We start from the raw sequence: 114,681 nt of genomic DNA, 5'->3' as shown, positions 1-114,681 counted from the left end.
GCTCTCCCCGGTGTACGCCTGCTCGTGCAGCAGGACGGCCTCGTGGGTGAAGCCGCCGCCCCCGCCGCCGTACTCCTCGGGGACCGACAGGCCGAGCAACCCCAGCTCACCGGCGCGCCGGTAGTGCTCGCGGTCCGGGTGACCCTGCGCCAGCAGGCGCTCGGCGTGCGGCAGCACCTCCTTGGTGAAGAAGGTGCGGGCCAGGTCGGCGAGGTCGTCGTGCTCCGGTTCACGCCAGGGCGAGGGGGGACCGTCGGGGGTCGGCATGTGCACCACCCTCGCGCCCTGTTGGCAGCATGTCAATAAGTCTCGATCAGCTCCCGGGCGGCCGACACCATTGATCGACTCCGGTTCCTTGAAGTCGGGCCATCCGCACCCCTTGGGACACCCCGGCTTCAAGGAAACCGAGTCGATCAAGCGGGAACGGGATGGATCAATTCGGGCGACTAGCTGCGGGTCGACTCGCGTCGTCCCGAGGCCGCGAGCCGCTCGGCGAGTGCGACGACACGATCGCGGAGTTCGTCCGGTCGCTCGATGACGAACGGCAGATCGAGGGCGGCGAGCACAGCGGGTAACCAGTCGAGACTCTCTGCCCGGATCTCCACGTCCTGCCAGCCCTCGTCCGCACCCTCGCGCACCTCGGCGATGCTGGCCGGTAGCTGCCTGCGGATCTGCTCACGTGTTCCCTGTATCCGCAGCGACACCGCATGCTGGTACGGCGCCTGTGCCATCGACGTGAGGAGGCGCCCCGCGGGATCGTCCCCGGCGGGCGGCTCGAACGAGCCGGGCAGCGTTCTCGCGTCCGCGATGCGGTCGAGCCGAAGGGTCCGATCCTCACCGATATCCGGATCGACCCCTGTGACGTACCACCGGCCCGCGTGGTTGACCAGCCCGAACGGATGCAGCACGCGGGCGCTACGCCTGCCGTTGCGCGAGGTGTACTGGAGTGAGATCGGCCGGTGTTGGCGGACCGCCTCGGCGACGGTGAGGAGTACGTCCGTCCGCGGGGCAGGGAAGTCGCCGGGTTCGGTGGTGAAGGCGAGAGACTGGAGTACGGCGTCCAGCCGGTCCGCGATCCGCGACGGCAGGACGCGCCGGATTTTCGCGGCGGCAGTCTCACCCGCCGTACCCGTAGCCGTTGCCAGCCCGGCACGGCGGCCGGCAACCAGGCCGAGTAGGACGGCCAAGGCTTCGTCGTCGCTGAACATCAGCGGCGGCAGGCGATAGCCGGCGGCGAGCCGATACCCGCCGTAGCGACCGCGCACCGATTCCACCGGCACGTCGAGGTCGACCAGGTGACTCACGTAGCGCCGCACCGTGCGCGGTTCGACACCGAGGCGCTCGGCAAGCTCGGCCATCGTCCGGACACCGCCGGACTGCAAGAGCCCCAGCAGCGCGAGCACCTGGGCTGTCGGCCGTGCCACGGTCCGAACCTACCTCGAATACTGGACCAGATCTGTCCAGTATTCCGGCTAGCGTGCCTACGACAGACCGGTACCGACCGTACTGAGCAGGGAGAAGGCATGGATTTCGTATCGATCCGCATCATCACCGGCGACATCAACCGGCTGGTCGGCTTCTACGAGAAGATCACCGGCGTGCAGGCGGCCTGGGGCAACGAGGACTTCGCCGAGTTGCGCACCGCCCACGGCACGCTGGCGATCGGCAGTACCCGCACGGTCCCACTGTTCGCGCCGGGGTCGGCCCGCCCGGCCGACAACCACACCGTGATCATCGAGTTCCTCGTGGCAGACGTGGATGCGCTCTACGAGAAGCTGAAGAACGTGGTGGCGGACTTCGTGAACGAGCCCACGACCATGCCCTGGGGTAACCGAGCCCTGCTCTTCCGCGACCCCGACGGCAACCTGGTCAACTTCTTCACCCCGGTGACCCCCGAAGCGATCGAGAAGTTCGGCCGCTGACCACGTTGGCGCAGCCAGGGCGCGTGAACTACTCGGCCTCGTCGCCGTCGGTGGGGCGAGGTGGGCGGTGCTCGGCGATCCACGCCTCCACATCGGCCCGCAGCCAGACCGTGGTCCCGTGCAGCCGCTGGAACGGCGCGGGGAAGGTCGGATAGCGGATGAGCTGACGCATCCGGGTCCGGCTCACGCCGCCGAGCAACTCCTGCAACTCGTGCGGACCGACAAGTGGACCCGGGACCTCACCCATCAGTCGACGGTAGGGCGATCAGGAATGCCAAATCGCGTCTACCTACTTGCGCAGTCCTTCCGAATGGGTGATGGTGAACTCGTCGGCCCCGGCTCGGGCTCGGGCCGACTGGTCAGCGATCGCGAGTGCTGGGAGGAGGCCCGATGGATCAGGCGACGGAGTTGGCGTGGCTGCGGGAGCGGGTCGGGGGACTGGAGACGGCGTTGCACTGCGCACGCAGGGAGTTGTTCGATCTCCGTTGCCGACTCACGTTGATCGGCCGGGTGGTCCGGGACGTGGACCGGGTGCAACGAGCGCCCGGAGTGGCGGTCGGCGCGATCAACGCGGCGCTCTACTCCGAGACGTCCAACCTGCGGCACCTCGGTCGGCACGTGGTCCGGCGCCGCCGCGGCCAGTGATCGTGGCCATCCGTTGATCAGGTGATGAAAAGAAGGTTCTATGCCCGCTCCTGACCTACTTTCCATCACTTGATCAGGGCGAGGGGGTGGCTGCCGCTAGGGTCGGGCAGATGAGTGTCGAGACGGCTCCTCGTCGCCGCCGGTTGGAGCCGGACGCCCGGCGCGGGCAGATCCTCGCCTGTGCGGTCCGGCTGTTCGGCGAGCGGCCGTACGCCGAGGTGTCGACCACCGACGTCGCCCGGGAGGCGGGTGTCGCCCGGGGCCTCGTCAACCACTACTTCGGCACGAAGAAGGACCTCTACCTGGAGGTCGTCCGGGTCATGGTGACCATCCCGGAGGTCGCCCTGGAGCGGCTGCCCAAGGGTGATCTGCGGACCCGGGTGGAGGCCAGCGTCTCCTGGTTCCTCGACGTGGTGTCCCGGCACAGCACCTCCTGGTTGGCAGCCGTCACCGCCCGGGGGATGGGTGGCGACGCCGACGTGGAGCGGGTGCTCGCCGAGGCCGAGGAGGTCGCCGCGGACCGGATGCTCGTCGCCGTCGGGCTGGCCGGTGAGGCGGAGCACCACGCGGAGTTACGCGGGATGGTCCGGGCGTACTGCGGCCTGGCCACCTCGACCGCGCGGGAGTGGCTCCAGCGCGGCGCGCTCACCCGCCCTCAGGTGCATCTGCTGCTCACTACCGCGCTGCTGACGATCGTGGAACAGGTCATCCCGCAGGTCATCGCGGAGAAGGACGTGACGCGGGAGACTCGGCAAACACTGGGCTGAAATAAGCATAAGGCTTACGCTTATTTCGTCGAGGTGCGCCAGCGCGCGCGGCCCGCGTTACCGAGGAGGAGAAATGCCCACATCTGCCCTGTCCTACGAGGTCTTGGTCTTGGATGGCCCGGTCCGGGCCGGAGAGCAGCGCATGCCGGACGGCTCACCCATCCACTTCAATCCGACAGCCACCACCCTGATCTCGGGGGCCGAGGAGGCGCTGCTGGTGGACCCGCCGTTCACCTATGAGCAGATCGCGACGGCGGGCGACTGGATCGAGCGGTCGGGCAAGCGGCTGACTGCCATCTACGCCACCCACGGGCACGGCGACCACTGGTTCGGTGCCCCTGAGCTGGTCAAGCGCTTCCCCGACGCCGTCACCTACGCGACGCCCGGGACCATCGAGGTCATGCACCAGCAGGCCACCGTAGGGCGCCAAGAGGTCTTCGACAAGGTCTTCCCCGGGTTGATCCCGGAGTCGCCTGTCGACGCCATTCCGGTGCCGCCCGGCGGAATCCTGCTCGAAGGCAACGTCGCCCAGCCGGTCGAGACCGGGCACACCGACGGCGACCAGACCACGGTCCTGCACGTGCCGTCGATCGGCCTCGTGGTGGCCGGCGACGTCGTCTACAACGGGGTCCACCAGTACCTGCTGGAGACCGTCAACGGTGGCCTGCGGGAGTGGCTCAAGGCCCTCGACCGCGTCGAGGCCCTCGCGCCCCGGGCGGTCGTGGCCAGCCACAAGAACCGCAACCGCCCCGACGACCCGTCGAGCATCGACGAGACCCGGAGGTACCTGCTGAACGTGGAGCGGCTGTTGGCTGAGGAGTCGACAGCCCTTGGGTTCTTCGACGCGATGATGGAGCTCTATCCGGACTGGGTCAACCCGGGACCGCTGTGGTACGGGGCGCTCGGCCTGATCGGAAAGTGATGTGAGGATGCAGTCGGTGTCCCCTCCGCCGTGGCCCGCCACCGCGAGATACGGCCTCGACCCCGCACCGGGCGGCCTCGGGCTCGTCCAGGACCTGCTCAACACACTCCCGGCCGGCGCCCCGCGCCAGCCGGATCTCCTCGACGATCTCGACAGCGCCACGCAGTGGGCGGACGATGTCGCCGCCCGGTGGTCGACGGCCACCGGGCGGCCGGCACCGGACGTGGCGCTCGACCCGACGGGCCTGCGGGCGCTGCGGACCTTCCGCGACGAGCTGCGGTACGGGATCGACGCCAGGCTCCACACCACACCGGAAGCCGGGCCGCCCGAGCCGGCACCGGCGCCTCGTGCGACAGGCGCCACGCTGCGGCTCGACGGGAACGGCTCGGTCCACCTCGATCCCGCCGGGACGGGGGCCGAGTCGCTTGTCTCCCTCGTCCTGGCGGAGTTGTTCGCGGCGCAACTCACCGACGTCGGCCGACGCATCAAGACCTGCCGCAACCCCCGGTGCCAGGTGGCGTTCTACGACCGCTCCCGCAACAACAGCGGAGTCTGGCACTCCGTCCGCATCTGCGGCCTTCCGGCCAACCTGCGGGCCCACCGAGCGCGCCAACGGCAGGCGGACTGAACAGATCGCGCAGTCCGCCGCCGCTCAGGCGGCCCGACGGCCGCCGGTCCGTGCGGCCTGGCCGGTCCGTGCGGCTTGGCCGGTCCGTGCGGCTTGGCCGGTCCGTGCGGCTTGGCCGGTCCGTGCGGCTTGGCCGGTCCGTGCGGCCTGGTCGGTCCGTGCGGCTTGGCCGGTCCGTGCGGCCGGGGCGGCGTGCCGGTCGGCGGCCTGCGCGGAGAACGGCTCGGCGCGCACCACCCGCAGTGGCCGTTCGGTCTCGTCCACGCCGAACCTCCAACGCGACGGCGTCGGCTGCCGTTGCGGCGCGGGACCGCCGGGGCGCAGCCCGGGCCGGGACAGCAGCACGGTGATCAGGTAGCCGACCACCAGGAAACCGTGGCTGACCAGGCGCTCCCCGCCCACCGAGCCGGTGGCGAGGTCGTTTACCGAGAGCAGCAGCAGCGTGCCGACGAACGCGCTGAGCATCGGCAGGAGACCCGCCGGCGGGCTGCGGCGTATCGCCACGAAGAGGAAGCCGGCACCGACCGCCACGTTCCAGGCGGCCGACTCGTGCCACAGGTGCTGGCCGGCGGCATGCACGTGGTCGCCTGTCGCTCCCCGGCCCACCTGGGCCAGGCCGAGCACGAGCTGGACCGCGCCGAGCAGCCCGAGCGCCGCGCGCAACCCGACGACCAGGCCGGCGCGGCCGGGCAGGCGAAGCCGGGCCGCGCGGCCCGGTAGGCGAAGCCGCCAACGCGACCGGCGGGCCGGCGTCGTGTCATCGGCGCTGGCGCTGGCACCGGCACCGGTAGCCGCGCCGGCCCCGACGGCGGCCAGGATCGCGTCGGTCCGGTCGGGCACATCGGTGACCAATCGGGTACGAATCCGGCGCGTCACCGCGGCCGCTGTCGCGAACCAGGCCCGGCACTGGGCGCACTCGTCCAGGTGCCCCTGCGCCGCCGCCCCTTCGGCGGCGGTCTCTTCCCCGTCCAACTGCGCGGACAGGACCTCCCGCCACTGCTCACACCCCATGTGTGGGTAGTCGGTCCGCAGGCCGCTCCGGTTCCCGGCGACCTGGGCGCGTTGTGGAATACTCGCCGGATCATGACGCGCTACGGCCTGCTGATCCTGCCCGCCACCAACCGGGTGTACGCCCGCTCCGCCATCGACCTCACCCGGGCCGAGCTGGAGATCTTCGGCCGGTCGGCGCTCGACGGCCGGATCGGTGAGTTGGACACCGAGGTCGTCGGCGGGGCGAACTACGTCACGTTCGCCGGTGACGGGCTTACCGAGCGGGACCTGGCCGTCCTGGGCAACCTCTCCGCCGGGTACGCGCTGTTCGAGATCGTCGGAGACCTGCTGCGCCCGGTCGAGTGGAGCCGGCTGGACCGCTACGACGACGATCTGCTCACCATCCAGAAGTACCCCGGCAAGACGAACGAGCAGTTCACCAAGCTGCTGCTCAACGTCACCCTGCTCGCGTCGGACTGGGCCGGCGAGCTGACCAGCCGCCGGTTCCGGGTGCTCGACCCGCTCTGCGGTCGGGGCACCACCCTCAACCAGGCGCTGATGTACGGCTTCGACGCCGCCGGGATCGAGCGCGACCAGAAGGACGTCGAGGCGTACCGGGCATTCGTCACGGCCTGGCTGAAGCAGAAGCGGGTCAAGCACCGGGTCCTGGAGTCGGGGCCGGTGCGGCGGGAACGCAAGGTGGTCGGCCGGCGGGTACGCATCGAGTTGGCGCCGACCCGCGAGGAGCACAAGGCGGGCCAGACCCAACTGCTGGATGTGGTCAACGCCGACACCACCCGCTCGGCGGAGTTCTTCCGGCCGGAGACGGTCGACCTGGTGGTCGCCGACGCACCGTACGGCGTACAGCACGGCAGTCGTACCGCCGATCAGGGCCTGGCGCGTGACCCGCTGGCGCTGCTCGCGGAGGCCGCGCCGGTCTGGGCGCGGCTGCTGCGTCCCGGTGGGGCGCTCGGCATCTCGTGGAACACCCACGTCGCCAGCCGTGAGGACGCGGCGGCGGCGTTGGCCGACGCCGGCCTGACCGTTGTCGACGAGGAGCCCTACCGCGCGCTGCGGCACCGGGTGGACCAGTCGATCATGCGCGACGTGCTGGTGGCCCGCCGCCCGGCCTGACCCGGCCCGCCACACCCCGCGCCCGGCCGCCCGGCTGGCGATCCTCTCGACTTCCCGGAACTCGGGGTGTCCGGGGCCGCTTAATGCCCCGGTTTCCTGAAACCCGAGTCGATCAGCCCTGCGCGCGCCGGAGTTCTGTGCCGCATTTCACCTGTTCAGTTGGCCTGTGTGAAAACCGCGTCAAGAAAAGGTTCGCCTCCGTCATGGTCGCGTTATGACCCCTGCCGTCCGGCGGGTGGTGGGGCTTTGATTGCCCGGCGCGACCGGAAGGCGGTCGCGACGAACCTTTCCGGTAAGAGGAGTCAGCGTGTCTGACGTGGTGTTCGTGGTCCTCACGGTGGCGCTGTTCGCAGTGCTCGCCCTGGTGGTCCGGGCGGTGGAGAAGCTGTGAACGCGGTAAACGCCGTCGGTCTGGTGCTCGCGGTCGTGCTGGGCGCGTTCCTGGTGTTCGCCCTGCTGTTTCCGGAGCGCTTCTGATGACCATGACAACAGCGGGCGTCATCTTCATCGTGACGCTGGTGGCGGCCCTCGTCGCCGTCTACAAGCCGTTCGGTGACTACATGTTCCGGGCGGTCTCCGGCACCAAGCAGTCGCGTGTCGAGCGGGGGGTCTACCGACTGGTCGGGGTCAACCCCGCCGCCGAGCAGGCCTGGGGCGTGTACGCCCGCAGCGTGCTGGCGTTCTCCGCGGTCTCGATCCTGTTCCTGTACCTGTTCCAGCGGGTGCAGAACCACCTGTGGCTGTCCCTGGGCTTCGACCCGGTGGTGCCGCACGGCGCGTGGAACACGGCCGTGTCGTTCGTGACCAACACCAACTGGCAGTCGTACTCGGGTGAGTCGACGATGGGCCACCTGGTGCAGATGGCCGGGCTGGCCGTGCAGAACTTCGCCTCGGCGGCAGTCGGCATCGCGGTGGCGGTCGCGCTGGTGCGCGGTTTCGCCCGCAGCCGCACCGGGCAGCTCGGCAACTTCTGGGTCGACCTGACCCGGATCGTGCTGCGGATCCTGCTGCCGATCGCGGTGCTCGGCGCCATCGTGTTGATGATCGGCGGGGTGGTGCAGAACCTGTCCGGCGGCACCGACGTCACGACCCTGACCGGCGGCGCCCAGACCGTCACCGGTGGTCCGGTCGCCAGCCAGGAAGTGATCAAGGAGCTGGGCACCAACGGTGGCGGCTTCTACAACGTCAACAGCGCGCACCCGTTCGAGAACCCCACCACCTGGACGAACTGGCTGGAGATCTTCCTGATCCTCCTGATCCCGTTCAGCCTGCCCCGGGTCTTCGGCCGGATGGTCGGGCAGAACCGGCAGGGCTACGCCATCGCGGCGGTGATGGGCATCCTCGCGTTCGCCAGCGTCGCCATCACCAACATCTTCGAGCTGGCCGGCCACGGCACGGTGCCGCAGGCGGTCGGGGCGGCGATGGAGGGCAAGGAGGTGCGGTTCGACGTGTCGAACTCGGCCACCTTCGCCGCCGCCACCACGCTCACCTCTACCGGCGCCGTCAACTCGTTCCACGACTCGTTCACCTCGCTCGGCGGCATGATGACGATGGTCAACATGATGCTCGGCGAGGTCGCGCCCGGCGGCACCGGTTCCGGCCTCTACGGCCTGCTGATCCTCGCGGTGATCACGGTGTTCATCGCCGGGCTCATGGTCGGCCGCACCCCTGAGTACCTGGGCAAGAAGATCGGGTCACGGGAGATCAAGTTCGCCTCGCTGTACTTCCTGATCACACCGATCCTGGTGCTCGTCGGTACGGCGGCGGCGTTCGCCACCGGCAACAACTCCACAGCGCTCAACGTCGGCCCGCACGGCCTCTCCGAGGTGCTGTACGCGTTCACCTCGGCAAGCAACAACAACGGCTCCGCCTTCGCCGGCATCACCGTCAACACCACCTGGTGGGACACGGCGCTCGGGCTGTGCATGCTGCTGGGCCGGTTCCTGCCGCTCATCTTCGTGCTCGCGTTGGCCGGCTCGCTGGCCCGCCAGGCACCCACCCCCGCGTCCGAGGGCACCCTGCCGACCCACCGACCGCTGTTCATCGGCATGGTCGTCGGCGTCACTGTGGTCCTCGTCGCGCTGACCTTCCTGCCCGCGCTCGCGCTCGGCCCGCTGGCAGAGGGGCTCTGACCATCATGAGGAACGAGGACATGTCCGTCACGTCCGCCCCGACAGAGCAGCTCCCCGGTACTCCGGCGACCCAGGGCAACCGGGTCGGCGGGGGTCTGCTCGACCCCCAGCAGCTCGTCCGGTCCCTGCCGGACGCCGTACGCAAGCTCAACCCGACCACCCTGTGGCGCAACCCGGTGATGCTGATCGTGGAGATCGGCGCCGCCTTCACCACGGTCCTGGCGGTGACCGACCCGTCGGTGTTCGCCTGGGCGATCACCATCTGGCTCTGGCTGACAGTGATCTTCGCCAATCTGGCCGAAGCGGTCGCCGAGGGCCGGGGCAAGGCCCAGGCCGCCGCCCTGCGGCAGGCCAAGCGGGACACCATCGCCACCCGGCTGCTCGACTGGAAGCCGGGCGCGCGGGCCAACACCTACCGCGACGAGGCGGTACCCGCGCCGGAGCTGCGCCAGGGCGACGTGGTGCTCGTCGAGGCGGGCGGCATCATCCCCGGCGACGGTGACATCGTCGAGGGCATCGCCAGCGTCGACGAGTCGGCCATCACCGGCGAGTCGGCCCCGGTCATCCGGGAGTCCGGTGGGGACCGCAGCGCGGTCACCGGGGGCACGAAGGTGCTCTCCGACCGGATCATCGTCAAGATCACGCAGAAGCCGGGGGAGAGCTTCATCGACCGGATGATCGCCCTGGTCGAGGGCGCCAACCGGCAGAAGACGCCGAACGAGATCGCGCTGAACATCCTGCTCGCCGCGCTCACTGTCATCTTCCTGCTGGCCGTGGTCACCCTCCAGCCGCTGGCGATCTTCTCCAAGGCGTACCAGGCTGCCGCCCCGGACAGCGGGGCGATCACCGGTTCCGGTGTCACGGGTGTCGTACTGGTGTCACTGCTGGTCTGCCTGATCCCGACCACCATCGGCGCGCTGCTCTCCGCCATCGGCATCGCCGGCATGGACCGGCTCGTGCAGCGCAACGTGCTCGCCATGAGCGGCCGGGCCGTCGAGGCGGCCGGCGACGTCAACACCCTGCTGCTGGACAAGACCGGCACCATCACGCTTGGCAACCGGCAGGCCGCCGAGTTCGTACCTGTCGAGGGGGTCGACGCCGCGACCCTGGCCGACGCGGCGCAGATGTCCAGCCTGGCCGACGAGACCCCGGAGGGGCGCTCGGTCGTCGTACTGGCGAAGAACGAGTTCGGGCTGCGCGAGCGCGAGCCCGGCGTGATGCCGCACGCCACCTTCGTGCCGTTCACCGCGCAGACCCGGATGAGCGGCGTCGACCTGACCCCGGACGCCAGCGTGGACGGCGGCGCGGCGGGCACGGCCCGCCGGGTCCGCAAGGGCGCCGCCGCCGCGGTGATGAAGTGGGTACGCGAGAACGGCGGCCACCCGACCGAGCAGGTGGGCGAGATCGTGGACGCCATCAGCGGCACCGGCGGCACGCCGCTTGTCGTCGCCGAGCACGTCGACGGTGAGCCCGCCCGCGCCCTGGGCGTCATCCACCTCAAGGACGTCGTCAAGTCCGGGATGCGCGAGCGGTTCGACGAGATGCGCCGGATGGGCATCCGGACCGTGATGATCACCGGTGACAACCCGCGTACCGCGAAGGCCATCGCCGACGAGGCCGGGGTGGACGACTTTCTGGCCGAGGCGACGCCGGAGGACAAACTCGCGCTGATCAAGCGGGAGCAGGAGGGTGGCCGGCTGGTCGCGATGACAGGTGACGGCACGAACGACGCGCCGGCGCTCGCGCAGGCCGACGTCGGGGTGGCCATGAACACCGGCACGTCGGCCGCGAAGGAGGCCGGCAACATGGTCGACCTCGACTCCGACCCGACCAAACTGATCGAGATCGTGGAGATCGGCAAGCAGTTGCTGATCACCCGTGGCGCGCTTACCACGTTCAGCATCGCCAACGACATCGCGAAGTACTTCGCGATCATCCCGGCCATGTTCGCCGGCCTCTACCCGAGCCTGGACGCGCTGAACATCATGCGGCTGGCCAGCCCGGAGTCGGCGATCCTGTCCGCCGTCATCTTCAACGCCCTGGTGATCATCGCGCTGATCCCGCTCGCCCTGCGGGGTGTGCGGTACCGGCCGGCCGCCGCGTCGAAGCTGCTCAGCCGCAACCTGCTGGTCTACGGACTGGGCGGCATCATCGTCCCGTTCATCGGGATCAAGATCATCGACCTGCTCATCCAGTTCATCCCGGGGATTTCGTGATGCGTCTACCCACCTGGATCGCCCAACACCTCGCCGCCCTGCGCGCCCTGCTCGTCTTCACGGTGCTGCTCGGGCTGGTCTACCCGCTGGCACTTGTCGCCGTCGGTCACCTGCCCGGCCTCGACCACAGGGCCGACGGCTCGCTTGTCACCTCGGGCGGGACGACTGTCGGCAGCTCGCTGATCGGCCAGTCCTTCACCGACGCGGACGGCAACCCCGTCGCCCGCTACTTCCAGTCCCGCCCGTCGGCCGCCGGCGACGGCTACGACCCGACGTCCACCTCGGCCAGCAACCTCGGCCCGGAGAGCGTCGTCGACACCCTGGCCACCGACCCGGAGGAGGCCGGTGAGAGCCTGCTGACCCAGGTCTGCGGGCGCAGCAAGGCCATCGGCGAGCTCGACGGCGTCGACGGACGGCGGCCCTACTGCACCGACGACGGGGTGGGCGCCGTGCTGGCGGTCTTCCGTGCCGACGGTCTGACCGGCCGGGTCACCCGGGTGGTGAGCGTCAACCAGGTCGCCCCGGCCACCCCGTTCGTGTCCTCGTACCAGGGGGTGCCGGTGGAGCTGGCCCAGCCGGGCGAGGACTACGTGGCCGCCGGCGGGGTGGTCACCCCGATCCGGGGCGACGCGCCCGCCGACCCGGCCGTGCCCGCCGACGCGGTCACCGCCAGCGGCAGCGGCCTCGACCCGCAGATCAGCCCGGCGTACGCCGAGTTGCAGGTCAACCGCGTCGCGCGGGAGCGCGGGGCCGACCCGGCGGCGGTTCGCAAGCTGGTCGACGAGCACACCGACGGGCGCGGGCTCGGGTTCATGGGTGAGCCGAGAGTCAACGTGTTGGAGCTCAACCTCGCGCTCGACAGGCAGTTCGCGGCGCGCTGAGCGCACTCGCGAGCGGGGCCGTGCCGACCGGGCGCGGCCCCGCCCGCCGATCTGACCAGGGAGGATGAACCCCGTGCCACGCGGAGAACTGCGCATCTATCTCGGGGCCGCCCCCGGCGTCGGCAAGACGTACGCCATGTTGGAGGAGGCCCAGCGGCGAGCCTCGCGCGGCGCCGACGTGGTGATCGGTTTCGTGGAGACCCACGGTCGTCCGCACACCGCCGCGATGCTCGGCGAGCTGGAGCAGGTGCCCCGGCGCGCGATGACCTACCGGGGCGCCGAGTTCACCGAGATGGACGTGGACGCGGTGCTGGCCCGCCGGCCGGAGATCGCTGTGATCGACGAGCTGGCGCACACGAACGTGCCCGGCTCCCGCCACGACAAGCGCTGGCAGGACGTCCAGGAGCTGCTCGACGCGGGGATCGACGTGCTGTCCACGGTCAACGTGCAGCACCTGGAATCGGTGAACGACGTCGTCGCGCAGATCACCGGCACCACGCAGCGGGAGACCGTGCCCGACGAGATCGTCCGCGCCGCCGAGCAGGTCGAGCTTGTCGACATGACCCCGGAGGCGCTGCGCCGCCGGATGGCGCACGGCAACATCTACCGACCCGACAAGATCGACGCCGCGCTGGGCAACTACTTCCGGGTCGGCAACCTCACCGCGCTGCGTGAACTGGCGCTGCTCTGGCTTGCCGACAAGGTCGACGAGCAGCTCGACAGGTACCGCAGCCAGCAGGGCATCGCCGCCACCTGGGAGGCCCGGGAACGCGTCGTGGTGGCGTTGACCGGCGGCCCGGAGGGCGAGACGCTGATCCGCCGGGCGGCCCGGGTCGCCGCCCGCAGCAAGGGCGCCGACCTGCTCGCCGTGCACGTGGCCCGCAGCGACGGCCTGGCCGGCGCGGACCCCGCCCAACTGGCCCGCCAGCGGGTGCTCGTCGAGAGCCTCGGCGGCACGTACCACCAGGTGCTCGGCACCGACGTGCCGGCCGCGCTGCTCGACTTCGCGCAGGGCGTGAACGCCACCCAGCTGGTGCTCGGGGCCAGCCGGCGGGGTCGCCTCGCGCAGATCTTCGCCCGGGGCGTCGGGGTGACCACCACAGCGCTCTCCGGCTCGATCGACGTGCACCTCGTCAGCCACCGGCAGGCCGGCAAGGGACGCCGGGCGGCGGCCGTGCCGGCGGCGCTGTCCCGACGTCGACGGCTGCTCGGCTTCGGCCTGGCCGTGCTGGGCATGCCGCTGCTCACAGTGCTGCTGAAGGCCCTGCCCGACCTGACGCTCACCAACGACATCCTGCTGTTCCTCGCCGGGGTCGTCGGGGTCGCGCTCGTCGGCGGGGTGTGGCCGGCGCTGATCGCCGCGCTCGGCGGGTCGCTGCTGCTCAACTGGTTCTTCACCCCGCCGTACCGCACGCTTACCATCGCCGAGGCCGACAACCTGCTCGCCCTGGCCGTCTTCGTCGGTGTGGCGCTGGCGGTGAGCTGGATCGTCGACGTGGCCGCCCGGCGTACCCGGGAGGCCGCGCGGGCCGCCGCCGACGCGCAGACCCTCGCGGCCGTCGCCGGTGGGGTGCTGCGCGGCGAACGCCCCCTGCCCGCCCTGCTCGACCAGCTCCGGGAGACCTTCGGGCTGCGCGCGGTGAGCGTGCTGGAGTTGGCCGAGGAGGCCAGCGGCCGCCCCGAGCGCGCCCGCGAGGAGCACGCCTGGTGCGTGGTGGCAAGCGTCGGCGAGCAGCCGGCGTGCACGCCCGACGGCGGCGAGACGGCGGTACCCGTCGACGACCGGATCACAGTCGTGCTCAGCGGGCGGCGGTTGCAGGCCGCCGACCGGCGGATCGTCGAGGCGTTCGCCGCCCAGGCCGCCGTCGCGCTGCGCCAGGAACGGCTCGCCGAGGAGGCCGCCACCGCCCGGCCCCTGGCCGCCGCCGACCGGATGCGCACCGCGCTGCTCGCCGCGGTCAGCCACGACCTGCGTACGCCGCTGGCCTCGGCGAAGGCGGCGGTGACAAGCCTGCGCAGCCACGACATCGAGTTCGACGAGGCCGACCGGGAGGAGCTGCTGGAGACCGCCGAGGAGTCGCTGGACCGGCTCGCCCGGCTGGTCGGCAACCTGCTGGACATGAGCCGCCTCCAGGCGGGAGTGCTGGGCATCTCGGCGACGGCCATCGGCCTGGAGGACGCCGTACCCCTGGCGTTGGACGAACTTGGCCCGGCGGCCGCGACTGTCGGCACGGACATCCCGGCCGACCTGCCGGCCGCGACCGCCGACCCGGGCCTGCTGGAACGGGTGCTGGTGAACGTCATCGCCAACGCGCTGCGCTACAGCCCGCCGGACCAGCCGCCCACCGTCACGGCCAGCGCGCACGCCGGCCAGGTGGAGCTGCGGGTCATCGACCGGGGGCCGGGCATCCCGGAGGACCAGTGGGAGCACGTCTTCCTGCCGTTCCAACGCCTCGGTGACCGGGACAACCAGACCGGCGTGGGTCTCGGGCTCGCCCTGTCCCGGGGGTTGGCCGAGGCGATGGGTGGCAGCATCACCCCCGAGACCACGCCCGGCGGTGGGCTCACCATGGTGCTGCGGTTGCCCGCCGCCGCGCAGACCAGCCCGGAGGAGCCGCAGGAATGACGCGCATCCTGGTCGTCGACGACGAACCGCAGATCCTGCGCGCCCTGCGGATCAACCTGCGCGCCCGCCGGTACGAGGTGGACGTCGCCGCCACCGGGGCCGCCGCGTTGAAGGCCGCCGCCAGCCACCCGCCCGACCTCGTGGTCCTCGACCTCGGCCTGCCCGACATCGACGGCGTGGAGGTGATCCGCGGCCTGCGCGGCTGGACCGCCGTGCCGATCATCGTGCTCTCCGGCCGGGCCGGCAGCGAGGACAAGGTCGCTGCGCTCGACGCGGGCGCGGACGACTACGTCACCAAGCCGTTCGGGGTGGAGGAGTTGCTGGCCCGCATCCGCGCGGTCACCAGGCGCCTCGCCGCGCCCAGCGAGGCCGTGCCGGCGCTGCGGATCGGCCGGCACACAGTCGACCTGGCCGACCACCGCGTGTGGCGCGACGACGACACCGAGGTCAAGCTGACCCCCATCCAGTGGAGCGTGCTGGAGAAGCTGCTGCGGAACCCCGGCAAGCTGGTCAGCCAGCGCCAGCTCCTCCAGGACGTGTGGGGGCCGGAGTACCAGAACGAGACGAACTACCTGCGGCAGTACCTGGCCCAGCTGCGGCGCAAGCTGGAGGACGACCCGGCCCGCCCCCGCCACCTCATCACCGAGCCGGGAATGGGCTACCGCTACCGACCGTGACCGTCGAGCCTGCCCTTCGGCGGTCCCGCACCTGTCCAGGGATCGGCGGTGCCGGAGGACCGGCGCCGGGCACGCCGGCATGGCGAGTAACGTTCCAAGCGGACCAAGATCGGCGTACGAGGAGGCTCGATGCAGACGACGACTGTGGACATTACGACCGGCGACGGGATCGCGGACGCAAGCCTCACCCGCCCGGACGGGGACGGCCCGTTTCCGGCGGTGCTGCTGTTCATGGACGCGTTCGGACCCCGCCCCCGCCTCGTGGAGATGGCCGAGCGGATCGCCGAACGCGGCTACCTGGTGCTGACGCCCCACCTGTTCTACCGGGCCGGCCGGGCGCCGCTGTTCGACCTGTCGGGTCTCGGCGATGCCGACCAGCGCGGCGCGATCTTCGAGAAGATCATGCCGCTGATCGGCGCGTTGACCCCCGACGTGATCAGCCGGGACAGCGCCGCGTACCTCGACTTCCTGGCCGCCCGCGACGACGTCCGGCCGGGTCCGGTCGCGATCACCGGCTACTGCATGGGCGGCACCAACGCGCTGCGGGCCATCGAGGCGCACCCGGACCGGATCGCCGCGATGGCGAGCTTCCACGGCGGGCGGATCGTCACCGACGCGCCGGACAGCCCGCACCTGGGCGTCGACTCGATCACCGGCGAGGTGTACTTCGGCCACGCCGACGCCGACCAGTCGATGACTCCCGAGCAGATCGCCACGCTGGAGAAGGCGCTCGACAGCGCCGGTGTGCGCTACCGCTCCGAGGTGTACGCGGGCGCGCACCACGGCTACACCATGTCCGACACCCCGGCGTACGACGAGCAGGCCACCGAACGCCACTGGGCGGCCCTGTTCGACCTGCTCGACCGGACCCTCCCCACGACCTGACGCAGGCGTCGTTCAGCCGAGGCCGCCCCGCTCGTCGCGGTCGTTGCGGAGCCGGCCGGGCGTACGCGTCGTGACGCTGAACCGCCCGTCGGCCTCCATCCGCACCTCCCGGACCTGGTCGAGGTCGACGACGCCCTGCTCACGCAGCAGGGTGTGCAGCTCCTCGTTGGTGATCAACTCGCGGCGCATGTTGCCCCGGACGACACGCCCGTCCCGCACCAGCACCAGCGACCCGGGCCGGATCAACCGGGCGGCGGCCTGCCAGCGGTACGCGACGGGCTACCCGCCGCCCGACCAGCCATGCCTAGCCGCGACGGAGCAGCACCGGGCCGGCGTCGATGCGGGTGCGGAACAGCGCGTACGGCTTGCGTCGCAGGTCCTTGCCCCGCTGGTACTGCGCCTGCCGGTGCAACTGGTTGGCGGTCACGTAGAGATGCCCGTCGGTGGCCACCGACATGGTGTCCGGCCAGAGCAGTCGCGGATCGTGGACGAGCGTCTCGTACTGGCCGTCCGGGTGCCGACGCAGCACCGCGTTGTGCTCGTACGAGGTGAGGTAGATCCGCCCGGCGTCGTCGGACTCCAACCCGTCCGACCCGGTTGCCTTGTCCCCCTCGTCCACGACAGTGGCCGCCACCGCCTCCTGGGTGACCGACGGGTCGGCGAGCGCCTCGGCGGACACGCTGTACAGGCGTCGGGAGATCAGCGGCGCGTAGTACAGCCGGCTGCCGTCGGCCGAGATGGCGATGCTGTCGGAGCCCATGCTCATCGGCTTCGGCGGCCCGTCCTTCGGGCGGGACATGAGCGGCCGGCCCTCGACGAAGGGGCGGTAGTTCTTCAGCGGTTCCGCCTTCGTGGACGGGTGGTCGTGCAGCCGCCGCCAGGAGGCCCCACTGGCCAGGTCGACCACGATGATCCCGTTCGGTCCGGAGTCCGCCGAGTCGGTGATGTACGCGACCCCGGCCTCCCCCCGGCGCAGGTCGAAGCGGACGTCGTTGAGGTACGTCGTCGGCGGCGCCACGTCCTGCGGGAAGGTGATCACCTGGGCCACGGTGTCGGTGTCCAGGTCGATCCGGACCAGCTTCGGCCCACCCGGCTTGGTGGGCTGGAACATCGGGCTCCCGGTGTCCACCACCCAGAGCCGGTCCGCCGGGTCCACCACGATGCTCTGCACCGACACGAACGCGCCCGCGTCGTCGTCGCCGGACGGGGTGTTCCACGCCTGGTCGGGGTAGGGCACCTCCCGTCCGTCGCGCAGCTCGACGACTGTGGCCGGCACGTCGTCGCCCCACTTCGGGAAGTTGACGAAGATCCGGCCCCGGTGCGAGACGCTCACCCCGGTCGGCATCGGGCCGGTGAACGTGTGCACCAGCTCCAGCTCGCCGAGCGGCTCGTCGCCGACCGGCCCGTTCATGACGCCCGCCCCACGGTGCTCATCGGCTCGCTCCCTAGCGTCGGCTGGTACCGCTTCGGAAGCGGTTGTTCCCGCCCTGGCGTCCGATATGCCTCCGATCAGCTCACTGGTGCACCGGCTCGCGCGGCGGGCAGGCCGGGCACCGGGACGTCCACCGCGAGCAGCGCGCCGTCCTGCGGGCCCGGCGTGTCCAGCCCCACCCGGGCGGTGCCGACGAAGAGGCGGCGCAGGTCGGGGCCCCCCAGGCAGATGCCGGCCGGCTGCCTGGCCGGCAGTCGGATCTCCCGATCGAGGGTGCCGTCGGGCCGGTAGCGGCGGACCGCGGAGCCGCCCCACAGCGCGATCCAGAGGTGGCCGGCCGCGTCGAGCGTCATGCCGTCCGGACCGCCGTCGGCCGGCGACAGCCGCACGAACGGCTCCCGCCCGTGCAGGGCGCCGGTGGTGGGGTCGACGGTGAACCTGTCGATCTCGCCGCGTGGCGTGTCGGCCAGGTACATGGTGGTGCCGGCCGCGTCGAACGCCGGCCCGTTCGGGATGGTCAGCCCGGTCACCGCGGGCACCGGCTCGGCGCCCGGGGTGAGGCGGAACAACGTGCCCCCGCCGGGCACCGCGGCGTACGTCATGCTGCCGGCCCAGAAGCGGCCGTGCGGGTCGGCGACCGCGTCGTTCATCCGGGTCGGCTCGGACGCGTCACCGACCAGGTCGGCTACCGGTCGGGGATCGCCGGTGGCGGGCAGCACTGCGACGCCGGTGCCGGCGGCGGCCAGCCACTCGCCCGGTCGGTCGACCACCGGGGCGACCGCGCCGAGCGGCACGTCGAGGCGGCGCAGCTCGCGCAGCGGGGTCGGGGCGTCGCCGTCGGTCTCCAACAGCCGCCCGGCCAGCAGGTCGACCAGGACCAGCCGGTCGTCGACCCAGCGCAGGCCCTCACCCAGCTCCAGCCGGTCGGTGCTCCAGACGGTCGGCTCGGTCAGCTCCATGGTGCTCCTCCAAAGGATCTCCGGTCGGCGGCGGCTGGTCCGCGGCAGTCGGTGCGGCGGCCCGCGCCGGCCGTCGCACTCGTCAGCGGACCGTACCGCCGGGGCCGTGGTCGAGCAGCGTCAGCTCCGCCCGGTCGGGCAGGCCCTCCCAGTCGCCAGTGGTGGCGACCGCGAACGCGCCGGTGGTGACCGCCCGGTCCAGCCGGGCCGAGGCGTCGGCGCCGTCCAGCCAACCGGAGAGCAGGCCGGCCACGAAGGCGTCGCCCGCGCCGACGGTGTCCACCACCGGCACCGTCCGGGCCGGCCGGTGCAGGGCGCCTGTCGCGCGGTGACTGGTGGCCCCGTCGCCGCCGTGCTTCACGACGACCTCGGTCACGCCCGCCGCGAGCAGCGCGTCGACCGGGTCGGACGCGTCGCTCAGCACGGCCAGCTCGTCGTCGGAGGCGACCACCAGGTCGATCGAGGGCAGCAGCGGGCGCAGCGCCGCCGCGGCCTCGGCTACCGACCAGAGCCGGCTGCGATGGTTGACGTCCAGGCAGATGGTGCTGCCCGCCGCACGCGCCCGGCGTACCGCCTCCACCACCGCCTGGTACGGCCCGGTGCCCAGTGCGCAGGTGATGCCCGTGACGTGCAGCAGCCGGGGCGGCGGCCCGGGCGCGTCGAAGACGCGTGTGACGTCGGCCGGGCCGAGCCGGGAGCCGGCCGAGCCGGCGCGGTGGTAGGTGACCCGGTTGATGTCGGCGACCCGGTTCTCGAAGAGGATCAGCCCGGTGGGCGCGGCCGGGTCGACCCGGGACCAGGTCAGGTCGACGCCCTCGGCGCGCAGTGTGCGGCGGACCAGCTCGCCGGGCTCGTCCGCGCCTGTGACACCGAGCCAGGTGGCGTGGTGACCGAGCCGGGCCAGCCCGATGGCCACCGTCGACTCGGACCCGGCGACGGAGATCCCGGCGGTGCCGCCCAGCCGCAGCGGGCCGGTGGTGCGGAAGGCGGCCATCGTCTCGCCGAGCGTGAGCAGGTCGGTCACTGCCGTACCGCCGCGAGGAAGGCGGCCGCGCGCTCGCGCAGCGCGGCCGGGTCACCGCCACGGACGGCGTCGCCGAGCAGCGGCGAGCCGACGCCTACCGCCACCGCTCCCCGGTCGAGGTAGCGTCGCGCGCCGTCCGCGTCGACCCCGCCGACCGGCACGAACGCGGTGCCGGGGAACGGGTCACGCAGCGCGCCCAGGTAGTCGGGCCCACCGAACGAGGCGGGGAAGAGCTTGACGGCGGCGGCGCCCGCGCTGCTGGCCTGCACCACCTCGGTGGGGGTGAGCGCGCCGGCGAGCACCGGCAGGTCGAGCCGGGCGGCCTCGGTGACGCTCGGCGCCAGCGCCGGGGTGACGAGGAAGCCGGCGCCGGCCTCGGCGGCCGCCCGGGCGTCCTCGGTGCTGAGCACGGTGCCCGCGCCAAGGGCGTACCCGGGCCCGAGGGCGGCCCGGGCGCGGCGGATGATGCCGAGCGCGTCGGCGCTGGTCAGCGAGACCTCGACCAGGGCGACGCCGCTCTCGGCAAGGGTGAGCACGGCGGCCAGCGCCGCGGCCGGGTCCGGGCCGCGCACGATGGCCAGCAACCGGTGGGTACGCAACTCGTCGAGCAGGTTCATCGCGAATGTCCTCGGTGGATGCGGTGGGCGGAGATGGTGAGTCGCCAGGCGACCTCACCGGTGTGCGGGACGATCGCCGCGTCGGAGGGGCCGGCGTCGGCCAGGTCGAAGGCGGCGCCGAGCATCGGCTCGACACCGATGCTGCGGTAGGGACGGTCGGTCGGCCAGCCACCCAGGTTCCGCCAGAGCGCCGTGCTGCGGGGCTGGTCGGCGCACTCCAGCTCCAGGGTCAGCCGGTCGTCGCCGTCGATCACCTGGACCCGTGGGCAGTCGAGCAGCACCGCGCCGAGGGCGGTGCCGTCGTCGGGGCCGAGCGTGTCCAGCGGCAAACCGGCGGGGGAGGGCCACGACCCGGTGAGCCACGGGTCGCCGTCGCGCCAGGCGTCCGGCGGGAGCAGCACGGCGGCCTCCGGGTGCAGCCGGGTCAGGGTGCCGGCGGGCGCGTCGAGGCGGGCGGCGGGGGAGAGGTCGAGCAGGGCGTGCGCGGCCCAGACGAACCGGTGACCGGGGTCGGCGGCCAGCCGGTAGTCGGCCACCACCACGCCACAGTCATCGGTGATCCGGCGGCTCAGCGTGAACGTCGGCCGCTGGATCACCACGGTGCCGGGGCCGGCGCTCCGCCACGGCCGCGACCACACCTCGCCGTGGTCGGGTAGCCCGCGCACGGTGGGCAGGCACTCCTCCAGGCCGCCGGCGTCGACGAACGGTTCGTCGGGGCGTACGTCGTGCCGGCCGTGTGCCAGGCCCCGCCACAGCCACTCCCGTTCTCCGCCGTTGAGGCTGGTCCACCGGCCGCCGTGCGCGGCGTCGTACGCCACCCGCAGCGGCACCGGCCCGGTCACCATTCGGCGAACGACCCGTCGTCGTGCTGCCAGACCGGGTTGCGCCAGGTGTGCGGGGTCTGCGCGGCCTTGCGGACCGCCGCCTCGTCCACGGTGATGCCCAGGCCGGGCCGGTCGAAGCGGGCGATGTGCCCGTCCACGAAACGGAACGGCTCCGGGTCGAGCACGTAGTCCAGCAGCTCCGAGCCGACGTTGTAGTGGATGCCGATGCTCTGCTCCTGGATCAGGAAGTTCGGCGTCGCGAAGGCCACCTGGAGGCTGGCCGCCAGGGAGATCGGGCCGAGCGGGCAGTGCGGGGCGAGCAGCGCGCCGTACGTCTCGGCCAGCGCGGCGATCCGGCGGACCTCGGAGATGCCACCGGCGTGCGACAGGTCCGGCTGGACGACGGCGACACCGGCCTGCAACGGGGTGAGGAACTCGGAGCGGCCGTAGAGGCGTTCACCGGTGGCCACCGGGATCGGCGTGCCGGCGACGATGTCGCGCAGGTGGTGGGCCTGGTCGGGCAGGACCGGCTCCTCCACGAAGAACGGGCGCAGCGGCGCCAGCTCGGGCAGGATCCGGCGTACGGCGGCCAGCCCGGCACGGCCGTGGAAGTCCAGTGCGATGTCCCGATCCGGGCCGAGCACCTCCCGGGCGGCGGCGACCCGATTGACTATGGCGTCCACCTCGGCGGAGGTGGGGATGGCGGAGAGCCGGCCGCAGGCGTTCATCTTGACCCCGGTGAGGCCTGCGGCGACCTGCGCGGCGGCGGCGTCGGCGACCTCGTCGGGCTCGTCCCCGCCGATCCAGGAGTAGATCCGTACCTTCTCGCGGACGGCTCCGCCGAGCAGTGCGTGCACCGGTGCGGCGTACGCCTGCCCGGCGATGTCCCACAGTGCCTGGTCGAGGCCGGCGACGGCGCTGGAGAGGATCGGGCCGCCCCGGTAGAAGCCGCCCTTGGTGAGCACCTGCCAGTGCTGCTCGACGCGCAGGGGATCCTGACCGACCAGGTATTCGGAGAGCACCTCGACCGCGCTGCGCACCACCTCGGCGCGGCCCTCGATGACCGGTTCACCCCATCCGACGAGCCCGTCGTCGGTCTCCACCCGGCAGAACAACCACCGTGGCGCGACCAGGAACGTCTCGATCCGCTCGATCTTCACTGACTGCCCCTTCGTCCCCGTGCCTTCTCGACGTCGCGGACGGCCTTGTCCAGCAACTCACGCATGGCGGTCTCGGCCGCCGACTCGTCCCGCTCGCGCAGCGCGTCGACGACCGCGCGGTGGCTCGGCACCGGGTCGTCGTGCGCGGCGCCGCCGTGCACGAGGCGGTCGCGTTCGGCGAGCCCGGTCTCCATCACCACCTCCATCCGTTCCAGCAGCTCGTTGTGGGTGGCGGCGAGCAGCGCACGGTGGAAGGCGAGGTCGGCGGCGACGGCGGCGGCAGGGTCACCGTCGGCCTCGGCCATCTCGGTGAGTGCCCGGTCGAGGGCGGCCACGTCGTCCTCGGTCGCGCGGGTGGCGGCCAGCCGCGCGGCGGCCGGCTCGATGATGGCGCGCACCTCGTGCAGCTTTTCGAGCAGACGCTCGTCGGGGCCCTCGGCGAACTGCCAGCGGATCACGTCGCCGTCGAGCAGGTTCCAGTCGGCGCGGGGCCGGACGAAGGTGCCGCGCTTCTGCCGGGCGTCGACGATGCCCTTGGCGGAGAGGACCTTCAGCGCCTCGCGCAGGGCCGTCAGGCTGACGTCGAACTCCTCCTGGAGAGCGACGATGTTCAGGGTCGCGCCGGCAGGGATCTCACCGGTGAGGATGCGACGGGCGATCGCTTCGACGGTCTGCCCGTGAATGCCGCGGCGTGCGTACTGTGCCAATGCTCCTGGCCTTCTCGCTGGTCGGTATCGATCTCTCAGGCCGAGGCTTTCACCGCTGTCCAGCCACCGTCCACCACGAGGCTCGCGCCGGTGACGTAGGCGGCGTCCGGCGAGGCGAGGAAGGCGACTGCCCCGGCCACCTCGTCCGGGGTGCCGAAGCGCTTCGCCACGGTCTCGGCGACGCTGCGCCGGCGGTCCTCTTCGGACACCTCGGCCCAGGCGGCGGTGAGGATGGGACCGGGCAGCACGGTGTTGACCCGCACCTGTGGCCCGTACTCGACGGCGAGTTGCCGGCCGAGCGCGACCAGGCCGCCCTTGGCCGCCGCGTACGCGGGCCGGCCGGGCAGCCCGACCAGCGCGTGTACCGAGGAGATCAGCACCACCGCGCCGGCGCGTGCCCGCAGGTCGTCCAGGCAGGCGCGGACGCCGAGGAACGAGCCGGTGAGGCTGACGCCGAGCTGGTGGTCCCAGGACTGTCGGCTGGTCTCGTGGGCCGGGGCGACCCGCACGGCGTACGCGGTGCTGACGAGGATGTCGACCGGGCCGAGGCCGGCCCGTACGGCGGTCACGGCCGCCGTCCAGTCGGCCTCCTCGCTGACATCGCCCACTACGGACAGTGCGCGGTCACCGCGAGCGGTCAGTTCCTCGGCCAGCGGTGTCGTGTCTGCCACGTCGAGCAGTGCGACAGCCGCGCCTTCGGCAGCGAGTCGCCGGGCGATGGCCGCGCCGATCCCACCCATCGCGCCGGTGACCAGCGCGTTCTTGCCTTCAAGCCGGCGCATAGGCTGATCCACCTGACCTCGCCTTGATCTCATCTAATCATTAATTACGAAGATATCTTGACAGCCGGCGACGGCCGATGCAACCTTCTGGTCACACACATTCACCTGGCCGACACATCGCGTCGTAACGCTGCGTGTCGTAGAGGAAGGACACCACCGTGAGCGACTTCGACCCCGGTCGCCGGCGATTCCTTGGCCACCTCGGGCTCGCGGGCCTGGGTGCGCTCGGCGCGAGCTCGTTCCTCAGCGCGTGCGCCAGCTCCGCCAGCGGGCCGGCCGCGGGCAACGGCTCGGGCGCGGTCACCATCCAGTCCAACCTCTCCTCGCCGCAGGCCAAGGCGGCGATGGAGAAGCTGATCGAGACGTTCAACAAGCAGGGCAAGGGCACGGCGAGCCTCAACACGATCGCCTCGGAGACCTTCCGGACCCAGCTCCCCACGTACCTCACCTCGGCCAACCCGCCGGACCTCTACACCTGGTACGCGGGTTCGGTAGCCAACGACTACGCGAGCAAGAACCTGCTGCTGGACGTCTCCGACGTCTGGAAGTCGCTTGGCGACTACCCCCAGTCGCTGCGCACCCTCTCCACCGACGCCAGCGGCAAGCAGATCTTCGTGCCGATGAACAACTACTGGTGGGGCTTCTTCTACCGAAAGTCCAACTTCGCCAAGTGGGGCGTGCAGGAGCCGAAGACCTGGACGGAGTTCCTGGCGGTCTGCGAGACGCTGAAGAGCAAGGGCGTCCCCCCGATCGGCATCGGCCTCGGCGACACCCCGTGGGTCGCATCGGCCTGGTTCGACTACCTCAACATCCGGATCAACGGCGCACAGTTCCACCGCGAGCTGCTCGCCGGCAAGCAGCGCTTCGACGACCCGAAGGTCAAGGCGGTGTTCACCCGCTGGCGGGAGGCACTGCCCTACTTCGACCCCAAGGGCAAGGCGTACCCGTTCCAGGAGGCGACCACCGCGCTGCTGGCCGGCAAGACGGGGATGTTCCTGATCGGCACGTTCTTCGCCGACGCCGCTCCCAAGGACGCCCTCGGCGACCTCGACTTCTTCCGGTTCCCGATCATCGACCCGGCGGTGCCGCTGGCCGAGGAGGCGCCGACGGACGGCTTCTTCGCCAGCGCGAAGACCGCCAACCCGACCGGCACCCGGGCTCTGCTCACGTACCTGGCCTCGACCGAGGCGCAGGAGGCGTACGTCAGGGCCAGCTCCGGCATCGTCCTGCCGGCCAACCCGAAGGCCAAGGCGTCCGACTCGCCGCTGGTGGTCAAGGGCAAGGCGATGTTGGACGAGGCCAAGGAGCTGACCCAGTTCTTCAACCGCGACTCCAGCGACGCGCTCCAACCGACCGCGGACACCGCGCTTACCAAGTTCATCGACAAGCCGGACCAGATCGACGCGATCCTGCGGGAGTGGCAGGCCGGCGCCGAGAAGGTCTTCAAGGGCTGACGTGACAGCAACGATCTCCACGACTTCGGTCACCCCCACCCGGCGGCGGCGACGGTCGGCCCGACTGTCGCCGCTGCTGGTGGCGTTCGTCCTGGTGCCGTTCGCGGTCGAGAGCATCTGGGTGTTCTGGCCGGCGCTCCAGGGCTTCTGGTTCTCGCTCACCCGCTGGGACGGAATGTCGTCGCCGGCCTTCGTCGGCACCGACAACTACGTCGAGCTGGCCGGCGACGCCACCTTCCGCGGCGCGCTGATCAACACGGTCATCTGGCTGGTGCTCTTCGGCGGTCTCTCCGTGCTGGGTGGCTTCGGCATGGCGCTGGTCCTGCAGAAGGAGCGACGCGGCGTCGGCTTCTACCGGGCCGCGCTGTTCACCCCGGTGGTGTTCTCGCTCGTGGTGACCGCGCTGGTCTGGCGGGTGTTCTACCAACCCGACGGCATCGCCGACACGATCCTGCGCGCCGTCGGGCTGGAGAGCCTGATCCGGCCCTGGCTCGCCGACCCGCAGACCGCTCTGTACGCGGTGATCCTGCCCGCGCTGTGGCGGCAGATCGGGTACGTCATGGTGCTGTTCCTGGCCGGCCTGAAGGCCATCGACCCGGCGCTGCACGAGGCTGCGCGAATGGACGGCGCCAACTCCTGGCAGCGGCTGCGGCACGTGACCATTCCCCAGCTCAAGGGGGTCAACGCGGTGGTGCTCTCGGTCATCGTGATCGACTCGCTGCGCTCCTTCGACATCGTCTGGTCGCTCACCAAGGGCGGCCCGTACCACTCGTCGGAGCTCCTGAGCACCTACATGTACTCGACCGCGTTCCAGAGCCTGCGGCTGGGCTATGCCTCCGCCATCGCCGTCGTGATCTTCGTGCTCGCGCTGGCGGTCATCCTCGGCTACCTGGTCCGCGCGTTCCGGGAGGAAGCGTGATGAACAAGCTCCGTACCGGGGCCTTCCACACCGGCATGATCCTGCTGTCGCTGCTCTGGCTGGGTCCGGTGCTCTGGGTCGTGGTGATGTCGACCCGGTCGTTCGACGACATCGCCGCGCACGGGGTGGGCAGCCTGCCCCGGTCGTTCACCCTGGACACGTACCGGCAGGCGTGGACCGACGGCGGCGAGCTGCGGGCGCTGATCAACAGCATGGTGGTGGCCGTCCCGTCGGTGGTGCTGAGCCTCGGGCTCGCGGCGATGGCGGCGTTCGCGCTGAGTCGGTTCCGGATCCCCGGGCGGCGGACGATCCTGCTGTTGATGCTCGCCGGCAACCTGCTGCCACCGCAGATCCTCCTCATCCCGGTGGCGAAGTTCAGCGAGCTGACCGGCCTGTACGACACGCTCTGGGCGCTGATCGCGGTGCAGGTCGGCTTCGGGCTCGGCTTCTACACGTTCGTCCTGCACGGATTCATGCGGGACCTGCCGGGCGAGATCCAGGAGGCGGCCACCATCGACGGCGCCGGCACCGCGCAGATCTTCACGAGGGTGATGCTGCCGCTGACCCGCCCCGCGTTGGCCGCCCTCGGCGCGCTCTCCTTCACGTGGATCTTCAACGACCTGCTCTGGGCGATCACCGTGCTGCGGACCGACGACAACATGCCCGTCACCCCGGCGCTGCTCGCCCTCCAGGGCCAGTTCGTCTCGTCCTGGAACGTCATCGCCGCCGGTACTGTCATCGCGGCCGTGCCCACCGTCGCGGTGTTCCTCCGCTTCCAGCGGCACTTCGTCTCCGGGCTGGCGCTCGGAGCGGTCAAGTGACCGCCGAGGCCGGGCAGCGCTGGACGCTGCGTGGTGCGCACACCGAGTACACCGTCGCCGTGCCCGCGCACGGGCGCTGGCTGGAGCTTGTCGCGTGGGGGCCGCACGGCGTCTCCGACGGGCCGTCGCCTGTCGCCTACGACGGGCCGGTGCCGTTCCTCACCGCCGGGGACGCCGCCCCCATCGAGTACGCCACCGACGCCGACCGCCCCTTCACGGGCGCCGACCTGGTGATCGAGACCGTGGACGGGAAGCGCCGGGTGGGGTTCGTGCACACCGACGCGCGGATCGACGCCTACCAGCGGGAACTGGCCGTCGACTTCGCCGACCCGGTGACCCGGCTGCGCGCCACAGTGCACTACCGCGTGCCCGAGGGTACCGACGTGGTGCAGCGCTGGGTCGAGCTGAGCAACGACGGCACCGACACGCTGCGGGTCGTCCGCGCCGGCTCGGGCGGGTTCTGCGTACCGACGCCGCACGGCGCGCTGCTCAGCCACCAGTGGGGGCAGTGGTCGCAGGAGTTCCAGCTCTCGCACGTCGAGCTGGGCCACGGCGCGTTCGGCATCGGCAGCTCCCAGGGCGTACCCGGGCACCTGCACGTGCCCTGGCTGGCCGTCCGCGACACCGCCGAGCCGGCCGGCCCGGCCTGGGGGATGGCGCTGGCCTGGACCGGCTCGTGGGAGATCAGCGCCGAGCGGGACACCGGCGGCCTGACCCGGGTGCGGGTCGGCCGCCAACTGGTCGACGGCCCGCTGGAGATGGCCCCCGGCGAGCGGTTGACACTGCCGGTGGTCACCGGCGCGTACAGCCCGGACGGCCTGGACGGTCTGGCCCGGGTCTGGCACACCCACCAGCGGCTGCTGGCCGGAGACCGGCTCACCCCGCGCCCGGTGCTCTACAACTCCTGGGAGGCCACCTACTTCGCCGTCGAGGCGCAGAGTCAGTTGGCGCTCGCCCGGATCGCCGCCGAGCTGGGCGTGGAGACGTTCGTGGTGGACGACGGCTGGTTCGTCGGCCGGAACGACGACACGGCCGGCCTGGGCGACTGGACGCCCGACCCGGCCAAGTTCCCCGCCGGCTTCGACGCGTTCGTCGCCGAGGTCCGCGCGCTCGGGCTGAACTTCGGGCTCTGGGTGGAGCCGGAGTGCGTCAACCCGAAGTCGACCCTGTACGCCGAACACCCGGACTGGGTGTACGCCGTGGACGGCCGACCGCTCACCCCGGTCCGCAACCAGTACCTGCTCGACCTGGGCCGACCCGAGGTCGCCGAGTTCGTCCACTCCACGGTGGACGGGCTGCTGCGTCGGTACGACATCGACTACCTGAAGTGGGACTTCAACAGGCCGCGGACCGAGCCGGGTCGCCCCGGCGGGGTCGGTCCCCTCGACCTGGACGGCGCGCACGTCGCCAACCTGCACCGGATCTACGAGCGGCTGCGCCGGGACCACCCCGACGTGCTGATCGAGGCGTGTGCCGGCGGCGGCGGACGGACCGACCTGGCGATGGCCGCCCGCGCCGACGTCTTCTGGCCCAGCGACAACACCGGCCCGCTGGACCGGCTGGCCATCCAGTACGGCTTCCTGCACGCCAACGCCCCGCACCTGCTCAGCTCCTGGGTCACCGACGCGCCCGGCCTGTTCGATCCCCGCCCGCGAACGCTGGCGTTCCGCTTCGTGCTGGCGATGGCCGGCGTGCTCGGCATCGGCGCGGACATCCGGGCGTGGACTCCCGCCGAGCGGGCCGAGGCGGCCGACTGGATCGCCCGCTACAAGGAGATCCGCGACGTCGTCACGCGCGGCGAGGTGAACCTGATCGGCGGCCCCGACCAGGCCCGCTGCGCGGTGCAGTACACCGCGCCGGACCAGCGTCGGGTGGTCGTGCTGGCCTGGCACACCGGCCGGCTCGACGGCGCCGGCCTGCTTCCGTCACGCCCGGTCCGGCTGCCACTCCGCGGCCTCGACCCGGCGGCCCGCTACTCCGACGGCGAGCGGCACTACTCCGGCAGCCACCTCGGCGCGGTCGGCCTGCCCGTGCAGTGGAGCGCGACCCACGACGCCGACCTCATCGTGCTGACCCGCGACTGAGGCCGGAGCACCACCACCCCCACCCCCGAGGGACAGGAGTACCTCCATGCGCCTGAACCGACAGCTGACCGCTGCCCTGGCCGTACTCGGCCTGGGCCTGGCCAGCCCCGCAGCGGCCATGGCCGCTCCGCCCCACGCTGGCCCACCGCAGGCCGGCCACGGTCCCGGTCGCCCCGGCCACACGCCGGCCAGCGCCGGAGCCGAGGACCAGGGCGCGCCCACGTTCTTCGACAGTGGGCTCGCCCCGACGCCCTACCAGGGCTGGAACACCTACTTCGGCCTCGGTGGCGATCCCACCGAGGCCGAGGTCAGGTCGGTCGCCGACCACATGGTCCGCAGTGGCCTGCGCGACGCCGGCTACACGTACGTCTGGATCGACGGCAACTGGGCCGCGCCCACCCCGCGCAACGAGGCCGGTCAGCTCGTCGCCGACCCGGCCCGCTTCCCGGGCGGGATGGCCGCGCTTGCCGCGTACATCCACAGCCTGGGGATGAAGGCCGGCATCTACACCGACGCCGGCCCGTACCTGCCGGGACAGTGTGGGCTCGGCAGCAACGGCCACTACCAGGCCGACATCGCGCAGTTCGCCGGCTGGGGCTTCGACGCCCTCAAGGCCGACTGGCTGTGCGGCCGGGCCGCCGGCCTCGACCCGGAGGCCACGTTCCGCGAGCTGGCGCAGGCGGTACGCCAGTCGCCCCGGCCGATGCTGCTCAACATCTGCAACCCGGTCAGCTCGGACTGGGGTGGTGGTCCGTACACCCCGGAGCAGCTCTCCACCTGGAGCTACACGTACGCGCCGACCATCGCCGACTCGTGGCGGACGTACACCGACGTGGGCCTGACCGACCCGAGCCCGCAGTGGGCGTACCCGTGGGTGCTGCGCAACATGGACGTCAACGCGTACCACCCGGCGGCCACCGGGCCGGGGCACTACAACGACCCGGACTACCTGCTGCCGATGCGACCGCTGCCCGACGGCGGGTACGAGCTGAGCCTGGAGGAGTCCAAGACGCAGCTCGGCATGTGGGCCATCATGGCCGCGCCGCTGGTGATCGGCTCCGACCCGCGCGGCCTGCCGAGGGAGATGATCTCGGCGCTGACCAACCCCGAGATCGTCGCGGTGGACCAGGACCCGCTGGTCCGCCAGGGCGTCAAGGTCGCCGACACCGGCACCGACGCGCAGGTGTGGAGCAAGGTGCTCACCGGACCCGGCAAGCGGGCGGTCGCGCTGCTCAACAGGCACGACACCGCCCAGCAGATCACCGTGACCTTCGCCGACGTCGCGCTCGGCGGATCGGTCCGTGTTCGTGACCTGTGGGCCCGCGCCGACGTGGACGCCCAGCCGAACACGCCGGGCGTCCAGCCGTTCACCGGCTCGTACACAGTCGAGGTCCCGGCGCACGGCGTGGCCATGCTCGGCCTCACCGGCACCGACCAGGTCGCCGGCGCCAGTCTCGGCGGCACCGCCAGCGCCAGCCCCGCGCTGGTTCGGGTGGACGACGCGCACGCCACGGCCTTCGTCCGCGACGCGCGGGGCGCGCTGGCGGTCAACACCCGCTCCGGTACGACGTGGGGGACCGGGTGGACCTCGCTCGGCGGCCCGGTCGGCGGTCGGATCCTCGGCCAGCCGGCCGCGTACGCCTCGGCGAACGGGCGGATCGACGTGTTCGTCCGCGGCACCGACAACGCCGCCTGGCGACGCAGTTACGTCGCCGGTAAGTGGGGGCCGTGGCAGAGCCTCGGCGGCACGCTCACCGACGGCCCGACGGTGGCGTGGACCAGCCCCACACAGTGGACGCTCGTCGTCCGTGGCGCCGACGGCAAGCTCTGGTCGCGTACCCCGACCGGCGGCTGGAGCGGCATCGGCGCTCCCGACGACAGGCCGACCTACGGCCGGCCGAGCGCTGTCGTCGACGACGCCGGCGTGCTGCACGTGGCCGTGCGCAGCCGTACCGACGAGGTGTGGTGGCGCAGCCGGACCGGCGCCACCTGGTCGGCCTGGACCAACCTGGGTGGCACCACAAGCGGCAGCCCGACGCTGCTCGCCACCTCGGGGCGGGTCTACCTGTTCGCGCTGGCCGCCGACAACCGGCTGTGGCAACGCAACCTGACCGACGGGTCGTGGGGCGGCTGGTTCCGTCGCGGCGAGTTCGCCACCGACGCGTTCCGGGGTGCCCCGGGGGCCGCCGCGGGCACCAACGGCAGCGCCTGGCTGGCCGTGCGTGGCGCGGACGACCGGGTACACCAGATCGTCCTCTGATCCGCGGGGTGGCGGGCCGCTGAGCGGCGGCCCGCCACCCGCACCACCCACGGTTCGGCCTGCGGCGGCTCAGGCCGGGACGAGCTCCCGGCACCGGCGCAGTGCGGCGAGAGCGAGCGGCGCGTCCCTACCCGCGGTCCCGGCCTCCAGCTCGGCGACCGCCAACGCAGCGCGTGCCGGATCGCCCGTCAGCACTGCCGCCTCTGCCAGCACCACAACAGCATCTGCGGCCCACGCCAGGATTCCCTTGGCCCGCACCAGTGTCAGCGCCTCGGTGGCGTGCCGGACGGCCTCGTCCGGCCGTCCGGGCAGGGTCAACCGAGCCAGCGCCGAGAGCCCCTGCACCAGCGGCCAGATCGCGCCGACCCGCCTGGCGTCGGTCACCACCTCGCGCAACGCCTGTTCCGCGCGCCGTGTCTCGCCGTCCCCGGCGGCGGTGCGGCCCAGCACGGTGGCCAACTCGGCTCGCGCGTCGAGCAGGGTGACAGGCATCCGCTCGGCACTGGCCACCACTCGCGACAGCCGCTCGGCCAACCCGTCGAACCGTCCGGCCGCCCGGTCCAGCGACAGCTCCGTCACCTCCACCAGGGGAGCCAGCCGTTGGTATCCGGTCTCCTCGACCAGCTCGCGGCCGTCCGCGAGAAGTGCGGCGGCCCGATCCAGGTGCCCGGCGTGCAGAGCGCCCTGCGCCCAGTTCAGGCAGGCCCGCGCGTGTTCCCTGGGCCGGTCGGCCAGGGCGACCGCGCCGCGTAGCTCCTCGACGATCGCCCACGCCGCCGGGTCACCCAGCTCCAGCAGCAGCGAGGCGCGGGCGATGCGTACCGCGAGGTGCGCCGCCGGGTCCTGGCTGGCCGTGGCGGCGGCCTCCGCCTCCGCGCACCGGGCCAGGTGGTCGTCCACGTGCCGCCCCACCACGGTGTCGGGCGCCGCCAGGACCGCGAGGGCCGGGGCCCTGCGGCGCGGTGCCCGCAGGTACGGCACGGCCCGTTCGATCTCGGCGTACCCGCGCAGAGCCTCGCCCTGCTGGCGCAGCATCCGCCCGAGCACCAGACCCAGCTCGCCCCGGGTACCGGGCGGCAGCCGCCGGTCGGCCAACAGCCGCTCCAGCACGGGAATCGCGGTCGCCTGACTGAGCCCGTCGATCGCCGACCGACCGAGTTTGCCGGCCAGCCGGGCCCGTACCGGCCGGGGCAGCTCGGCGACGTCCATCGTCTGGAGCAGGAAGTCGGCGGCCGTGGCGTCGTCGCCGCGCTCGGTGGCGAGGTCGGCGGCGGCTTCGGCGTTGCGGACGAAGTCGGCGCCGCTGCCGGCCAGCCGGTAGTGGTAAGCGAGTTGGGCAACCGGCCTGGGCAACTCCTGCTCCAGCACCCGGGCGACGCGCAGGTGCAGCCACTCCCGGGTCTCCCGGGGCACCAGGTGGTACACCACCTGGCGGGCCAGGTCGTGGCGGAACCGCAACCCCTCGCCGGTGTCGTGCAGCAGGCCCGCCCGGTGCGCGGCGGTGAGCGCCGCGCCCACGGATGCCCGGTCCTGGGCGAGCACCGCGGCGAGGACGCGCTGATCAGGCGTCCGGCCCAGCACGGCGGCGGCGCCGAGCACCTCCCGGGTGGCATCGTCCAGCGGGCGCAGTCGCCAGAGCAGCACGTCCTGCAGGACGAACGGCACGCTGTCGTCGGCCAGCGGGTCGCCGCCCCGCTCGGCGAGCGTGCGCAGCACCTCCTCCACCACGAACGGGATGCCGGCGGTGCGGTCCAGCAGGGCGGCGGTGAGCCGGGGTGACGGGGCGTCCAGCCGCAGGGTCCGGGCGGCCAGACGGCGTACGTCGTCGGCGTCCAGAGGACCCAACAGAACGCGGGTGACCGCCCGGGGCGTACGCGAGAAGACGTCGTGGATCGGTGTGCTGCCGCCCGGTGGCGGCGTGCGGGCCGTCAGCACGACGGCCAGGCCGTCCACCGGACGGGCGCTGAGGTAGCCGAGGAATTCGCAGGTCGCCGGGTCGGCCCAGTGCAGGTCTTCGAGAAGCAGCGTGGCGGGGCTCAGCGCGGTCAGCACCGCGGCGACGGCCCGGAGCAGCCGGTGTCGTTCGGCAGCCGGGTCGGCCAACGGTGGCGGCACGGCGGGCAACGCGTCAGCCAGTTCGGGCAGGAGTGGCGCCAGGGCGCCGGCCACCGGGTTGAGCCCGTCGACCGGTCCCAGCCGGTCCGCGCCCGTCCGGATGGCGTCCAGCAGTACGCCGAACGGAAAGGGCTCCGGGACGTCGTCGCACTCGCCGACCAGGTGGCGGCCGGGAAGCGTGGCGAGGAGCTCGGTGATCAGGCGACTCTTGCCGATGCCGGGCTCGCCCTCCAGCAGGACCAGGCACGGCGGCGCGTCGACGAGCCGGCGGAGCCGGGCCAGTTCCGCCGTCCGCCCGACGAACTCGATGGCCCCGCGCAGGCGCGCGGGGCGGACGGAGGTGGAACCCCCGCCGCCCCACGTCGTGTTGTCGTCGTCGCCGCTCACCGTGCGGCGAGCAGATCACCCCCGCGTCGACGGTCGACCGGCCGGCGGGCCGGCGGTGACTCAGGTCACACGCCGGCCCGCCGGGTCGGTGCCACAGTCAGGACTGGACGGTGACCGGAACGGTCTTGAGCGAACCGTCGCCGTTGCGGAACTCCAGCACCCCGAGGTAGCGCTGCCCCGGGAGGAGTCCGAACCAGCGCAGGGTGAGGTTCGCCGTCGCGCCCGGCTGGACGCTGCGCTGCTTCGGGTCGATGGTGAACCGGCCGGTGGAGGTGCCGGGCGCGCCCGGTAGATAGCTGGTGACCGTGTACGCGTTCACGCCGTCCGGGATGTTCTCGGTGAACTCCTGCTCGACGACCACTATGTAGTCACCGGCGCCGTCCGGCAGCGTCACCTTGGCGCCGTCCCGACCGCTGGCCGTGGCGGTGACGAACTTCCCGTCCTTGTCGTAGACGTTGAGGCTGAACTCCGTGCACTCCATCACGCCCTCCTCGTCGTCCCAGTCGATGTGGGAGCAGGTGGGTCGCGCCGACGTCACCTGCACGAGCGGGCTGCGAGTGCCGGCCGGCACGTGCAGGGTGGTCCTGCTGATCGAGGCGGGCAGCGGCACCGGCAGGTTGTTCGACGTGCTCCAGTCCCAGCTCGGCCCGTCGCCCTTGAGGGTCGCCACGTTGCTGGTGCCCGAGGTCAGGCCGGAGAGCTGGGAGATCAACTGCCCCTTGTAGCCGGCCTCGGCGGCGATCCGGACGCTGCCGAAGGTGCCCTTGCCGGTGACGGCGTCGGGGGCGATCAGCCCCGAGTTGTGCACGATGAGCGGGGTGCGTACCCGGTGCTCGTACTGGTCGGTCCAGGTGAGCGCGCCGTCGGCCCAGGTGTCGAACGCGCCGCCGGTGTTGGTGACCTCCACAGTGAAGCTGGCGGACCTGCCGGGGCGGATCTGCATCTTCGCCGGGGTGACCTTGGCCTTGTAGCCCGGCGGGGCCTGCACCGAGGAGGTGTAGGTGCTGGTCCTGGTGCCGACGTTGGTGACGGTCCGGGTGACCGTCTGCTTGCCCACCATCCGGCCGAGCGCGATCGACGGGTAGTTGAGCTGGGCGGTGTCGATCGCGTCGATCGTGTCGCAGCCCTCCAGGTCGCCGAGCCCGAAGTCGCCCCCGCGGTCGGCGGACACCCCGCAGAGATACCGGATCCAGTCCTGCTGCTGGGAGTCGTACACCAGGCCCGGGTCGAAGGCGCTGCCCGGCTCGACCTGGCCGGCCCCGTAGTTGAGCGGGGTGGCGTCCCGGGTGCCGATCTTGATCGGGTTGCCCTTGTCGGTCCGGTCCGTAGCGCTGGTCATCAGCGCCGAGCGGACCGCCGCGGGCGACCAGTCGGGGTGCTTGGCCAGCAGCAGGGCGGCGATGCCCGCGATGTGCGGCGCCGCCATCGAGGTGCCCGACTCCAGTGCGAAGTCCTCCCCGCCGATGGACGGCGAGAACGCGGCCACGATGTCCTGTCCGGGTGCGCTGATGTCCGGCTTGAGCAGCTCGCCGGCGTTCAGGTTCGACGGGCCCGCCGACGAGAACGCGGCGACCGAGGGAGCTTCGACCGTCTCCAGCTTGCTCGGCGAGATGGTCGCCGTGGCGTTGCCCTTCGCGACGTACGCGGTGACGGTGGCCAGGTCGACCTCGTTGATGTGCACGGTCGGCACGGTCTGCACGTCGGCGTTGAGGGAGTTCAGCTCGTCGTTGTAGAGCACCATCCCGACGCCGCCGGCGCGGGCCACCTCGATGCTCTTGTCGGTACGCGGGATCTCACCGCGCAGGCAGAGCACGATCGCGCCTTTGACCTTGGCCGGGTCCAGCGTGTCGTCGGCGCAGAGACCCGCGCCGTACGCGCCGTCCGGGTCGAGCGCGCTGTCCCGCGCGAAGACCAGGCGTGCCGGCCCGACACCCGTCTCGCCGAGGCCGGCTCCGGTGATCTTGGTGCCGTTGCCGAGGGTGAGCGTCCGGTTGTTCTGCCTGTCGGTGGTGCTGGCCGCCACCGTGGTCACCCACGGGGTCGAGTTGTCGACAGTGTTCGCGTACGGGCCCGAGTTGCCGGCCGCCGCGGACACGAACACTCCGGCGGCCGCCGCGTTGAAGAACGCCGCGTCGACGGCGCCGAACTGCTCGCTGTCGTCCCCGATCGAATAGTTGATGACGTCCACGCCGTCGGCGACCGCGTCGTCGATCGCGTGCACGATGTCGATGTCCGTGCCGGACGCCGACCCGGCGCCGTTGTCGTAGAGCGCCTTGTAGATCGCCAGTCGGGCGGCCGGTGCCATGCCGGAGATCGAGCCCAGGTCGCGGCCACCCTGCGTCGCCCGCACGCCGTGGTTGCCGGCGGCGGTGCTGGCGGTGTGGGTGCCGTGGCCGTTGCGGTCCCGGGGCGAGGAGTAGTCGTCCGGGAACGCGTCGGCGATTCCGCTGTCGTTGTACCAGCGGGCACCGATCACCTTGTTGTTGCAGGCGACGGGCGCCTCGACACCGACGTCGCAGGTGCCCTTCCACTTGGCGTCGATGATCGCCTGGTCCGGACGAGGGCTGGGCAGCGCCGCGAAACTCGCGCTCTCCGGCCAGTACCCGCTGTCGATGACGCCGACGATGACGCCCTCGCCGGCGTGGGAGTCTCCGCCGAACTCCTGCTTCCACACGCCGTCGCGGCCGGTGAGGCCGAGGTAGTCGGGGGTGTGTGCGGTGGCGGCGTGCACCGTGTGGCTCTCGTACACCGCGCGCACGCCCCGCGTCGCGCGCAGCCGGGCGGCCTGCGGCCCGGTCAGGTCCGCGGCGAAGCCGTTGAACGCGGTATCCAGGGTCACCCGGGTGCGGTCGGCCGGCACGCCGACGCTGTCCAGGACGGCCGTACGCTTCTGCCGCAGGTGCTCACGGTAGGCGTTGGCGGTGCCGGAGGTTCGGTTCAGCTTGCCGCCGGGCGTCGGCTTGGTCGCCGCGATCCCCGCAACCCCGCCGGTGTACGTCGCCAACGGCTCCTCGGCGAGCTGAACCAGGTACCGGGCGGTCGGGCCGCTGCTGGTCGGGGCGGCGGTGGCGCTGGTGGGCAGGCTGGTCAGGCCGGCCGCGGTCAACGCCACGGCGGCCAGCATGCTGACCCCGCGCCTGGTCCTTCCGGGCCGATGTGTGATCGGTTGTGGCACGTCGTTGCCTCCACGTTCGGTGCCGGCCGCCACGACTGATGACGGTTGCCGAAACGTAGGATCGGCGGCGGTCATCCAGAAGCGCTCGTAACCTGCCCGACACCTTGGAAACAAGCTCGTAACGCAACGGGTACTTTGCGCGTCATTTGGGTTGGCGGTGCGGTGGTCGTCGCGCCTGCTGCCGCTGCGGCGCCTGCTGCCGTTCTCGCGCCTGCTGCCGTTGTCGCGTTTGCTGCCGTTGTCGCGCCTGCTGCCGCTGCGGCGGCCAAGCCACGGCGGCGGCCAGGCCACAGCCACGGATTACAGTTCCGCCATGGACGACACCGCCCGCGGCATACGGATCAGACGCGGTGGCCCGGCCGACGCACCCGCCGTCCTGAACATGCTCGACTCCGCGGTGATCTGGATGAACGATCGCGGCAATACCGAGCAGTGGGGCACGACGCCGTTCTCGGAGAAGCCCGGCGGGGTCGAGATGGTCGATCGCTACCTGACCGAGAACCTTCCGTACATCGCGGAGCTGGACGGCACACCGGCCGCCGTCCTGGTGTTGGACTCCGGGCCTGCTCCACAGGCACCGATCGCACCCGCGGAAGAACCCGAGCGGTACGTCCGCCTGCTGGTCTCCGACCGACGATTCGCCGGCCGACACCTCGGGTCGGCCCTGCTGGCGCACGCCGTGGAGGAGACCCGGCGAGCCGGCGTGCGGTTGCTACGGGTCGACTGCTGGGCGGGCGGCGGCGGCGAGTTGGTGGCCTTCTACGAGCGCCACGGGTTCACGTCCACCGAAACCTTCCAAGCTGGAGCCTGGCCGGGGCAGGTGCTGGCCCAGCGGATCGGCTGACCGCGAGCAGCAGGAAGGTGGCGGGGTGCCGGGGCTACGTGCGGCGGTGGTATTGGTTGCGGCGGGGGAGTTGGTCGGGGTCGAGCCAGGCGGGTGGGGTGAACTCGGGGCGGCCGTCGCCGGCCAACCGGACGGTCCAGTCGCCGTGGTGGATGTGCCGGTGGTGATGGCCGCAGAGCAGGACGGCGTTCGCGAGGCTGGTGTCGCCGCCGTCGGCCCAGTGGTGGATGTGGTGGGCGTCGCACCAGCGTGGTGGGCGGTCGCAGCCGGGGAAGGCGCAGCCACGGTCACGGAGGACGAGTGCCCGGCGGAGTGCCCCGGTGATGAGCCGACGTTGGCGGCCGACGTCGAGGACCTGGCCGGCGCCGCCGAGGACGGCGGGCAGGACGGCGGCGTCGCAGGCGAGCCGGCGGACCGTTTCCGGGGTCAGCCCGAGGCCGGTGTCCAGTGTGCCCGCGTCGAGCTGCCGCACGAGGCCGTCGAAGCTGGTGGTGACGACGAGCTGGGCGACCTCACCGCCGTGTTCGGGCAGCTCGCCGGTGCGCAGGGTGAGCCGGCAGAGGTCGGCGAAGGCATCGTGTCGGCGTTGCCCGGGGGAACGGTGGTCATCGGGACCTGACGGCGCGGTCAGGGGGTCGATGGCGGCACGCAACAGGCCGGCGGTTTCGGTGTCGAGGATGCCTGTGAGTCGGAGGCGGCCGTCGGTGAGAGTGGACAGAGTGACGTGGCGGTCGCGGGCGGCTCGGCGGGCCTCGGCCTCCAACGCGGTCTTCGCGGCGGCGTCGGCGACCTCTGGTGCGACGTGGTCGAGGATTCGCAGGCTCAGCTTGCGGAGCAGCGTGGGGTCGAACTGCCCGGCCCATTCCACGAGTACGCCCACCGCCTTGTCAGCGACCGCCGCACCGGCGGTGCTCCGCACGGTGTCGACGGTGTCGGTGATGATCCGGGCCTGATCGAGCGTGATGTCGGCATCGGCCAGCGCCTGCCGTACTCCCGGGTTGCCGGTGTCGAGCGCGGCGGCGAGGTCGACGAGGCGACGGGCGGTGGGAACGGTGAGGCGCAGTCGTTCGCGGAGCCACACCGCCGTGGAGGACGCGCCCTGCGCGGTAGGTATGCCTCGGCCGTCCAGCTCGCGAATGAGCGAGAGTTTGACGGCGGCGAGCCGTTGCTCGATGCGGTGCGCCGCGTCGAGCGCGGCGACGAGGTCGTCCGCCGGGAGGGCCCAGGCGGCGCCGTCGGCGCAGGCTGCGACCGCACCTTCCGCCTGCGTCAACTCCTCAACCATGACCCGAGAATAGAACAGGTGTACGACACTTTCAGTCACCAAGATCGATCGATCTTCAGCCGCTGACCGGCCTGCTCGCGGCACCCGGCCCGCCGAGAGCTGTCGGCCTGCTCGCGGCGCCTGGCTTGCCCGCAGTGCCCGGCTTGCCCGCAGTGCCCGGCTTGCTCGCAGTGCGCGGCCCGCCCGCAGCCACTGAACCGCCGGGAGCTGCCGGATCATCCGGACTGCCGGGCGCGCCAGTACCGTCGGCGGTTGGCTGACACCCGGGTGTCAGTTGCGGCGGATCAGACCTGGCCCGGCGGTGATGTCGATGTCGCCGCTCTCGATGTCGTGTCCGGCCGCGCAGCGGAGTACGGCACGGACCGGTTCGCCGCAGTCGTGGTGGGTGGCGAGGATGCCGGGGCCGGCCTCGTCCGCGCTCCAGGTGTCGCCCCAGTTGCGCAGTGCGGTGATGACCGGCAGCAGTTCGTGACCCTTGCGGGTGAGTTGGTACTCGTGGCGGGTGCGCTGCCCCGGCTCCCGGTAGGGAATTCGTTCGAGCAGGCCGGCGGCGACCATGTCCTTGAGGCGGGCCGCCATGGCGGGCTCGCCGACCCCGACCCGCTGGACGAAGTCGTCGAACCGGCGCGTGCCGAGCAGCGCCTCGCGCAGGATCAGGATCGTCGAACGGCTGCCCACGATGTCCATCGCCCGTGCGACGGAGCAGTTCTCCATCGACCAGGAGTCGCGGTCGTCCCGTAGGTCCTCCATGTGGCCCAGCCTACCTGACTTGCGCTGAGGTTAGCCAGGTGATTCACTGGGATGCTGCTGACTTTTGCGAAGGCAAGCCAGCAGGACTCCAACCCGAGGACGCCTTGTGACCACCAGCAGCACGGCCCCGACCGAGCCGGCCAGCACCCAGCCGGCCAGCACCCAGCCGGCCAGCACCGAGCCGGCCAGCACCGAGCCGGCCAGCACCGAGCCGGCCAGCACCGAGCCGGCCAGCACCGAGCCGGCCAGCACCGAGCCGGCAGTCACCACCCGTACGTCCGTTCGCGGCTCCCGGCCGGTGACCCTGATCGCCATGTGTCTCGGTGCGATGATCACCTTCCTGCAGATCACCGCGACGGTCTCCGCCCTGACCACCATCCAGGCCGACCTTCGGGTCGATCCGACCACCGTGATCTGGATCCCCAGCGCCTACACCCTGGTCGTGGCGAGCCTGGTGCTGTCCGCCGCGACCCTGGGAAATCGTTACGGGCGCAGGCGCATGTTCGGCGCCGGTGTCGTCGCGATGATCGTCGGCGGTGCTGTCGTGGCCAGCGCACCCACCGTGGCCTGGGTGCTTGTCGGTCAGCTGGTCGCGGGCCTCGGCGGCGCCCTGATCCTGCCGAACAGCCTGGCGATCCTCGGTGCCACGTTCACCGACCCGCACCGCCGTACCGAGGTCATCACCGCCTGGTCGGCCGCCTCCGGAATCGGGCTGGCGATCGGCCCGCTCATCGCCGGCGCGCTGCTGCGTCACCATTCGTGGCACAGCGTCTACCTGTCGGTGATCGTGCTGGGCGTGGTCACCCTCGTCGTCGCCGCGATCGGGGTGGTCGAATCGCGGCCCAGCGCCGGACGACTCGACCTGCCCGGTCTGCTGCTCGGCACCGTCGCCATCGCCGCCGCCGTCTACGCCATGATCCAGGGCGGACGCGACGGCTATGCCAGCCCCGTCGTGGGGATCGCCTGGGTCGTCTCGGCCGTCGCGCTTGTCACTTTCGTCCTGGTCGAGCTGCGGAGCAACAACCCGATGCTGGACGTACGGCTGTTCCGCTCGGCGTCGTTCAGCGCTGTCATGGTCGTCGCCGCGGTGTCGCTGTTCGGCTTCACCGGCGTAGCGATCCTGCTCGTCCTCTTTCATGAGCGCGCCCAGGCGCTCAGCCCGCTGGACACCGGCTGGCGGATGCTTGTGCTCTTCGGGGCGTACGTGCTCGTGGCCTTCGCCGCCGGCCGGACCATCCGACGCACCGGGTTCAAGGCGCCACTCAGCGTCGGCCTGGTGCTCGGCGCGGTGGCCAGCTTCGGGCTGGCGGCGCAGGGGCCGACCACGACGTTCGAGCACCGCTGGGCGTTGTTCGCGTTGTTCGGCGCCGCCAGCGGGCTGGTGGTGGCCCCGGCGACTGCCGCGGCGTTGGCCAGCGTGGCGCCCGCCCAGGCCGGCATGGCCGCCGGCGCGGTCAACGCCTCCCGTCAGGTCGGCTCGGTGCTGGGATCGTCCCTGCTGGGCACGCTGCTCACCACCACGATGCTGGCCGACCTGCCCGACCGTCTCGCCGCACACCAGGTCGGCGAACCCACCCGTACCGCCGTGCAGGCGGCGGTGGCCGCCGGCGCGACAGGCGACCAGCCGCTGCCCGATCCGGTCCGGGCGGCGCTCGCCGAGGCCATGACCTCCGGAGTCCAGGCCGGCCTGCGGATCAGCGGCATCGTCTTCCTGGTCACCGCCGTGCTCGCGCTCACCCTCATCCGCAACCGCCCGCACCAGCACTAGGGTCGGCACCGGCACCGGCCCCAAGGCCCGGGCCCGCCAGCAGCGGGACCAGGGCCGAGCCGGCGACGGCACCGGGATCCGGCCCGCGCCGGCACGAGGTGACAGCCGCGCCCGGCCCGGGTCCCGTGCCGGCACGAGGTCGTCACGGCCGCGCCCGGCCCGGCCCCGGCCCGCGCCGGCACGAGGTGACAGCGCGCACGGGGCCCGTGCCGGCACGAGGTCGTCACGGCCGCGCCCGGCCCGGCCCCGGCCCGCGCCGGCACGAGGTGACAGCGCGCACGGGGCCCGGGCCCGTGCCGGCACGAGGTCGTCACAGCCGCGCACGGCCCGGCCCCGGTGCCGGTGGGCTGCGGTCAGCCGCCGATGGTGTCCAACTCCGCGATCGCGTCGGCCGGCAGCGTCAGGTCGGTCGCGGCGAGGTTCTCCCGCAGGTGTGCCAGCGTCGAGGTGCCCGGGATCAGCACGGTCGTGGGGGAGCGCTGCAGCAGCCAGGCCAGGGCGACCTGCTGTGGCGAGGCGCCCACCCGGGTGGCCACGTCGTTGAGGATGTCGGACTGCAACGGCGTGAATCCGCCGAGCGGGAAGAACGCGGCGAACGCGATGTTCTCCGCTGCGCACCGGTCCACCAGGGCGTCGTCCTGCCGGTGCGCGAGGTTGTAGAGGTTCTGCACGGTGACCACCGGGGCGATGGCCTGGGCCTCGGTGAGCTGGGTGAGCGTGACGTTGCTGAGCCCGAGGTGCCGGATCAGCCCCTCCTGCCGCAACTCCGCGAGGGCGCCGAACTGCTCGGACAGGGGATCGTCACCGGTGCCCTCCGCCACGCCTACCCGCAGGTTGACCACGTCGAGGACGTCCAGGCCGAGGTGTTGCAGGTTGTCCCGGACCTGGGCCTTCAGTTCCTCCGGCTGCAACGCCGGGATCCAGGAACGGTCGGCGCCGCGGCGCGCGCCGACCTTGGTGACCAGGTGCAGATCCTCGGGGTACGGGTGCAGGGCCTCGCGGATCAGCTCGTTCACCACCACCGGGCCGTAGAAGTCGCTGGTGTCGATGTGTCGGACGCCCCGGTCGACGGCCTCGCGCAGCACGGCGAGGGCCTGCTCACGATCGCGCGGCGGGCCGTAGACGCCGGGGCCGGCGAGCTGCATCGCCCCGTAGCCCATCCGGCTCAGGGTGAGGCCGTCGGCGGGGGTCAGGGAGCCGCCAGGAAGGTTGTCGCTCATGTCGTTCCTCTATCCGTTGTCGTCGTGGATATGCGGCGGTCCGAAGATCGGCCTGCGACAACTGTCCGTCGACATCCGTCCGACCGGCAGGGCGAGGCGTTCCTGGTAGTGACACGGCCAGTCACCGGGCGGTGGGGCGATCTACCGTCAGAGGCATGGACGCCACCAACCAGCTCGGCGACTTTCTGCGTGCGCGGCGGGAACAGGTCCGGCCCGAGGACGTCGGTCTCGGCCCGGGCGTCGGCCTGCGCCGGGTTCCTGGCCTGCGCCGGGAGGAGGTGGCGATGCTGGCCGGCATCAGCGCCGACTACTACCTGCGGTTGGAGCAGGGCCGTGAGCGGCACCCGTCGGTGCAGGTCCTCGACGCGCTCGCCGGGGTGCTCCAACTGGACCCGGAGGCCACCGCGTACATGATCGGGTTGACGCGTCCGCGGTCGCGCCGGGCGGTCCGGCCGGCCGTCGAGCGGGTGCCGGCCAGTGTCCTGCACCTGGTGCGCGAGCTCCCGATGCCGGCCTTCGTGCAGAACCGCTATCTCGACATTCTGGCGTCGAATCGAATGGCGAGGGCGCTGTCGCCGAACCTCGCTCCGGGTGCCAACCGGCTCCGTGCGGTGTTCCTGGACGCGGCGGAACGGGAGTTGTTCCGGGACTGGCGGCAGGCGATGCAGAGCGTGGTGGGGCAGATGCGCGCCGACTCGGCCGGGGACGCCGACGACCCGCGACTGACGGCGCTGGTGGGTGAGTTGTCGCTCAAGAGCGACTGTTTCCGCCAGTTGTGGGCCCGACACGAGGTGCGGCGGCGCGAGGGTGTGGTGAGTCGGCTGCACCACCCCGAAGTGGGTGATCTCGACCTGTACTGCGACAAGCTCGCGGTCGCCGGCGCCGAGGGGCAGCTCCTGGTGATCTACCACGCCGAGCCCGGTACGGAGTCGGCACGGTCGTTGGCGCTGCTCGGCTCGATCGCGGCCAGCACACCGGACGCCGGCGCGGACAGCCTCCGGGCCGGCGATCCCGCACGCCTGTATCCGCTGGAGTGAGAGCGGACCGTGGGGTTGACGAAGGATGTTTGTGAGTGCACACTTACAAACATGCGATCCACCGCCGAGGCCCGCCGAGCCACCGTCCTGAACGCCGCCGTGTCGGCGTTCGCGCGCACCGGCTTCCACGCCACCCCGGTCACCGCCGTGGCGGCCGCCGCCGGCATCTCCGAGGCGTACGTCTTCCGGCTCTTCGCCGGGAAGCTCGGACTGTTCGTGGCGGCGGCCGGGGCGTGCTTCGAGCGGATCGTCGTGGCGCTCGAAGCCGGGGCGGAGCGTGCCGGCGACGCCGGACCGGAGGAGGTCCTGGAGGCGATGGGCGACGCCTACGCCGAGCTGATCGCCGACCGCGATCTCCTGCTGTTCCAGGTGCAGGCGCAGGCCGTCACGGACGTCGCCGAGATCGCCGAGGCGGTGCGGGCCGGCTACAAGCGGGTCGCCACCTTCGTGCGGAGTCGGTCCGGCGCCAGCGACGCGCAGGTGCAGCAGTTCTTCGCGTACGGCCAGCTCTGCCACCTGATCGTGACCGCCGGCCTGGAGCAGGTGCCCGAGCCGTGGGCCCGTGCGCTTACCGCAGGCATCCGCCACCCCTGACCCCCGCTCGCACCGATCGGGCCGCTTCCCGGCGGCCCACTTTTTCCGGCAATTATGTGTGTGAGTGCACACTTACAAACCGAAGGAGAACAGAGATGACTACCGACCGGATGATCACCGAAGTGGTACTGCCCGGTGTGGTGGAGCCGGACGGACTCCAGGTCAACAGACGTGCCATGCCCGTTCCCGCCGCGGGGCAGGTGCTCGTCGAGGTCGAGGCGACCGGAATCTCGTTCGCCGAGCAGCAGATGCGCCACGCTCTCTACCCCGGCCAGCCGAAGTTCCCGTTCGTGCCCGGCTACGACCTCGTCGGCACGGTGCGGGCGGTGGGGCCGGGCGGCGACGACGCGCTGATCGGCACCCGGGTCGCGGCGGTCACCAAGACCGGCGCCTGGGCCACCTACGCGCTTGTCGACATCGACGCCCTGACCCCCGTACCCGCCGATCTGGACCCCGCGGCGGCCGAGACCGTCGTCGTCAACGGGGTGACCGCCTGGCAGATGCTGCGGGACGCCGACCTGAAGGCCGGCCAGACCATCCTCGTGCACGGCGCGAACGGCGGTGTGGGGAGCGTGCTCGTCCAACTCGGCCGACACCTCGGCCTGCGAGTCATCGGCACCGCCGCCGCACGGCACCACGCCGGGCTGCGCGAACTCGGCGTCGAACCGCTCGACTACCGCGACCCGGAAATGGCCACCCGCATCCGCGAGCTGTCGCCGGGTGGCGTCGACGCCGTCTTCGACCCGGTCGCCGGCCCGGGCGTACGCACCTCGTACGCCCTGCTCGCTCCCGGCGGAAAGCTTGTCGTCTACGGCAACGCCGCCGCCGTGGGCACCGGGCAGTCGGTCGCCTGGGTCTTCGTGAAGCTGCTCGCCCGCCTCTACACCTGGAACGCCCTGCCGAACGGTCACCGGGTGGGGTTCTACAACTTCTGGTCCGGCCGCCGCACCCGTCCCACGGCGTTCTGGCGTCGGCTGCGTACCGACCTCGGCACCGTGCTCGATCTGCTGCGGCGGGGCGTGATCGTGCCGCAGATCGCCGCCCGTTACCCGCTCACCGAGGTCTCCGCAGCGCTGGCCTTCGCCGAGGCTCGCACCCGGCCGGGCAAGGTCGTGCTGGAACCCTGACCGCCGGCCCGCGGAGGCGGGGATGCGGTGCGCGTGCAGCGGCACCGGCCGGGGCGTACGCTGGGCATGTCGCCCGGGGCCCCCGGTGGCCGCCGGATGTCGCCGCCACCAGCCCGTCTGGGCATCACCGATCGTCCATTCCCGTCGCTGCGGCGTGTTTGCCGTGGTGGTTGGCGCCGGCCACGTCCCGCCGGTCGGGTTTCACCCAGGACGGCACGTTCGGGTTCGCGGCGTTTGCCGGAGAAGGCATCCCACCCGCGCTTTCACACCGCCGTCCAGGCGCATCACAGGTCCGGACGGCTCAACCAGGGAGCACCAGATGAGGATCGCCAGGCACAGGATCGTCAGCGCGCTACGCGATCGAGGCCAGCAGGCCCGGGCCGACTGGGTCGAGCGTGAGCTGCCGGAACGCGTCGACCCGGCCAAGCACTCCGGGCTGCTCGCCACCCTGCACCTCGACCCAGCCGATCTCGCCGACGCGCCGTCTCCGTGCGGATCGCGCTGCTCGGGCCGGTCGCCTGGCGTACGCCCCCGCACCACTACGGTCCCTGGGAGCAGGTGACCGGCCTGCTCGCCGAGGGCCTGGTCAGCCGCGGTGTGGACGTGACGCTCTTCGCGACACTGGACTCGGTCACCTCCGCCCGGCTCGACGGCGTCGCCCCCACGGGGTACGCGGACGACCCGGCCCTGGACGGCCGGGTGTGGGAGGCGATGCACGTCTCCCACGCGTTCGCCCGCTCGGCGGAGTTCGACCTGGTGCACAGCCACCTCGACTGGCTGCCGCTGGCGTTCGCGGAACACTGCCACGCTCCACTGCTCACCACAGTGCACGGATTCTCCGGGGCCGGGATCCTGCCCGCCTACGCCCGAGCTCGCTCGTCGTACGTGTCGATCTCCGACGCCGACCGGGCGCCGGAGCTCGACTACGTCGCCACTGTCCACCACGGCGTCGACATCGGTGGGCTGCCCTTCACCGGTGACGCCGGCCCGGGACTGGCCGCGTTCGGCCGCATCCACCCCGACAAGGGCACCCACACCGCTATCGAGATCGCCCGCCGCTCCGGCCGACCCCTGACCATCTGCGGCATCGTGCAGGACGAGCGGTACTTCGCCGAGCAGGTGGCCCCGCACATCGACGGCGACCGGGTCGTCTTCCTCGGCTCGGTCGGCCCGCGCCGACGCGCCGAGGTGCTGGGCGCCAGCACCGCCCTGCTGCATCCGATCGCGTTCGACGAACCGTTCGGGCTGTCGGTGGTGGAGTCGATGGTCTGCGGCACGCCTGTCGTCGCGTACGCCCGGGGATCCATGCCGGAGGTCGTCGACGAGGGCGTCACCGGGTGCCTCGTCCACACCGTCGAGCAGGCCGTCGACGCGGTGACCCAGGCCGCCGGCCTCGACCGGGCCGCCTGCCGGGAACGGGCCCGGCAACGCTTCGACGCGGACCGGATGGTCAGCGACTACCTCGCCGTCTACGACCACCTCATCCGCCGTGACGCCGCGCCCGTCGAGCGACAGGTCGTTCCCGACCTGGCGACAGTGGTCTGACACCCCACCCGTAGCTGATCACCCCCCGAACACGTTCCGCCGGTCACACACGCTGACCGGCGTGCGCCGTCACCGCGTGAGGTGTGCCCCCGTACCGCGGTGGCGGCCGACAACCGGAAGGCCAGACGTTCATGCCCAGCTACGGATTCCTCAGCACCCACCCGCCGACGCGGTGTGGACTGGCCACCTTCAACTCCGCCCTCGCCGCCCAGCTCACCGCCGACGGCACGCGCGGTGGGATCGTCCGGGTCACCGACCACGGCGACGACCAGCGGCCCGCCCCCGGGGTGGTGCACACCTGGTCGGCGCGGACCCCGGCCGGCTGGCGGGACGCCGCCTCCGCTCTCAACACCTTCGACGTGGCCATCGTCCAGCACGAGTACGGCATCTACCCGGGCGCCGACGGCGCGGACGTCCTGCCGTTGTTGCGCCGGCTCACCGTCCCGAGCATCGTGGTCCTGCACACCGTTCTGCGCGAGCCCTCCGCTCGGCAGAAGTCCCTGCTCGAGCAGATCGTCGCCACCGCCGGGGCGGTCGTCACGATGACCGACACCGCCCGGGATCGACTGCTCATCGGCTACGACGTGCCGCTGGAGAAGGTGACCGTCATCCCGCACGGCGCCGCCGAACTCACAGGTGTGCCCGTCGACAGGCGTACCCGCCCGCACCTGCTCACCTGGGGACTGATCGGCCCCGGGAAGGGCATCGAGTGGTCACTGCGCGCCCTCGCCCGGTTGCAGGACCTGGAACCGACCCCCACCTACACCGTCGCCGGACGGACCCACCCGAAGGTGATCGAGCACCACGGCGAGACGTACCGGTCGGGGCTGCACCAGCTCGGCGCCCAGCTGGGGATCGCGCACGCCGTGGACTACCAGGACATCTACCACGACCAGGATGACCTCGCCCGCCTGATCCGCTCTGCCGACGTGGTCGTCCTGCCGTACGACTCCCGCGAACAGGTCACCTCCGGCGTGCTCATCGAGGCGGTGACCGCCGGAGTGCCAGTCGTGGCCACCGCGTTCCCACACGCCGTCGAGCTGCTCACCGGGGGGCCCGGTCTGGTCGTACCCCATCAGAACCCGGCGGCGTTGGCCCTGGCGATCCGGCGGGTCCTGACCGAGCCGGGCCTCGCGACCCGGCTGGCCGGCCGGGTCCGGCCGCTGGCCGCGGATCTGTGCTGGCCGGCGGTGGCGGCCCGCTACGGCATGCTCGCCGAACGGCTCACCGACGTACGTCCGCCCGTGGTCAGCGCGGCGTCGGCGTGACCGCGACCGCCGGCCGTTCCCGGGCGACCCCCCGAAGGCGGTGGGTGACCGCGCCCGCGCCGAGCTTCGCGCACCTGGCCCGGCTGAGCGACGACACCGGCCTGTTCGAGCACGCCCGTCACGCCATCGTCCGCCGGGAGCACGGCTACTGCACCGACGACGTGGCTCGTGGCCTGGTCGTTCTCTGCCGCGAGCCGGAGCCGACGGGGGAGTTGCTGCGGCTCGCGGAGCGTTACCTCGCGTTCCTGACGCACGCGCAGGACGCCGGCGGCGCCTTCCACAACCGGCTCGGACACGACCGGCGCTGGACCGACGAGCCCGGCCTCGGCGACTGGTGGGGCCGAGCGCTGTGGGGGCTGGGCACGGCCGTCGCCCGTAGTCCCGCCGCCTGGATACGGGAGGAGGCGCTTGTCGCCTTCAGTCGCGGGGCGACGCGGCGATCCCCCGCGCCGCACGCGATGGCCTTCGCCGGGCTCGGCGCGGCCGAGGTGCTGCGTCGCCATCCGGGGCACGTGACCGCGGCGGCGTTGCTGGCGGACGCGGCCAGCGCCGTCGGCGCACCGGACACCGACGCGCGGTGGCAGTGGCCGCAGCAGCTGTTGACCTACGCCAACGCGGCCCTCGCCGAGGTCGTCATCGTCGCCAGTCAGCTGCGCCACGGTGGCCCGCCCCTGGACGAGGGCCTGCGGATGCTTGCCTGGTTGCGGGACGTTCAACTCCGCGACGGGCGGCTGTCCGTCGTACCCGCGGCCGGCTGGCGACGCGGCGCCGTACGGCTCCACCACGACCAGCAGCCGATCGAGGTCGCGGCCCTCGCCGACGCCTGCGCCACGGCCGCCACTGTCACCGGTGACCCGGCCTGGGAGGACGGGATCCGGCAGGCGATCGGTTGGTTCCTCGGTGACAACGACCTCGGCACGCCGATGTGGGACCCGGGTACCGGCGGCGGTTACGACGGGTTGACCGCGCACGGCCCCAACCTCAACCAGGGCGCCGAATCCACCCTCGCGCTGATCTCCACGCTCCAGCACGCCCGGCGGTGGTCGTGACCGACGCCCTGGCCGTCCGCCAGGACGTCACCCTCACCCCAGACCCGCGCCGGGTCGTCGTCAAGCTCTTCGTCCCGGGCGAGGACGCGGCGGTGGTACGCACCCGCGCGCGGGCACTGATCGAGCGTGTCGCGGGCCTCGACGGCGAGGAGACCGACCGGCTGCTGCGGGACACGCTCGACCGCTTCGGCGCCCGGCACCGCGACCTCGCCGCGACGTTCCAGCACCACTACGACCTCGTGCGGCACCGCGCCGCCCGCGCCCCGGACCTGTCACCCGCCAGTCGGCTCCTGGTCGGGGCCTATTTCAGCCACGAGTACGCGGTCGAGGCCGCCGCCCTGTGCAACCCGTCGATGGTCGCCCACCCCGACCAGAGCCGGTTGGGCGCCGGGCAGTTGCGTGTCGCGGTCAGCCTCCGCCAGATCGGCGAGGGTCACCTGTCGTCGATCGGGTTCGCCAGCGCGGTTCTCGGGCCGGGGCACCAGCTCACCGTCACCGACCGGTCCGGCCCCCTGGTCGTCGGACAGCGGACGGGAGTCCGGCACCGCCGGGATCTGCTCGTGGCCGGTCTGGCCGAGAAGGACTGCGACAACGAGATCACCGCCACGGTGCTGGACGCGCTGCCCGACAGGTACGACGAGGCCACCTTCGAGCGGGTGCTCGGCGCTCTGCCGCCGGATCTGCTCTCCCGCAGCACCGGGCTGGACACGCTGGAACACCTGCGCCGTACCAATGCCGGCAGCTACGCCACCGCCTTTCCCGCCGACACGCTTCTGCACGAACGCGTGCTCTGGCCGGCCACCCCGGCGGAGAGCAACGGCATGGAGGACGCCCGGTTCGTCCGCTGCACCGACGGGTCCGATCCGGTCTACCGGGCCACCTACACGGCCTACGACGGCCGGAACATCGCTACCCGGGCACTGGTCAGCCCCGATCTGCGCCACTTCGAGATGACACCTATGCGCGGGCCGGGAGCCCGCAACAAGGGGGTCGCGCTGTTTCCCCGTACCGTCGGCGGGCGGCACCTGGCGCTCTGCCGCGCCGACGGCGAGACCATCGGCCTGACCGTGCTGGACGCGGACAACCGTTGGCAGCCACCGGTTCCGCTGCACGCACCTCTGGACAGCTGGGAACTGATCCAGGTCGGCAACTGCGGATCTCCCATCGAGACCGAGGCGGGTTGGCTCGTGCTCACCCACGGTGTCGGGCCGATGCGTCGGTACGCGATCGGTGCGCTCCTGCTCGACCTGCACCAACCGGATCGGGTGGTCGCGCGCCTGCCCGGCGTGCTTCTGTCGCCCGAACGGTCCGACCGGGACGGCTACGTGCCGAACGTCGTCTACTCCTGCGGCGGGCTCATCCACGACGGTGACCTGTGGCTGCCGTACGGCGCCAGCGACGCCCGGGTCGGCTTCGCCACCGTGCCGGTGGCCGCACTGCTCGCCGCGATGGTGGACGCCCGGCGAGGTTGAGCGCAGGCGGGCCGACGGCCGATGCGGCGGTCGGGCCGACGGGCCACGGCGGTCGGATGGATCAGGCGAAGTCCGCGGCGAGGTGCCCGCGCAGCGTGGCCAGCGCCCGGGTGATCAGCCGGGAGACGTGCATCTGGGAGACACCGATCTGTTCGGCGATCTGGGCCTGGGTCAGGTTGCCGTGGAACCGCAGGCTGAGGATCCGTCGTTCGCGTTCCGGCAGCGTGGCGAGCGCCGGGCCGAGGGCGACGCGGAGGTCGACGCGGTCGAACTCGTGGTCGTCCTCCCCGAGGGTGTCGCCAAGCTCCATGCCCCCGTCGATTCCCATCGGGGTGGACAGTGAGGTCGCCCGGTACGCGCGGGCACCCTCCAGCCCCTCCAGCACGGTCTCCTCGGAGACGTCGAGGTAGGTCGCGATGTCGGCCACCGTGGGCGAGCGGCCCAGGGTGTGCGTCAGCGTGCTGTTGGCCGCGGTGATCGAGAGCCGGAGTTCCTGGAGACGACGCGGCACCCGCACCGCCCAGGTGCGGTCCCGGAAGTACCGCTTGATCTCGCCGACGATGGTCGGGATGGCGTACCCGCTGAAGTCGACACCCCGCGTGGCGTCGAAGTGGTCGACGGCCTTGATGAGGCCGACCATTGCGGTCTGCGTCAGATCCTCGTCCGGGGCGCCGCGCCCGGAGTAGCGGCGGGCCAGATGGCGGGCGAGCGGCAACCACGCCTCGATGGCGCGCTCCCGTAGCGCCGGTCGGCGCGGGTCGTCGGCGGGGGTGCTGGCCAGCTCGACGATCAGCTCGTCGGTGCCGGCGGTGTTCCGTCGACTGAGGGCGGTGGGGGACTCGACAGTGGTGACCATGGGCTGGTCCTCTCCGCGCATGCCCGTCGACCAGGGCGACCGGAGGAATCCGATGCGCTGTCGGCAGGACCACAACCACGGGCCTCGCCGCCGCGTCATGTCGTTCAGGTGATGGGGGGCACGTTACCCGAAAGTTTGAATTATTACTAGCCGAAAGGATGAGCTTGGGCTGCTTGGTGCGCTGTGCGGTGAGGTCTCGGGGGCACCCCGGCGGCCGGACACCCGGCCGCCGGGGCACCTCGTCAGGAGTCGAGCTGTCGGCGTCGGCGCGCAAGCAGCAGCAGGGCTGCGCCGCTGGCGACGAAGATGCTGCCGACCGCGCTCAGGGCGGGCAGCAGGCCGCCGCCACCCCTACCGCCGGTGACGGGCAGCTCGGTGCGGGTGGGGGTCCCCGTCGGCTGGCCGGTCGGGGTGCCCGTGGGCTGTCCGGTCGGTGTCCCGGTGGGCTGGCCCGTCGGTGTCCCGGTCGGCGTCCCGGTCGGGGTGCTGGTGGGCGTGCCGGTCGGCTGGCCGGTCGGGGTCGACGTGGGGGTTCCCGTCGGCTGGAGACAGGCGGGCGCGTTGATGGTGTTGGTGTCGAGGGTGACTTCACCGGTCTGTGCCAGGGCGCGGCCCTGGAGGGTGGCGCCGGTGTTCATGGCGATCGAGGTCTGGGCCAGGATGTTGCCCATGAAACGGCTGCCGGTGCCGATCGTGGCCGAGCTGCTCACCTGCCAGTAGACGTTGCAGGGCGAGGCGCCGTTGATGAACACCACGCTGCTGTTGGAGGCGGTGACGAGGGTGGAGGAGATCTGGAAGATGAACACCGCCGCCGGATCGTTCTGGCTGTCGAGCGTCAGCGCCCCGGTCAGCTGTGCGGCACCGATGCGGTAGACCCCCGGAGTCAGCGTGGTGCCGCCCAGTTCGGCCGGCAGGTTGGTGAACGGCGTCCGGCCGGCAGCGTCGATGTACGCTGCGGTGAGGTCGTTCTTGGCCTGTAGCGCCACGGCGTCGGCCAGGTGGATCTCCCCGGCGACGACGCCTGGTGGGAAGCCGGTAGCGGCGCTGCCCGGGCTGACACCCAGGCTCTGCGCCAGGAAGCTCGGCCCCGTGTTGGTGACCCTCTCGCCGGCCAGTACGGAGAAGTTCGCGGCCGTTCCGAGGTTGACCGGCGCCTCGGCTGCGCTCGCGCCGGTGCCGCTGAAGACGAGTACGGCGACGGCCAGGCCGCCGGCGGCGACGGCCGTCAACGCGGACATGAGCGCGCGAGGTCGGCGCAATAATGTGCTTGTCACGATGTGCCCTTTCACGAATGCGTCTCACCGGACACCGATCGGGTCGGCTGTGGGGCGGCCGACCCGGACCGCAGATGGACGTAATCGGACTTTTGCATAACTAATTGGCAAAGATTGCATAACGGCCAACATCCCTCCAAACAACCCACGTTCACCGCTCGTCGACGCAGGAACGTGAGGGACGGCAGGGAGTCCCTCGTCTCGCCGGGCCCTCACGTATTGGCCAGTTGGCCGCCGGGCTTCTACGGTGGTCAGGACACGGGAGGTGGAGCGTGGTCGACGCCGGCGACGCGGCGCGTTGGCTGCAGCTCAACGCACCCCGGGGCGGGCCGGACGAGTTGTCGCTCCTGGTAACCCGGGCCGCGTCGGCAGTCGGTGCCACCGAGATCGTGATCTATCTGGCCGACTACACGCAGTCCTGCCTCGTACCCCTGCTGGGCGCCGGTCTCGCCCGGGACGAGCTGACGATCGAGACGACTCTCGCCGGTCGGGCGTTCACCACCCTCGACGTGCAGCGTGCCGCCGACAACCCGGACCGACTCTGGGTGCCCCTGCTGCTCGGCTGCGAGCGGCTGGGCGTGCTGGAGGTCGTCTCGCCGGCCGCCGATGACCAGGCGTTGGACGGACCGGCCTGGGAGTTGGCGGTCAACATCGCTCAGGTCCTGGTGAACCGCCGGCTCTACGGCGATGTCGTCGAGCGGATGCGGAGGCGTCTGCCGATGCAGGTCGCCGCCGAGATCGTGTGGGGGCTGCTGCCGCCGCTGACCTTCGCGACCGACGACCTGGTGATCACCGCGATCCTCGAACCGTGCTACGACGTCGGCGGCGACATCTTCGACTACGCGCTGAACGGCGACGTGCTCAGCCTCGGGCTCTTCGACACCTGCGGGCACGGCATCAAGGCGAGCACCCTGGCCTCGCTGGTGGTCAGCGCGTACCGCAACGCCCGCCGGTCCGGCCTCGACCTCGTCGACACCGCGATCAGCATCGACAAATGGGTGCGCTCCGAGCACCCGAGCTACTTCGCGACCGCGCTGCTCGCCGAGCTGGACCGGCGCACCGGTCGGCTCCGGATCATCAACGCGGGCCACCCCGGCGCCATGCTGCTGCGCGACGGCAAGGCCATCCGGGAGCTGCCGGGGCCGACCGCGCTGCCGCTCGGCCTGGGTCACCTGTCCGAGGCACGACCCCAGGTGTACGAGGAGGAGCTGCACCCGGGCGACCGCATCCTCGCCTACACCGACGGCATCACCGACGCGAAGAGCATCGACGGGGAGCGGTTCGGGCCGGACCGGCTCGTCGACTTCGTCAACCGTGCCCTCAACGACGGGCTGCCCAGCCCGGAGACGATGCGCCGCCTGGTGCGTGCCGTCCTCGCGTACCAGGACGAGCAGCTCGACGACGACGCCACGGCCCTGTTCCTCGAGTGGCAGCCCCCGCACCAGCCGTTGGCGCACCTGCGGCACGTCACGGCGTCCCAGGCCTGACCGTCGAGTGGGATTTTGCACTCCCAGTGCACTTGTCTTGAGAATCCGAGGCTGTCTAGCGTCAGGCCATGGCTGACTCGTGGACCTTCGCCGTGGACCGTGCCGACCTGCGCCACACCACGCTCGCCGACGTCGAGTCGCCGGCGCTGCCCGACGGCGCGGCGCTGCTGCGCGTCGACCGCGTCGGCCTCACCGCAAACAACGTGACGTACGCGGTGCTCGGCGACGCGATGCGCTACTGGGAGTTCTTCCCGCCCGGCCCGCGCGGGCTCGGGCCGCAGTGGGGGCTTCCGCCGCTCTGGGGCTTCGCCGACGTGGTCGCCTCGACGGCTGCCGGGGTCGAGGTCGGCCAACGGGTCTACGGTTACCTGCCTCCCGCCGGCCATTTGGTGGTCCGGCCGGACCGGGTGGACGCCTCCGGGTTCCGCGACGCGAGCCCGCACCGGGCCGAGCTGCCCTCGCCGTACAACGCCTACCGGTCGACCACGTCAGACCCCGTGTACGAGGCCGGGCAGGAGGATCTGCTCATCCTGTTCCGGCCGCTGTTCTTCACCTCGTTCATGCTGGCCGATCAGGTGATCGACAACGACTTCTACGGCGCGCGGTCGATAGTGCTGTCGTCGGCGTCGAGCAAGACGGCGTACGCGGCCGCGTCCGAACTGCACGGTCGCGGCCCGCGCCTGGTGGGGCTCACCTCGCCCGGAAACGTCGCGTTCACGCGGTCCCTCGGCTGCTACGACGACGTCGTCGCGTACGACGACATCGAATCCCTCGACGCGCTCCCGACCGTCTATCTCGACCTGTCCGGCGCGCCCGCGACCCGGGCCGCGCTGCGCGGTCACCTCGGCGACCGGCTCGTCCGGGACATCGCGGTCGGGCTCACCAATCAGACGCCCAACGCGGACGCCGCCGGGGAGGTCTTCTTCGCGCCGGTGCAGATGCGCAAGCGCAGCCGGGACTGGGGCCGCGACGGGCTCGACAGGCGGTTCACCGACGCCTGGCAGCGGTTCGTCCCGGCGGCGAGCGGGTGGGTCGACGTGCGGGTCGGCAACGGTCCCGAGGCCCTGCGACACGCATGGCTCGACGTCCTCGCCGGTCGTACGCCGCCGCGGGTGGGCCACGTCGTCCAATTCTGAGCCGGCGTTACGGGACGATCGCGTCCACGTAGCCACCGTCGACCCGGACCGCCGCGCCCGTCGTCGCGGAGGCGAGCGGCGAGGCGAGGTACGTGACCATGTTGGCGATCTCCTCGGGCTCGATGAGCCGCTGGAGCAGCGACTGCGGCCGGTGCTGTCGCATGAACTCCCGCTGCGCCTCCTCCCACGGCAGGCTGTCGCCGACGAGTTCGGCCACGAAGTCCTCCACGCCCCCGGTGTGGGTCGGCCCGGCGAGCACCGAGTTGACTGTCACGCCGGTACCGGCGGCGGCCTTCGCGAACCCGCGCGAGACACCGAGCAGGGCGGTCTTCGAGACGCCATAGTGGATCATCTCGGCGGGGATGACGACAGCAGAGTCACTGGCGATGTACTGCACCCGACCCCAACCGCGGTCCATCATCCCGGGCAGGTAGGCGCGGGTCAGCCGGACGCCGGCCAGCACGTTCACCTCGAAGTAGCGACGCCACTCGTCGTCGGTGATCTCCAGGGCCGGAGTGGGGCCGAAGACGCCGAGATTGTTGACCAGGATGTCGACGCTGGGCAGGAGGTCGAGCACGCGAGCCGTACCGTCGTCGGTCGACACGTCGGCGTCCACCTCGACGACCTCGACGCCGGGGACCTCGCCGCGCAGCGCCGTGGCCGCGCGTTCGACCGAGGCGGCGCTACGGCCGTTCACTGCCACCCGGGCCCCCGCGCGGGCGAGCCCGACCGTGATGGCGGCGCCGATGCCCTGGGTCGAGCCGGTCACCAGCGCGGTCCTGCCGGCAAGGTCGATCTGAAGCGTCATGTCTGTCCTGTCCGTTCGCACCAACCGACCCCGGGTCGGGGGACGGCTTCCGCAATCTCGACCGTAGCCGTGCCGAGGAGACCCGGCACTGCGAGTCGGACACCTCACCTCCCCACCTCGGTCGGGACGGAAGCCGCAGGCGATCGGCTGGTGACGTTGGTCCCGTACCCGCCGGTTGCCCCCGGCGGCTAGGCTGTGGGTGCGGGCACCGATGGCCCATCGCCGGGCCCGCCCCTCCGCCTCTCCACGGCTTCTAAGCTGCCGACGACTGAGTCGAGCGCTGCCGTGCACATCTCCTGGAGCACCTCGTGCCCGATATGACGTCCGCCCGGAACCCCTTCACCATCGAGGGGGGCAGGGTCGTCGACGACGAGCGCAGTCCGACCGCGGACGTCAGTGCCGCGTCCATGACCCGCCTGCGTACCCCCTTCGCGGCGGAAGCCGAGGCCGGCGCCCCGGCCGACCGGCCCGACCGCTCGGAGGAGAAAACCGTAATCTGACCCCGCTGCCGCTCGTCTCCGATAACGAGGCGGGCAGCGCGCACGCGCGCTGCCCGGACCGAGCGCAGGAGGAGTGGGATCCATGTCGTCAGCCGGTCGGGCAGCACCCGATCCCGGGCTGGTCGTCGCGGCTCGACAGGGCGACCGGCGCGCTCTCGACGACGTCGTGGCGGCCTCGCTTCCGCTGGTCTACAACATCGTCGGGCGCGCGCTTCGCGGCCACGCCGACGTCGACGACGTGGTCCAGGAGACTCTGGTACGGGTGATCCGGCACCTGCCCGCGCTCAACGACCCGGCGGCGTACCGGTCCTGGCTCGTGGCGATCACCATCCGTCAGGTGCGCGACTGGGACCATCGTCGCCGCGTCGCGCTCGACCGGGACGCCGGGCTGGACGCGATCCACAACGTGCCCGACCCCGCCTCCGACTTCGCCGGGATGACGATCCTCCGGCTCGGCCTCACCGACCAACGACGTGAGGTAGCCGAGGCGACCCGCTGGCTCGACCCGGACGACCAGGAACTGCTCTCGCTGTGGTGGCTGGAGGAGACCGGCGAGCTGACACGCACCGAGGTCGCCGAGGCCGCGAGTTTGTCGCCGGGGCACGTCGCGGTCCGGATCCACCGGATGAAGGAGCAGATCCAGAGCGCTCGGGGCGTCGTCCGCGCCCTGCGTGCCCGTCCCGGCTGCCCGGACCTGGGCGCGGTGACGGCCGAGTGGGACGGCACACCCAGCCCGCTGTGGCGCAAGCGGCTGGCCCGGCACGTCCGTGACTGCGCGTTCTGCGGGCGCCTGGGCGCCGCGTTCCTGCCGATCGACCGACTGCTCGCAGGCATGCCACTGCTGCCGCTGCCGCCCGGCCTCAGCGCCCACGTATCGAGCGCGACAGTGCCCCCGGCGGCCGCGCCGGCAGTCGTACCGCATCCTCCGGGCGTCGCCGAGCTCGCCGTGCACGCGCCGCGCGGTCTGGTTCCGTACCTGGCCGCCGGAGTGGTCGCCGCGGTCCTCGCGATCACCACGTTGCTGGTGGCGCTGCCGGACGATCCGGTCACCGCGCCCTCGTGGGCCGGTCCGCCGCCCGCGACCCCCACCGCCGTCGCCTCCGCCTCCGCCTCCCCGAGCAGCGCAAAGTCACCGAGCGCGCGCCCCTCGTCGAAGGCTCCTGTCGCTCCGGCGGTCAGCTCCGTACGCAAGGGCGTCGGGGTGTGGAACTTCGCCGGAGCGAGCCAGGCGCTGGCCAGCTCGAAGGCCGGCTGGTACTACACCTGGGGCACCCAGCACCCGGGGATCAGCACTCCGCGCGGCGCGACGTTCGTGCCGATGATCCGCAGCGCGGAGAACGTCACCGCCGCGGAGTTGGCGCGGGCCAGGGCCGCCGGGCCCCACCTGCTCACCTTCAACGAGCCGGACCTGCCCGAGCAGGCGAACATGACGGTGGAGCGGGCACTGGACCTGTGGCCGCAACTGATGGCGACGGGCAGCAGGCTGGGCAGCCCGGCGGTCGCCTGGGGCGGCGCGGACCCCCAGGGTTGGCTGGACCGGTTCATGGCCGGCGCGAAGGCCCGGGGTCACCGCGTGGACTTCATCACCCTGCACTGGTACGGCGCCGACTTCACGACGGCGGCAGCGGTGAACCAGCTTCGGCAGTACCTGCAGGCCGTCTACCAGCGGTACCACAAGCCCATCTGGCTGACCGAGTTCGCGCTGATCCGCTACGACGGTGGGCGTCAACAGTTTCCCAGCCAGGAGCAGCAGGCGGCCTTCCTCACCGCGGCCACCGGCATGCTCGGCCAGCTGTCCTACGTGCAGCGCTACGCCTGGTTCGGTCTGCCCGCCACCGACAGGGACCGGTCCGGGTTGTTCAGCGACGGCACCAGGGCGACAGTGGTCGGCCGCGCGTTCCAGGCCGCGCGGTGAGCAGGCGGGCCGGGTTGGTCGGGCGCGTCGGGCGCATCGTCGGCGTCGTCGGGACCCTGGCCGCGACGGCGCTGGCCGTGGGTCTGACCCGGGGCGCGAGCCACGTCGACCCGGCCGCCGCGCCCACGTCGGTGACGCCCACGCCCGCGTCGGTGCTGCTCAACGGCACCGATGACGCCTTCATCCAACTGCTGCTCCCGATGAACGAGGGCGCGCTCGCGTTGCTCGACGACCTCGACGCCCGTCCGTCGGCCGCCGACCCGGCGCTGCGTGCCGTTCTCGGTGACATCCGGGCGGCGCACCGGGCCGAGTCGGTGCAGCTGCGCAGGCTGCTGGCCGCCGGCAACAGACTGGAACAGAACATCCATGCGGGGCATCAGATGCCCGGCATGGTCACCGACGCCGCTCTCGCCGAGCTGCGCGCCGCCCCCGAGGCCGAGGTGCGCTCCCGGGCGGTCGGTCTGCTCCGGGCGCACCTCGCGCAGACAGTCGTGCTGTGCCGGGGCGAGCAGACCGCCGGGGGCAGCCCGGAGGTGAAGACCCTCGCCGGCCGGATCCGGGAGGTACGGGCCGCCGAGCTGAGCACTCTCGCACGTCAGCCCGGAGCTACCGGAACCCCGCCGGCCAACTGATCCGGTGCGGATCTGATCAGTCGGGCGTCGGGTGATCCGACTCGAACCGGGCGCGGTTGAGGAACGCCAGTTGCGCGCGCTTGTCCGGCATGTCGATCTCGGCGTCGAAGGTGAACCCCTCGATCTCCAGTCGGCGCAGCGCGAGATGGTTGCGGACGTCCGGCTCGACGACGATCCGCTGGGCGGCCGGGTCGCCGAACAGGAATCGGGCCAGGGCGGGCCCGACGGCGTTGGTCAGGCCGCGGGCGAGATGGCGGGCGGGGCAGAGCAGCAGGTGCATTCCGACGTCTCCGGGCTGCACGGCGTACCGCTCGCCGACCGGGTCCGCCTCGGGTTGGTAGCTCTGGAACAGGCCGACCGGCTCGCCGTCGACCTTGATCAGATACGCGTGGTGGGTGGGCAGGCTGTCGACGAAGGCGTAGATCTCGCGGACCTGGTCGACTGTGTGTGACCCCATGCCCCAGAACGAGTTGCGGGGGAGAGTGACCCACCCGTGCAGGAGCGCGGCGTCCCGGTCGGGCACGACGGGCGTCAACGTCAGCTCGCCGAGTTCGGCGATCTTCTCCTGGTATGTCATGTCGCGAGGTCCTCTGTTGGTCGGGGTGATCGGGCCCGGGATGACGTGAGGGGGACACGCGTTCCACCGAGGCGGGAGTTAGGTTACCCTCCCCTAACAAAGGCTCGCCTTACCTGGAGGGGTGCGTGAAACGGAACTGGGAAGCCCTGGTCCTCAAGGCCATGGGAGGCCGGGACTTTCAGTTGACGGTGCGGGCAAGCGAGTCGGTGGACGGGCACTACCAGCGGCTGCTCCTGGACGACGGCGGCCTGCTGGAGGCGTGCGGGGTGCACCCCACGATGTGGGTCCGGCTGTGGTTCGACAACGACGGCCGGGCACACCAGCGGGCGTACACGCTCGTCGACCCCGACCCGGCGAACGGCCGGTTCAGCCTCGAATTCGCCATCCACGACGGCTGCGCGGCCCGCTGGGCCACGACGGCGCAGGTCGGCGACACCATCGTCGCCACCGTCCAGGGCAGCGCGTTCCAACTGCCCGACCCGGCACCCGAGCACCTTTACCTCGTCGGCGACGCGGCGTCCCTGCCGGCGGTGAACAGCCTGCTCGACGCGAACGCCGACATCCCGGCGACGGTCTGGCTGGAGTACGCCCACGAGGGCGAGAAGGCCCTCACGCCGCGCGCCCGGGCACACCACGCCATCACCTGGGTTCCCCGGGACACGGACGGCCGACACCTCGTCGAACGGGTCCGCTCCGACCTGCCCGCCAACGACGCCGCCCACTACTGGGTGGCCTGCGAGGCCGCCACCACCCGTGGCATCACCCGACACATCCGCCGGACCCTCGGCGTCGACAAGGACCGGCTGACCTCGCTCGGCTACTGGAGAGCCCCGTGAGAGGCCGACTCGGCACCCTGACCGCGCTGTACGTCACCCAGTACCTCGGCATCGGCTTCATCACCGTCGGGTTGACAGCCATCCTGCGCGACGGCGGCACCTCCCTGGACACTCTGGCGCTGTTGCAGGTCGTCGGCCTGATCTGGCCCATCAAGTTTCTCTGGGCGCCGATCCTCGACAGGTACGGCTCGAAGCGTCGCGGCCACTACCGGTCCTGGCTCCTCGTCCTGCAGAGCGCACTGGTGCTGGCCCTGCTGGCGCTGCTGCCGTTTCCCCGCCCGGCCGACGCGCTCGGCCCGGTCATCGCCATCTGCGCCGCGTACGTCTTCTTCTCCGCCACGCAGGACATCGCCGTGGACGCCGTCGCCGTGCGGATGCTCGGCGGGACGGACCGGGGGACCGGCAACGGCATCCAGGTGGCGGCGAGCTACCTCGGCAACCTGCTCGGCGGTGGTGCCTGCGTACTGGTCTACGACCGGTTCGGCTGGGCGTCGGCGGTCGGCCTGCTGGCCGTGTTGACAGCGGTCGGGCTGCTTGTGGTGTGGCGGTTCGCCGAACCCGCCCGGACCGATCGGGTGGACCGGGTCGGCACCGCGTACCGGGCGCTGCTGTCGGTGTTCGGCCAGCCCGGCTGCCGATGGTGGACCTTCGGCGTCGTGCCGCTTGTCTACGTCGGCGCGGGCATGGCGTACGCCCTGGTCACGCCCGCCCTGGTGGACGCCGGGTGGTCGCTGGGCCGGATCGGTGTGGTGACCGGCGTGGTGACAAGCGCGCCGGCCATCGTGGCCGGCCTGGTCGCCGGGGTGGGCATCGGGCGGTTCGGGCGCGGCCGGGTGCTCGTGGCCGGCGGCGTGACCCTCGCGGTGTCGACGGCGATGCTGCTGCCGCTGTTGAACGGCCGGGCGCCGCTCGGCGGGACGGTCGCCGCGCTCTGCTTCTTCATGGTGGCCTACACGATCGCCAACGTCGTGCTCTACACGGTCAACATGGACTACTCGCGACCGGACACCGGCGGCACGGACTTCACTGTCCTGTCGTCGTTCGGCCTGGTCTGCTCGTTCGTGGCCGCCTCGGTGGGCCTGGCGGCGGCCGACCGGATCGGCTATCCGCCGGTCGCGGTCGCCGCCATCGTGCTGGTGGCCGCGGGGGTCGTCCTCGGCCTCGCGCACCAGCGGCGGTTCCCCCGCACCCCCGACGCCGCACGGGAGCCGGCCCCCGTGCCGGACACCGAGCGTCTGTCTCCCGACGGCGTGCGGGCGGCGGTGTGACACTCGTCCAGCCGGTCGCCGTTCCCACGGCGGCGACCCGACTGCCGCACCGCTGGCTCATCCTGGCCGTCCTCTGTGTCGCCCAGCTCGTCGTGGTGCTGGACAACACGGTGCTCACAGTGGCGGTGCCGGTGCTCACCACCGAGCTGGGCGCCAGCACCGCCGACGTGCAGTGGATGATCAACGCGTACGCCCTGGTGTTGTCCGGACTGCTGCTCACGGCGGGCGCCGCGGCCGACCGGTACGGCCGGCGGCGGATGCTGCTCGCCGGGCTCGTCCTGTTCGGACTCGGCTCGCTGGTGGCCGGTCTCGCGAGCACCAGCGGTCAACTGATCGCCGCCCGGGCGGGGATGGGCGTCGGTGGGGCGCTGCTGGTCACCTCGACGCTCGCGGTGGCGATGCAGGTCTTCGACGGCCCCGAACGGTCCCGGGCGATAGGCATCTGGGCGGCCACCAGCGCGTTGGGCTTCGCGGTCGGGCCGCCGATCGGCGGCACCATCCTGGCCCACCTGCCGTGGGGCGCCATCTTCCTGCTGAACGTCCCCATCGTGCTGGCCTGCCTGCTCGTCGGCCGGGCACTCGTGCCGGAGTCCCGAGGACCGGCCGCCGGCCGGCTCGACGTCCGGGGCGCCACGCTCTCCACCGCCGGGCTCACCGCCGTCGTCTTCTCGATCATCGCCGGGCCGGAGCGGGGCTGGGCGTCGACCGAGGTGGTCGGCGCGGCTGTCGTCGGCGTACTCCTGCTGGGGTTGTTCGTCCGCTGGGAGCGGCGGATCAGCCACCCCATGCTGGACATGCACTTCTTCCGGGACCGCCGGTTCGTCGGCGCGATCTCCGGCGTCGTCCTGATCACCTTCGGGGCCACCGGCGCGCTGTTCCTGCTGACCCAGCACCTCCAGTTCGTCCGCGGCTACCCGGCCTGGGAGGCGGGCCTGCGCATGGCGCCCTTCGCCCTGTCCATCGTGCTGCTCAACGTCAGCGGCGTCGCCGCCGCCGTGATCCGCCGTCTCGGCCTGGCCGCCGCCATCGCCGTCGGCATGGCGTTGCTCGCGGCCGGCCTCGCGGTGGTGACACTCGTGCCCTCCGACGGGTACGGGGTGCTGCTCGGCGGCCTGCTCGTCATGGGCGTCGGTTGCGCCCTGGCCAACCCGGCGATCGTGGAGGCGGTGATGAGCGCGATCCCGGCCGAGAAGGCCGGTGCCGGCGCGGGTGTGGACGGGACCATGACCGAGGTCGGCAGCAGCCTCGGCATCGCCGTCCTCGGGGCCGTGTTGAACGCCCGGTTCGCGGCGCTGCTGCCCGCCGGGCTGGCCGGCGCGCAGTCGTTTCCCGCGGCCCTCGCCGCCGCCGAGGGGCCGCAGCGGCAGGCCGTGACCAGCGCGTTCGCCTCCGCGCTGGAGACCGGGCAGATGGTGGGCGCCGCGGCGGTGCTGGCCGGCGGTCTGCTCGCGGCCGCGCTGTTGCGCCGCGCGGCCTAGACCGGCGGCTCGATCGCCTCGACGAGCACCTCGAGCACGTGCCGGTACGACTGCCCGGTGGCCCGGCTCATGCCCATCTCGCAGGTGCGGTTGCAGGAGGCGTACGCGTCGTGGTCGCGCTTGTTGACCTCGGCGGCCTGCGCGGCGGTAGCACCGGCGGTGACCTCGGGGTGCAGCAGCCCCCGGTCACCGGCGAACGCGCAGCACCCCCAGCTGTCCGGCACGGTCACGGTGTCGGCGACCGCCCGGGCCACCGTGTGCAGGTCGTCGATGCCGCCGAGGTGCACTGTGGAGCAGGTGGGGTGCAGGGCCAGCGAGCCCAGCCGCCGGGGCTCGGGCAGCGCCGGCAGGAGGTGTTCGGCGGTGAAGGTCACGCTGTCCACGAAGCGCAGGGCGGCGTACCGGGCGCGGTCGGGCTCGGCAAGCGCGGCGGTCAGCTGGGTCAGCCCGTGGGTGCAGGACGACGCGTCGCACACGATGGGCAGGCGGCCCTGGTCGCTTGCCGTCCACAACGCGGCAAGGGTCCGCTCGGCCATCTCACGGTGGCCGGCCGGGTAGCCCTTGGACTGCCAGGGCGTCCCGCAGCACAGGCCCGCCGTCTCGGCCGGCACGACGACAGGCACGCGCGCCAGCTCGCACAGGCGCAGGAATGCCGCCGCCGAGCCGCCGGACGCGCCGTCCTCCGCCGCGAAGACGCTGCCGATGCACGCCGCGAAGAACACCGCTCGGGCGTCCGGCGCGCTGCGCGGCTCGGGGCGGGGCACACCGGCGCGCGGCATGTCGGCGCTCCACTGCGGTACGAGTTCGGTCGCGCCGAGGGAACGGATCACCCCGGTGGCGGCGCGGGTCAGCGGTGTCGGCACGGCGTGGGCGGCGTTCAGCCCGACCCGGACGCCGGCCACGGCGCCCTTCCAGTGCCTGGCGACGCCGCGGGCGGTGCGCTGGGCGCGTGGGCTGTGCCGCTCGGCGCGCAACCGCTTCATCGCCGCGCCGGTGTCGATGCCGACCGGGCAGGCGGTGACACAGAGGCTGTCGGCGGCGCAACTGTCCACCGCCGCGTACTCGTAGTCGGTGGTCAGCTCCCGGCGGCGCTCCTCGTCGCCGGCGGCGGTGGCGAGGGCGATCTGCCGTTGCAGGACGATGCGCTGCCGGGGCGTGGTGGTGACGTCGGCGGTCGGGCAGACCGGCTCGCAGTAGCCGCACTCCACGCAGGCGTCCAGCTCGGGGTCGACCGTCGGGACGGCCTTGAGCTGCCGCAGGTGCACAGTCGGGTCGTCGTTGAGCAGCACACCGGGGTTGAGCAGGCCGCTCGGGTCGCACAACCCTTTCAGCTCGCGCATCACGTCGTACAGCTCGTCGCCGTACTGCCGGCGGACGAAGGGGGCCATGGCCCGGCCGGTGCCGTGCTCGGCCTTGAGCGTTCCCCCCTCGGCCAGCACGAGGTCGACCATGTCGTCGGTGAACCGGGCGTAGCGGTCGATCTCGGCCGACGTGTCGAAGGACTGGGTGAGCATGAAGTGCAGGTTGCCGTCGCGGGCGTGCCCGAAGATCACCGCGTCGGGATAGCCGTGCCTCTCGAACAGGCGGATCAGCCCGTCGCAGGTGCCGGTCAGGCGCGGCATCGGCACCGCGACGTCCTCCAGCAGGGCCGTGGTGCCGGGCGGGCGAGCACCGGCGACCGCCGTGTAGAGGCCCTTGCGCAGGTGCCAGAGCTTGGCCCGTTCGCGCGGGTCGCGGGTCAGCTCGGTGCCGGTGACGGCGGGCAGCCGGTCGAGCACCGGCTGGGCGTCGGCGAGCGTCGCGGCCAGCCGCTCCGCGCTGTCCTCGGCGAACTCCACGAGCAGCGCGGCGTGCCCGGCGACAGTCAGCCCGCGCAGGGCCGGGCTCGCGTCGGGGTCGCGCTGGCTGACCCGCAGCGCGGCCGCGTCGAGCAGTTCGGCGGTACGCGCACCGGCGGCGAGCAGGGCGGGCAGCGCGTCGGTGGCGGCGCTGAGACCGGGCAGGATGAGCAGGCCGGTGGCGGCGTGCTTGTGGATCTCGACGGTCCGGAAGACGGCCTCGGCCACGAAGCCGAGGGTGCCCTCGCTGCCGATCATCAGGTGGGCCAGCATCTCCACCGGGCTGTCGTGGTCGAGCAGCGAGTTCAGCCCGTACCCCATGGTGTTCTTCATGGCGAACAGCCGCTCGATGGTGGCCCGCGACCCCGGTGTCGAGCGCACCCGGTCGCGCAGCCGCAGCAGCCCGGCGTGCAGCTCGGGCTCGGTGGCGCGCAGCCGGTCGTCGGCGTCGCGCGCGGCGGAGTCGACGACGGTGCCGGACGGGAGGACGAAGCGCAGCGACTCCATGGTGCGGTACGCGTTGTCGGTGGTGCCGCAGGTCATCCCGCTGGAGTTGTTTGCCACCATGCCGCCGACAGTGCAGGCGGCCTCGCTGGCCGGGTCCGGGCCGAGCCGGCGGCCGTAGCGGGCCAGCCGGGCGTTGGCCTGCCGGATCGTCAGGCCCGGTTGGAGCCGGATGCGGCGGCCCTCGTCGAGGACCTCGGCGTTGCGCCAGTCGGTGCGGACGTCGACAAGCACCCCCGCGCCGCCGGCCTGCCCGGCGAGGCTGGTGCCGCCACCGCGCAGGGTCAGCGGCACGCCGGCCTCCCGGGCACCGACCATCAACGCGCCCACCTCGGCCGCCGAGGCGGCGCGCACCACCGCCTGCGGCTCGAAGAGGTACGGCGAGGCGTCATGCGCCGCCGCCAGCCGCCGAGGCAGCTCGGCGCTGGCCCGATTCGGATCGTCGAGGCGCGGGCGCAGCAGGTCGGCGACCTCGCGGGCGCGGACGCCTGCCGCGTTCGGTGCGGGTACGACGGTGCTCATGGGCGGATCCTCCCGAAGAGGGGCGGTCAGTCGGCGGTGATCAGCAGCCGGTCCGGAGCGGTGTCGACGGGCGCGGGCAGCCGCAGCGGTTGGCGGCCGGGGGTGATGCTGCCGAGCACCGAGGCGTGCCGCGCGCCGGTGCCCGAGGGCAGGGCACCCGGCAGCCCGTGCACGGTCAGGTAGCCCAGCAGCGCGAAGGCCAGCGCCTCCTTGGCGTCCGAGGCGACACCCACCTCGTCGCTGGAGGTCAGGTCGACGCCCGGTAGCTCGTCGACGAGCATGCCCATCAGCGTCGGGTTGTGCGCGCCGCCACCGGACACGACGAGCCGGGTGACGCCCTGCTCCCGGCACGCGTCGGCCACCGTGACCGCCGTCAGTCGGGTGAGCGTGGCCAGTACGTCGTTCTTGTCCGGGGTGGGCGCGTCGCCGAGGGCGGTGAGCAGGTACGGCAGGTGGAACAGCTCCTTGCCGGTGCTCTTCGGGCCGGGCAGCCGGTAGTACGGCTCGTCGAGCAGCCGCCGTAGCAGGGCCGGGTTCACCTGCCCGGCCGCCGCGCCGCGCCCGTCCCGGTCGTACTCCTCGGCGCCGCCGGTGAAGTGGCGCGCGGCGGCGTCGAGGAGCGCGTTGGCCGGCCCGGTGTCGAACGCGAGGGGATCCGCGTCCGGCGCGACGACCGTGATGTTCGCGATCCCGCCCAGGTTCAGGGCGGCCGGGACGCCGGGCAGGCCCCGCAGCAGCAGCGCGTCGAACAGGGCGACCAGGGGAGCGCCCTGGCCGCCGGCGGCGACGTCGCGGCTGCGCAGGTCGGACACGACCGGAAGGCCGGTGGCCTCCGCGATCCAGGCCGGCTGACCGAGCTGGAGGGTGCCGCGGACCGTACCCGCCTCGACCCAGTGGTGCATGGTCTGCCCGTGCGAGACGACCAGGTCGGCACGGCCGTCGCACAGTTCCGCGACGGCCCGCACGCCCGCCTCGGCGAAGGCCTGGCCGATGCCGGTGTCCAGCACGCAGATGGCCTCGGTGGTGGTCGCCGCGGGTGGCAGGGCCGCGGCGATCCGGGTGCGCAACTCCTGCGGGTACGGGTGGCTGAGACGGCCCAGCGGTCGCATCCGCAGGGTGTCGCCGCTCCTGTCGAACTCGGCCGCGGCGGCTTCGATGCCGTCGTAGGAGGTGCCGGACATCAGACCGATCACGCGCATCACGTCCTCCTTCATGCCCGGCCGGCCGGCGTTGCCGCGGCGTCGTCGTCGACCTCGTCGCGCCGTCCGTGGTCGTACGGGTTCTCCGGGGTCGGGTGGAACAGGCTCGCCACGGTGCCGACGAGCAGGGTGATCAGGACGCCGATCGGCACCAGCCACTGCGCGGCGATGGCGGTCGCGGTGGTGGTACCGGCCGTCGTCACATCGATCTTGACGTAGCGGACGATGTAGGTCATCACCGCCACGGTGACGAGGAAGGCGATGAACGCGTCGACCTGGTTGGCCCGCTTGACGAGGCGGCCCAGCAGGAAGGCCCCGAGCAGCGCGCCGTAGGTGTAGCCGGCGATGGTCAGACCGGTCAGGTAGACGTTTCCGGTGCTGGAGCTGAACGCGCAGGCGAAGATCGCCATCAGCACCGCCCAGACCAGGGTCATCACCCGGGCGAGCCGGAGCATCGCGTCGTCGGACGGGACCTTGCGGAAGAAGCTGTGGATGAAGTCCGCGACCGTGGAGTTCGACATCGAGTTCAGCGCCGAGGACAGCGAGCCCATCGCGGCGCCGAGGATGCCGGCCACCAGCAGACCCGAGATGCCCACCGGCAGGGCGTGCAGGATGAAGCTCGGGTAGAGGTTGTCGCTGCTGGCCAGGCCGAGCTCCTTGAAGGTCTGACCCTTGTTGTACGACCACAGCAGCGCGCCGACCAGCGAGAACGCGGCGAACTGGATGACCACGAAGACACCCGAGGAGATCATCGCCTTCTGCCCGTCGCGCAGCGTGCGGGTGGACAGGATGCGCTGGACGATCAGCTGGTCCGACCCGTGGCTGGCCATCGCGAAGATCGCGCCACCGATGATCGCGGTCGGCAGGGCGAACGGGCTGGTGAGCACGTGCGCGAGGTTGAAGTCGGTGTCGAAGAGCTGGAACTTGCCGGCGTCCAGCGCCTGCGAGTAGCCGTCGAAGCCGACGGCGTGGCTGAGCACCGCGATGGCCAGGATCGCGCCACCGAGGTAGAGGCCCATCTGGATCGCGTCGGTCCAGATGACCGCCTTGATGCCACCGAGGTAGGTGTAGACCACGGTGATCAGCGTGAGGACCACGATGATGGCCTGGTAGCCGACGTGCAGGCCGAACTCGTCCAGGAGCAGCTTGATGGGGATGGCCGAGGCGAACAGGCGTACGCCCTCGGCGAGCAGGCGGGTGAAGACGAACGTGATCGACGCCAGACCCTGAAGTTTCAGGCCAAACCGCTCACCGAGGTACTGGTAGGCACTGACGAACCCACCGCGCTTGTAGAGCGGGATGAGCACCGTGGCCACGACGACGCGACCGATGACGTAGCCCAGGGCCAGCTCGACGTTGCCGAACCCCTGCCCGCTGTAGGCCCCACCGGGCACGCTGATCACGGTCAGGACGCTGGTCTCGGTGGCGACCACTGAGAACGAGACGGTCCACCACGGCAGGCGGCCCTCGCCCACGAAGTAGTCCTTGGCGGATTTCTGCTTCCCGGACAGGCGTAGTCCGACGAAGGCGATCACCACGAGATACAGCACGATCACGACAAGGTCGAGTTGACGCACGGTTCACTCCCCACCCAGCGGTTGTCAATAAGTGACGTTGGCCCACAGTAACTCGAAACTTTTTGCCAGTGCCCGTCCGGGCTGGTTACGCTGTGGTTTCAGCCTGCTGATAGAGGGCGCGTCGGCCCAGCAGGACGCGCCCGGTGGCACTCGGCAGCTGAACACCAGCGAGAGGAACGAACACCGGATGGACCTCAGCACCCTCGGCACCGAGACCCGCAACGACAAGACCAGCGACCTCGACCGGATGTCGCCCACCGAGTTGCTTCTCGCCATGAACGACGAGGACCGCTCGGTCGCGGACGCCGTCCGTCGGGCCGTACCGGACATCGCCGCCGCCGTCGACGTCATCGTGGCGTCGCTCCGCCAGGGCGGACGACTGATCTACCTCGGCGCGGGCACCAGCGGCCGGATCGGCATGCTCGACGCCGTCGAGATCCCCCCCACCTTCGGTACGACGCCCGACCGGGTCATCGGTCTGCTCGCCGGCGGGGCACGAGCCTTCGGCGTCGCCGTCGAGGGTGCGGAGGACGACCCGACCCGCGCCGTCGCCGACCTCGACGCGATCGGCCTGACCGCCCGCGACACGGTGGTCGGGCTAGCCGCCAGCGGCCGTACCCCGTACGTGGTCGGCGGGTTGGATCACGCCCGCGCGCGAGGAGCTGCCACCGTCTCCGTCGCCTGCAACACCGACGCGGTGATCAGCCGGCACGCCGACGTCGCCATCGAGGTGCCCACCGGCCCCGAGGTGCTCACCGGCTCCACCCGGCTCAAGGCCGGCACCGCCGAGAAGCTCGTCTGCAACATGCTCTCGACCGCCACGATGGCCCGGCTCGGCAAGGTCTACCGCAACCTCATGGTGGACATGAACGCCACAAACGAGAAGCTCGTCGACCGGGCACGCCGGATCGTCGCCGAGGCCGCCGACACCGACCTCGACACGGCCGCGCGGGCGCTCGCTGCGGCGCACGGGCACGCCAAGACGGCCATCGTGCTGCTGCTGGCCCACTGCACCGCCGAGGAGGCCGCGGCACGGCTGCGCGCCGCCGACGACGACGTCCGGGCGGCCGTCGCGGCCTGACCCCGGGCCGGGCGCACCCGCCCGTCGGGGGCTGGTGCGCCGGGGTGGTCAGCGGTTGAGGTAGGCGGCCAGGCCGCCGAGCTCCTCGCTGGCAATGAACACCGACCGTACGTTGAGGATCGCCTCCTCGACGTGGGCGTCGCAGCCCCACGCCGCGTCACCCCACGAGTCGGCGATCTTGATCTTCGCCGGTGCGGTGCACCCCTGTGCGCCGCCGAGCTGGCAGTGCTCGGGATGCGGTCGGGCTGCCTGCGCTGCCGCGGCGGCGCGTATCCGGTCGGCGAGTTCCGCGGCGGCGGCCGCACGCTGCTCGGCCTCGGCGCGCAGCTGCCGCTCGGCGCGGACCGCCTTTGCCAGCTCCTCGTTCGCGGCCTTGGCGCGCGCTTCGGCGGCCGTCTTCGCCTGCTCGACGTGGTGGCGTTCGATGGCCAGGGCAGCGGTGTCGGCGAAGACCCGAGCCAGAGCCAGATCGGTGTCCTGCGGGACGCGCGGGGTGCGATGGTACATGGCGAAGGTGCCCAACAGGCCGCCGTCGGGGGCCAGGATCGGCATCGACCAGCAGGCGGCGAGCCCGGCCCGCTCGGCCAGGGCGCGGAAGTCGTCCCAGAACGGGTCGGTGCCGATATCGGTGACGATGACCGGCTCCCGCCGGTACGCGGCAGTGCCGCACGAGCCGACACCCTCGCCGGTGGCGATCCCGTCGATGGCCTGGTTGTAGAACTCGGGCAGGCTCGGTGCGGCGCCGTGGCGCAGGTGCTGGCCGTCCGGATCGGCGAGCAGCACGGAGACGAGCACCTGGTCCGGTGCCAGGTTCTCGATGCAGCGCGCCATCCCGTCGAGCACCTCGGCCAGGGGCGCCTGGCGGGCGATCTGCTCCAGCATGGCGCGGTGCTCGGCCATCAGCCGCTGGGCGTGCTTGACCTGCGTGGTCTCCACACCGATCACGCGGATCCCGGTCACCGTGCCGCCGGCGTCGCGGCGCGGCTCGTAGGTGAAGTCGAAGAACGCCTCCCGCGCGTGCGGGCCGGTGCCCAGCACGATCCGGGCGTCGCGACCCGTGTAGGGCTCACCCGTGCGGTAGACCTCGTCCAGCAGATCGACGAAGCCCTGACCGGCCAACTCGGGCATCAGCTCGGCGACCGGAACCCCGGTGCGCGCCCGCTCCTCACCGATGGTGACGAAGAACGCCGGGTTGGCCGTCTCCACCACATGTGTGGGCCCCACGAGCGACGCGAAAACCGCGATGGACTGCCCGAACAGCGCCCGCAGATCCTCCTCGGCCGCCTCCCCGGTACGCACCGCAGTCGACCGCTGGCCCGATATAGCCGCCATGCCGTGGTCGCCCCTCTCCTGTCCGGCTTCGTCGGATGACCCATGGTTCGTCGCCCGCTGACGGTCGCCAGAGTACGGGGAAGACCGCGGGACCGCCGTGCGGCGTGGCGATGGTGAGGCAGCGGCTGTCGTACCGGTGCGGTGGCGGGTCAGTCGCTCTCGTCCACGAACTTGTAGTAGCTCGCGCGGAATCGTTGCAGCAGGGCGCGCATGAACTCCGGGCCGGCCTCCGGCGACACCCGGTGCGCGCCGGCCGGCACGCCGTTGTCGTAGAAGTCCTGTGCGACCGCACCCCACTCCGGATCGAGAATGGTCAGCGACACCGGTTGGCCGGGCTGCCAATTGAACTCGGCCACCCGATGTTTGGTGTGCTTGGCGAACGTGTACAGCGCCACCCTGGTCGCCGCCTGCTCGGTCATGCCTGCCTCCTGGTTCACCACGGCCCACTCAATGCGGGCTCGGCGGGCGGAAGGCGTTCCACGCCTCGCCCGTGATCGTGCCCCGGGCACGGATCTCGTTGAAACGGTCCATCGCACCGGACAGCGCCTGCTCACTCAGGCCGGTGCCGCGCAGCCGGTCGGCCAGCACCGCCGGGTCGGTGTCCTGGAGCCGGGCCATCGTCTCCGGGCTCAGCGGCCGGTTCATCTGCTGTGTCACGAAGTCCGAGCGCAACGGCTCGGCGTTCGACTCGGGGAACGAGTAACCGTGGTCGATGGCGACCAGCCGGCCGTCGGGCCCGGTCAGGTAGTTAAGCATGTGCCGGTCGGTGTTGCCGCTGATGTAGTCGAGGACCGCCATCCGCTCGCCCTCGGCGGTCGAGTAGGCGTTGGCGGGGCGGCCCGGGGTCACGTTCTCCACGAACTCCTGCATCGACCCGGCCCCGTGCGGCCCGTCCCAGCGCGCCGTCGTCGGCACCAGCCCGAAGCCCAGATCCTCGTCCAGGCGCGAGGCGGCGACCTCACGCGGGGCCAGCTCGTTCTCCGGAATGCTGGAACGCACCTGGACGAACTCGTTCTCCGGCACGTTCGGCTTGTAGACGCCGCGCGTACCGTCGGTGAACGTGACCTCGTACGCGTCGTTGACGTGTCCGCCGGGGTCGAGTTCGACCATGCTGTGGACCTCCCTGCCGAGCAGCCGCAACTCGGCCTCGCTCGCATGATCGGGCATCAGCGGATCGGCGTTGGAGCCGGAGTCCGGTGCGGCAATCCCGTCGGGGTCCGTCGGCTCTTCACCACCGTGCGACGTGCCACCGTCGTGCGACGTGCCGCCATCGTGCGACGTGCCACCGTCGTGCGACGTGCCGCCATCGTGGCCCGGCCCACCGCCGGCTGGCCCCGGCTCGCGGTCGAAGTCGGGTGGCCAGTCGTCCTGCCGGGCCCACGGCGGCGGCTGCCCGCCCCCGGCCGGATCCGTGTAACCGCGCGCACCCGGGCCGGGGGCCGGCATGTCGGTGGAGCTCGACCCGCCAGGGGTACGCCGGAGACCGCTCAGCGCCGTCCGGAGGGTGTCGAGCAGTTCGCCGAGCTTGGACAGGATCGGCCGCAGGCGGCTGACGCTGCGGGCCAGCGCCGTGAGGAGCCCGGTGACCTTGGCGGCCCACTTGGCGACAAGCGAGGAGACCTGCGCCGCGACCAGCGGAGTGGCCGCGCCCAGGGTCAGGCCGGCCTCGGCGAGCCACACCCACAGCCGGACGGCGAGGACCGAGACGAAGTCGGCGATCAGATCCCGGACCAGCTCCCGGACCAGCGCCACGAGCAGGCCCGCGCCCTCGACGACGGTGCCGATCAGATCGGTGGCGTCCGCCAGGCCGGCGAGGTGGCGCAGGTGCTGGTCGCTGTAGCGGCGGTACGCCTCGGACGCGGGACCCGTCCAGGTGGCGATCTCGGTGCGGACCGCCTCGGACAGGGCGGTGGCCTGATCGCTGACGTGTCGGGAGACGTTGTGCCACGTCTGCGCGTACGCGGTGATCTGGTCCGGGTCGCCGGCCAGCCAGTCGAGGGCGTCGGAGAGCGGCTTGACGTGCTCGATGAGCCAGGCGACTCCCCACGAGACGACCGACCCGATGGGGTCGACGCAGGTCGCCAGCACCTCCATCGACGTGCCGACGCCGCCGATGGTCAAGTCGACCCAGGAGCCGCTCTCGATGCCGTTGCGCAGGTCGACCAGGCTCTCGACGAGGCCGACGCCGCTGTACGCGGTGGTGGTGTCCTGCCGGGCGGCGATCAGCGGGTTCGCCACGTCGGTGCTCATCGGTGCATCCGTCCGAGGGAGGCCGAGATCGTTCCGTCCGTGTGGTGGTAGGCGTCCACAGTCCCGTCGAGCGCACCGGCCGCGCTGTGCAACGCCTCCTGCGCCGCCGCGAGCGCGTCCACGGCCGGGCCCTGGAGGAAGTCCAACAGGAAGGGCAGCGCCTGGCAGACAGGCAGGTGCCCGTACGCGTCCCCGCCCATCTGCACGTACGCGGCCGCGTCGTGTGCGGCGCCGATCCCCCCGGAGATCCGGTCGACGGAACGGGCGTGCGCGGTCACCGCCGCAGTGGTGACCTCGAACCCGGCTGCCTCAGCGCCCACGGTCACCCCACCCGGCGTACCCCGGCTCGTCTTCCTCGGTCACCTCGGGGAAGCGCGACTCGTAGCTGCCGACGACGGCGCGGGCGGTCTCGGAGTCGGCGCCGACGGTCTCCGCCGCGGCCTCCGCCACCTGCGGGGCCAGCCGCCCCTGCGCCCGGCGCATCACCGCCAGCACCTCGGCGGCGATCTCGTCCGCCCGCCAGCTGAGCACCCGATGGTCGAGTCGGAGGTCGGTCATGGCCCCGGACGCGGCGACGGTCACCTGGACCGCGCCGTCCGCACCCTCGGCTGTCGCCGACATCGCCGCCACCCGGTCGGACAACTCCTGTGCCCGGGCGGCCCGCTCGGAGATGCCCGCCGACCAGGAGGCGACGAACCGCTCGGTCGCCGCGTCGAAGTCACCGCTGGGAAACTGCGCCATCAGACCTCCCCCGTGTGACGGCTGCCGGCCGCCTCCAGGGTCAGCCTGACGCGGCGCGGCCAGCACACGATACGCCCTGACTCTCCGACATGGAGTCCGCCGACGGGGAGGTGGGGGACACCCGCCCGGTCCAACCGGTCCGACTGGTGCGGTGTGCCAGGGGCGAGCCGGGGTAGCGGTAGGGGAGACGGCGAGTTCCTGAGGAGGACAAGATGACCGAGCCCAGGTACGTACCGATCGGGTTGGCCGCCGCCGGGCGGTTGACCGAGGACGACGGCGACGGCGCCACCTCCGGCGGGGAGGTCGTCGGCGCGGACGACGCGGCGGCGGACGCCGCCCGGGCCGGTGCCGACGTGGACCTGTCCCGTGCGAACCGCGACGGTGACGGCACCCCGGTCGGAAGGGCGGACGCCGAGGCCGACCGCGATCGCGCCGCCCGCGACGGGTGACCGCTACGAGCCAGCAGCCGCCGCGCCCCGCAGCCCTTCGGCTGCGGGGCGTTCGGTTCCGGGCACGACCCGCCGCCGTGGCGGGCGGCATGGTGCAGGCCGCCCGGCTCCGGCAGGAGGAATCAGCGACGCGCCCGTTCCGGTGCGGCGGTGTCCAGCGGCACGGCCGTGCCGGGCACGAGTCCGAGTTGGACGCTGGGTCGGGAGCCGACGGCGGCGAAGAGCCAGTCGGCGACGGTGCGGGCACGGTTGGCGGGCAGGGACAGCAGGTGGTAGCCGCGTGCCACGGCGCGGGCCGGCAGCCCGGACAGCGGCACGTGCAGCGGGTTGGCGGTGGCCTGCCAGCCACCGAGGTCGACCACGAAACCGAGGTCGCGGTGGCGGTACGGGCGGCGTCGACCGACGCCGTACGAGGCGGCGATGTTGTCGGCGGCGAGCCGGCCCTGTCGGACGGCGTGCTGGGCGGTCATCGGCGTGATCTCACCGGGTCGCGCCGGGTCCGGTACGGCGGCCGCGTCGCCGCAGGCGAGGATCTCCGGGTGGCCGGGCACGGCGAGGTATTCGTCGACAGTGACCCGCCCCCTGGTGGTGGGCAGGCCGGTCGCCCCGACGAGCGGGTCGGGTCGCACCCCGACGCACCACACCAGGGTGCGGGACGCCACGAACCGGCCGTCGGACAGGTGGACGCCGTCGGCGGTGGCCTCGGTGACCGACGTACCCAGGCACACCTCGATCCCGCGCTCGCGCAGGACCCGCCCCGCGACCCGGGACATGCGGTCGGCGAGCCCGGGCAGGACGCGGTCGGCGGTGTCCAGCAGCAGCCAGCGCGGGCGGATCCCGCTGAGTCTCGGGTGGTGGCGGATGATCTCGTCAGTGAACAGTTGGCCCTGGGCGGCGACCTCGGTGCCGGTGTAGCCGGCGCCGACCACCACGAAGGTGCAGCGGGCCTCCCGTTCGACCGGGTCGTCGGTGGCGTCGGCCATCTCGATCTGCTGGATCAGCCGTTCGCGCAGGTGCAGGGCCTCGGGGATGCCACGGAAGCCGTGGGCGTGGTCGGCGACGCCGGGGATCGGGAGCAGCTTGTTGACGCTGCCGGCGGCGAGGACCAGCCGGTGGTACGCGAGCCGGCCGGGGCGTCCCTCGGGGTCCGCGTAGGAGACGGTACGACCGTCGGTGTCGATGCCGTCGACCTCACCGAGGACCACCCGTACGCCGGGCAGGGTGTCGGCCAGCGGCACGGTGACCCGGCGCGGGTCGAGCACCCCGCCGGAGACCTCCGGCAGCAGCGGCAGGTACAGGAAGTAGTCGGTCGGATTCACCAGCACCACGTCGGCGGCGCCACGGGCGACGCCTGTCAGCCGGCGGGCGGCGTGGAAGCCGGCGAATCCCGCGCCGACGATGACGATCCTGGGTCGGGCCATGACGGATCCCCTCGGTGATCGGCTGTCGTTCCTCGGTCCCGAGCAAGAGGTAACCCCGCTCCTGCGGCGGAAACCTGTCCAGCGGCAGCTTCTCGGATCTCCCGCCGAAACGGGCGTTTGGTGTCCTGCTGGCGCGGGCACGTCACCCGGAACAGTCGATGAGAGGAGCGACGATGCCGGCACGGAAGGACATGCCCAGCACCCTGAAGCGATCCCCGAAGAAGGCACAGGACACCTACGCGGAGGCGCACGACTCGGCTGTCGACTCGTACGGCGAGGGCGAGCGCGCCCACCGCACGGCGTTCGCGGCGGTCAAGCACTCCTTCGAGAAGGTGGGCGACCACTGGGAGCCGAAGGGCGAGAAGGGGCCGAGCGACGAGAAGGCCGCCGGCGGCCGTGGTTCCTCCGGCAGAACCGCCGGTGGGGTCGACGCCAACGCCAGCAAGGAACACCTGATGGGCGTGGCGAGGAAGCTCGACATCCGTGGCCGGTCCCGGATGCGGAAGTCCGACCTCGTCGAGGCCATCCGCAAGGCCAGCAACAACAGCACCCGCAAGGCCCGCGGCAGATAGCCGCAGCGGAGCGCGGGTGTCCGCGGCGCTCCGGTGGCCCAGCGCTCAGGTGTCCCGGGCGGCCCGGTCGACGAGGGTCTGGGCCACGTGGCGGAGCTTGCGGTTGGAGTCCTGCGAGACCTTCGACAGGATCGCGAACGCCTCGTCAGCAGTGCAGCGGCGTTCGGCCATGATGATGCCCTTGGCCTGTTCGATGACGGCGCGGCTGGCCATCGCCTCCTGCATCTGGTGGGCGAGGGTGGCGGTGCTGTCGTAGAGGTGCGCGTTGGCGAGGGCGACGGCGGCGTACGCGGCGAAGGTCTGTAGCACGGTGATGGTGTCGTCGTCGAAGGCGTGCGGGGTGCGGGCGTAGACGTTCAGCGCTCCGACGACCGCCTCCTGGATCGGCAGGCCGACCGACACGGAACTGCCCAGCCCCGCCGCCCGTCCGAGTTCGGCCCATTCGGGCCACCGGTCCTCGGCGGGGAGGTCGGGCACGGACAGGATGCTCCCGCCGGCGGCGGCCTCCAGGCACGGGCCGCGCCAGTGCGCGTACTGCCGCTCGTCCATCTCGAAGGCCAGGTCGTCGGTGAACGCAGCGGTGTGCCCGGTCCCGCCGCGAACCAGCGTGACGGACACCTCCACCGGCGGGGACAGCACCCGTTTGGTCAGTTCCGCGACGCGTTGCAGGACGTCGTCGAGCCTCATCTCCCCGAGCCTGATGCGACCGAGTTCGGCGAAGGCGTCGGCGGGGTCCATCGGCGGGCGGGGCATGTCACCAGGTCCTCGGGGCCGGCGCGCCCGCCACCAGAATCGGACCGGGGAGATGAGGGCACGCGGATGGCGGCCCACACGAGGCGGACCGCTGCACGGACCCACCGGGGCGGATTCGGGACCAACGCCGTTGCTTGACGCCGATTCGCCACACCCGATACGGCGGATGTGAGCTACAGGCCCGTCACGATACTCCCGCCTCGGTCAGGTGCCCCCAACGACAAGGCGGCGGCCGGCCGCTCACCTGAGCGGCCGGCCGCCACGAATCGCGTACGGGACCTCGTGCGGACGTCAGCCCGTCAGCCGCGGATCCACTGCTGGTTGCTGCCACCGGTGCAGGTCCAGATCTGGACGGCGGTGCCGTTGGCGGTGCCCGCGGCGTTGACGTCCAGGCAGAGCCCCGACGCGACCCCGGTGATCGTGCCGTCGGCGTTGACGCGCCACTGCTGGGCACCACCGCCGTTGCAGGTCATGATCCGTGCGCGGCTCCCCGCTGCGGTACCCGCCGCGTCGAGGCACTTGTTGCCGTAGACGGTCAGTTGGTTGCTCGCGGTAAGCGTCCACTGCTGGTTGGCGCCGCTGTTGCAGTCCCAGATCTGCACGACCGAGCCGTCGGCCTGGCTGGCACCGTTGACGTCCAGGCACCGGTTGGAGCCCGCCCCCCGGATCGCCGTGGTCGCACCCGGATTCCCGGAGCTGCCGACCGGCGTGATGGTGAGGTTGTCGAACTGGGCGGTGACTCCCTGACCCGTGCCGTACCCGATCTGGCCGGCGACCCAGGTCGAGTCGGAGACCGTGCCGACGGTGTTGCCGTCGATGGCCGCGGTGAGGGTGCTCCCGTTGAGCGTCAGCGACAACTTGTGCCAGCGGCCGGTGCCCAGCGCCGAGGTGTTTCCGCTGGCCAGCGTGCGCCAGTTGCCGCTTGTGTTGTTGCTCCGGATGGACCACGCGCCACCGTCGGTCACCCGGAAGTAGTAGCCGTTGAGGTTCTGCGGCCCCTGGTGGTTGTACGTGTTGGCGCGACCGATGAGCTGCGCGTAGCCGGACTTCTCCAGCAGCACGTCCGAGGAGACCGTGTAGTTGCGCCACGACAGGTCACCCAGCAGGGTGTACGGCTCGGCCTGGCCGGACGTCCAGAAGATCGGCGTCTGCTCCGACATCTGGCGTACGCACTGGCCCGCGCGACCGGCCGCGCAGCCGGCGATCTCGAACGAACCCTGCTGGTCCATCAGGTACTTCGCCTCGCGCCCGACGGCGTAGCTGTCGAAGGTGTCGCTGTACGGCAGCTGCAGGTTGCCCGAAGCCGGGCTGGTCGCCGTGCTCTTACCCTGACCGGTGGTGGTGGTGATGCTGTAGACGTAGCCGGGCTGGACGGTGAGCGAGAAGCGCCCGCCGCTCGGCGTGATGTCGCTGCCCCGGACGAAGTGGTCGGCGGTGTTGTTCGACCGGACGTTCGTCGACCAGACGTGCACGGCGCCGGTGGACAGGCCTCCGGTGACTGTGAAGTCGAGGGTCTGCGCGGAGCCGGCGTCCATCGTCTCGATGATGGTGCTGTAGTCGCTGTTGTTCGTGGACTTCAGCGAGACGTAGCTGCCGTTGTTGCGGTTGCCGCCGATGTAGCCGCTCGAGGAGTCGAGGTAGCGCCAGCCCGGGGCGGTGAACTGGGTCGTCTGCGCCATCACCCAGGTGTTCTTGCCGATGGAGTACGCGCCGGACCAGGGCTGCTGGGCCACCGCCACGCCCGTGGTCGCCCAGGGGATGTTCGGGGTGATGGCGGCGATGGCGGGCCAGTTGATGTAACCGGTCATCTTGCCGTCGATGTAGCCGCGGTTGATGCCCCGGGCGAGGGCCTGCGCTCCGGCGTTGTAGTCGTCGGAGCCGTTCTCGCTGGCCCAGAGCTGCTTGCCTGTGGACACGGCGTTGCCGGAGCTGGGGCAGCTGGTCTGGGCGCTGCGGTAGCCGCAGACGTAGTGGCTGCCGAAGACCTGTACGGCGTTGGCGAACGCCGGGTCGCGAAGCGATTCGTCGGCGGCGCCCCAGCCGAAGTCGTCCGAGGCGACGATCTTCACGCTGCTGTAGCCGTGGGAGTTGAGGGCGGAGCGGAGGTTCTTGTACCAGCCGGCGTTGTAGCCCTTCTCGTTCCACCCGCCGAGGTAGTTGATGGTCAGCCCGTGGGTGGCCGCGCAGTCCAGCCAGGCCACCAGGTAGTCGATCGAGTCCTGGGACCAGAAGTTGCGGTTCCCGATCCAGCCCGGCGCTCCCCAGGCCAGGCCCGCCAGGGCGATGTTGGCGTTGCGCGACCTCGCCTGCTCCATCAGCCACCACTCGTAGCCCCGGTTGCAGTTGATGCTGCCCCGGGTGTGCTCGTGGCTGGGCTCCGCGCCGGACGTGGAGTTGGTGTCCCCGCCGATCTCGGTCTTCAGCAGCTGCATGGCAGCGCCGCGGCCCGGCTTGAACAGGTAGTCCAGGATGTCACTGCGCTGGGGCTCCGGGTAGTCGATAAGCAACCGGCTGTTGCCGCCACCGCCACTGACCGCGCCGATCCCGTCGAGCGCCCGTCCACCGGACCCACCGTTGATCGTGATGGCGGTTGCCGCCTGGGCGGGGGAGGCGAATCCGGTCAGCACGGCTGCCGCCAGCACCACCGCCCCCGCTAACGATGCGGCCAACCGACGCGGACGCCACGTGCTCCGCCACGACCGGCCGCGCGGCCCGTAGTCGTCAGTGCTGTGCCGATGATTCTCTCTGTCGAACATCTGGCTCGCCTCCCCAGGCTTTTCGGCCCCGGAGCCGTACGGCGCATCGAGCTGCCGTACCGCGAAGGAGGCCGCCTATCGAAGATCTTTAATGAAAAGACGTCATATGTTAAGCACCGGATCGATCGGCGGTCAACGCCCTGTGAACAGCCGTTTCGTCGATCGGGTGCTCGACCCCCGGCGGCAGGGTCGCCGAGATTTGGGCCGATAGATCTGATGAATTTCGGTCGGGCGGAGCCGGCGGCCGCTCCGAGTGGTTCGGCCGCCGGCTCGTGCCCGTGCAGATCCCTACCGATGCCCGGCTGGGCTCAGCTGCGGCTCCATCGTTGGTTGGCCGCGCCGTTGCAGTCCCAGATCTGGACGCGCGTGCCGTTGGCCGTACCGTTGCCGACCACGTCCAGACACCGGCCCGAACCGACACCTGTGATCGAGCCGTCGGCGTTGGACCGCCACCGCTGGTTGGGCTGGCCGTTGCAGTCCCAAATGATCACCGAGCTGCCGTTCGCGGTGCCGGCGCCGTTGACGTCAAGGCACTTGCCACCGAAGACGCGCAGCTCCCCGGCCGCGGTCGAGGTCCAGCTCTGGTTGCTCTGACCGTGGCAGTCCCAGATGATCGCTGCCGCGCCGTTGGTCTGCGTGGCGCCGTTGACGTCGAGGCACCGCCCGGAGCTTCCGTTGCGCAGGGCCGACGTGCCGCTCGGCGGCGGGGTGGTGGTAGGGCTTGCCGTCGGCGACACGGTAGGGGTCGGCGTGGGATCGGTGCTGCCGAACTGGGTGAAGAACCTCCACACCTCACCCTTGGTCCAGGTCCGGGCGCCGCTGTCGCCGCCGCCGTCCACCGGGCCGGGGCCGTGCCCGCCGTCGAAGGCTGCCCACACCACCGGGTAGCCGGATCGGCAGCCGGAGTAGGTGGTGGTGATGTGGGTCAGGCTGCCCGCCCTCGGCTCGGGCGGGTTCTGCGCGGTGCACCCGTTGTTGCGGACGAACCTGTCCCGCAGGGACCGTCCGGCGGAGATGTTGAGCACCGGGTCCCCGATGCCGTGAATGCCCATGTACGCGATCGGCTGGGTGCCGCCGCTGCATCCGCTGAGCTGCCCGCCGGAGTAGACCGCGACGGCGCGGAAGACGCCGGCCCGGGAGCAGGCAAGCGAGTAGCTCATGCCTCCGCCGTAGCTGAAGCCGAGCGCGAAGAGCTGCGTCGTGTCGACGCACAGGTCCGCCTCGATCAGGCTGATCATGTTGTCGACGAAGGTGACGTCCTGGCCGTTGGGGTTGGCCCAGCCGTTGCCGTTGCCCTGGGGGGCGACGAAGATGGTGCTGTTGTTCGCCTGCTGCCGCAGCCCGTAGTAGGACCAGGCCGCCCCGTCCGACCCGCCGCCGTCGACGTCGTTCATGGTGCCGCCGTTCCAGTGGAACCCGAAGATCAACCGGTACGGGTGGTTCCGGTCGTAGTTGTCGGGGATCCGCAGGATGAAGCTACGGTTCTGGCCGCTGCTCTGGATGGACCGTTGACCGCTTGTCAACGTGGGCGCCTTGCCGCACCCGGCGGTCGCCGCGGCCGGTGTCATGTCCGCGGCCGACGCGGTGGTGCTCAGACCGCCGGTCAGTGCCGTCACGCCCACTGTCGCGACGAGAAGCGCCGCCGTCGCGAGTGAACCAAGGATGGGTCTACGTCTTGTCATGATGGGGCTCCCGCCACTCGGCACGAACTGATTCAGGTGTAGGGGTCCACGGCGACTCCTGCACCGCCACGGCATGCCACTCCTGGTCGCCCCCGCCGGCCACACTCACCGTGGATGAAACTCCGGAAGGCGAGGCGGCCACGGCACCCGGCCGGCTCATCGCCAGAGCCTCTCGCCACTGGTCTCGCTGCCCGGGCGTGACCAGGTGGTCGTCGAGTCGCTGGTGGCCCACACCGTGCGCGCCCGAACACCACGCGACCGACAGTCGGACGGCGCCGGAGCACACGCCTCGGCGTCGAATCGATTCGGCCCGACGCTAGATCGCACAGTGAAATATGTCAATGCCGTGTCCGGCAGGTTGCGGCCCGGAGACCCGTGCGATGGCGGCCAGCCGTGCCGTCGCGCCGACCGGCACCTGACGACGCGCCGCGGTGTCGGCGTCCAGTACGACCGGCCGCCGCGCCGCGGGGAGAAATCAGGACTCGGAGGGCTTCCTGGCGGCCTGGTCGACGAGGGCCTGGGCCACGTCGCGGACCTTGCGGTTGGAGTCCTGCGAGACCTTCGACAGGATCGCGAACGCCTCGTCAGCAGTGCAGCGGCGTTCGGCCATGATGATGCCCTTGGCCTGTTCGATGACGGCGCGGCTGGCCATCGCCTCCTGCATCTGGTGGGCGAGGGTGGCGGTGCTGTCGTAGAGGTGCGCGTTGGCGAGGGCGACGGCGGCGTACGCGGCGAAGGTCTGTAGCACGGTGATGGTGTCGTCGTCGAAGGCGTGCGGGGTGCGGGCGTAGACGTTCAGCGCTCCGACGACCGCCTCCTGGATCGGCAGGCCGACCGACACGGAACTGCCCACCCCCGTCTTCAGCCCGCGCTCGGTCCAGTCGGGCCACCGGTCCTCGGCGGGGAGATCGGGGACGGACATGAGGTCGCCGCTGGCAGCGGCGTCGAGGCAGGGGCCCGTTCCCTGGGCGTACTGCCGCTCGTCCATGTCGAGGGCAAGGTCGTCGGTGAACGCAGCGGTGTGCCCGGTGCCGCCGCGAACGAGCGTGACCGACACCTCCACCGGTGTGGAGAGGACGCGTTTGGCGAGCTCGGCGATGCGTTGCAGCACGTCGTCGAGAGCGACCTCACCGAGCTTGATGCGGCCGAGTTCGGCGAAGGCATCAGCGGGGTCCGTCGGCGGGGAGGCCATGGCACCAGGTCCTCACGGCTGGCGCGCCCGTCGTGCAGCAGGAATTGGGCGGGGCGCGGATGGCAGCCCGCCTGTCGCCGGACCGCTGCACGGACCCACCAGGGCGGATTCGGGACCAACGCCGTTGCTCGACGCCGATTCGCCACACCCGGCTAAGGCGGATGCGGACTACAGATTCGCCAGGATATCCCGTCGAGCGGCCGTGGGCGCGAAGTGAGACCGTCCGCCACCTGGGTGGTGTGGACGGCGAAATCGTGGGTAGGGTGGACGACGGGTCAAGACATGTGCCCAGGTCAACCGCTCGCGCGTCTCGATTCCGCAGCGGATCCGACTCACCGATGCACCAGATCGGGAGGCGACATGTCCGTCCTCACCAGACCTGATCGGCACCGCGCTCAACCCGCCAAGCCGATCATGACGCTCGACCTGGACACCGCGGGGCTGGTGCCAGTGATCAGCGTTCGCGGCGAGGTCGACATGAGCACCGCGCACCTTGTCAGCGAGCTGGCCGAACACGTGATCGCCCGGCGTCCCGTACGGCTGGTACTCGACTTCTCCCGGGTGACCTTCTTCAGCGCCCACGGCATCAGCGCCCTGCTGCGGGCACAGCACGCCGCCACCCGCGCAGGGATCACGCTGACCCTGCGCGAGGCCGCCCCCTGCGTGACCCACCTGCTGGTGGCAACCGGCACCCGGATCGACGCGGAGGTGCCGGCAGCACCTCCACCCGAGTCACGCGTGCCCTGCACGAGGCCGGTCTCTGCCTGAATCACCCGCTGGCGGCGACCGCCGCCCGGATGGACCCGGGCGGGCCGGCAACGGTCGCGGGCCGGTGGTCGCACCGCGGATGGCGGTGCCGAAGCCGCGTCAGGTGCGCAGTGTCTGGCTGGGGCTGCTGCCGTAGGCGGCGCGGTAGTCCGTGCTGAAGCGTCCGAGGTGGGTGAAGCCCCAGCGGGTGGCGATCATGGCGACGGTGACACCCGTGGTCGGGTCGGCGGTCTGCAGATCGCGGTGCGCGCGTTCGAGGCGGACCCGGCGGACGTACCGCATCGGGGTGGTGTCGTGGTGACGGCGGAACGCGAGTTGCAGCGCCCGGGCACCCACGCCGGCAGCGGCGGCGATCTCGTCCACCGTGATCGGCTGGCCGGCGTGGTCGTCGACGTAGGTGACAGCCTGGCGTAACGCTCGGGGAGTCACCTCGCCGGCGGGGCGCAGGGCCGCGGTGTGGACGGCGTTGGGGAACACGGCCAGGGCTGTCGCCGCGAGCAGGTGGCGGGCGTTCTCGGTGATCAGTGGGTTGGTCATGAGGGCGGGGCCGGACAGCACTGCCCTGGTCAGATAGGCGAGGGTCTGGGTCCAGTGCCGACCGAGCGCCGCCGAGATCGGCCGGGAGCTGTCGAAGCGCAGCTCCGTAGCGCTGACGCCGGCCTGTACGTGGGCGACCTTCTCCAGCAGGGCGCGGGGAAGGCGGGCGACGAACGTGTCGACGTCGTCGTAGGTGAGGTCCTCGGAGTCGTCCGGCAGGATCAGCATCACGTCCCCGGACCGCATGCGGTACTCGTCCTTGGCCCTGGCGAGTGTGAAGCGGCCACCCATCAGGTGGGCGATGTTCAGGTCGCCGTCCGGGGCCGTCTGAACCTGGGTACGCGCCGAGTAGTGCAGCCGGGTCACGCCGACGTCGGCGAGCGCGGTGGTGGCAGTGCGTAGGCCGGCTCCGTCGCGGCCCTCACCGGAGGACCGCACCTTGATGTCGAGGAAGGTCCGCCGGACGAAGTCGTGCGCCTCGTCGGTGTCACGAGTGGCGTAGCGCTGCCAGTGCGAGCCGGAGTAGAGGTTGCCGTCTGCCATGTCGACGCCTCTCCCAGGACCCCGGACGACCGTTCTGTCCACGATACGCATCATCTTCGCGACAGGCGTAGCGCGCCGCTCGCTTCGATGGCAGTACAGCCCCGGCTGCCGATATGCAGCAGGTGGATCGCCGATCGGGCCTTGCCAGGGCGATCCGGCGGGTGCCCTTGGTCAAGCAGTCGGGCAGGGGCACCCGTGTCCCACCGTTCGCGTCGCCATCCGATGCGGGCGAACATCGGCGACTCCGAACCTATCGACGACCGTGTACGTCTTGGCAGCGGCGCGTGCCTCCGCTACCGTCCATGGGAACGCTCCCACAAAATTGGAAACGTCTATGTGACCAGGAGGCAACACGTCGTGGCTATCCTCTCGTCGCTCCGCCGCAGATCGGCGGTCACCAGCGCGGCGGCCGTCGTGGGCGCCGCCGCCATCGGCGTCTGCCTCGCCGTGAGCAGCGCCTCCGCGGGCACGCTCTCCGGGTCGCTCTACCGCGACCCGAGTTCGGCAGTCATCCGCTGGGTCGCCGCCAACCCCGGCGATTCGCGTGCCGCCGTCATTCGCGACAAGATCGCGAGCCAGCCGCAGGCCCGCTGGTTCGCCAACTTCAACCCGTCGACTGTGCAGTCCGAGGTCTCCGGGTTCATCGGCGCCGCCAACGCGGCGCAGCAGATCCCGGTGCTCGCGGTCTACGAGATCACCAACCGGGACTGCGGCGGCGCCAGCGCCGGTGGTGCGCCGGATCTCAACCAGTACCAGACGTGGGTGTCCAACTTCGCCCGGGGGCTGGGCAACCAGACCGTCATCATCATCCTGGAGACCGACTCCCTGGCCCTCACGACGTGCCTGAGCAGCGGCGAGCTCAACGCCCGTAACCAGGCGATCTCGACGGCCACCCGGACCATCAAGTCGGGCAACCCCAACGCCAAGGTCTACCTCGACGGCGGCCACTCCACCTGGAACAGCGCGGGTGAGACGGCCAACCGGCTCCGGGCCGCAGGCGTGCAGTACGCCGACGGCTTCTTCACCAACGTGTCGAACTTCAACTCCACCTCCAACGAGGCGAACTTCGGCCGGAACGTCATCTCCTCCCTCAACGGCATGGGCCTCTCGGGCAAGCGCCAGGTCATCGACACCAGCCGCAACGGTGGTGCCAGCGGGGACTGGTGCGGCGACGACAACACCGACCGGCGCATCGGCCCGTACCCGACCACCAGCACCGGCGACGCCAACATCGACGCGTACCTCTGGGTGAAGCCGCCGGGGGAGGCGGACGGTTGCCGCTTCACGGCCGGTTCGTTCCAGCCCGACCTGGCCTTCAGCTTGGCCAACGGCGCGCCCAACCCGCCGACGACCGCGCCGCCCACGACCGCGCCGCCGACCACGGCGCCGCCCACGACTGCGCCGCCGACCACGGCGCCGCCCACGACTGCGCCGCCGACCACGGCTCCGCCCACGACCGCGCCGCCCACGACCGCGCCGCCCACCACGCCGCCGCCGACCGGTAACGGCTGCTCCGCCTCGGTGGCGGTCAACCAGTGGAACGGCGGATTCACCGCGAGCGTGACGGTCACCGCCGGCTCCTCGGGCATCAACGGCTGGACCGTGACCATCACGCTGCCCGGCGGCGCCGCGGTCACCGGCGTATGGAGCGCTCAGGCCAGCGGCACCAGCGGCACCGTCCGGTTCACCAACGTGGGCTACAACGGACAGGTCGGCGCCGGGCAGTCGACAAACTTCGGCTTCCAGGGCACCGGCACCGGTCCGGCCGCGGCCATCTGCGCGTCCGTCTGACCCCACCCGACAGTGCAGCGGGCCCGGCGCGGAGGATCACCCTCCGCGCCGGGCCCGCTGCCTTTCTGCGGTACGGACCGGAAGAACCAACGCCATCCTTCGACGGCCAGGATCGCTGTTTCCGGGCTCAGCGGGAGCTGGTCAGCGCTCGATCACCCGCATCTGCTCGTCGGTGTGGTGACCACCCTCGGCGACGGGCAGCGCGGTGAGGGTGGCGACCTGTTCGGCCGTCAGCGTGACGGTGTCCGCCGCGACGTTCTCCTCAACACGGCTCACCCGCTTGGTGCCGGGAATGGGGACGATGTCGTCGCCCTGGGCCAGCAGCCAGGCCAGGGCGACCTGTCCCGAGGTCGCACCCGCCTGGTCGGCGACCGCCTGCACCTGGTCGGCGATGCGCAGGTTGCGCTGGAAGTTCTCCCCGGTGAAGCGCGGGTGGTTCTTGCGGAAGTCGCTGTCGTCGAGGCGCTCGACGTCCGCCGGGGACCGCAGGGCGCCGGTGAGGAAGCCGCGGCCGAGCGGGGAGTACGCCACCAGCCCGATGCCCAGCTCGCGCAGCACGGGAAGGAGCTGTTCCTGGTCACGGGTCCACAGCGAGTACTCCGACTGCAGAGCGGTGACCGGGTGCACGGCGTGGGCACGCCGGATGGTGTCGACCCACGCCTCGGACAGGCCCACGTAGCGGATCTTGCCCTCCTGCACCAGGGCCGCGAGCGCGCCCATGGTGTCCTCGATCGGGGTGCTCTGGTCGACGCGGTGCTGGTAGTACAGGTCGATGTGGTCGGTGTCGAGGCGCTTGAGCGAGCCCTCGACCGCAGTGCGAATGTTGTCCGGGCTGCTGTCCAGGCCGCCCGGGACGCGGCCGTCGTGCGAGATGAGGCCGAACTTGGTGGCCAGTACGACCTGGTCGCGGCGGCCCCGCAGGGCGCGGCCGACAAGTTCCTCGTTGGTGTACGGGCCGTAGATCTCCGCGGTGTCGATCAGGGTGACACCCAGTTCGAGAGCCCGGTGAATGGTGCGGATCGACTCGGCATCGTCGCTGCCGGCGCCGCTGTAGCCGTGCGACATTCCCATCGCACCCAGCCCGATGCGGGCAACCTCAAGCTCACCCAACTTCACCGTACGCATGCTGTTCTCCCTGTCGTTCGTCGGTCCCTCGAGCACACACCGCTGTGAGGTCTCCGAGGAGCCCCTCCGCAAACCTCGCGGTCCGGGATCACCTCATCCACGGGACCTGCTGCACAAGGCGGGTCACGGGACTCAAGAGTGAGCAGCGGGTTGCCCGACCAACTGTCGCTCGGAATCGTGACCGGCAGTTCCGAGCTCTCGCCGTCGTCTGCGAGACAGCTCGTGGCAGGCGAGCAACGCGAACGCTCCGGCCGTCAGCAGCCCTCCGAACAACGGGATGACGCGCACCCCGGCAGTCGCCAACAGGCCCGCACCGATGAGCGAGCCGGCCGCGAGGCCGAGGTTGAACGCGACGCTGAGGCTGGCCGACGCCATGTCGGTGGTCGACGGAGTCACCTGCATGATGCGGTGCTGGAGCCCCGCGATCAGCGAGCTGAACGACATTCCCGCCACGGCGAGCAACGGAATCGTCAATGCCTTGTGCGTGCCGACACCGTAGAGGCCGAGCATCGCGGCAGTGAGGAGCCCGAGCAGACCCAGCACCACACCGAGCGGAAAACGGTCCAGGACCCGACCGGCAGCCCAGGTGCCGACGACGCCGAACGAACCTTGGACGAAGAGCAGCACGCCGAGGGATGCGGCGGCGAACCCGCTGACGTCGAGGAGGAAGACGGTCATGTAGGTGAACGCGCCCATGGCGCCGGTGACCGCGAGGACGGTGGCGACGAGGAGCACGGCGAAGCGATGTCGATCAGGCATCGACCCGATGTCGCCGGCACTGTCCTGCGGTGTGACGCTCGGCAGGAGCAGGACGACCGCGACGCAGATGACGAAGCCGAGAATGGCCATCGCGACGAAGGCGGCCCGCCACCCGGCCTGACCGCCCAACCAGGTGCTCAGCGGCACGCCGAGAACCGGGCCGAGCGCGTTGCCGATCGACAGCCGAGCCACGATGCGGCCTCGGATGTTCGCGGGGAACATCGAGATCGCCACGGGGAACACCACGGCCCAGAAGACACCGTTGGTGGTGGCGGACACCAGCCGCGCGGCGAGCAACATCTCGTAGGAGGTTGCGAAGGCCGACACCGTCGTCGCCGCGGCGAACACACCGAGGGTGCCGGCGAGCAGCGGACGCCGGGGCACTCGCCGAGTCACCCGGGTCAGCGGGAGCGCCACGATCATGACCACCACGGCGTACCCGGTCACCAGCAGACCGGCCTCGGACCTCGAGCGCCCCAGGTCCGGCGCGATGAGCGTGAGCAGCCCGATCGGGAGCACCTCGGTGGTGACGTAACAGAAGGTGGCGGCGGACAACGCGGCGAGGGCATAGACCGCGCGTCGTTGGTGCGTCATCGGCTACCTCCGAGATCCAGGGCAGGGTGCAGCAAGAGCTGCCACGCAGGCGGTAAGCCTCGATCGTCAAGACCTGATTCCGGCTAACCGCGTTTTGACGGTAGCATAGACAACTAATAATCCCTTGTCGTGTCCGTGCTGTCAGTCCTTTCAGGCGAGGCGGTGCCACCTTCGGCCAACCTCCATCGATGGTTATGGTGGTAGCCTTGCCGGCATGCCGCTCGATGTGTGCCAGCTACCGTTGGTCGGCGGGCATCCCGCGCTCGACCTGGTCAACACGCTCGAGCGAGGGGGCACGTCGCCGCACGACTTTCTGTCCGACAGCTCCGCTCTGCTGCGCTGGTCGGTCCGGGTGGGCGTGCTCAACGACGCGGCCGCCGAGCAGGTTGACCGGGCGTGGCGCGACGAGCCCGCGGCGGCGCACGCGGGACTGGCCGCCGTGCGCGACATCCGGGATGGGCTGTTTCTCGTGCTGCTCGCCGCGATCACCGCGGACGGTGCTTCGGCGGGTGACCCTGTCGCGGCCGGCGCCGCGCTCGTCGCACTCCATCAGCGCTGGTCCGGCGCGGCCGCCCGAGCACGACTCGTGCTCGACCCGCCGCGGGTACGCCTGGCCTACGGCACCGTGCCGGCCATGCTGGTGCCCGACCGGATCGCCGAGGCCGCCCTCGACGTCATGCTGACGGCCGACCTGACCCGGGTGCGCCGCTGCCCGGTGCCCGAGGGTGGCTGTGGCTGGCTGTTCCTCGACCAGAGTCGCAGTGGCTCCCGCCGTTGGTGCCGCATGGCCGACTGCGGCAACGCCGTGAAGGCACGACGGCTCACCGAGCGTCGCCGCGCCGCCCGCGCATCCCACTCGTAGGCGGTCGGCGACGGCTGCGTGTGCTGTCCCGCGCCGGAGCGCGCCAACGCCGTGACGAGCCTGCATCGAACACGGCAGGGGCGATCATCGCGCTTTCGGAAAGAATCTTGGGACGGGTTGTCGAAGTCGCGTCCGGTCGTTCGAGGGACTGGGTGAAGGGCCGGACAAGCCGGCCCGCCGCGAAGGGCAACGACCATGACCGAGCAGATGACCACCACCGCGTCGACCGTGCTGACCTGCGACCCGGCGGTCAGGGTCACGAAATCCCTCTTGGCGTACGGCGTCATCGCCGGCCCGTTGTACGTCGCGGTGTCGCTGGTCGAGGTGTTCACCCGCTCCGGATTCGACCCGACACGGCACGCGTGGAGCATGCTCAGCAACGGTGACCGAGGTTGGATCCACATCACGAACTTCCTGGTGAGCGGTCTGCTGACAGTCGTGTTCGCGGTCGGACTGCGTCGGGCGCTGGACAGTGGGCCCGGGGCGCGCTGGGCACCGAGGCTCATCGGCGCGTACGGCGTGAGCCTGATTGCCGCCGGTCTGCTGCGCGCGGATCCGGGGTTGGGTTTCCCGGTCGGTACGCCGGACGGCCCTGGGACGATCAGCTGGCACGGCTACGGTCATTTCGCTGCCGGGGCCGTCGGGTTCAGTTGCCTGATCGCGGCGTGTTTCGTGCTGGCCCGCCGCTTCGCCGCCGAGGGCGCGACCGGTTGGGCCTGGTCCTCGCGGGGCGTCGGTGTGGTGTTCGGCGTCAGCTTCCTGGGTCTGACCGCGGGTGCCGGCGCCGCCTGGAGCATCCTCGCCTTCACCGCCGCCGTACTGCTGATCTCGGGCTGGCAGGCAGCCGTCGCTGTCGACCGCTACCGGCGCGTGTCGCGGCACTGATCGTCAGCACAGTCGAACCACACTTGTTCCGAGCCAACCCGAAGTGCACAGACCCACGAGGAGAAGAAATGCGTTATCTGGTGATTCTCAAAGCAGCACAGCCCGACAGCCCGCCGCCTGCCGAGCTGATGGAGGCGATCGCGAAACTCGGTATGGACGCGACGAACGCCGGCGTGATGCTCGACATGGGCGGGCTGGCGCCCACCTCCAACAGCGCCCGGATCGCGGTCGACGCCGGTGGGCTCAGCGTCGTCGACGGTCCCTTCGCCGAGGCGAAGGAGCTGATCAGCTACGTGGTGTACGACGTCCGCTCCAAGGAGGAAGCTGTCGAATGGGCCGGCCGGTTCATGCGGCTGCACCGTGACCTGTGGCAGGGCTGGGAGGGGGAGGCTGAGGTCTCGCGGGTCTTCGGGCCGGAGGACTTCGCACCACAGGTGTGAGCGGGCGAGCACGTCGATGGTGGTTGGATCGGTAGCCATGACGGCTACCGATCCCTATCGCGTTGTCGAGGCGGTCTGGCGGATCGAGGCGGCTCACCTCATCGCGAAGCTGACCCGGATCCTGCGCGATGTCGGCCTGGCCGAGGAGATCGCCCAGGACACCCTCGTCATCGCGCTCGAACAGTGGCCGAAGCAGGGCGTGCCGACGGATCCCGGGCCGTGGCTGATGGCCACCGCCAAGCACCGGGCGATCGACCTTGTCCGGCGGCGGATCCGGTACGGCGAGAAGCTCGCCGAAATAGGCCGGGCCCTGGAAATCGCGCCGGTCGACGAGCAGGACGCCGTGGACGACGCGTTGGACGACCACGTCGGTGACGACCTGCTGCGGCTGATCTTCATCTCCTGCCATCCGGTGCTGTCGACAGAGGCGCGGACCGCGCTCACCCTGCGCGTGCTCGGCGGGCTGAGCACCGAGGAGATCGCCCGGGCCTTCCTCGTCGCCGAGTCGACAGTTGGTCAACGGATCGTGCGGGCCAAGCGCACCCTGGCCGCCAAACGAGTGCCGTTCGAACTCCCGCCGCCGGATCAGCTCGCCCAGCGGCTGACCTCGGTCCTGGAAGTCCTCTACCTGATCTTCAACGAGGGATACTCGGCGACCGCCGGCCAGGACTGGATGCGGCCCGACCTCTGCCGGGAGGCGCTGCGGCTGGGCCGAGTGCTGGCCGGGCTGATGCCGGATCAGGCCGAGGTGCACGGCCTGGTGGCGCTTATGGAAATCCAGTCGTCGCGGACGTGGGCGCGCACCGACGGAGCCGGTGGGGCAATTCTGCTCGGCGACCAGGACCGGACCCGCTGGGACCTGCTGCTGATCCGGCGCGGCCTCGCCGCCCTGGCTCGGGCGCAGGAGATCGGCGGAATACTCGGACCGTTCGTGCTGCAGGCCGAAATCGCCGCCTGCCACGCCCGAGCCCGGTGTACCCAGGAGACCGACTGGTCACGAATCGCGGCGCTCTACCTCGTGCTCTCCCACGTGTGGCCGTCACCGGTCGCCGAGTTGAACCGGGCGGTCGCGGTCGGAATGGCCCAGGGAGCGGCCGAGGGACTGGCCATTGCTGACCGGGTGCGGGCGAGTGGGGCGCTGGACCAGTACCCGCTGCTTCCCGCCGTACGCGCCGACCTCCTGGCGAAGCTCGGTCGGACGGCCGAGTCCCAGCAGGAGTACGCGCGAGCCGCCGCGCTGACTCGCAACGCCAAGGAGCGAGAGATCTTCCAGGCGAGGGCGGGCGGCTGAAGCCCGGGAGACTGAGTCCGCTGCGGGGATTGCCGTCGACGCGGGACCGCAGGCGATAGGTGGGTGGGCACGCCGGGCACGGGACCTGCTGTGCCCGGCCCGCGAGGGGTGCGGAACGCCGACGGCATCACCCCGACATCGTGCGGCCAGCAACCCTCACTGCGGCTTTTCGTTCTGTCGGAGGGCTTCCTCAAGCTGGTCTTCCAGGATGATGATCCGGCAGGCCGCCTCCAGGGCGGTGCCGCCGTCGACCATCTCGCGGGCCCGGGCGGCCAGGCGCAGCTGGTAGCGCGAGTATCGGCGGTGCCCGCCGCCGGAGCGGTGCGGGTCGATCAGTTTCGCCTCGTCCAGCCGGCGCAGGAAATCCTGCGTGGTGCCGAGCATCTCCGCAGCCTGCCCGATGGTGTAGGCGGGGTAGTCCTCGTCGCCGAACATGTCTTCGGGGTTTCGCCCCATGTCACCTCCACGTCGAGGGCCCCGGCGCGTAAGCGCCGGGGCCCAGGGTTACGGGTCAGAACACCATCTGCCGACAGGAACGTCGGCTCTTCGTATCCACACCAGCCGTCACTGACGGCAACGGGTGCGAGGATCGCATATGCGTGACCGGAGACCACCTCTCGTTCGATGGAAACTGCGGTGTCCGCCCGGCCTGACATGACGGCCGACGGCGGGCGATCCAACGGTGTACGGCCCTCCCTTTCCTCTGCATCTCTTCATCTTGCTGACGTGCAGTCCACCGGTGTCGGAGCCCACGCAACTTCACGGCCCCGTACAAGTGCGGCGAACATCAGCTGGAGCCCTGAACAGTTCCTTGGCCCCACCTGCGGTGCCCCGTCGCGCATCATGCCGGGGCTGACGTGCTTACTGCCGTTCTGGAGCAGGAACAGGGTCCTGCTCCGACGCCCGTCGTGACCTCACGGCCGGGCGGTCCGTCTGCGTCTTTGTATCTCTCTGCTCGCTACCTGAGGAACAGTATCCCCCAGCCTCAAGGATGTCTAGTCGTTTGAGCATAGATTTTCTGGCTGGCCGCTCCGAGGTCCAGCGAGCAGTCGAGGACGAGAGGGGTCTCCGGCTGCGCGACGAGCAGGGTCGCCAAAGATTTCGAAGAATATTTCTGGATGGCGGCAACCTGCGGGCGACGGATCGCATGTACCCCGTTGTAAGCGACGATCGCCACGATCCATAGGGGTCCGCAAATGTCTGCACGTCACCTCCTGCTGCTGCCCGTTGCCACTGTCCTTATTGGACTGTCTGCCTGCGACTCCGGGGAGCCGGCCGGTCCGAGCCCGGCCGCATCCGCTCCGACGTCGGCTGCTGCGGCCGCTGGCACTCCCAGTGCGTCGCCCGCGGCGGCCGGAGTAGCCGATTGCCCCTCCGGGACGACCCTGCAGACGCTTGTCGAGCTGCCGAAGGGCTGGTCCTTCGGGGAAGTGAAATGCTTCAAGGACTGGGCCACGGCCGATCCGCAGGGCCCGACGGCGGGTGACGGCGTCTACCTTTTCCACTTCGTGGCCGGGACGGGCTGGAAGTACTACGACCAGGGCAGCGACTGGGACTGCAAGGATCTCGGTCTCAGCGAGCCGGCGCCGTTCTGCTCCTCGGATCCGGTGGAGACGGCGCCGAAGCCAAAGCCGAAGCCGTCGAGCGGTACGGCCACCAGTGCCAAGTGCCCTTCAGCGAAGACCCTCCAGGCCCTGGTCGAGCTCCCGAAGGGCTGGACCTTCGGCACTGTCGAGTGCGTCAAGGACTGGGCGGGCGCCGATCCGCAGGGCCCGACCGCCGGTGACGGCTGGTACCTCTTCCACTTCGTGGCCGGTACGGGCTGGAAGTACTACGGCGATGGCAGCGGATACGACTGCGTGGACCTCGGCCTCAAGGAGGCGCCGTTCTGCATCTCCTGATCGGGTAGACCGCTGTCGTTTGCTGTGGCGCACACCGGCTATGGTGTGCGCCACAGTCAACCGGCCGCATCGCCGCCGCCGCTGCCTGAAGGACTCTGGGGTACGTGGGGGGAACGAGCGGAGCATGGCGGACTCCATAGACGATCTCTTCTGTGAGTTCGTGCGGACCCGCTCGCCGGCGTTGCTGCGGACGGCGTTCCTGCTGACCGGTGACCGGCACCTCGCCGAGGACCTGGTGCAGGATGCGCTGGCCCGCACCCATCGGGGCCGGCGGCGGCTGCATGATCCCGGGCACTTCGAGGCGTACACCCGCACCGCCATGTACCACCAGCATGTGAGCTGGTGGCGGCGCCGCAAGGTAGCCGAGTCCCTGCCCGGCGAACTGGCCGACGTGGCTCAGCCCGGCAGCGACCACGCTCGTCGTACCGATCTCAAGGTTGCTTTGCACCAGGCTCTCGCCCAACTCACGCAGCGGCAACGGGCCGTGCTGGTGGCACGGTTCTTCGAGGACCGCAGCGAGGCCGAGGCCGCGGAACTGCTGCAGTGCTCGGTCGGCACGATCAAGAGTCAGACCAGCAAGGCGCTGGCGCGCATGCGGCAGATAGCGCCGGAGCTGCTCTCGGCCGTGATGGAGGAGGCCTGATGACCGACAACCTCGGGCCGCTGCGTCAGGTCATGTCCGATCTGAGCGAGCACGGCGGCACCGCCGACATGTACGAGCGCACCCTGCGCAGATCGCGGCAGGTCCAACGGCGCAGGGCGATCGCCACCGGCGCCGCGGCGGCGGCGGTGTTCGCCCTCGGCGGTACGGCCGCCTTCGCCACCCTGCACCGGCCCGACCCGTTGCTACCGCCCGCCGCCGCCCCCACCAGTGTCGACCCTCAGAAACCCACCTGTCCGTCGACTGAGAGCCTCGGGACCCTGGTCGAACTTCCGGCGGGGTGGTCTTTCGCTTCCAGGCCTGTGGAGTGCGTCGAGACGTGGGCCGCGGTCGACGTGGAGCGCCCGAACGCCAGCGCCATCATCTACCTGTTCCACTACACGGCCGGCACGGGCTGGCGACTCCAGGACCAGGGCAACGGATGGGACTGCAAGGAGCTCGGCCTGACCGAACGGGCGTCGTTCTGCACGTCCTGAACGCCTATCCGGGAAGTCCCCGGTTGTGGGCAGCCGTCTGCGGGGTGCCCTCCGAGCTCCGTCGCTGATCCGGACGCGCCTCGCATGTCACAAACCCACCGCGCGGATCGACGTTCCTTTCGAAGCCACCTCGGAAGGGAGCACACCGGATGCGTATCGTCGTTCTCGGCGCGAACGGGGGCACGGGCCGCCGCCTGGTACAACAGGCGCTGGACGCCGGCCATGACGTACGGGCGGTGACCCGGCAGCCGCAGTCGTTCCCGGTGCGAGGCGCCGGCCTGGAGGTGGTGGCCGCCGATGCCACCGTGGACGTCCCGCTGAGTGGTGCGGCCGTGGTGCTGTCGACGCTCGGCACGCCGTTCACTCGGCGACCGGTGCGGCTCTACAGCCGCAGCACCGCGACGGTCCTCGCCGCGATGCGCCGCGAGGGCGTGCGGCGGCTCGTCGTCGTGAGTTCCAGTGCCACCGAGCCGCATCACCATGCCGAGGGCGGGTTCCTGCTCAACCGCGTCATCCAGCCGATGGTTACCGCCACGATCGGCAAGTCCACCTACGACGACATGCGCGCCATGGAGAAGCTGGTGTCGGACAGCAACCTCGACTGGACGATCGTTCGCCCGTCGGGACTGATCGACAGCGACAGCGTCACCCGCTACCGGCTCTCCGAGGGCCGCTCAGACGGCATCTTCACCAGCCGAGCCGACCTGGCGGCCTGTCTGCTGGCCCAGGCCATCGACACCACCTGGGTCAGGCGGACCGTGGCCGTCACCACCGCCGAGGGCACCCCGACGCTGTTGGCGATGCTGCGGCGGGAAGCGTTCGGAAAATAGGGACATGGACGACCAGCAGTGGTTCGCCGAGCAGTTGGCGCAGCACCGCCCTCAGCTGCGGGCCGTCGCCTATCGACTGTTGGGCTCGCAGGCCGAGGTCGACGACGCGCTGCAGGAGGCGTGGCTGCGCACGACGCGCGCCGACCCAACCGCGATCGCCAACCCCGCGGCGTGGCTGACCACGCTCGTCGGGCGGGTCTGCATCGACATGCTGCGGGCCCGACAGGCGCGCCGCGAGCAGTTGGGCGCAACCTGGGAGCCGCTGGTCAGTGAGTACGGGGATCCGGAGGAAGCCAGCCTGCACACCGACGCGGTAGGCATCGCGTTGCTCGTGGTGCTGAACAGCCTCGAGCCGGCCGAACGGCTCGCGGTCGTGCTGCACGACATGTTCGGCATGCCGTTCGAGCAGGTGGCCGCCGTCGTGGGACGTACACCGGCGGCCACCAGGCAGCTTGCCAGCCGAGCCCGGCGGCGGCTGCGCGATGGCGCTCCGCAGCCCCGGGCCGGCCTGCCCGCCCAGCGACGTGTCGTCGACGCGTTTCTGGCGGCCGCACGCGCCGGCGACTTCGACGCCCTGCTGACCCTGCTGGACCCCGACGTGGTGTTCCGCTCCGACCACGGACGACGGGCACGGCTCGCACCGGCCCTGCTCACCGGTGCCCGTGCCGTGGCCACCCGCGCGGCCGACGTCGGGCCGCGGTTCGCGCGCCTCTGCGCTCCCGCGTTGGTCAATGGCGCCGCCGGGGTCGTCGCCCGCGACCGGCGCGGCAGGCCCGTCGCCGTCGTCGGTTTCACCGTGTACGACGATCGCGTCGTCGCCATCGACATGATCCTCGACCAGGGCAAGCTGACCCGTCTGCGGCACGGAAGATGACCTACGGTTTCTCGTTCCCCAAAAGCAATATCGGTCACGGCGCGGCTCGGTAGGGTTGGCCCTACCCGGTAGACGAGCGCCAGCAGGATGGGTATCCCGCCGCCGTTTCGGAAGGCTCGGGGCATGCAGATGGCTCGCCCGATGTCCTTTCTGGTGGCTGGCGTTACCGCTGGGGCTCTGGCCCTCGCTCCTTCTCCCGCGGTGGCCTCCGCAGCATCCTCGACCCGAGGTGACCTGGCCAGCGCAGGTGCCGGGGCGCCGGCCCCGGCGGCCGAACTCACCGGTGTCGGGCAGCTGGTGGACCAGGTCGTCTCGACCCAGTTGGCGCGTGACCGGATTCCTGGCGCTGCTGTGGTCGTCGTGGCCGGCGGGAAGCAGGTCTTCGCCAAGGGGTACGGCGTCTCGAACGTCCCGGCCCGAACGCCTGTCGATGCGGCCTCGACCTCGTTCTTCACCGGCTCGGTGGCCAAGGTCTTCACGGCGACGGCGGCCGCGCAGCTGATCCGGCAAGGCAAGCTCGATCCGAGCGCCGACGTGAACACCTACCTCACGACCTTCAAGATTCGCGACACCTATCCAGGGCGCCCGGTCACGATGGCGGATCTGCTGACCCACACGGCCGGCTTCGACGATGGCCCACGGGGTGTCGCCGTGGCCGACCCGGCAGCCGTGCCCGCCCTGGGCGAGTACCTCGCTGCCCACCAACCCGACCGGGTACGCCCGCCGGGAACCCTGGCGCAGTATGACAATTACGGCGTCGCCCTGGCGGGATATCTGGTGCAGGTCGTCTCCGGCCAACCGTTCGCTCAGTACGTCCAGGACCACGTCTTCGGGCCGCTGCACATGAACGGCACGACATTCCTTCAGCCCCATCCGGCCGCGATCCAGGCGCAGGTGGCGGACGGCTACCGTCCCGTAGGCCACGGTCAGGTCCGCGAGGACGGCCAGTACGGCGCGTGGTCACCTACCGGAGCGGGCACCGTAGCCACCGCGACCGATATGGGCACCTTTCTGATCGCGCAGATGGCCGACGACCCACGGCTCGGCGCGGGCGTCGCCGAGTCGCTGCGGCAGCAGCATTTCACGATGGACCCGCGTCTGCCGGGGATGGGCTGGGTGCTCCAGCAGGAGCCGCGCAACGGACAGGCGCTGCTGTTCAAGGACGGCGACGTCCCCGGCTTCCACGCCAACCTCGCGATGCTGCCCGACCAGAAAATCGGGATCTACGTGGTCTACAACGGCGACGGGACGAACGGCGTCGCGAGCTGGGACGGCAAGGACCTCATTCACCAGATCGTCGACCGGTACGTCCCGCACACGAGTCCAGCACCCAAGGCGGTGAGCGGGATCGACACGTCCGATCTCGCGGGAAGCTATCGCGTCGACCGCACCAGCCGCACACAGGTGACGAAGGTGGTGGCGCTGCTCTCGACGGCCACCGTCGCCGAGGCCCCCGGCGGCTCGCTGACCACCAGCGGCCTGTCGTTGAATCCGAACGCGGGCGTCCAGCACTGGTACCCGATCGGTACCGGACTGTTCCAGGAGCAAGCCGGCCAGGCGCAGATCGCCTTCGACGGCAAGGGCAATCTGTTCACGACGGACGACCCGACGGTCGCCTACACGAAACTGGCCTGGTACGCGTCGCCGACCCTGCACCAGATCATGCTCGGGGCCGGCGTGGTGGTCTTGCTGTTGGCGTTCTTCTGGTTCCCGATCCTGGCGTTGGTGCGACTGCGCAAGGGCAAGCCGGTGCACACGCGCTGGGCGCGGGCGGCACGGGTCGCGGCTTGGCTCACTGGCGGACTCACGACGGCCTTCGTCGGCTGGTTCGCCTTGATGGCGTCGGACCTGAACGCCCTCACCGAAACGGTCATCCTCGGCTCGGTGGCGCTGACGGCCCTGCTGTCCTTGAACGGACTCGCGGTGGCGACAACGACAGTGATGATCGCGGGCACGGTCGCCGCATGGGTCAGGCGTTGGTGGACCGTGAAGGGTCGGATGGCGTACACGGTCACGACTGTCGCGGCCATCAGCTACCTGACGGTGGCCTTCACCTACAACCTCATCGGAATCCCGAGCCCCTAGATTCGTTGGAGTTTGAATCGCTGGTTGGTACCGGTGCCGGGTGTCCACTGGGAGATGCGAGCACCGTCGGCGGTCGAAGCCTGCCAGACGTCCATTGCCAGACCGCTTTGCCTGTTGATGAGTCTGACCACCCCGCCGCCCTGGTCGTCGACCCGCCATTGCTGGCTGGCGGCGTTGGACGCGTCGGGTTGCTGGGTGATGTCGGCACCAGTGCTGTTGCTGGCGACCTGCAGGAACAGGCCGCTGTGCCGCGCCCTGATCCGGAAGTGGCCACCGTCGGCCGGCACAAACTCGAACTGCTGGTTCTGTCCGCTGCTGCTCGCCCACTGGATCAGCAATCCGCCGGCTGCGGTGGACGCACCGTTGATGTCGGCGGCCTTGCCGCTGTGCTGGGCCACGAGACGGTAGTACGCACCAGCCTCGACCGGCCCCGAGTTGACCCCGGACGCGCGGTAGGTGTGGCCGGCCTGACCGGTGAACTCCACGAGATCGGCCTCGATCCGCGTCGGCTGGACGGCGCTGCCGCTCGTCTCGTCGCGCAGTTCGAAGGTGCCGGCGAAGATCCGGTTGCGAACGCGGATGGGCCCGGCGCGGTCGGGAGTGACGACGAGCTCGATTCTGCTGCTGCTCCAAGCGGCGCCCACGGTGTATCCGCCGCGGCCGCGGAGCCCGGTGACCTGCCCGGTCGGCCAGGCGGATGGTAGTGCGGGCAGGAGGTGCAGTTCGCCGGCGTGGCTTTGCAGCAGCATTTCGGCGATGCCGGAGGTGGCGCCGAAGTTGCCGTCGATCTGGAAGGGCGGGTGCAGGTCGAACATGTTCGGTGCGAGCCGGTCGGTGCGTACCAGGTCGCCGAGGAGCTTGTGGGCGCGCGTGCCGTCTTCCAGCCGTGCCCAATAGTTGATCTTCCAGGCGAGTGACCAGCCGGTGCCGTCGTCGCCGCGCAGTTCCAGGGTCTGTCGTGCGGCCTGGTGCAGTTGTGGTGTGCCGCGTTTGGTGATCTGGTTGCTGGGGTGCAGCCCGTACAGGTGGGAGACGTGCCGGTGAGTCCGCTCGGTCTCCACCCAGTCGGCGAGCCATTCCTGGACGTTGCCGCGGGACCCGACCCGCGTCGGCGGTAGCCGGTCCCGGGCAGTCAGTACCTGGGCGCGGTAGGAGGTATCCACGTTGAGGACTTCGGCGGCCCGTGCGACGCCATTGAACAGGTCACGCAGGATCTGGTTGTCCATCGTCGGCCCCGCGCACACGCTGGCGTTCGTGTGATGACGCAGCTCGGGCGAGTTCGACGGATTGGTGACGAGGTAGCCGAGCGTCGGGTGGCTGACCAGCGTGTCGAGGAAGAACTGGGCAGCGCCCTTCATGGCCGGGTAGTTGGCACGCAGGAACTCGACGTCTCCGGTGAACTGGTAGTGGTCCCAGATCATGGTGGCCAGCCAGGCGCCGCCGGTCTGCCACATTCCCCACAGGGCTTCGTCGACCACCGACGAGCCGCGCCACGCGTCGGTGTTGTGGTGGGTGACCCAACCCCCTGCGCCGTACTGCACCTGAGCAGTGCGGGCGCCGGTGACGGTCAGATCTTTGATCATGTCGAAGACCGGCAGGTAGCACTCGGCCAGGTTGGTGGTGTCGGCCGGCCAGTAGTTCATCGGCAGGTTCGCGTTGATGGTGAACTTCGAGTCCCAGGACGGGGCCATCTGGTCGTTCCAGATCCCCTGCAGGTTCGCCGGCTGGCTGCCCGGCCGTGAGGAGGAGATCAACAGGTAGCGACCGTACTGGAACAGCAGCGCGGAAAACTGCGGATCGTTGACGCTCGCGTGCTGCGCGATCCGCACGTCGGTGGTCTGGTCGGCCGCCGTCGTGCGTCCCAGATCGATCGACACCCGGTTGAACAGCGCCTGATAGTCGGCCACATGTCGGCCGCGCAACTGGTCGAAGCCGATGGCGCGGGCCGCGTCGAGGTGCCGCCGCGCGATGCCCTGGTAGTCGCCGTTGACGGTCCGGTAGTTGACGTAACTGGAACCGATCGACACCAAGAGGGTGACGCTTGTCGCGCCGGAGACCCGCAGCGTGCCACCGGAGCTGCTGACCGTGCCGCCGCTCACGGAGGCATTGGCCAGCGCAAGGAAGCGGACCTGCCCGTTGATGCCCTCCATGTTGCCGGAAACGCCGTCGAGGCCGATCGTGGCGGCGTCCGGGCTGGACACGGTCGTCCGTTGCGGGCTGCCGAACGTGGCGGTGAACGTGATCGCGTTTGCCCGGTCAGCGGTCAACCGCATCACGATCACCTGGTCCGGCGCGCTGGCGAACACCTCACGCTGAAACCGCACTCCGTTGAGCACGTAGCTGGTGGTGGCGGTGGCCGTGGTCAGATCGAGGGTCCGCTGGTACTGCGACGCCCCGCTGGCACTGCCAAAGGCCAGCCGCAGGTCGCCGACCGGCTGGTAGGCCAACTGCCCGACCGGACTGCCCAGCATGGTCTGGTTGATCAGATCCTGCGCCTGCGTCCACTGATCGGCGAAGACCCGCCGTCGAATCTCCGCCAGGTTGGCCGCACCACGGGTGTTGGCCGAGTCATACGGGCCGCCGGCCCAGACGGTGTCCTCGTTGAGCTGCAGCCGTTCGGTGTCGACATTCCCGAACACCATCGCGCCCAACCGTCCGTTACCGATCGGCAGAGCCCGTAACCAATCCGTACCCGCCGACTCGTCGTACCACAACGCCATGTCGTTGGCCGCCAGCACCTGTGGGGGTGCAACCGACCCGGCCCGAGCGGCTGCGGTCCAACCCGCCGGCAGCAGCATGACACCAGCTCCGGCCGCCCCGGCTCCGAGAAGCTTCCTCCGTGTCACTTCAGACATCTTGTCTCCTTCATCCAGCCGAGCGACGCAGCGGTGGCCCCAGCCGCCCCGGTCGTGACGATCGAAGGGCAGGAAGCGGAACGTTGACGAGGACGTCGCCTGAGTCCGTCGAGGGTTTTACGCCGTCAGACATTCATCAGACGTCACATGTTAACAACTGACATAAAAAGCGGTCAATGCGTTGCCGGAAGCCCGGCGCCGCTTCACCCGCTGGCGCCAGTTTCCGGGTATGGCGCGTCACCTGGGTGTTCGCGTCATTGCCCTGCGGACTCGGCAGGTAAGAGGCGACCGGCCAACGGGGACTCCGTTAAAGGTCGGATGTGCTCCCCGGGCGGGGCCACGCACTGAGCCGCCCACTTCCGTGACAACCACGTCTCCCCGGCCCCACACCGCGGCGATCAGCTGTCATCACCGCAGCCGCTGCGACCAGTGCCTCTGACCTTCCGCATCAGACATCGAGGATCTGCCACTCCTGGCTGATCTCGCCGCTGACCGGTTGCTGGACCGCTCTGGCGCCGTCCGCGGTGGAGGCGCCTTCGACCCCGACACACAGACCATTGCTCACGTTGACGAACCGGTAGTACCCGCTGGTCGTCGCCGGGACGAGATTCCACCACTGGTTACGTCCGCCGTTGTCGGCCCATTGGACGAGTGCCGCGCCCTGGCCCGAGCCGCCTGGACTGTCCAGGACTTTGCCGCTCTTGACACCGGACAGTCGGAATGAGCCATCACTGTTGGGCAGCAGCCGCCACTGCTGGTTGGTCGCGCCAGTCCACGGCCACTGGATCACGCCTGCCCCGTCCGTGGTGGAGCCGCCGTTGACGTCCAGCACCTTTGCGCTGCGCCGGTTGACCAGTCGAACGACACCGGCGGCGGCGGCTGGTAGACCTACGACGACCTGTATCTGTTGCCCGGCCGTCATCGAGATCACCCGGGCATGCGGGCCGACCGGCGAGGGGGCGACAGTCGCGGAGGTGGTGATGGATGCCATCCCGCGCCGGCTGATGAGGGTGATCGCCTGGGTGATCGTCGAGGTGAGTGCCACGGTTACCGAGCGACCAGCAAGATCCCAGGAGAGGCTGTGGATGCGGACCTGGTTGCGTCCGCGTACCCCGGTGATGGTGCCTCTGGCGAGTTGGCCGGGCAGGGCGGGCAGCAGCTCGATGACGCCGGGCCTGGAGTACACAAGCGCTTCGCTGAGCACGGCCGGCAGCGTGTTGGCCGCATCGGCGTTGTAGGTCTCCAGATTCGGGTTGTGTGCCGTCATCAGCGACCGGAAGATCATGTTGTTGCCGATGATCTTCCGGAGGTTGCTGTAGACGCCGGCGGCGTCCTTCAACCGAGCGGAGGCGAGGGCCCGATGCAGGCTGCCGTGCGCCGAGGTGTTCTCGTCACCGCGCAGCGCCAGGGCCCTGAGCGCGGCGGTGACCAGCGCGGGTGCCTCCTCGGGGTTGATCTCGTGCAGGGGCCACGCGCCGTAGAGGTGATGGACGTGCCGATGGTTGTAGCGGTCCGTGAGACCCGGCCAGGACCATTCGGCGAGGGCGCCGCTGCCGTTGACCGAGTAGGGCGGGAGCTTCGCCAGCAGGGCCGTCCAGCGTGCGACACCTTGGCCGGCGCCCTGCTCGACGCCGAGCGCGTTGGCAGCCTCGACAGCCGCCCGCAGGGCGTGTCTGCCGGCCTGGATGTCGCCGGTGGCGTTGATCGCCAGCAGGACGTTCGTGCTGGCCGGCGAGTTCTCCATCGAGAACGACGGCACGAACACCACACGGCCGGCCGAGTCGGTACGGGTCAGGAAGTCCTCGTAGAACAGCGCCAGCTCCATCAGCGCCGGGCCCAGCTTCTCGGCCAGAAACGTCCGGTCTCCGGTGACCTGGTAATACTCCAGCAGCGGGTAGAGCAACCAGTCCGCGCCACCGGTCCAGCACTGGCCGGGGAAGCCGGGGTCGAAGTGCAGCATGTACCCGTACTCGCCGTCGGTTCGCGACGGGGCCAGGAAGCCGCGGGCGCCGTACAGGTTGCGAGCGTTCGTGCGCCAATGGGCGAGCTGACCGAGGATCAGGTTGAAGTAGCCCTGCATGGCATCGGTGAGGTCGAGAATGTTGCCGCCGGCGACCTGCAGGTTGATGTTGGCATCGGTGGTGAAATCGTCGGCCCAGGCGCCGTTCCACGTGCCGGCCCAGATTCCGGTCAGTCGCGGCGGCAGCACGCCGCTGGAGGAGATGAACAGGTAACGGCCGCTGTCGTAGAGGCGCTCCAGCAGGGCCACGTCGATGGTGTTGCGGTTGGCGTTCTGCCGGGCGATCAGCTGGGTGGTCGACAGCTGCCGGTCGGCGGCGGAGACGTTCAGGTCCAGGCGGGAGCGGTCGTACATCGCCGAGTGCAGGGCGACGTGCCGGGTCCGTAGGTCGGCATAGTCGGCGCGCACCGCGGCCAGCGCCGCGTGCAACGGCTTGCTGTCCCAGGCCGTGGGTGACTCGTACCGATCGAGCTTCGTGAGCAGGACGAGCCTGGTTGCCGCGGTGACGACGATGCTCGACCCGTTCGCGGCCACCGTGCCACCGGTGGCGACGACCCGGGTGACGCCCTCGAAGCCGAACGCGCCCTGCCCGGACGGGTAGGTGCCTCGCAGGTTCAGGTAACCGGAACCGTCGATGACGCTGGCCAGGGTGGTGAAACGGACCGAGCCGGGGACGCCCGCGAGGGAGGTGTTGACGCTCAGCGTCGCGTCGATCGATCGGCCGGACGCCGGGGTCAGTTCGTGTACGACGACGTTGTCGGCTCGGGAGGCGAAGGCGCGGCGGATCCAGGTGCCGTAGCTGTCGGTCCAGGTGGAGGTGACCTCCCCGGTCCGGAAGTCGGTGCTGCGGGCGTACCCGTTGGCGGTGGTCATGCCGGGAGTGCTGATCTGCAGCTCGAAGCCGGGGTGGTAGGTCTGGGTCCAGCGTAGGCTCCAGCCGGCCGCGAAGTCCGTGTTGGCTCCGGCGTAGTTCCCCGCCAGCGCCTTGTCCCGTACACCGGCCAGCCGCCCGGAGATTACTGGCGGGGTGACGCCCCGGCTGCCGTTGGGCAGCACGAAGCGGTGGTGATTGAAGATCACCTTCTCGAGGGTCGGCGTTCCGTACAGGACGGCGCCGTGCTCGCCGTTGCCGGTGAGGAACCCGTCGGTCCAGGTTGTCGCAGGGGTCGCGTCGTAGATCCCCCGCTCGGGCAGCGTGACCTGAGGCGCAACGGCGGCGGCCCGTCCGGCGCCCACGGCCGGGATCAGGGCCGCCGAGCCGGCGGTCAGCGCGGTGGTGACGAGCAGACTCCTACGACTTACGGGCAGGTCTGTCATCGGAAGCCCCTCTCCACAAGGAGGCTGAAGGGTCGTGCCCGGGAGCCGCCGCAGCCTGGTCGGATCTGCCTACAGGCCACAGGTCCGCAGGCTCGAATCGATTCGACGATAGTAAGTTCACCATCGGTTTACGTCAATGAAACACCCCGTCCTCGGCCGGGGGTTCACCATGCCAAATCTCGTTGACGGAGTGAGTCCTCACTCCGTAGGCTGATTGGCATGACTGAGACGCCCAGCCGGCGCAGAGCGCCGGGGATGAGTGCGGAAGATCGACGCGAGATGATTGTGGCTGCGGCGCTGCCTCTGCTGGTCGAGCACGGCTCCGCGGTGACCACCCTGCAGATCGCCAAAGCGGCCGGGATCGGTGAGGCGACGGTGTTTCGGGCCTTCGCCGACAAGGACGAGCTGTTAGCCGCCTGTCTGTCGGCTGCCCTGCGTAACGACCATGTTCTCGCCGAACTCGACGCGGTGCCGTTGGATCAACCCCTGGCCGCCAGGCTGACCGAGGCGGCAGCGACCCTGCACGCCTACCTGGATCGGATGGGCGCGGTGATCGCGGCGCTGCACTCCGGTGGCCGCCGCGGTGAGCGACGCGGGTCGGCCGACAGCAGCGCGACCGGCAGTCGGGCAGCGGCGGGCGAGCGCACCCACCAGGCGCTGATTCGACTGCTGGAACCCGACCGGGCCGCGCTGCGACTGCCGGTCGAACAGCTTGCCGTCATCTTCCTCGGCATTCTCATGGGCCGGCGAGGAGGGCCCGGGGGCGCGGAGACTCCGGTCGAGACGCTGGTCGACGTGTTCCTGCACGGCGTGATCGATCCTGCGTCGGCTGCCACATGAACCGCAGCCACCGAATCTGGGGTGTGGTCGGGGCCGTTGGTGTGGCCGCCGCCCTCTGGATGGTCGCCGTTCCGCTGCTGGGGCACCGGCTCATCGTCACCGGTGGGCCACCCGGGCGGGAAAGGCTGGAAATCGGTCTTGCTCCGGTCGTGATCGTCGCGCTGGCCGCCGCCCTGGGTGGTTGGGCGCTGCTCGCATTCCTGGAGCGGGTACTGCCCCGGTCCGCGCGGCTCGTGTGGACGATCATCGCGCTCGGGGTCCTGCTGGTGTCCTTCGCGCCGATCTCGACCCCCGGCATGGACGTCGCGACCCGGATCGTCCTCGGCGCCCTGCACGTGGCGGTCGCGGCCGTGCTGATGACGGTCATGACCCGCACCGCCGCCCGCCCAGCCCTCAGCACGATCACCGACGGCGACCGCTGACCTCGAACCACAGGACTGCGGCTTAGGAGTAGTCGCTCGCCGTGCACGGAGTAGGCCCGGGTGGTGCCGTCGGGGTCCAGGACGCTGGTGACATCGACCAGGGGGGCGACGCGCCGCGTCGACGTTCTCTGGCGCTAGTCCGTGCTCGCAGGGCCTTCACCCGACTCACTCATGAAGCTGACACTACGCATCCAGCCGTCGCCGTCAGGATGGTATCTATGGCTGGGTGTTCTGTGCATAGACGGTGAGCATGGGGGCGTTGGTTCGCCAATAGCGAGCTGATGCGACCTTCGGCCGCGTCGTCGGGCCTGGGCCCCCCGTAAGTCCAAAGGAGCCGTGACCAATGGAAATCCCGACCCCCCGCGGCTACCACGTCGAGGAACTCCTCCGGCGGTTCGACAGCAGGATCGAGGGCCAGACGAGCCTGACCGGTCGACTGTCATCGCTCTTCGGCGAAGCTGTCCTCGTCGAAGCTCTCGCGCATGCCTACGTGTCCGCAGGGCACAGGGTTCATCGCCTGCCCGGGTCGCCGCATCGCGACAATCGAATGTTCACCGACGGCGAGATCCCGTCGCAGCGTGATCTCGATGCGTGGCTCACCCTGGACGAGCGCGACCTCGTCGCAGTTGAGTGCAAGACCTGGACCGCTTCGTCCGCCGATGGAAGGCACGTTCTCGATGCCAACGAGTACGATCTGAGCCGTTACGCCAAGCAGGGCTGGGACGAGGTCAGCAAGATCTTGCTCGCTGACCGGTGGGATCAGATCAACAAGGTCTGTTTGCCTCTCAAAGTTCCCGACAGCTACGACCAGCAATCGCACGAAATCAAGAGAGTCCTCGCAATTTGGCGACCGATAAGCCGAAGTGGGCTCGACCCGTGGTCGACAGTGACGAGTCGGACGCCGACAGAGCGAGATGCTTGGACCGATGTCCCGGTTACTGTTTTCTCCGGGTCCCTCTACCTTCGTAGGCTGAGAAACTCGGGCGTAACCGTACTCCCTGCGGTCGTCACGAATCCCCACGACGTCCGAGAAGCAGTGAACGCATGCATTTGCTGATAGCTGCGCCTCGTTCGTTTTTTGCGGATTTCCATCACGAATTGACCCAAGTGGTGATGCGCGACATCACACGGCCGCGCCTCCAGCAGCCACGCGTCCACGACGTCGGTCAGCAGGCCGTCCAGACTCGCCACGGCAACGCCATCTCGTCCTGCCTGTTGCCGGAACGGGAGATGGCGCGATGACGAAGGCCGTGGTGGAAAAGGTGCTCTGCTATGTGGTGAGAGAGGGCCGGTTGCTTGTCTTCCGTCACACCGACTTCAGCTACGAGCAGGTCGGTATTCAGGTGCCGGGAGGCAGCGTTCGTGCCGGTGAGGCCCCGGTGGATGCGGCGCTGCGCGAGGCGCGGGAGGAAACCGGGCTGCCGGGCTTTCGCGTTGTCCGCAAACTGGGGGAGGTTGAGTACGACATCACACCGCTCCGGTTCGAGATCCAGTATCGTCATGTCTTTCAGTTGGAGCTAATAGGGTCCGCGCCTGAGCGGTGGGCGAGTCAAGAAGACCATGACGGTAACCAGGCGCCAACCCGCTTCGAGTGCTTCTGGATACCGCTGAAGGATGCACACGTGCTGCAAGCTGGCCAGGGTGCTCTCGTGGCTAGGCTGCATTCGTGATCGGGCGCCCGTCGCGAAGTTGGCAGTGCGCGGCGATGTAGCGCCCGAGCTACGCTGACGGCATTACCTGCTCACCGCCGATGCCGTCGAACCCAATAATTCGCCCCGGTCGCGAGACGGCCACGAAATGCCGCGCTTCCTATTGCCGGTGAAGAAGCGGCTATCGCCGAACCTGCGGCGGCTGACAGGTCGACGGCAGTTCGCTGGCACGCCAGTCAATGCCGAGTTCGAGAGCGGAAGGGGTCCACCGGCAATGCCGCGTTGCCGCGGGTTGCGGCCTTTGGCTGCTGCAGCAGGCGACAGCCAGGGGTTTCGAGGAGGAGGTCCTCTGCGTACGTCCCGGCCGGGGTCCGATAGCGCGGCCTGGCGGGGACTATCGGTCAGTCGGTTCGACCAACGGGCTGCCGGCGGCGGGTGAACAGCACGAGGCCGGTGCCGAGGCCGTGAAGTTGGCGGCCGGGCAGGGTACGGAAGGTCAACGATCGTCCGCTGGTGATTGGCGGCCGATGACCAGCAGGGCGATGTCGTCGTTGGGCTGGTCCTCGGCGGTGGTGGCCATGATGTGGTCGCACAATGCCTCGGCCGGCTCGGATTGCACGGCGGCAGCGAGGCGCTCGATGCCGGTGTCGATCAGTTCGTTGCGGCGTTCGATGAGCCCGTCGGTGTAGAAGACGAGCGTTGCGCCCGGCGGCAGGTCGACAACGGTGGTGCGGCGATTGGTCATCGGTCGGCCCACACCGAGGGGCCGGTCCACCGCCAGGGTGACGAGCTGGGTGGGTTGGCCGGGGACAGCCAGCAGCGGTGGCAGATGACCTGCGCAGGAGAGGTGGACTGTCGCGCGGTCTGGTGCGATGAGGGCGTAGACGGCGGTGGTGAGGGTGCCGGCCTCGAAGTGGTAGATCTTGCGGTCGAGGGAGGTCAGCGCCTTGGCGGGGTCGTCGGAATCGAGTGCGTAGGCGCGCAGCGCGCTGCGGATGCGTCCCATGACGACGGCCGATGGCAGGCCGTGGCCGGAGACGTCGCCGATGACGGCACCCAGCCAGCCCGAGGGCAACATGAACACGTCGTACCAGTCGCCGCCGATGCCGAGGTCGTGGCCGGGTACGTACCGGGCGGCCAGGTCTAGGCCGGGAATGTCGGGTAGTCGGGCGGGTAGCAGGCTGCGTTGCAGGGCGAGCGCTGCCTGCCGGTCGAGGATCTGCGCTCGGGCCTGGCCTGCGGAGCTGGCGCGATCGGCGACGAGTTGAAGCAGCCGCACATCGTCGGGACCGAACCGTCGCAGGGTCAAGGAGCCGACGTGCAGTACGCCGACGAGGTCGCCGTTGGCAAGCATGGGCACGCCCAGCAGGGCACGTACACCCGTGGTGAGCAGGATGGGATTGACCACGTCGTCAGGCGTGACGTCATAGATCGTGACCGGCGCCCGTGTGGCCGCCACCCGGCCGGCGAAGCCGCGTCCGACCCGGACGCGGAAGCCCCGGCGCACCTCCTCCTCCAATCCCTTGGCCGCCGTCGCGACGAGTTCGCCGGTGTGACCTTCGAGTAGCAGGATGGTGGCGGTATCGACCTTGAGCAGGTCTCGGACCCGTTCGAGTAACTCGTCGAGTAACTCGGCGGTGGCCAAGCCCGACAGGGCGGCATCGGTGATCGTCTCGATACGACGCAGCCGCTCCTCATTCGTCACCACCTCGGGACCGGCCACTCAGGCAGCGTAGACGTCGGCACGCCGTCGATGGCGCGCCGGGATCGAGATCAACAGTGTCGCTTCTTCGACGTGGGGTACCTTCCCCTGTCAGATTGATGCCTTATCGTCCGTGAGCCCGTTTCGGAGAGCGCACGCTGTTCGCGCCACCGCAATGCCGCTGGCCTCCGCGTCCGGACGGAGAGGGGAAGCAGTGGGGGTCCCACCTCGCGACCAGCATGCGCCGACCGCCGGGAGGCCCCTTTTCTCGACGTCGTTCGCCCTCACGGACCTCGCCCGCGTTCGCAGCGAGGTGGATGTAGTCAGTCGCCGGTGCGGCCTCGGCCAGGACGAGATTGAGGACTGGGTGACCGCAGTCAACGAACTGTTGATCAACGCGATTCGACACGGGGGAGGTGGAGGTTCGGTACGCCTGCTCCTGGACGATCAGCTCATGTGCGAAGTGGCCGACCAGGGGCAGGGCTTCAACACCGCTCACTACGTTCCGGGCGTCGAGCGACCGCCCCTGTCCGGCATTGGAGGGATGGGCCTATGGATGGTCGGGCAATTGGCCGACTACCTTTTCGTCGCCAGCGGGCCCGCAGGCACCACGATCCGAATCGCGGCTCGCACCCGCAACGCCGGCTAGCCGCTACCCTTCATCTGTCGCCACCAACCAGTCATGGGGCGAGGGTCCGCCCGTAGGCCCTGGTTGATCTTGGTGATGTGGTCGCCATGTGGTCTCCAGCAGACGTCATCTCGGGTCAATCCGTACCAATCCAGGTTTACCGGGCTGACGATCATGGTCGCAGACCCGTCCGGTGTGATCCGCGTGTGGTAGTCGGTAGGGGCGTTTCACCGGGCCAACGCGGGTCACTCCCTGCCAACGCGGGTCGACCCGCAGGTCGTTACACTGACCACTCGCGCCCTCGTAGCTCAGGGGATAGAGCATCGGTTTCCTACCCCGACGCTCTGCCGCTGTCCGTAGGCCGATGACCTGCGGCTCTTCGCTTCTTGGCCTCGTGTGCAGGTCGCTGCGCGATCCTCAGTCTGCTGTCGGGGCGGGAGCCTGCCACAGAGCACTGACCGGCATGGCGCGGAGTTTGTCGCCGAACGGCAGCGTGGAGGTTCCGGTATAGAGGACGATGCCGGCGACGAAGTCATTGCCGAGGCGCTCGGCGAGCCGGCGTAGCCCGCGGAAGTCGTCGGGTCCGACGGTGGTGGCTGCTTTGACTTCGATCCCGACCACCTGACCAGCTCGGTTCTCGAGCACCGCGTCGACTTCGTACCTGCTCTGGTCGCGGTAGTGGGACAGGTCGACGAACTGCTCGGACCAGGTGAGCTGCCGGGAAAGCTCGGACAGGACGAATGATTCGAGCAGCGGGCCGAACGGTGCGCCCGGTCGGAGTAGTGCCCGGGCGTCGGTCGCGATCTCGTTGGCGGCGATGCCGGGGTCGACGAAGATCAGTTTCGACGCGGCGGTGGCGCGGGTGCCCAGGTTGCGGGACCAGCCCGGGATCCGTTTGATCAGGAAGATCTCTTCCAGGGCCTGGAGGTAGCGGGCGATCGTCGGTCGACTGAGCCCGAGTGCGGATTCGAGGGAGTTGGCGGCGATGATGGTCGCGGATCTGGCCGCGAGCAGGCGTACCATTTTGCGTAGTTCGCCCTTGTGCTGGATGTCGGACAGTTGGCGGACGTCGCGGTCGATGAGTGCCTGTACGTAGGCGTCGAGGAACCGTTGGCGGCGGCGCGGGTCGGTGCGGGTTGTGGCCTCGGGTAGGCCGCCGCGCACGATTCGGGCCGCGTAGTCGGCGCGGGTCACGTCCGAGTCGTGCCGCAGGTCCGGGCCGAGCGCGAAGACGGCGTCGATGAATCCGTCCGGCGCTGCGTCAAGTTCGCCTTGGGAGAACGGCCAGAGTTCGACGGTTTCCATCCTGCCGGGCAGCGCGTCCGGGGCAGCCACCATGCCGAAGAGGCGAGACGAGCCGGTGAGCAGGTACCGGCCCGGACGGGGATCCTCGTCGACCGCGGCCTTGATGGCCAACAGGAGTTCCGGGGCGCGCTGGATCTCGTCGATGACCAGGAGTTCGGAGGAGTCCACGAACCCGACCGGGTCGGCGATCGCCGCCGCCCGGTCCTGAGCCCGATCGAGATCGCGGCGCTCGGCTAGACGATCGCCGGCAACGAGGCGGACCAGGGTGCTCTTGCCTGCCTGGCGTGCTCCGCTGATCAAGACGACGCGGGTGTCCGCCAAGGCGGCATTGACCTGCGCGGCGGCGCGGCGGGGGATTAGGTGCGGTGTGGGCACCGCGTCATCATAACGGCCGCGCTTTCGATCTGCGGGGGGCTCGGCTTGCGATTTGCGGGCCCCGGCGCGTTCGGTACGCGGTAGTTTGATGTTCGATCTGCGGGCGCCAAGCGGGCGAGGCGGTTAGTGGAAGGGGTCCACGGCTTACGTCGCGTTGCGGCGAGTTCGGGAAAGGATTCTCCCAGCGCGGATCCCGCTGGCGGTGGACCGGGCGATCGAGCGGGTCGGCCTGCTGGAGCGGGCCGACGATCGGATGAAGCACCTCTCCGACGGGATGCTGCGCCGCGCCGGCATCGCCCAGGCCATCGTGAACGACCCTCGGCTGCTGCTGTCGGACGAGCCGACCGCCGGCTTGGACCCGGAGCAGCGGGTGCAGTTCCGGGCGCTGCTGCGGGATCTGGGCCTTGATGCCGTGGTCCTGGTCAGCACTCACCTGGTCGAGGACGTCGTAGCGGCGTGCACCCGGGTGAACCTGGTCGACGGCGGGCGGCTGGCCTTCACCGACCTCCCCGACGAGCTGATTGCCGCCGGTGGGGACGGCGACAGCGGCGACTCCCCGATCGAACGCGGGCTACACGGCGGTTCTGCGTGGTGCCCGGACGGCACCGCGGTGAGGCGCGCGCTGAGGGTGGAGCTGCAAGATCACCCGGAGTCACATAGAGACTCGGTGTGTGGTCCTGGGCTGGGAGAACGGCGGCCCGGGAACGTGGGTGAACGTGGGCCACTCCCTGCCACCCCAGGTGAACCCAAGGTCGCTAGACTAGGCCCTCGCGCCCTCGTAGCTCAGGGGATAGAGCATCGGTTTCCTAAACCGTGCGTATTCTTCCGCCGCAGGCTACTGACCTGCGGTTTCCTTGTACTGAAGCCCGAAAATCGGTCGCACAGGGGTGTTGCTGTGATCGGTTGCTGGAGATTTGCCGGTCGACGAAAGTCCTGGTCGGAGTGTCGCCTCGATGCCGGTCGGTTTGCACGGTCGCGACGACCAACTCCTGCTCGCGAAGGAGGATCCTTACCGTCCTACGACTTGGACGAGTACGGAGAGACCAGGCTAGGCACGGCGTCCGGACGTGCTGTCCGGGTTCATCGGCGCCCGGCTCAACGACGGCGCCGTGAATCGTCGGCAACGACGGCGACGCGGTCTGCGTCGGTCTCGTGCTGCGGTTCGGGGACAGCGACCTTGTTTTCGGCATGCTCGGCGACGAGTGGGTTCTCGCCGTCGGTTCGGCCCCTCCGCCGCCGCTCAATACTGTGCTGTGCAGCCCTTCGTGCAGGAGGCTGCAGGTAACGGTCACTTCTTTGCCTCCCAGCGGATCAGGCCGCGCAGATCGTGACCGTGTCACCGCGGCGCCAGCATGACCCGACGACACGGCGTAGCGAGTGTCCAGGCGAGGTCATATCCGGCTGGC

General features: G+C 70.9%; 97 protein-coding genes and 3 pseudogenes (1 of these 100 only partly in view). 56 read left to right on the top strand and 44 right to left on the bottom strand.

Annotation, left to right across the window (positions count from 1 at the left end; all coding sequences use genetic code 11):
* Together ACGFIE_RS01680 and ACGFIE_RS01675 are read right to left on the bottom strand one after the other, a co-directional pair.
* Positions 1-267, bottom strand: the start of a protein-coding gene (locus ACGFIE_RS01680) for an acyl-CoA dehydrogenase family protein (protein ID WP_393289972.1). It extends 894 nt beyond the left edge of the window; 267 of the gene's 1,161 nt are visible here — the first part of the coding sequence; its start codon is at positions 265-267; its stop codon lies beyond the left edge, outside the window.
* Between the two features lie 179 nt (positions 268-446).
* Positions 447-1,424 (bottom strand): helix-turn-helix transcriptional regulator, encoded by a 978-nt coding sequence (locus ACGFIE_RS01675; protein ID WP_393289970.1) that lies wholly within the window; start codon positions 1,422-1,424, stop codon positions 447-449.
* A 99-nt stretch (positions 1,425-1,523) separates the two neighbouring features.
* Here ACGFIE_RS01675 and ACGFIE_RS01670 point away from each other — a divergent pair, with 99 nt between their 5' ends.
* Entirely contained in the window at positions 1,524-1,922 is a 399-nt protein-coding gene (locus tag ACGFIE_RS01670) for a VOC family protein (protein WP_393289968.1), read from the top strand.
* 28 nt (positions 1,923-1,950) lie between these two features.
* On the opposite strand, the gene ACGFIE_RS01665 is transcribed toward ACGFIE_RS01670, so the two are convergent.
* Positions 1,951-2,169: an AlpA family transcriptional regulator gene (locus ACGFIE_RS01665; RefSeq protein WP_266248397.1), complete on the bottom strand. Its 219-nt coding sequence runs from the start codon at positions 2,167-2,169 to the stop codon at positions 1,951-1,953.
* A 143-nt stretch (positions 2,170-2,312) separates the two neighbouring features.
* Here ACGFIE_RS01665 and ACGFIE_RS01660 point away from each other — a divergent pair, with 143 nt between their 5' ends.
* The 4 genes from ACGFIE_RS01660 (at position 2,313) to ACGFIE_RS01645 (ending at position 4,884) form a co-directional block, all read left to right on the top strand.
* Entirely contained in the window at positions 2,313-2,567 is a 255-nt protein-coding gene (locus tag ACGFIE_RS01660; protein WP_393289965.1) for a hypothetical protein, read from the top strand.
* A gap of 110 nt (positions 2,568-2,677) precedes the next feature.
* Positions 2,678-3,334, top strand: a complete 657-nt coding sequence (locus ACGFIE_RS01655; RefSeq protein ID WP_393289963.1) for a TetR/AcrR family transcriptional regulator — start codon at positions 2,678-2,680, stop codon at positions 3,332-3,334.
* Between the two features lie 73 nt (positions 3,335-3,407).
* Entirely contained in the window at positions 3,408-4,256 is an 849-nt protein-coding gene (locus ACGFIE_RS01650) for an MBL fold metallo-hydrolase (protein ID WP_393289961.1), read from the top strand.
* 7 nt (positions 4,257-4,263) lie between these two features.
* The gene (locus ACGFIE_RS01645; protein WP_393289958.1) at positions 4,264-4,884 is read left to right on the top strand and encodes a CGNR zinc finger domain-containing protein; all 621 of its coding nucleotides are present in this window, start codon (positions 4,264-4,266) and stop codon (positions 4,882-4,884) included.
* A 180-nt stretch (positions 4,885-5,064) separates the two neighbouring features.
* Here the strand turns inward: ACGFIE_RS01645 and ACGFIE_RS01640 are convergent.
* Positions 5,065-5,895 (bottom strand): annotated as a pseudogene (locus ACGFIE_RS01640) (zf-HC2 domain-containing protein); the annotation flags it as partial.
* Between the two features lie 72 nt (positions 5,896-5,967).
* Between ACGFIE_RS01640 and ACGFIE_RS01635 the strand changes: the two are divergent.
* The 8 genes from ACGFIE_RS01635 (at position 5,968) to ACGFIE_RS01600 (ending at position 16,425) form a co-directional block, all read left to right on the top strand.
* Complete coding sequence (locus ACGFIE_RS01635) at positions 5,968-7,008, top strand: TRM11 family SAM-dependent methyltransferase (protein ID WP_393289956.1); 1,041 nt, start codon at positions 5,968-5,970, stop codon at positions 7,006-7,008.
* 387 nt (positions 7,009-7,395) lie between these two features.
* Complete coding sequence (gene kdpF, locus ACGFIE_RS01630; RefSeq protein WP_036410889.1) at positions 7,396-7,485, top strand: K(+)-transporting ATPase subunit F; 90 nt, start codon at positions 7,396-7,398, stop codon at positions 7,483-7,485.
* Positions 7,485-9,140 (top strand): potassium-transporting ATPase subunit KdpA, encoded by a 1,656-nt coding sequence (kdpA, locus tag ACGFIE_RS01625; RefSeq protein ID WP_393289953.1) that lies wholly within the window; start codon positions 7,485-7,487, stop codon positions 9,138-9,140. Before kdpF ends, kdpA begins: the two co-directional genes overlap by 1 nt.
* A 20-nt stretch (positions 9,141-9,160) precedes the next feature.
* Positions 9,161-11,356, top strand: a complete 2,196-nt coding sequence (gene kdpB, locus ACGFIE_RS01620) for a potassium-transporting ATPase subunit KdpB (protein ID WP_393289950.1) — start codon at positions 9,161-9,163, stop codon at positions 11,354-11,356.
* Complete coding sequence (locus tag ACGFIE_RS01615) at positions 11,356-12,237, top strand: potassium-transporting ATPase subunit C (protein ID WP_393289948.1); 882 nt, start codon at positions 11,356-11,358, stop codon at positions 12,235-12,237. The genes kdpB and ACGFIE_RS01615 overlap by 1 nt, the downstream gene beginning before the upstream one ends.
* Positions 12,238-12,310: 73 nt before the next feature.
* The gene (locus tag ACGFIE_RS01610) at positions 12,311-14,863 is read left to right on the top strand and encodes a DUF4118 domain-containing protein (RefSeq protein WP_393289946.1); all 2,553 of its coding nucleotides are present in this window, start codon (positions 12,311-12,313) and stop codon (positions 14,861-14,863) included.
* Complete coding sequence (locus ACGFIE_RS01605; protein WP_393289944.1) at positions 14,860-15,540, top strand: response regulator; 681 nt, start codon at positions 14,860-14,862, stop codon at positions 15,538-15,540. The genes ACGFIE_RS01610 and ACGFIE_RS01605 overlap by 4 nt, the downstream gene beginning before the upstream one ends.
* Before the next feature lie 129 nt (positions 15,541-15,669).
* On the top strand, positions 15,670-16,425 hold the full coding sequence (locus tag ACGFIE_RS01600; protein WP_393289942.1) for a dienelactone hydrolase family protein: 756 nt from the start codon (positions 15,670-15,672) through the stop codon (positions 16,423-16,425).
* A 12-nt stretch (positions 16,426-16,437) separates the two neighbouring features.
* On the opposite strand, the pseudogene ACGFIE_RS01595 reads toward ACGFIE_RS01600, so the two are convergent.
* The 9 genes and pseudogenes from ACGFIE_RS01595 to ACGFIE_RS01555 all read right to left on the bottom strand — a co-directional run.
* Positions 16,438-16,701: pseudogene (locus tag ACGFIE_RS01595) on the bottom strand (YetF domain-containing protein); the annotation flags it as partial.
* A 28-nt stretch (positions 16,702-16,729) separates the two neighbouring features.
* Positions 16,730-17,836 (bottom strand): L-dopachrome tautomerase-related protein, encoded by a 1,107-nt coding sequence (locus ACGFIE_RS01590; protein ID WP_393289940.1) that lies wholly within the window; start codon positions 17,834-17,836, stop codon positions 16,730-16,732.
* A gap of 98 nt (positions 17,837-17,934) precedes the next feature.
* Positions 17,935-18,816 (bottom strand): SMP-30/gluconolactonase/LRE family protein, encoded by an 882-nt coding sequence (locus ACGFIE_RS01585; RefSeq protein WP_393289938.1) that lies wholly within the window; start codon positions 18,814-18,816, stop codon positions 17,935-17,937.
* A gap of 82 nt (positions 18,817-18,898) precedes the next feature.
* Positions 18,899-19,840 carry a sugar kinase gene (locus ACGFIE_RS01580; RefSeq protein WP_393289936.1) on the bottom strand — a complete coding sequence of 314 codons (942 nt, stop codon included), beginning with the start codon at positions 19,838-19,840 and terminating at the stop codon, positions 18,899-18,901.
* The gene (locus ACGFIE_RS01575) at positions 19,837-20,457 is read right to left on the bottom strand and encodes a bifunctional 4-hydroxy-2-oxoglutarate aldolase/2-dehydro-3-deoxy-phosphogluconate aldolase (protein WP_393289934.1); all 621 of its coding nucleotides are present in this window, start codon (positions 20,455-20,457) and stop codon (positions 19,837-19,839) included. Before ACGFIE_RS01575 ends, ACGFIE_RS01580 begins: the two co-directional genes overlap by 4 nt.
* Positions 20,454-21,302: a hypothetical protein gene (locus ACGFIE_RS01570; protein ID WP_393289932.1), complete on the bottom strand. Its 849-nt coding sequence runs from the start codon at positions 21,300-21,302 to the stop codon at positions 20,454-20,456. Before ACGFIE_RS01570 ends, ACGFIE_RS01575 begins: the two co-directional genes overlap by 4 nt.
* Positions 21,296-22,441: a galactonate dehydratase gene (gene dgoD / locus ACGFIE_RS01565; protein WP_393289930.1), complete on the bottom strand. Its 1,146-nt coding sequence runs from the start codon at positions 22,439-22,441 to the stop codon at positions 21,296-21,298. Before dgoD ends, ACGFIE_RS01570 begins: the two co-directional genes overlap by 7 nt.
* The gene (locus tag ACGFIE_RS01560) at positions 22,438-23,148 is read right to left on the bottom strand and encodes an FCD domain-containing protein (RefSeq protein WP_363684921.1); all 711 of its coding nucleotides are present in this window, start codon (positions 23,146-23,148) and stop codon (positions 22,438-22,440) included. The genes dgoD and ACGFIE_RS01560 overlap by 4 nt, the downstream gene beginning before the upstream one ends.
* A 35-nt stretch (positions 23,149-23,183) precedes the next feature.
* Entirely contained in the window at positions 23,184-23,930 is a 747-nt protein-coding gene (locus tag ACGFIE_RS01555; RefSeq protein ID WP_393289928.1) for an SDR family NAD(P)-dependent oxidoreductase, read from the bottom strand.
* Between the two features lie 158 nt (positions 23,931-24,088).
* Here ACGFIE_RS01555 and ACGFIE_RS01550 point away from each other — a divergent pair, with 158 nt between their 5' ends.
* From ACGFIE_RS01550 to ACGFIE_RS01530, 5 genes are read left to right on the top strand one after another with little or no spacing between them, the layout of a single operon-like run.
* A complete protein-coding gene (locus tag ACGFIE_RS01550; RefSeq protein ID WP_393289926.1) occupies positions 24,089-25,384 on the top strand; it encodes an ABC transporter substrate-binding protein in 1,296 nt (431 codons plus the stop codon).
* 1 nt (position 25,385) lies between these two features.
* Positions 25,386-26,303 carry a sugar ABC transporter permease gene (locus ACGFIE_RS01545; protein ID WP_357240798.1) on the top strand — a complete coding sequence of 306 codons (918 nt, stop codon included), beginning with the start codon at positions 25,386-25,388 and terminating at the stop codon, positions 26,301-26,303.
* On the top strand, positions 26,303-27,124 hold the full coding sequence (locus tag ACGFIE_RS01540; RefSeq protein ID WP_393289924.1) for a carbohydrate ABC transporter permease: 822 nt from the start codon (positions 26,303-26,305) through the stop codon (positions 27,122-27,124). Before ACGFIE_RS01545 ends, ACGFIE_RS01540 begins: the two co-directional genes overlap by 1 nt.
* A complete protein-coding gene (locus tag ACGFIE_RS01535; protein ID WP_393289922.1) occupies positions 27,121-29,208 on the top strand; it encodes an alpha-galactosidase in 2,088 nt (695 codons plus the stop codon). Before ACGFIE_RS01540 ends, ACGFIE_RS01535 begins: the two co-directional genes overlap by 4 nt.
* Before the next feature lie 46 nt (positions 29,209-29,254).
* Positions 29,255-31,468: a glycoside hydrolase family 27 protein gene (locus tag ACGFIE_RS01530; RefSeq protein WP_393289919.1), complete on the top strand. Its 2,214-nt coding sequence runs from the start codon at positions 29,255-29,257 to the stop codon at positions 31,466-31,468.
* 69 nt (positions 31,469-31,537) lie between these two features.
* On the opposite strand, the gene ACGFIE_RS01525 is transcribed toward ACGFIE_RS01530, so the two are convergent.
* Together ACGFIE_RS01525 and ACGFIE_RS01520 are read right to left on the bottom strand one after the other, a co-directional pair.
* Positions 31,538-33,970 (bottom strand): ATP-binding protein, encoded by a 2,433-nt coding sequence (locus ACGFIE_RS01525; RefSeq protein ID WP_393289916.1) that lies wholly within the window; start codon positions 33,968-33,970, stop codon positions 31,538-31,540.
* Positions 33,971-34,067: 97 nt separating this feature from the next.
* Positions 34,068-37,082: a S8 family serine peptidase gene (locus ACGFIE_RS01520; protein WP_393289914.1), complete on the bottom strand. Its 3,015-nt coding sequence runs from the start codon at positions 37,080-37,082 to the stop codon at positions 34,068-34,070.
* Between the two features lie 220 nt (positions 37,083-37,302).
* Here ACGFIE_RS01520 and ACGFIE_RS01515 point away from each other — a divergent pair, with 220 nt between their 5' ends.
* On the top strand, positions 37,303-37,989 hold the full coding sequence (locus ACGFIE_RS01515; protein WP_393291233.1) for a GNAT family N-acetyltransferase: 687 nt from the start codon (positions 37,303-37,305) through the stop codon (positions 37,987-37,989).
* A 34-nt stretch (positions 37,990-38,023) separates the two neighbouring features.
* Here the strand turns inward: ACGFIE_RS01515 and ACGFIE_RS01510 are convergent, their stop codons facing one another.
* Positions 38,024-39,274 carry a DUF222 domain-containing protein gene (locus ACGFIE_RS01510; RefSeq protein ID WP_393289912.1) on the bottom strand — a complete coding sequence of 417 codons (1,251 nt, stop codon included), beginning with the start codon at positions 39,272-39,274 and terminating at the stop codon, positions 38,024-38,026.
* A gap of 270 nt (positions 39,275-39,544) precedes the next feature.
* The gene (locus ACGFIE_RS01505) at positions 39,545-40,024 is read right to left on the bottom strand and encodes a winged helix-turn-helix transcriptional regulator (RefSeq protein ID WP_393289910.1); all 480 of its coding nucleotides are present in this window, start codon (positions 40,022-40,024) and stop codon (positions 39,545-39,547) included.
* A 106-nt stretch (positions 40,025-40,130) separates the two neighbouring features.
* Here ACGFIE_RS01505 and ACGFIE_RS01500 point away from each other — a divergent pair, with 106 nt between their 5' ends.
* Positions 40,131-41,792 (top strand): MFS transporter, encoded by a 1,662-nt coding sequence (locus ACGFIE_RS01500; protein ID WP_393289908.1) that lies wholly within the window; start codon positions 40,131-40,133, stop codon positions 41,790-41,792.
* A 353-nt stretch (positions 41,793-42,145) separates the two neighbouring features.
* On the opposite strand, the gene ACGFIE_RS01495 is transcribed toward ACGFIE_RS01500, so the two are convergent.
* Positions 42,146-43,012 (bottom strand): oxidoreductase, encoded by an 867-nt coding sequence (locus tag ACGFIE_RS01495; protein WP_393289906.1) that lies wholly within the window; start codon positions 43,010-43,012, stop codon positions 42,146-42,148.
* Positions 43,013-43,167: 155 nt separating this feature from the next.
* Between ACGFIE_RS01495 and ACGFIE_RS01490 the strand changes: the two genes are divergently transcribed.
* The 7 genes from ACGFIE_RS01490 to ACGFIE_RS01460 all read left to right on the top strand — a co-directional run bounded on the left by ACGFIE_RS01490 (position 43,168) and on the right by ACGFIE_RS01460 (position 51,104).
* The gene (locus tag ACGFIE_RS01490; RefSeq protein ID WP_363684943.1) at positions 43,168-44,049 is read left to right on the top strand and encodes a helix-turn-helix transcriptional regulator; all 882 of its coding nucleotides are present in this window, start codon (positions 43,168-43,170) and stop codon (positions 44,047-44,049) included.
* Between the two features lie 51 nt (positions 44,050-44,100).
* On the top strand, positions 44,101-44,643 hold the full coding sequence (locus ACGFIE_RS01485; protein WP_393289903.1) for a TetR/AcrR family transcriptional regulator: 543 nt from the start codon (positions 44,101-44,103) through the stop codon (positions 44,641-44,643).
* Positions 44,644-44,738: 95 nt separating this feature from the next.
* Positions 44,739-45,770: a medium chain dehydrogenase/reductase family protein gene (locus ACGFIE_RS01480; RefSeq protein WP_393289900.1), complete on the top strand. Its 1,032-nt coding sequence runs from the start codon at positions 44,739-44,741 to the stop codon at positions 45,768-45,770.
* 489 nt (positions 45,771-46,259) lie between these two features.
* Entirely contained in the window at positions 46,260-47,315 is a 1,056-nt protein-coding gene (locus ACGFIE_RS01475) for a glycosyltransferase family 4 protein (RefSeq protein WP_393289897.1), read from the top strand.
* 131 nt (positions 47,316-47,446) lie between these two features.
* A complete protein-coding gene (locus ACGFIE_RS01470) occupies positions 47,447-48,583 on the top strand; it encodes a glycosyltransferase (protein WP_393289895.1) in 1,137 nt (378 codons plus the stop codon).
* Between the two features lie 44 nt (positions 48,584-48,627).
* Positions 48,628-49,632 (top strand): glycosyltransferase, encoded by a 1,005-nt coding sequence (locus ACGFIE_RS01465; RefSeq protein WP_393289893.1) that lies wholly within the window; start codon positions 48,628-48,630, stop codon positions 49,630-49,632.
* The gene (locus tag ACGFIE_RS01460) at positions 49,629-51,104 is read left to right on the top strand and encodes a glycoside hydrolase family 130 protein (protein ID WP_393289890.1); all 1,476 of its coding nucleotides are present in this window, start codon (positions 49,629-49,631) and stop codon (positions 51,102-51,104) included. The genes ACGFIE_RS01465 and ACGFIE_RS01460 overlap by 4 nt, the downstream gene beginning before the upstream one ends.
* A gap of 61 nt (positions 51,105-51,165) precedes the next feature.
* Here ACGFIE_RS01460 and ACGFIE_RS01455 read toward each other — a convergent pair whose 3' ends face one another.
* Both ACGFIE_RS01455 and ACGFIE_RS01450 read right to left on the bottom strand, forming a co-directional pair.
* Positions 51,166-51,960 carry an RNA polymerase sigma factor SigF gene (locus ACGFIE_RS01455; protein WP_393289888.1) on the bottom strand — a complete coding sequence of 265 codons (795 nt, stop codon included), beginning with the start codon at positions 51,958-51,960 and terminating at the stop codon, positions 51,166-51,168.
* A gap of 242 nt (positions 51,961-52,202) precedes the next feature.
* Positions 52,203-53,234, bottom strand: coding sequence for an ice-binding family protein (locus ACGFIE_RS01450; RefSeq protein WP_393289885.1), 1,032 nt, complete (start codon positions 53,232-53,234; stop codon positions 52,203-52,205).
* Between the two features lie 272 nt (positions 53,235-53,506).
* Between ACGFIE_RS01450 and ACGFIE_RS01445 the strand changes: the two genes are divergently transcribed.
* Together ACGFIE_RS01445 and ACGFIE_RS01440 are read left to right on the top strand one after the other, a co-directional pair.
* Complete coding sequence (locus tag ACGFIE_RS01445) at positions 53,507-54,721, top strand: PP2C family protein-serine/threonine phosphatase (RefSeq protein WP_393289882.1); 1,215 nt, start codon at positions 53,507-53,509, stop codon at positions 54,719-54,721.
* 68 nt (positions 54,722-54,789) lie between these two features.
* Positions 54,790-55,857 (top strand): DUF2855 family protein, encoded by a 1,068-nt coding sequence (locus tag ACGFIE_RS01440; protein WP_363684969.1) that lies wholly within the window; start codon positions 54,790-54,792, stop codon positions 55,855-55,857.
* 7 nt (positions 55,858-55,864) lie between these two features.
* On the opposite strand, the gene ACGFIE_RS01435 is transcribed toward ACGFIE_RS01440, so the two are convergent.
* Positions 55,865-56,665, bottom strand: a complete 801-nt coding sequence (locus tag ACGFIE_RS01435) for an SDR family NAD(P)-dependent oxidoreductase (RefSeq protein ID WP_393289879.1) — start codon at positions 56,663-56,665, stop codon at positions 55,865-55,867.
* 582 nt (positions 56,666-57,247) lie between these two features.
* Here ACGFIE_RS01435 and ACGFIE_RS01430 point away from each other — a divergent pair.
* The gene (locus ACGFIE_RS01430; RefSeq protein ID WP_393289877.1) at positions 57,248-59,080 is read left to right on the top strand and encodes a sigma-70 family RNA polymerase sigma factor; all 1,833 of its coding nucleotides are present in this window, start codon (positions 57,248-57,250) and stop codon (positions 59,078-59,080) included.
* Positions 59,077-59,712 carry a DUF305 domain-containing protein gene (locus ACGFIE_RS01425; protein ID WP_393289875.1) on the top strand — a complete coding sequence of 212 codons (636 nt, stop codon included), beginning with the start codon at positions 59,077-59,079 and terminating at the stop codon, positions 59,710-59,712. The genes ACGFIE_RS01430 and ACGFIE_RS01425 overlap by 4 nt, the downstream gene beginning before the upstream one ends.
* A 16-nt stretch (positions 59,713-59,728) precedes the next feature.
* Here the strand turns inward: ACGFIE_RS01425 and ACGFIE_RS01420 are convergent, their stop codons facing one another.
* Complete coding sequence (locus ACGFIE_RS01420; protein ID WP_393289873.1) at positions 59,729-60,289, bottom strand: GNAT family N-acetyltransferase; 561 nt, start codon at positions 60,287-60,289, stop codon at positions 59,729-59,731.
* A gap of 125 nt (positions 60,290-60,414) precedes the next feature.
* Here ACGFIE_RS01420 and ACGFIE_RS01415 point away from each other — a divergent pair, with 125 nt between their 5' ends.
* From ACGFIE_RS01415 to ACGFIE_RS01405, 3 genes are read left to right on the top strand one after another with little or no spacing between them, the layout of a single operon-like run.
* The gene (locus ACGFIE_RS01415; protein ID WP_393289871.1) at positions 60,415-61,125 is read left to right on the top strand and encodes a siderophore-interacting protein; all 711 of its coding nucleotides are present in this window, start codon (positions 60,415-60,417) and stop codon (positions 61,123-61,125) included.
* The gene (locus ACGFIE_RS01410) at positions 61,122-62,393 is read left to right on the top strand and encodes an MFS transporter (protein ID WP_393289868.1); all 1,272 of its coding nucleotides are present in this window, start codon (positions 61,122-61,124) and stop codon (positions 62,391-62,393) included. The genes ACGFIE_RS01415 and ACGFIE_RS01410 overlap by 4 nt, the downstream gene beginning before the upstream one ends.
* Positions 62,390-63,871: an MFS transporter gene (locus tag ACGFIE_RS01405; protein ID WP_393289866.1), complete on the top strand. Its 1,482-nt coding sequence runs from the start codon at positions 62,390-62,392 to the stop codon at positions 63,869-63,871. Before ACGFIE_RS01410 ends, ACGFIE_RS01405 begins: the two co-directional genes overlap by 4 nt.
* On the opposite strand, the gene ACGFIE_RS01400 is transcribed toward ACGFIE_RS01405, so the two are convergent.
* Genes ACGFIE_RS01400 through ACGFIE_RS01390 form a run of 3 tightly spaced genes read right to left on the bottom strand, consistent with a single transcriptional unit; the run spans position 63,868 to position 69,511 of the window.
* Entirely contained in the window at positions 63,868-66,735 is a 2,868-nt protein-coding gene (locus ACGFIE_RS01400) for an FAD-binding and (Fe-S)-binding domain-containing protein (RefSeq protein ID WP_393289864.1), read from the bottom strand. The two genes, ACGFIE_RS01405 and ACGFIE_RS01400, sit on opposite strands and share 4 nt — an antisense overlap.
* Before the next feature lie 26 nt (positions 66,736-66,761).
* A complete protein-coding gene (locus ACGFIE_RS01395; RefSeq protein WP_393289862.1) occupies positions 66,762-67,934 on the bottom strand; it encodes an anhydro-N-acetylmuramic acid kinase in 1,173 nt (390 codons plus the stop codon).
* Positions 67,935-67,945: 11 nt separating this feature from the next.
* Positions 67,946-69,511: a sodium:solute symporter gene (locus ACGFIE_RS01390; protein ID WP_393289859.1), complete on the bottom strand. Its 1,566-nt coding sequence runs from the start codon at positions 69,509-69,511 to the stop codon at positions 67,946-67,948.
* A 187-nt stretch (positions 69,512-69,698) separates the two neighbouring features.
* Between ACGFIE_RS01390 and murQ the strand changes: the two genes are divergently transcribed.
* Positions 69,699-70,592: an N-acetylmuramic acid 6-phosphate etherase gene (gene murQ, locus ACGFIE_RS01385; RefSeq protein WP_363684991.1), complete on the top strand. Its 894-nt coding sequence runs from the start codon at positions 69,699-69,701 to the stop codon at positions 70,590-70,592.
* A gap of 48 nt (positions 70,593-70,640) precedes the next feature.
* Here murQ and ACGFIE_RS01380 read toward each other — a convergent pair whose 3' ends face one another.
* The 5 genes from ACGFIE_RS01380 to ACGFIE_RS01360 all read right to left on the bottom strand — a co-directional run bounded on the left by ACGFIE_RS01380 (position 70,641) and on the right by ACGFIE_RS01360 (position 74,915).
* Entirely contained in the window at positions 70,641-71,891 is a 1,251-nt protein-coding gene (locus ACGFIE_RS01380; RefSeq protein ID WP_393289857.1) for a GAF domain-containing protein, read from the bottom strand.
* 182 nt (positions 71,892-72,073) lie between these two features.
* Positions 72,074-72,343, bottom strand: a complete 270-nt coding sequence (locus ACGFIE_RS01375) for a hypothetical protein (protein ID WP_357124207.1) — start codon at positions 72,341-72,343, stop codon at positions 72,074-72,076.
* A gap of 28 nt (positions 72,344-72,371) precedes the next feature.
* Positions 72,372-74,174: a hypothetical protein gene (locus ACGFIE_RS01370; protein ID WP_393289855.1), complete on the bottom strand. Its 1,803-nt coding sequence runs from the start codon at positions 74,172-74,174 to the stop codon at positions 72,372-72,374.
* On the bottom strand, positions 74,171-74,494 hold the full coding sequence (locus ACGFIE_RS01365; protein ID WP_393289852.1) for an ESX-1 secretion-associated protein: 324 nt from the start codon (positions 74,492-74,494) through the stop codon (positions 74,171-74,173). Before ACGFIE_RS01365 ends, ACGFIE_RS01370 begins: the two co-directional genes overlap by 4 nt.
* On the bottom strand, positions 74,484-74,915 hold the full coding sequence (locus tag ACGFIE_RS01360; RefSeq protein ID WP_363684999.1) for a YbaB/EbfC family nucleoid-associated protein: 432 nt from the start codon (positions 74,913-74,915) through the stop codon (positions 74,484-74,486). The genes ACGFIE_RS01365 and ACGFIE_RS01360 overlap by 11 nt, the downstream gene beginning before the upstream one ends.
* Positions 74,916-75,127: 212 nt before the next feature.
* Between ACGFIE_RS01360 and ACGFIE_RS01355 the strand changes: the two genes are divergently transcribed.
* Positions 75,128-75,364, top strand: a complete 237-nt coding sequence (locus tag ACGFIE_RS01355) for a hypothetical protein (protein ID WP_363685001.1) — start codon at positions 75,128-75,130, stop codon at positions 75,362-75,364.
* A gap of 122 nt (positions 75,365-75,486) precedes the next feature.
* On the opposite strand, the gene ACGFIE_RS01350 is transcribed toward ACGFIE_RS01355, so the two are convergent.
* Positions 75,487-76,785, bottom strand: a complete 1,299-nt coding sequence (locus ACGFIE_RS01350; protein ID WP_393289850.1) for an NAD(P)/FAD-dependent oxidoreductase — start codon at positions 76,783-76,785, stop codon at positions 75,487-75,489.
* 173 nt (positions 76,786-76,958) lie between these two features.
* Between ACGFIE_RS01350 and ACGFIE_RS01345 the strand changes: the two genes are divergently transcribed.
* Positions 76,959-77,357, top strand: a complete 399-nt coding sequence (locus tag ACGFIE_RS01345; RefSeq protein WP_393289848.1) for a ChaB family protein — start codon at positions 76,959-76,961, stop codon at positions 77,355-77,357.
* Between the two features lie 45 nt (positions 77,358-77,402).
* Here the strand turns inward: ACGFIE_RS01345 and ACGFIE_RS01340 are convergent, their stop codons facing one another.
* From ACGFIE_RS01340 to ACGFIE_RS01325, 4 genes are all read right to left on the bottom strand, one after another.
* Positions 77,403-78,110 (bottom strand): GAF and ANTAR domain-containing protein, encoded by a 708-nt coding sequence (locus tag ACGFIE_RS01340; protein ID WP_393289846.1) that lies wholly within the window; start codon positions 78,108-78,110, stop codon positions 77,403-77,405.
* 299 nt (positions 78,111-78,409) lie between these two features.
* Positions 78,410-80,866, bottom strand: coding sequence for a ricin-type beta-trefoil lectin domain protein (locus ACGFIE_RS01335; protein WP_393289844.1), 2,457 nt, complete (start codon positions 80,864-80,866; stop codon positions 78,410-78,412).
* A gap of 308 nt (positions 80,867-81,174) precedes the next feature.
* The gene (locus ACGFIE_RS01330) at positions 81,175-82,548 is read right to left on the bottom strand and encodes a lectin (protein WP_363685009.1); all 1,374 of its coding nucleotides are present in this window, start codon (positions 82,546-82,548) and stop codon (positions 81,175-81,177) included.
* A gap of 475 nt (positions 82,549-83,023) precedes the next feature.
* A complete protein-coding gene (locus ACGFIE_RS01325; RefSeq protein ID WP_393289842.1) occupies positions 83,024-83,740 on the bottom strand; it encodes a GAF and ANTAR domain-containing protein in 717 nt (238 codons plus the stop codon).
* A gap of 360 nt (positions 83,741-84,100) precedes the next feature.
* Here ACGFIE_RS01325 and ACGFIE_RS01320 point away from each other — a divergent pair, with 360 nt between their 5' ends.
* The gene (locus ACGFIE_RS01320; RefSeq protein WP_393289839.1) at positions 84,101-84,508 is read left to right on the top strand and encodes an STAS domain-containing protein; all 408 of its coding nucleotides are present in this window, start codon (positions 84,101-84,103) and stop codon (positions 84,506-84,508) included.
* A gap of 99 nt (positions 84,509-84,607) precedes the next feature.
* On the opposite strand, the gene ACGFIE_RS01315 is transcribed toward ACGFIE_RS01320, so the two are convergent.
* Positions 84,608-85,588: a helix-turn-helix transcriptional regulator gene (locus ACGFIE_RS01315; protein WP_393289836.1), complete on the bottom strand. Its 981-nt coding sequence runs from the start codon at positions 85,586-85,588 to the stop codon at positions 84,608-84,610.
* Between the two features lie 357 nt (positions 85,589-85,945).
* On the opposite strand from ACGFIE_RS01315, the gene ACGFIE_RS01310 reads away from it, so the two are divergent.
* Complete coding sequence (locus ACGFIE_RS01310) at positions 85,946-87,379, top strand: glycoside hydrolase family 6 protein (RefSeq protein ID WP_393289833.1); 1,434 nt, start codon at positions 85,946-85,948, stop codon at positions 87,377-87,379.
* Between the two features lie 141 nt (positions 87,380-87,520).
* Here ACGFIE_RS01310 and ACGFIE_RS01305 read toward each other — a convergent pair whose 3' ends face one another.
* On the bottom strand, positions 87,521-88,504 hold the full coding sequence (locus ACGFIE_RS01305) for an aldo/keto reductase (protein WP_393289831.1): 984 nt from the start codon (positions 88,502-88,504) through the stop codon (positions 87,521-87,523).
* A 132-nt stretch (positions 88,505-88,636) separates the two neighbouring features.
* Positions 88,637-89,857 (bottom strand): MFS transporter, encoded by a 1,221-nt coding sequence (locus ACGFIE_RS01300; RefSeq protein ID WP_393289829.1) that lies wholly within the window; start codon positions 89,855-89,857, stop codon positions 88,637-88,639.
* A 214-nt stretch (positions 89,858-90,071) separates the two neighbouring features.
* Here ACGFIE_RS01300 and ACGFIE_RS01295 point away from each other — a divergent pair, with 214 nt between their 5' ends.
* The 4 genes from ACGFIE_RS01295 to ACGFIE_RS01280 all read left to right on the top strand — a co-directional run bounded on the left by ACGFIE_RS01295 (position 90,072) and on the right by ACGFIE_RS01280 (position 93,335).
* The gene (locus ACGFIE_RS01295; protein WP_393289827.1) at positions 90,072-90,719 is read left to right on the top strand and encodes a CGNR zinc finger domain-containing protein; all 648 of its coding nucleotides are present in this window, start codon (positions 90,072-90,074) and stop codon (positions 90,717-90,719) included.
* 195 nt (positions 90,720-90,914) lie between these two features.
* Positions 90,915-91,604 (top strand): DUF998 domain-containing protein, encoded by a 690-nt coding sequence (locus ACGFIE_RS01290; protein ID WP_393289825.1) that lies wholly within the window; start codon positions 90,915-90,917, stop codon positions 91,602-91,604.
* Positions 91,605-91,672: 68 nt separating this feature from the next.
* Positions 91,673-92,044: a YciI family protein gene (locus ACGFIE_RS01285; RefSeq protein WP_393289822.1), complete on the top strand. Its 372-nt coding sequence runs from the start codon at positions 91,673-91,675 to the stop codon at positions 92,042-92,044.
* A 37-nt stretch (positions 92,045-92,081) separates the two neighbouring features.
* Positions 92,082-93,335, top strand: a complete 1,254-nt coding sequence (locus ACGFIE_RS01280; RefSeq protein ID WP_393289820.1) for an RNA polymerase sigma factor — start codon at positions 92,082-92,084, stop codon at positions 93,333-93,335.
* Positions 93,336-93,491: 156 nt separating this feature from the next.
* Here the strand turns inward: ACGFIE_RS01280 and ACGFIE_RS01275 are convergent, their stop codons facing one another.
* Both ACGFIE_RS01275 and ACGFIE_RS01270 read right to left on the bottom strand, forming a co-directional pair.
* Complete coding sequence (locus ACGFIE_RS01275; RefSeq protein WP_363685026.1) at positions 93,492-93,791, bottom strand: helix-turn-helix domain-containing protein; 300 nt, start codon at positions 93,789-93,791, stop codon at positions 93,492-93,494.
* A 529-nt stretch (positions 93,792-94,320) separates the two neighbouring features.
* A complete protein-coding gene (locus ACGFIE_RS01270) occupies positions 94,321-94,512 on the bottom strand; it encodes a hypothetical protein (protein ID WP_363685028.1) in 192 nt (63 codons plus the stop codon).
* A 253-nt stretch (positions 94,513-94,765) separates the two neighbouring features.
* On the opposite strand from ACGFIE_RS01270, the gene ACGFIE_RS01265 reads away from it, so the two are divergent.
* The 6 genes from ACGFIE_RS01265 (at position 94,766) to ACGFIE_RS01240 (ending at position 100,162) form a co-directional block, all read left to right on the top strand.
* On the top strand, positions 94,766-95,236 hold the full coding sequence (locus tag ACGFIE_RS01265) for a hypothetical protein (protein ID WP_393289817.1): 471 nt from the start codon (positions 94,766-94,768) through the stop codon (positions 95,234-95,236).
* Between the two features lie 124 nt (positions 95,237-95,360).
* Complete coding sequence (locus ACGFIE_RS01260) at positions 95,361-95,879, top strand: SigE family RNA polymerase sigma factor (RefSeq protein WP_363685032.1); 519 nt, start codon at positions 95,361-95,363, stop codon at positions 95,877-95,879.
* The gene (locus ACGFIE_RS01255) at positions 95,879-96,373 is read left to right on the top strand and encodes a hypothetical protein (protein ID WP_393289814.1); all 495 of its coding nucleotides are present in this window, start codon (positions 95,879-95,881) and stop codon (positions 96,371-96,373) included. The genes ACGFIE_RS01260 and ACGFIE_RS01255 overlap by 1 nt, the downstream gene beginning before the upstream one ends.
* 149 nt (positions 96,374-96,522) lie before the next feature.
* Positions 96,523-97,203: an NAD(P)-dependent oxidoreductase gene (locus ACGFIE_RS01250; RefSeq protein WP_393289812.1), complete on the top strand. Its 681-nt coding sequence runs from the start codon at positions 96,523-96,525 to the stop codon at positions 97,201-97,203.
* 4 nt (positions 97,204-97,207) lie between these two features.
* Positions 97,208-98,077, top strand: a complete 870-nt coding sequence (locus ACGFIE_RS01245) for a sigma-70 family RNA polymerase sigma factor (RefSeq protein WP_393289809.1) — start codon at positions 97,208-97,210, stop codon at positions 98,075-98,077.
* Between the two features lie 123 nt (positions 98,078-98,200).
* The gene (locus ACGFIE_RS01240; RefSeq protein WP_393289806.1) at positions 98,201-100,162 is read left to right on the top strand and encodes a serine hydrolase domain-containing protein; all 1,962 of its coding nucleotides are present in this window, start codon (positions 98,201-98,203) and stop codon (positions 100,160-100,162) included.
* Here the strand turns inward: ACGFIE_RS01240 and ACGFIE_RS01235 are convergent.
* Entirely contained in the window at positions 100,159-103,017 is a 2,859-nt protein-coding gene (locus ACGFIE_RS01235; RefSeq protein ID WP_393289804.1) for a glycoside hydrolase N-terminal domain-containing protein, read from the bottom strand. The genes ACGFIE_RS01240 and ACGFIE_RS01235 overlap by 4 nt on opposite strands.
* Before the next feature lie 448 nt (positions 103,018-103,465).
* A complete protein-coding gene (locus tag ACGFIE_RS01230) occupies positions 103,466-106,354 on the bottom strand; it encodes a glycoside hydrolase N-terminal domain-containing protein (RefSeq protein WP_393289802.1) in 2,889 nt (962 codons plus the stop codon).
* A 219-nt stretch (positions 106,355-106,573) separates the two neighbouring features.
* On the opposite strand from ACGFIE_RS01230, the gene ACGFIE_RS01225 reads away from it, so the two are divergent.
* The 5 genes from ACGFIE_RS01225 to ACGFIE_RS01205 all read left to right on the top strand — a co-directional run bounded on the left by ACGFIE_RS01225 (position 106,574) and on the right by ACGFIE_RS01205 (position 109,286).
* Positions 106,574-107,194, top strand: a complete 621-nt coding sequence (locus tag ACGFIE_RS01225) for a TetR/AcrR family transcriptional regulator (RefSeq protein WP_393289800.1) — start codon at positions 106,574-106,576, stop codon at positions 107,192-107,194.
* Positions 107,191-107,616: a DUF6069 family protein gene (locus tag ACGFIE_RS01220; RefSeq protein WP_393289798.1), complete on the top strand. Its 426-nt coding sequence runs from the start codon at positions 107,191-107,193 to the stop codon at positions 107,614-107,616. Before ACGFIE_RS01225 ends, ACGFIE_RS01220 begins: the two co-directional genes overlap by 4 nt.
* 343 nt (positions 107,617-107,959) lie before the next feature.
* Positions 107,960-108,673 carry a hypothetical protein gene (locus ACGFIE_RS01215; protein WP_393289796.1) on the top strand — a complete coding sequence of 238 codons (714 nt, stop codon included), beginning with the start codon at positions 107,960-107,962 and terminating at the stop codon, positions 108,671-108,673.
* Positions 108,661-108,858 carry a hypothetical protein gene (locus ACGFIE_RS01210; protein ID WP_393289793.1) on the top strand — a complete coding sequence of 66 codons (198 nt, stop codon included), beginning with the start codon at positions 108,661-108,663 and terminating at the stop codon, positions 108,856-108,858. The genes ACGFIE_RS01215 and ACGFIE_RS01210 overlap by 13 nt, the downstream gene beginning before the upstream one ends.
* A complete protein-coding gene (locus ACGFIE_RS01205) occupies positions 108,855-109,286 on the top strand; it encodes an NUDIX domain-containing protein (protein ID WP_393289791.1) in 432 nt (143 codons plus the stop codon). Before ACGFIE_RS01210 ends, ACGFIE_RS01205 begins: the two co-directional genes overlap by 4 nt.
* 475 nt (positions 109,287-109,761) lie before the next feature.
* On the opposite strand, the gene ACGFIE_RS01200 is transcribed toward ACGFIE_RS01205, so the two are convergent.
* The gene (locus ACGFIE_RS01200; protein ID WP_393289789.1) at positions 109,762-110,988 is read right to left on the bottom strand and encodes a PP2C family protein-serine/threonine phosphatase; all 1,227 of its coding nucleotides are present in this window, start codon (positions 110,986-110,988) and stop codon (positions 109,762-109,764) included.
* A 154-nt stretch (positions 110,989-111,142) separates the two neighbouring features.
* Here ACGFIE_RS01200 and ACGFIE_RS01195 point away from each other — a divergent pair, with 154 nt between their 5' ends.
* Positions 111,143-111,616, top strand: a complete 474-nt coding sequence (locus tag ACGFIE_RS01195) for an ATP-binding protein (protein WP_363685048.1) — start codon at positions 111,143-111,145, stop codon at positions 111,614-111,616.
* 396 nt (positions 111,617-112,012) lie between these two features.
* On the opposite strand, the gene ACGFIE_RS01190 is transcribed toward ACGFIE_RS01195, so the two are convergent.
* The gene (locus ACGFIE_RS01190; protein ID WP_393289785.1) at positions 112,013-113,275 is read right to left on the bottom strand and encodes an ATP-binding protein; all 1,263 of its coding nucleotides are present in this window, start codon (positions 113,273-113,275) and stop codon (positions 112,013-112,015) included.
* A gap of 184 nt (positions 113,276-113,459) precedes the next feature.
* On the opposite strand from ACGFIE_RS01190, the pseudogene ACGFIE_RS01185 reads away from it, so the two are divergent.
* Positions 113,460-113,889, top strand: a pseudogene (locus ACGFIE_RS01185) (ATP-binding cassette domain-containing protein); the annotation flags it as partial.
* Positions 113,890-114,681: the final 792 nt, after the last annotated feature.

Source organism: Micromonospora sp. NPDC049275 (assembly GCF_043197115.1).
Taxonomy (GTDB): domain Bacteria; phylum Actinomycetota; class Actinomycetes; order Mycobacteriales; family Micromonosporaceae; genus Micromonospora.
The sequence above is the reverse complement of the archived record's forward strand: the minus strand, read 5'-3'. Positions and strand labels throughout refer to the sequence as shown.

Bases quoted from the DNA above. Each gene is read 5' to 3' on its own strand.
- ACGFIE_RS01670 (WP_393289968.1), top strand. From the start codon at position 1,524: ATGGATTTCGTATCGATCCGCATCATCACCGGCGACATCAACCGGCTG.
- ACGFIE_RS01665 (WP_266248397.1), bottom strand. From the start codon at position 2,169: ATGGGTGAGGTCCCGGGTCCACTTGTCGGTCCGCACGAGTTGCAGGAG.
- ACGFIE_RS01660 (WP_393289965.1), top strand. From the start codon at position 2,313: ATGGATCAGGCGACGGAGTTGGCGTGGCTGCGGGAGCGGGTCGGGGGA.
- ACGFIE_RS01655 (WP_393289963.1), top strand. From the start codon at position 2,678: ATGAGTGTCGAGACGGCTCCTCGTCGCCGCCGGTTGGAGCCGGACGCC.
- ACGFIE_RS01650 (WP_393289961.1), top strand. From the start codon at position 3,408: ATGCCCACATCTGCCCTGTCCTACGAGGTCTTGGTCTTGGATGGCCCG.
- ACGFIE_RS01645 (WP_393289958.1), top strand. From the start codon at position 4,264: ATGCAGTCGGTGTCCCCTCCGCCGTGGCCCGCCACCGCGAGATACGGC.
- ACGFIE_RS01635 (WP_393289956.1), top strand. From the start codon at position 5,968: ATGACGCGCTACGGCCTGCTGATCCTGCCCGCCACCAACCGGGTGTAC.
- kdpA (WP_393289953.1), top strand. From the start codon at position 7,485: ATGACCATGACAACAGCGGGCGTCATCTTCATCGTGACGCTGGTGGCG.
- kdpB (WP_393289950.1), top strand. From the start codon at position 9,161: ATGTCCGTCACGTCCGCCCCGACAGAGCAGCTCCCCGGTACTCCGGCG.
- ACGFIE_RS01615 (WP_393289948.1), top strand. From the start codon at position 11,356: ATGCGTCTACCCACCTGGATCGCCCAACACCTCGCCGCCCTGCGCGCC.
- ACGFIE_RS01605 (WP_393289944.1), top strand. From the start codon at position 14,860: ATGACGCGCATCCTGGTCGTCGACGACGAACCGCAGATCCTGCGCGCC.
- ACGFIE_RS01600 (WP_393289942.1), top strand. From the start codon at position 15,670: ATGCAGACGACGACTGTGGACATTACGACCGGCGACGGGATCGCGGAC.
- ACGFIE_RS01590 (WP_393289940.1), bottom strand. From the start codon at position 17,836: ATGAACGGGCCGGTCGGCGACGAGCCGCTCGGCGAGCTGGAGCTGGTG.
- ACGFIE_RS01585 (WP_393289938.1), bottom strand. From the start codon at position 18,816: ATGGAGCTGACCGAGCCGACCGTCTGGAGCACCGACCGGCTGGAGCTG.
- ACGFIE_RS01575 (WP_393289934.1), bottom strand. From the start codon at position 20,457: ATGAACCTGCTCGACGAGTTGCGTACCCACCGGTTGCTGGCCATCGTG.
- ACGFIE_RS01570 (WP_393289932.1), bottom strand. From the start codon at position 21,302: ATGGTGACCGGGCCGGTGCCGCTGCGGGTGGCGTACGACGCCGCGCAC.
- ACGFIE_RS01555 (WP_393289928.1), bottom strand. From the start codon at position 23,930: ATGCGCCGGCTTGAAGGCAAGAACGCGCTGGTCACCGGCGCGATGGGT.
- ACGFIE_RS01540 (WP_393289924.1), top strand. From the start codon at position 26,303: ATGAACAAGCTCCGTACCGGGGCCTTCCACACCGGCATGATCCTGCTG.
- ACGFIE_RS01530 (WP_393289919.1), top strand. From the start codon at position 29,255: ATGCGCCTGAACCGACAGCTGACCGCTGCCCTGGCCGTACTCGGCCTG.
- ACGFIE_RS01510 (WP_393289912.1), bottom strand. From the start codon at position 39,274: ATGGTTGAGGAGTTGACGCAGGCGGAAGGTGCGGTCGCAGCCTGCGCC.
- ACGFIE_RS01505 (WP_393289910.1), bottom strand. From the start codon at position 40,024: ATGGAGGACCTACGGGACGACCGCGACTCCTGGTCGATGGAGAACTGC.
- ACGFIE_RS01495 (WP_393289906.1), bottom strand. From the start codon at position 43,012: ATGAGCGACAACCTTCCTGGCGGCTCCCTGACCCCCGCCGACGGCCTC.
- ACGFIE_RS01490 (WP_363684943.1), top strand. From the start codon at position 43,168: ATGGACGCCACCAACCAGCTCGGCGACTTTCTGCGTGCGCGGCGGGAA.
- ACGFIE_RS01485 (WP_393289903.1), top strand. From the start codon at position 44,101: ATGCGATCCACCGCCGAGGCCCGCCGAGCCACCGTCCTGAACGCCGCC.
- ACGFIE_RS01480 (WP_393289900.1), top strand. From the start codon at position 44,739: ATGACTACCGACCGGATGATCACCGAAGTGGTACTGCCCGGTGTGGTG.
- ACGFIE_RS01470 (WP_393289895.1), top strand. From the start codon at position 47,447: ATGCCCAGCTACGGATTCCTCAGCACCCACCCGCCGACGCGGTGTGGA.
- ACGFIE_RS01455 (WP_393289888.1), bottom strand. From the start codon at position 51,960: ATGGTCACCACTGTCGAGTCCCCCACCGCCCTCAGTCGACGGAACACC.
- ACGFIE_RS01440 (WP_363684969.1), top strand. From the start codon at position 54,790: ATGGCTGACTCGTGGACCTTCGCCGTGGACCGTGCCGACCTGCGCCAC.
- ACGFIE_RS01435 (WP_393289879.1), bottom strand. From the start codon at position 56,665: ATGACGCTTCAGATCGACCTTGCCGGCAGGACCGCGCTGGTGACCGGC.
- ACGFIE_RS01430 (WP_393289877.1), top strand. From the start codon at position 57,248: ATGTCGTCAGCCGGTCGGGCAGCACCCGATCCCGGGCTGGTCGTCGCG.
- ACGFIE_RS01420 (WP_393289873.1), bottom strand. From the start codon at position 60,289: ATGACATACCAGGAGAAGATCGCCGAACTCGGCGAGCTGACGTTGACG.
- ACGFIE_RS01400 (WP_393289864.1), bottom strand. From the start codon at position 66,735: ATGAGCACCGTCGTACCCGCACCGAACGCGGCAGGCGTCCGCGCCCGC.
- ACGFIE_RS01395 (WP_393289862.1), bottom strand. From the start codon at position 67,934: ATGCGCGTGATCGGTCTGATGTCCGGCACCTCCTACGACGGCATCGAA.
- murQ (WP_363684991.1), top strand. From the start codon at position 69,699: ATGGACCTCAGCACCCTCGGCACCGAGACCCGCAACGACAAGACCAGC.
- ACGFIE_RS01375 (WP_357124207.1), bottom strand. From the start codon at position 72,343: ATGACCGAGCAGGCGGCGACCAGGGTGGCGCTGTACACGTTCGCCAAG.
- ACGFIE_RS01370 (WP_393289855.1), bottom strand. From the start codon at position 74,174: ATGAGCACCGACGTGGCGAACCCGCTGATCGCCGCCCGGCAGGACACC.
- ACGFIE_RS01360 (WP_363684999.1), bottom strand. From the start codon at position 74,915: ATGGCGCAGTTTCCCAGCGGTGACTTCGACGCGGCGACCGAGCGGTTC.
- ACGFIE_RS01355 (WP_363685001.1), top strand. From the start codon at position 75,128: ATGACCGAGCCCAGGTACGTACCGATCGGGTTGGCCGCCGCCGGGCGG.
- ACGFIE_RS01350 (WP_393289850.1), bottom strand. From the start codon at position 76,785: ATGGCCCGACCCAGGATCGTCATCGTCGGCGCGGGATTCGCCGGCTTC.
- ACGFIE_RS01345 (WP_393289848.1), top strand. From the start codon at position 76,959: ATGCCGGCACGGAAGGACATGCCCAGCACCCTGAAGCGATCCCCGAAG.
- ACGFIE_RS01340 (WP_393289846.1), bottom strand. From the start codon at position 78,110: ATGCCCCGCCCGCCGATGGACCCCGCCGACGCCTTCGCCGAACTCGGT.
- ACGFIE_RS01335 (WP_393289844.1), bottom strand. From the start codon at position 80,866: ATGTTCGACAGAGAGAATCATCGGCACAGCACTGACGACTACGGGCCG.
- ACGFIE_RS01330 (WP_363685009.1), bottom strand. From the start codon at position 82,548: ATGACAAGACGTAGACCCATCCTTGGTTCACTCGCGACGGCGGCGCTT.
- ACGFIE_RS01325 (WP_393289842.1), bottom strand. From the start codon at position 83,740: ATGGCCTCCCCGCCGACGGACCCCGCTGATGCCTTCGCCGAACTCGGC.
- ACGFIE_RS01320 (WP_393289839.1), top strand. From the start codon at position 84,101: ATGTCCGTCCTCACCAGACCTGATCGGCACCGCGCTCAACCCGCCAAG.
- ACGFIE_RS01315 (WP_393289836.1), bottom strand. From the start codon at position 85,588: ATGGCAGACGGCAACCTCTACTCCGGCTCGCACTGGCAGCGCTACGCC.
- ACGFIE_RS01305 (WP_393289831.1), bottom strand. From the start codon at position 88,504: ATGCGTACGGTGAAGTTGGGTGAGCTTGAGGTTGCCCGCATCGGGCTG.
- ACGFIE_RS01300 (WP_393289829.1), bottom strand. From the start codon at position 89,857: ATGACGCACCAACGACGCGCGGTCTATGCCCTCGCCGCGTTGTCCGCC.
- ACGFIE_RS01295 (WP_393289827.1), top strand. From the start codon at position 90,072: ATGCCGCTCGATGTGTGCCAGCTACCGTTGGTCGGCGGGCATCCCGCG.
- ACGFIE_RS01290 (WP_393289825.1), top strand. From the start codon at position 90,915: ATGACCGAGCAGATGACCACCACCGCGTCGACCGTGCTGACCTGCGAC.
- ACGFIE_RS01285 (WP_393289822.1), top strand. From the start codon at position 91,673: ATGCGTTATCTGGTGATTCTCAAAGCAGCACAGCCCGACAGCCCGCCG.
- ACGFIE_RS01280 (WP_393289820.1), top strand. From the start codon at position 92,082: ATGACGGCTACCGATCCCTATCGCGTTGTCGAGGCGGTCTGGCGGATC.
- ACGFIE_RS01275 (WP_363685026.1), bottom strand. From the start codon at position 93,791: ATGGGGCGAAACCCCGAAGACATGTTCGGCGACGAGGACTACCCCGCC.
- ACGFIE_RS01260 (WP_363685032.1), top strand. From the start codon at position 95,361: ATGGCGGACTCCATAGACGATCTCTTCTGTGAGTTCGTGCGGACCCGC.
- ACGFIE_RS01255 (WP_393289814.1), top strand. From the start codon at position 95,879: ATGACCGACAACCTCGGGCCGCTGCGTCAGGTCATGTCCGATCTGAGC.
- ACGFIE_RS01250 (WP_393289812.1), top strand. From the start codon at position 96,523: ATGCGTATCGTCGTTCTCGGCGCGAACGGGGGCACGGGCCGCCGCCTG.
- ACGFIE_RS01245 (WP_393289809.1), top strand. From the start codon at position 97,208: ATGGACGACCAGCAGTGGTTCGCCGAGCAGTTGGCGCAGCACCGCCCT.
- ACGFIE_RS01240 (WP_393289806.1), top strand. From the start codon at position 98,201: ATGCAGATGGCTCGCCCGATGTCCTTTCTGGTGGCTGGCGTTACCGCT.
- ACGFIE_RS01235 (WP_393289804.1), bottom strand. From the start codon at position 103,017: ATGTCTGAAGTGACACGGAGGAAGCTTCTCGGAGCCGGGGCGGCCGGA.
- ACGFIE_RS01230 (WP_393289802.1), bottom strand. From the start codon at position 106,354: ATGACAGACCTGCCCGTAAGTCGTAGGAGTCTGCTCGTCACCACCGCG.
- ACGFIE_RS01225 (WP_393289800.1), top strand. From the start codon at position 106,574: ATGACTGAGACGCCCAGCCGGCGCAGAGCGCCGGGGATGAGTGCGGAA.
- ACGFIE_RS01220 (WP_393289798.1), top strand. From the start codon at position 107,191: ATGAACCGCAGCCACCGAATCTGGGGTGTGGTCGGGGCCGTTGGTGTG.
- ACGFIE_RS01215 (WP_393289796.1), top strand. From the start codon at position 107,960: ATGGAAATCCCGACCCCCCGCGGCTACCACGTCGAGGAACTCCTCCGG.
- ACGFIE_RS01210 (WP_393289793.1), top strand. From the start codon at position 108,661: ATGCATTTGCTGATAGCTGCGCCTCGTTCGTTTTTTGCGGATTTCCAT.
- ACGFIE_RS01205 (WP_393289791.1), top strand. From the start codon at position 108,855: ATGACGAAGGCCGTGGTGGAAAAGGTGCTCTGCTATGTGGTGAGAGAG.
- ACGFIE_RS01195 (WP_363685048.1), top strand. From the start codon at position 111,143: ATGCCGCTGGCCTCCGCGTCCGGACGGAGAGGGGAAGCAGTGGGGGTC.